108 protein-coding genes, 1 tRNA gene and 1 pseudogene (2 of these 110 running past the window's edge) are annotated in these 112734 nt (G+C 65.7%); 56 read left to right on the top strand and 54 right to left on the bottom strand.

The window, feature by feature from the left end; all coding sequences use genetic code 11:
* On the top strand, positions 1 to 736 hold the 3' portion of the coding sequence (locus H7F16_RS10180; RefSeq protein WP_185797441.1) for a hypothetical protein. The gene continues 134 nt to the left of window position 1, outside the view; the window shows 736 of its 870 coding nt (coding positions 135-870); the start codon falls outside the window, past its left edge; its stop codon occupies positions 734 to 736.
* Here the strand turns inward: H7F16_RS10180 and H7F16_RS10175 are convergent.
* The 5 genes from H7F16_RS10175 to H7F16_RS10155 form a co-directional block, all read right to left on the bottom strand.
* Positions 724 to 1671 carry a DMT family transporter gene (locus tag H7F16_RS10175; protein ID WP_185797440.1) on the bottom strand — a complete coding sequence of 316 codons (948 nt, stop codon included), beginning with the start codon at positions 1669 to 1671 and terminating at the stop codon, positions 724 to 726. The two genes, H7F16_RS10180 and H7F16_RS10175, sit on opposite strands and share 13 nt — an antisense overlap.
* A 250-nt stretch (positions 1672 to 1921) precedes the next feature.
* A complete protein-coding gene (gene rplI / locus H7F16_RS10170; protein WP_185797439.1) occupies positions 1922 to 2494 on the bottom strand; it encodes a 50S ribosomal protein L9 in 573 nt (190 codons plus the stop codon).
* A 12-nt stretch (positions 2495 to 2506) separates the two neighbouring features.
* Complete coding sequence (gene rpsR / locus H7F16_RS10165) at positions 2507 to 2734, bottom strand: 30S ribosomal protein S18 (RefSeq protein WP_108435775.1); 228 nt, start codon at positions 2732 to 2734, stop codon at positions 2507 to 2509.
* Between the two features lie 20 nt (positions 2735 to 2754).
* Positions 2755 to 3228 carry a 30S ribosomal protein S6 gene (gene rpsF / locus H7F16_RS10160; RefSeq protein WP_185797438.1) on the bottom strand — a complete coding sequence of 158 codons (474 nt, stop codon included), beginning with the start codon at positions 3226 to 3228 and terminating at the stop codon, positions 2755 to 2757.
* A 154-nt stretch (positions 3229 to 3382) separates the two neighbouring features.
* A complete protein-coding gene (locus H7F16_RS10155) occupies positions 3383 to 3814 on the bottom strand; it encodes a PACE efflux transporter (RefSeq protein WP_185797437.1) in 432 nt (143 codons plus the stop codon).
* Between the two features lie 223 nt (positions 3815 to 4037).
* Here H7F16_RS10155 and fabD point away from each other — a divergent pair, with 223 nt between their 5' ends.
* From fabD to cysE, 25 genes and pseudogenes are all read left to right on the top strand, one after another.
* On the top strand, positions 4038 to 4970 hold the full coding sequence (gene fabD, locus H7F16_RS10150; protein WP_185797436.1) for an ACP S-malonyltransferase: 933 nt from the start codon (positions 4038 to 4040) through the stop codon (positions 4968 to 4970).
* Between the two features lie 402 nt (positions 4971 to 5372).
* Entirely contained in the window at positions 5373 to 6419 is a 1047-nt protein-coding gene (locus tag H7F16_RS10145; RefSeq protein WP_185797435.1) for an NADP-dependent oxidoreductase, read from the top strand.
* Between the two features lie 85 nt (positions 6420 to 6504).
* Positions 6505 to 7242 carry a 3-oxoacyl-[acyl-carrier-protein] reductase gene (gene fabG / locus H7F16_RS10140; protein WP_185797434.1) on the top strand — a complete coding sequence of 246 codons (738 nt, stop codon included), beginning with the start codon at positions 6505 to 6507 and terminating at the stop codon, positions 7240 to 7242.
* A gap of 159 nt (positions 7243 to 7401) precedes the next feature.
* A complete protein-coding gene (locus tag H7F16_RS10135; protein ID WP_023666215.1) occupies positions 7402 to 7635 on the top strand; it encodes an acyl carrier protein in 234 nt (77 codons plus the stop codon).
* 152 nt (positions 7636 to 7787) lie between these two features.
* Positions 7788 to 9050 carry a beta-ketoacyl-ACP synthase II gene (gene fabF, locus H7F16_RS10130; protein ID WP_185797433.1) on the top strand — a complete coding sequence of 421 codons (1263 nt, stop codon included), beginning with the start codon at positions 7788 to 7790 and terminating at the stop codon, positions 9048 to 9050.
* Positions 9050 to 10225: an endolytic transglycosylase MltG gene (gene mltG / locus H7F16_RS10125; RefSeq protein WP_185797432.1), complete on the top strand. Its 1176-nt coding sequence runs from the start codon at positions 9050 to 9052 to the stop codon at positions 10223 to 10225. Before fabF ends, mltG begins: the two co-directional genes overlap by 1 nt.
* 186 nt (positions 10226 to 10411) lie before the next feature.
* Complete coding sequence (locus H7F16_RS19630; protein ID WP_241741351.1) at positions 10412 to 10741, top strand: hypothetical protein; 330 nt, start codon at positions 10412 to 10414, stop codon at positions 10739 to 10741.
* Complete coding sequence (locus H7F16_RS10120) at positions 10734 to 12032, top strand: DNA-packaging protein (RefSeq protein ID WP_338401989.1); 1299 nt, start codon at positions 10734 to 10736, stop codon at positions 12030 to 12032. Before H7F16_RS19630 ends, H7F16_RS10120 begins: the two co-directional genes overlap by 8 nt.
* 78 nt (positions 12033 to 12110) lie before the next feature.
* Positions 12111 to 13280, top strand: a complete 1170-nt coding sequence (locus H7F16_RS10115; protein WP_185797430.1) for a phage portal protein — start codon at positions 12111 to 12113, stop codon at positions 13278 to 13280.
* On the top strand, positions 13277 to 13525 hold the full coding sequence (locus H7F16_RS10110; RefSeq protein ID WP_185797429.1) for a GTA head formation protein, RCAP_rcc01685 family: 249 nt from the start codon (positions 13277 to 13279) through the stop codon (positions 13523 to 13525). Before H7F16_RS10115 ends, H7F16_RS10110 begins: the two co-directional genes overlap by 4 nt.
* A complete protein-coding gene (locus tag H7F16_RS10105; protein WP_185797428.1) occupies positions 13525 to 14055 on the top strand; it encodes an HK97 family phage prohead protease in 531 nt (176 codons plus the stop codon). The genes H7F16_RS10110 and H7F16_RS10105 overlap by 1 nt, the downstream gene beginning before the upstream one ends.
* Before the next feature lie 39 nt (positions 14056 to 14094).
* Positions 14095 to 15276, top strand: coding sequence for a phage major capsid protein (locus H7F16_RS10100; protein WP_185797427.1), 1182 nt, complete (start codon positions 14095 to 14097; stop codon positions 15274 to 15276).
* 59 nt (positions 15277 to 15335) lie between these two features.
* Entirely contained in the window at positions 15336 to 15935 is a 600-nt protein-coding gene (locus H7F16_RS10095) for a head-tail connector protein (protein WP_185797426.1), read from the top strand.
* Positions 15932 to 16270 (top strand): head-tail adaptor protein, encoded by a 339-nt coding sequence (locus H7F16_RS10090; protein ID WP_185797425.1) that lies wholly within the window; start codon positions 15932 to 15934, stop codon positions 16268 to 16270. The genes H7F16_RS10095 and H7F16_RS10090 overlap by 4 nt, the downstream gene beginning before the upstream one ends.
* Positions 16267 to 16665: a DUF3168 domain-containing protein gene (locus H7F16_RS10085; protein WP_185797424.1), complete on the top strand. Its 399-nt coding sequence runs from the start codon at positions 16267 to 16269 to the stop codon at positions 16663 to 16665. Before H7F16_RS10090 ends, H7F16_RS10085 begins: the two co-directional genes overlap by 4 nt.
* A 12-nt stretch (positions 16666 to 16677) precedes the next feature.
* The gene (locus tag H7F16_RS10080; protein ID WP_185797423.1) at positions 16678 to 17091 is read left to right on the top strand and encodes a phage major tail protein, TP901-1 family; all 414 of its coding nucleotides are present in this window, start codon (positions 16678 to 16680) and stop codon (positions 17089 to 17091) included.
* On the top strand, positions 17091 to 17405 hold the full coding sequence (locus H7F16_RS10075; RefSeq protein ID WP_185797422.1) for a gene transfer agent family protein: 315 nt from the start codon (positions 17091 to 17093) through the stop codon (positions 17403 to 17405). The genes H7F16_RS10080 and H7F16_RS10075 overlap by 1 nt, the downstream gene beginning before the upstream one ends.
* A complete protein-coding gene (locus H7F16_RS10070; RefSeq protein WP_185797421.1) occupies positions 17402 to 17599 on the top strand; it encodes a rcc01693 family protein in 198 nt (65 codons plus the stop codon). The genes H7F16_RS10075 and H7F16_RS10070 overlap by 4 nt, the downstream gene beginning before the upstream one ends.
* Positions 17592 to 18245, top strand: coding sequence for a phage tail tape measure protein (locus H7F16_RS10065; RefSeq protein WP_185797420.1), 654 nt, complete (start codon positions 17592 to 17594; stop codon positions 18243 to 18245). Before H7F16_RS10070 ends, H7F16_RS10065 begins: the two co-directional genes overlap by 8 nt.
* A 9-nt stretch (positions 18246 to 18254) precedes the next feature.
* On the top strand, positions 18255 to 18887 hold the full coding sequence (locus tag H7F16_RS10060) for a DUF2460 domain-containing protein (protein ID WP_185797419.1): 633 nt from the start codon (positions 18255 to 18257) through the stop codon (positions 18885 to 18887).
* A pseudogene (locus tag H7F16_RS10055) lies at positions 18884 to 19734 on the top strand (DUF2163 domain-containing protein). The gene H7F16_RS10060 and the pseudogene H7F16_RS10055 overlap by 4 nt, the downstream one beginning before the upstream one ends.
* Positions 19734 to 20156, top strand: a complete 423-nt coding sequence (locus H7F16_RS10050; RefSeq protein ID WP_185797569.1) for an NlpC/P60 family protein — start codon at positions 19734 to 19736, stop codon at positions 20154 to 20156. Before H7F16_RS10055 ends, H7F16_RS10050 begins: the two are co-directional and overlap by 1 nt.
* Positions 20157 to 20175: 19 nt before the next feature.
* Positions 20176 to 24057 carry a baseplate multidomain protein megatron gene (locus H7F16_RS10045; RefSeq protein WP_185797418.1) on the top strand — a complete coding sequence of 1294 codons (3882 nt, stop codon included), beginning with the start codon at positions 20176 to 20178 and terminating at the stop codon, positions 24055 to 24057.
* Positions 23943 to 24464: a DUF7742 family protein gene (locus H7F16_RS20070; RefSeq protein WP_479682941.1), complete on the top strand. Its 522-nt coding sequence runs from the start codon at positions 23943 to 23945 to the stop codon at positions 24462 to 24464. The genes H7F16_RS10045 and H7F16_RS20070 overlap by 115 nt, the downstream gene beginning before the upstream one ends.
* Complete coding sequence (gene cysE, locus H7F16_RS10040) at positions 24394 to 25206, top strand: serine O-acetyltransferase (RefSeq protein WP_185797417.1); 813 nt, start codon at positions 24394 to 24396, stop codon at positions 25204 to 25206. Before H7F16_RS20070 ends, cysE begins: the two co-directional genes overlap by 71 nt.
* Before the next feature lie 68 nt (positions 25207 to 25274).
* Here the strand turns inward: cysE and H7F16_RS10035 are convergent, their stop codons facing one another.
* The 6 genes from H7F16_RS10035 to H7F16_RS10010 form a co-directional block, all read right to left on the bottom strand.
* Positions 25275 to 26570 (bottom strand): pyruvate dehydrogenase complex dihydrolipoamide acetyltransferase, encoded by a 1296-nt coding sequence (locus tag H7F16_RS10035; RefSeq protein WP_185797416.1) that lies wholly within the window; start codon positions 26568 to 26570, stop codon positions 25275 to 25277.
* Between the two features lie 10 nt (positions 26571 to 26580).
* On the bottom strand, positions 26581 to 27957 hold the full coding sequence (locus H7F16_RS10030) for a pyruvate dehydrogenase complex E1 component subunit beta (RefSeq protein WP_185797415.1): 1377 nt from the start codon (positions 27955 to 27957) through the stop codon (positions 26581 to 26583).
* Between the two features lie 13 nt (positions 27958 to 27970).
* Entirely contained in the window at positions 27971 to 28960 is a 990-nt protein-coding gene (gene pdhA / locus H7F16_RS10025; RefSeq protein WP_185797414.1) for a pyruvate dehydrogenase (acetyl-transferring) E1 component subunit alpha, read from the bottom strand.
* 135 nt (positions 28961 to 29095) lie between these two features.
* Positions 29096 to 29362 carry an FtsB family cell division protein gene (locus H7F16_RS10020; protein WP_422121115.1) on the bottom strand — a complete coding sequence of 89 codons (267 nt, stop codon included), beginning with the start codon at positions 29360 to 29362 and terminating at the stop codon, positions 29096 to 29098.
* A gap of 252 nt (positions 29363 to 29614) precedes the next feature.
* Positions 29615 to 30544, bottom strand: a complete 930-nt coding sequence (locus tag H7F16_RS10015; RefSeq protein WP_185797412.1) for a class I fructose-bisphosphate aldolase — start codon at positions 30542 to 30544, stop codon at positions 29615 to 29617.
* Positions 30545 to 30741: 197 nt separating this feature from the next.
* Positions 30742 to 31932: a phosphoglycerate kinase gene (locus tag H7F16_RS10010; protein WP_185797411.1), complete on the bottom strand. Its 1191-nt coding sequence runs from the start codon at positions 31930 to 31932 to the stop codon at positions 30742 to 30744.
* Between the two features lie 137 nt (positions 31933 to 32069).
* Here H7F16_RS10010 and H7F16_RS10005 point away from each other — a divergent pair, with 137 nt between their 5' ends.
* Both H7F16_RS10005 and H7F16_RS10000 read left to right on the top strand, forming a co-directional pair.
* The gene (locus H7F16_RS10005) at positions 32070 to 32579 is read left to right on the top strand and encodes a peptidylprolyl isomerase (protein ID WP_185797410.1); all 510 of its coding nucleotides are present in this window, start codon (positions 32070 to 32072) and stop codon (positions 32577 to 32579) included.
* Positions 32569 to 33180 carry a peptidylprolyl isomerase gene (locus H7F16_RS10000; protein ID WP_185797409.1) on the top strand — a complete coding sequence of 204 codons (612 nt, stop codon included), beginning with the start codon at positions 32569 to 32571 and terminating at the stop codon, positions 33178 to 33180. The genes H7F16_RS10005 and H7F16_RS10000 overlap by 11 nt, the downstream gene beginning before the upstream one ends.
* A gap of 55 nt (positions 33181 to 33235) precedes the next feature.
* On the opposite strand, the gene tyrS is transcribed toward H7F16_RS10000, so the two are convergent.
* Positions 33236 to 34486 carry a tyrosine--tRNA ligase gene (gene tyrS, locus H7F16_RS09995; RefSeq protein WP_185797408.1) on the bottom strand — a complete coding sequence of 417 codons (1251 nt, stop codon included), beginning with the start codon at positions 34484 to 34486 and terminating at the stop codon, positions 33236 to 33238.
* Between the two features lie 60 nt (positions 34487 to 34546).
* On the opposite strand from tyrS, the gene H7F16_RS09990 reads away from it, so the two are divergent.
* A complete protein-coding gene (locus H7F16_RS09990; protein ID WP_185797407.1) occupies positions 34547 to 35653 on the top strand; it encodes an anhydro-N-acetylmuramic acid kinase in 1107 nt (368 codons plus the stop codon).
* 49 nt (positions 35654 to 35702) lie between these two features.
* Here H7F16_RS09990 and rarD read toward each other — a convergent pair whose 3' ends face one another.
* From rarD to H7F16_RS09970, 4 genes are all read right to left on the bottom strand, one after another.
* Positions 35703 to 36584 (bottom strand): EamA family transporter RarD, encoded by an 882-nt coding sequence (rarD, locus tag H7F16_RS09985; protein ID WP_185797406.1) that lies wholly within the window; start codon positions 36582 to 36584, stop codon positions 35703 to 35705.
* A 243-nt stretch (positions 36585 to 36827) separates the two neighbouring features.
* Positions 36828 to 38105 (bottom strand): phosphopyruvate hydratase, encoded by a 1278-nt coding sequence (gene eno, locus H7F16_RS09980; RefSeq protein WP_185797405.1) that lies wholly within the window; start codon positions 38103 to 38105, stop codon positions 36828 to 36830.
* Between the two features lie 61 nt (positions 38106 to 38166).
* Positions 38167 to 39066: a DMT family transporter gene (locus H7F16_RS09975; RefSeq protein WP_185797404.1), complete on the bottom strand. Its 900-nt coding sequence runs from the start codon at positions 39064 to 39066 to the stop codon at positions 38167 to 38169.
* Positions 39067 to 39068: 2 nt separating this feature from the next.
* Positions 39069 to 39479 carry a Fur family transcriptional regulator gene (locus H7F16_RS09970; RefSeq protein WP_185797403.1) on the bottom strand — a complete coding sequence of 137 codons (411 nt, stop codon included), beginning with the start codon at positions 39477 to 39479 and terminating at the stop codon, positions 39069 to 39071.
* 138 nt (positions 39480 to 39617) lie between these two features.
* On the opposite strand from H7F16_RS09970, the gene H7F16_RS09965 reads away from it, so the two are divergent.
* Entirely contained in the window at positions 39618 to 40532 is a 915-nt protein-coding gene (locus H7F16_RS09965; RefSeq protein WP_185797402.1) for a DMT family transporter, read from the top strand.
* Positions 40533 to 40985: 453 nt separating this feature from the next.
* Positions 40986 to 44645: a vitamin B12-dependent ribonucleotide reductase gene (locus H7F16_RS09960; protein ID WP_185797401.1), complete on the top strand. Its 3660-nt coding sequence runs from the start codon at positions 40986 to 40988 to the stop codon at positions 44643 to 44645.
* A gap of 74 nt (positions 44646 to 44719) precedes the next feature.
* On the opposite strand, the gene H7F16_RS09955 is transcribed toward H7F16_RS09960, so the two are convergent.
* The 4 genes from H7F16_RS09955 to H7F16_RS09940 form a co-directional block, all read right to left on the bottom strand.
* A complete protein-coding gene (locus H7F16_RS09955) occupies positions 44720 to 46237 on the bottom strand; it encodes a tripartite tricarboxylate transporter permease (protein ID WP_185797400.1) in 1518 nt (505 codons plus the stop codon).
* Positions 46238 to 46240: 3 nt separating this feature from the next.
* Positions 46241 to 46732, bottom strand: coding sequence for a tripartite tricarboxylate transporter TctB family protein (locus H7F16_RS09950; RefSeq protein WP_185797399.1), 492 nt, complete (start codon positions 46730 to 46732; stop codon positions 46241 to 46243).
* Positions 46729 to 47673 carry a tripartite tricarboxylate transporter substrate binding protein gene (locus H7F16_RS09945; RefSeq protein WP_185797398.1) on the bottom strand — a complete coding sequence of 315 codons (945 nt, stop codon included), beginning with the start codon at positions 47671 to 47673 and terminating at the stop codon, positions 46729 to 46731. The genes H7F16_RS09950 and H7F16_RS09945 overlap by 4 nt, the downstream gene beginning before the upstream one ends.
* Before the next feature lie 110 nt (positions 47674 to 47783).
* Positions 47784 to 48848, bottom strand: coding sequence for an ABC transporter substrate-binding protein (locus H7F16_RS09940; RefSeq protein ID WP_185797397.1), 1065 nt, complete (start codon positions 48846 to 48848; stop codon positions 47784 to 47786).
* 76 nt (positions 48849 to 48924) lie between these two features.
* Between H7F16_RS09940 and H7F16_RS09935 the strand changes: the two genes are divergently transcribed.
* The 9 genes from H7F16_RS09935 to H7F16_RS09895 all read left to right on the top strand — a co-directional run bounded on the left by H7F16_RS09935 (position 48925) and on the right by H7F16_RS09895 (position 61331).
* Complete coding sequence (locus H7F16_RS09935; RefSeq protein WP_185797396.1) at positions 48925 to 49602, top strand: response regulator; 678 nt, start codon at positions 48925 to 48927, stop codon at positions 49600 to 49602.
* Positions 49599 to 50981: a sensor histidine kinase gene (locus H7F16_RS09930; protein WP_185797395.1), complete on the top strand. Its 1383-nt coding sequence runs from the start codon at positions 49599 to 49601 to the stop codon at positions 50979 to 50981. Before H7F16_RS09935 ends, H7F16_RS09930 begins: the two co-directional genes overlap by 4 nt.
* A 172-nt stretch (positions 50982 to 51153) precedes the next feature.
* Positions 51154 to 52497, top strand: a complete 1344-nt coding sequence (locus H7F16_RS09925; protein WP_338401988.1) for an NAD(P)-binding domain-containing protein — start codon at positions 51154 to 51156, stop codon at positions 52495 to 52497.
* Between the two features lie 413 nt (positions 52498 to 52910).
* On the top strand, positions 52911 to 54677 hold the full coding sequence (locus H7F16_RS09920; protein WP_185797393.1) for a trimethylamine N-oxide permease: 1767 nt from the start codon (positions 52911 to 52913) through the stop codon (positions 54675 to 54677).
* 437 nt (positions 54678 to 55114) lie between these two features.
* Positions 55115 to 56251 (top strand): aminomethyl transferase family protein, encoded by a 1137-nt coding sequence (locus tag H7F16_RS09915; protein ID WP_185797392.1) that lies wholly within the window; start codon positions 55115 to 55117, stop codon positions 56249 to 56251.
* 57 nt (positions 56252 to 56308) lie between these two features.
* Entirely contained in the window at positions 56309 to 56929 is a 621-nt protein-coding gene (locus tag H7F16_RS09910; RefSeq protein WP_185797391.1) for a dimethylamine monooxygenase subunit DmmA family protein, read from the top strand.
* On the top strand, positions 56926 to 57891 hold the full coding sequence (locus H7F16_RS09905; protein ID WP_185797390.1) for a PDR/VanB family oxidoreductase: 966 nt from the start codon (positions 56926 to 56928) through the stop codon (positions 57889 to 57891). Before H7F16_RS09910 ends, H7F16_RS09905 begins: the two co-directional genes overlap by 4 nt.
* An 11-nt stretch (positions 57892 to 57902) precedes the next feature.
* Complete coding sequence (locus tag H7F16_RS09900; RefSeq protein ID WP_185797389.1) at positions 57903 to 58946, top strand: heme-dependent oxidative N-demethylase family protein; 1044 nt, start codon at positions 57903 to 57905, stop codon at positions 58944 to 58946.
* A gap of 21 nt (positions 58947 to 58967) precedes the next feature.
* Positions 58968 to 61331 (top strand): trimethylamine N-oxide demethylase, encoded by a 2364-nt coding sequence (locus H7F16_RS09895; protein ID WP_185797388.1) that lies wholly within the window; start codon positions 58968 to 58970, stop codon positions 61329 to 61331.
* Between the two features lie 28 nt (positions 61332 to 61359).
* Here the strand turns inward: H7F16_RS09895 and H7F16_RS09890 are convergent, their stop codons facing one another.
* The 14 genes from H7F16_RS09890 to H7F16_RS09825 all read right to left on the bottom strand — a co-directional run bounded on the left by H7F16_RS09890 (position 61360) and on the right by H7F16_RS09825 (position 75792).
* Positions 61360 to 61716 carry a rhodanese-like domain-containing protein gene (locus tag H7F16_RS09890; protein ID WP_185797387.1) on the bottom strand — a complete coding sequence of 119 codons (357 nt, stop codon included), beginning with the start codon at positions 61714 to 61716 and terminating at the stop codon, positions 61360 to 61362.
* 34 nt (positions 61717 to 61750) lie between these two features.
* Complete coding sequence (locus tag H7F16_RS09885; RefSeq protein ID WP_185797386.1) at positions 61751 to 62629, bottom strand: NAD-dependent epimerase/dehydratase family protein; 879 nt, start codon at positions 62627 to 62629, stop codon at positions 61751 to 61753.
* Positions 62622 to 63149 (bottom strand): dTDP-4-dehydrorhamnose 3,5-epimerase, encoded by a 528-nt coding sequence (rfbC, locus tag H7F16_RS09880; RefSeq protein ID WP_185797385.1) that lies wholly within the window; start codon positions 63147 to 63149, stop codon positions 62622 to 62624. Before rfbC ends, H7F16_RS09885 begins: the two co-directional genes overlap by 8 nt.
* Entirely contained in the window at positions 63149 to 64378 is a 1230-nt protein-coding gene (locus tag H7F16_RS09875) for a class I SAM-dependent methyltransferase (RefSeq protein ID WP_185797384.1), read from the bottom strand. Before H7F16_RS09875 ends, rfbC begins: the two co-directional genes overlap by 1 nt.
* On the bottom strand, positions 64375 to 65421 hold the full coding sequence (gene rfbG / locus H7F16_RS09870; RefSeq protein ID WP_206682591.1) for a CDP-glucose 4,6-dehydratase: 1047 nt from the start codon (positions 65419 to 65421) through the stop codon (positions 64375 to 64377). The genes H7F16_RS09875 and rfbG overlap by 4 nt, the downstream gene beginning before the upstream one ends.
* Positions 65418 to 66188 (bottom strand): glucose-1-phosphate cytidylyltransferase, encoded by a 771-nt coding sequence (gene rfbF, locus H7F16_RS09865; RefSeq protein ID WP_185797382.1) that lies wholly within the window; start codon positions 66186 to 66188, stop codon positions 65418 to 65420. Before rfbF ends, rfbG begins: the two co-directional genes overlap by 4 nt.
* A complete protein-coding gene (locus tag H7F16_RS09860) occupies positions 66185 to 68479 on the bottom strand; it encodes an O-linked N-acetylglucosamine transferase family protein (RefSeq protein ID WP_185797381.1) in 2295 nt (764 codons plus the stop codon). The genes rfbF and H7F16_RS09860 overlap by 4 nt, the downstream gene beginning before the upstream one ends.
* Before the next feature lie 241 nt (positions 68480 to 68720).
* Positions 68721 to 70073 carry an FGGY-family carbohydrate kinase gene (locus tag H7F16_RS09855; RefSeq protein ID WP_185797380.1) on the bottom strand — a complete coding sequence of 451 codons (1353 nt, stop codon included), beginning with the start codon at positions 70071 to 70073 and terminating at the stop codon, positions 68721 to 68723.
* The gene (gene rhaM / locus H7F16_RS09850) at positions 70070 to 70384 is read right to left on the bottom strand and encodes an L-rhamnose mutarotase (RefSeq protein WP_185797568.1); all 315 of its coding nucleotides are present in this window, start codon (positions 70382 to 70384) and stop codon (positions 70070 to 70072) included. The genes H7F16_RS09855 and rhaM overlap by 4 nt, the downstream gene beginning before the upstream one ends.
* A complete protein-coding gene (locus H7F16_RS09845) occupies positions 70384 to 71379 on the bottom strand; it encodes an ABC transporter permease (protein ID WP_185797379.1) in 996 nt (331 codons plus the stop codon). Before H7F16_RS09845 ends, rhaM begins: the two co-directional genes overlap by 1 nt.
* Positions 71376 to 72350: an ABC transporter permease gene (locus tag H7F16_RS09840; RefSeq protein ID WP_185797378.1), complete on the bottom strand. Its 975-nt coding sequence runs from the start codon at positions 72348 to 72350 to the stop codon at positions 71376 to 71378. The genes H7F16_RS09845 and H7F16_RS09840 overlap by 4 nt, the downstream gene beginning before the upstream one ends.
* Positions 72347 to 73867 (bottom strand): sugar ABC transporter ATP-binding protein, encoded by a 1521-nt coding sequence (locus H7F16_RS09835; protein WP_185797377.1) that lies wholly within the window; start codon positions 73865 to 73867, stop codon positions 72347 to 72349. The genes H7F16_RS09840 and H7F16_RS09835 overlap by 4 nt, the downstream gene beginning before the upstream one ends.
* 82 nt (positions 73868 to 73949) lie before the next feature.
* Entirely contained in the window at positions 73950 to 74939 is a 990-nt protein-coding gene (rhaS, locus tag H7F16_RS09830) for a rhamnose ABC transporter substrate-binding protein (RefSeq protein WP_185797376.1), read from the bottom strand.
* 43 nt (positions 74940 to 74982) lie between these two features.
* The gene (locus tag H7F16_RS09825) at positions 74983 to 75792 is read right to left on the bottom strand and encodes a DeoR/GlpR family DNA-binding transcription regulator (RefSeq protein WP_185797567.1); all 810 of its coding nucleotides are present in this window, start codon (positions 75790 to 75792) and stop codon (positions 74983 to 74985) included.
* Between the two features lie 179 nt (positions 75793 to 75971).
* Between H7F16_RS09825 and H7F16_RS09820 the strand changes: the two genes are divergently transcribed.
* The 5 genes from H7F16_RS09820 (at position 75972) to H7F16_RS09800 (ending at position 81852) form a co-directional block, all read left to right on the top strand.
* On the top strand, positions 75972 to 78074 hold the full coding sequence (locus H7F16_RS09820; protein WP_185797375.1) for a bifunctional rhamnulose-1-phosphate aldolase/short-chain dehydrogenase: 2103 nt from the start codon (positions 75972 to 75974) through the stop codon (positions 78072 to 78074).
* Between the two features lie 16 nt (positions 78075 to 78090).
* Positions 78091 to 79365 carry an L-rhamnose catabolism isomerase gene (gene rhaI, locus H7F16_RS09815; protein WP_185797374.1) on the top strand — a complete coding sequence of 425 codons (1275 nt, stop codon included), beginning with the start codon at positions 78091 to 78093 and terminating at the stop codon, positions 79363 to 79365.
* A gap of 200 nt (positions 79366 to 79565) precedes the next feature.
* Positions 79566 to 80330, top strand: a complete 765-nt coding sequence (locus H7F16_RS09810) for a motility protein A (protein WP_185797373.1) — start codon at positions 79566 to 79568, stop codon at positions 80328 to 80330.
* On the top strand, positions 80330 to 81616 hold the full coding sequence (locus tag H7F16_RS09805) for an OmpA family protein (RefSeq protein WP_185797372.1): 1287 nt from the start codon (positions 80330 to 80332) through the stop codon (positions 81614 to 81616). The genes H7F16_RS09810 and H7F16_RS09805 overlap by 1 nt, the downstream gene beginning before the upstream one ends.
* The gene (locus tag H7F16_RS09800; RefSeq protein ID WP_185797371.1) at positions 81613 to 81852 is read left to right on the top strand and encodes a hypothetical protein; all 240 of its coding nucleotides are present in this window, start codon (positions 81613 to 81615) and stop codon (positions 81850 to 81852) included. Before H7F16_RS09805 ends, H7F16_RS09800 begins: the two co-directional genes overlap by 4 nt.
* Positions 81853 to 81855: 3 nt before the next feature.
* On the opposite strand, the gene H7F16_RS09795 is transcribed toward H7F16_RS09800, so the two are convergent.
* The 5 genes from H7F16_RS09795 to H7F16_RS09775 are packed head-to-tail and all read right to left on the bottom strand — an operon-like array spanning position 81856 to position 86679.
* Positions 81856 to 83322 carry an aldehyde dehydrogenase gene (locus H7F16_RS09795; protein WP_185797370.1) on the bottom strand — a complete coding sequence of 489 codons (1467 nt, stop codon included), beginning with the start codon at positions 83320 to 83322 and terminating at the stop codon, positions 81856 to 81858.
* A gap of 7 nt (positions 83323 to 83329) precedes the next feature.
* Positions 83330 to 84367 (bottom strand): LLM class flavin-dependent oxidoreductase, encoded by a 1038-nt coding sequence (locus H7F16_RS09790; protein WP_185797369.1) that lies wholly within the window; start codon positions 84365 to 84367, stop codon positions 83330 to 83332.
* Positions 84364 to 85296, bottom strand: a complete 933-nt coding sequence (locus tag H7F16_RS09785; RefSeq protein ID WP_185797368.1) for a flavin reductase family protein — start codon at positions 85294 to 85296, stop codon at positions 84364 to 84366. Before H7F16_RS09785 ends, H7F16_RS09790 begins: the two co-directional genes overlap by 4 nt.
* The gene (locus H7F16_RS09780; protein WP_185797367.1) at positions 85293 to 86105 is read right to left on the bottom strand and encodes an alpha/beta fold hydrolase; all 813 of its coding nucleotides are present in this window, start codon (positions 86103 to 86105) and stop codon (positions 85293 to 85295) included. Before H7F16_RS09780 ends, H7F16_RS09785 begins: the two co-directional genes overlap by 4 nt.
* Entirely contained in the window at positions 86077 to 86679 is a 603-nt protein-coding gene (locus H7F16_RS09775) for an amino acid synthesis family protein (protein ID WP_185797366.1), read from the bottom strand. The genes H7F16_RS09780 and H7F16_RS09775 overlap by 29 nt, the downstream gene beginning before the upstream one ends.
* 98 nt (positions 86680 to 86777) lie before the next feature.
* Here H7F16_RS09775 and H7F16_RS09770 point away from each other — a divergent pair, with 98 nt between their 5' ends.
* Together H7F16_RS09770 and H7F16_RS09765 are read left to right on the top strand one after the other, a co-directional pair.
* The gene (locus tag H7F16_RS09770; protein ID WP_185797365.1) at positions 86778 to 87443 is read left to right on the top strand and encodes a GntR family transcriptional regulator; all 666 of its coding nucleotides are present in this window, start codon (positions 86778 to 86780) and stop codon (positions 87441 to 87443) included.
* A complete protein-coding gene (locus H7F16_RS09765) occupies positions 87440 to 87727 on the top strand; it encodes a DUF1330 domain-containing protein (protein ID WP_206682590.1) in 288 nt (95 codons plus the stop codon). Before H7F16_RS09770 ends, H7F16_RS09765 begins: the two co-directional genes overlap by 4 nt.
* Before the next feature lie 69 nt (positions 87728 to 87796).
* On the opposite strand, the gene H7F16_RS09760 is transcribed toward H7F16_RS09765, so the two are convergent.
* The 10 genes from H7F16_RS09760 to H7F16_RS09715 form a co-directional block, all read right to left on the bottom strand.
* Positions 87797 to 90859: an efflux RND transporter permease subunit gene (locus H7F16_RS09760; protein WP_185797363.1), complete on the bottom strand. Its 3063-nt coding sequence runs from the start codon at positions 90857 to 90859 to the stop codon at positions 87797 to 87799.
* The gene (locus H7F16_RS09755; protein WP_185797362.1) at positions 90856 to 92001 is read right to left on the bottom strand and encodes an efflux RND transporter periplasmic adaptor subunit; all 1146 of its coding nucleotides are present in this window, start codon (positions 91999 to 92001) and stop codon (positions 90856 to 90858) included. Before H7F16_RS09755 ends, H7F16_RS09760 begins: the two co-directional genes overlap by 4 nt.
* Positions 92002 to 92115: 114 nt before the next feature.
* Positions 92116 to 92508, bottom strand: a complete 393-nt coding sequence (locus H7F16_RS09750; protein ID WP_185797361.1) for a TadE/TadG family type IV pilus assembly protein — start codon at positions 92506 to 92508, stop codon at positions 92116 to 92118.
* On the bottom strand, positions 92505 to 92951 hold the full coding sequence (locus tag H7F16_RS09745) for a TadE/TadG family type IV pilus assembly protein (protein ID WP_185797360.1): 447 nt from the start codon (positions 92949 to 92951) through the stop codon (positions 92505 to 92507). Before H7F16_RS09745 ends, H7F16_RS09750 begins: the two co-directional genes overlap by 4 nt.
* 17 nt (positions 92952 to 92968) lie before the next feature.
* Positions 92969 to 94231, bottom strand: a complete 1263-nt coding sequence (locus H7F16_RS09740; protein WP_185797359.1) for a CpaE/TadZ family protein — start codon at positions 94229 to 94231, stop codon at positions 92969 to 92971.
* Positions 94232 to 94264: 33 nt separating this feature from the next.
* The gene (gene cpaB, locus H7F16_RS09735; RefSeq protein ID WP_185797358.1) at positions 94265 to 95074 is read right to left on the bottom strand and encodes a Flp pilus assembly protein CpaB; all 810 of its coding nucleotides are present in this window, start codon (positions 95072 to 95074) and stop codon (positions 94265 to 94267) included.
* Between the two features lie 36 nt (positions 95075 to 95110).
* Positions 95111 to 95638, bottom strand: coding sequence for an A24 family peptidase (locus tag H7F16_RS09730; protein ID WP_185797357.1), 528 nt, complete (start codon positions 95636 to 95638; stop codon positions 95111 to 95113).
* Positions 95639 to 95739: 101 nt separating this feature from the next.
* A complete protein-coding gene (locus H7F16_RS09725) occupies positions 95740 to 95916 on the bottom strand; it encodes a Flp family type IVb pilin (protein WP_185797356.1) in 177 nt (58 codons plus the stop codon).
* A gap of 277 nt (positions 95917 to 96193) precedes the next feature.
* Positions 96194 to 98224, bottom strand: coding sequence for an ATP-binding protein (locus H7F16_RS09720; RefSeq protein ID WP_185797355.1), 2031 nt, complete (start codon positions 98222 to 98224; stop codon positions 96194 to 96196).
* A gap of 1 nt (position 98225) precedes the next feature.
* Entirely contained in the window at positions 98226 to 98987 is a 762-nt protein-coding gene (locus tag H7F16_RS09715) for a LuxR C-terminal-related transcriptional regulator (RefSeq protein ID WP_206682589.1), read from the bottom strand.
* Between the two features lie 406 nt (positions 98988 to 99393).
* Between H7F16_RS09715 and H7F16_RS09710 the strand changes: the two genes are divergently transcribed.
* From H7F16_RS09710 to H7F16_RS09690, 5 genes are all read left to right on the top strand, one after another.
* The gene (locus H7F16_RS09710; RefSeq protein ID WP_185797354.1) at positions 99394 to 100788 is read left to right on the top strand and encodes a TadA family conjugal transfer-associated ATPase; all 1395 of its coding nucleotides are present in this window, start codon (positions 99394 to 99396) and stop codon (positions 100786 to 100788) included.
* Between the two features lie 2 nt (positions 100789 to 100790).
* Positions 100791 to 101783 carry a type II secretion system F family protein gene (locus H7F16_RS09705; protein ID WP_185797353.1) on the top strand — a complete coding sequence of 331 codons (993 nt, stop codon included), beginning with the start codon at positions 100791 to 100793 and terminating at the stop codon, positions 101781 to 101783.
* Between the two features lie 12 nt (positions 101784 to 101795).
* Complete coding sequence (locus H7F16_RS09700; RefSeq protein ID WP_185797352.1) at positions 101796 to 102731, top strand: type II secretion system F family protein; 936 nt, start codon at positions 101796 to 101798, stop codon at positions 102729 to 102731.
* 7 nt (positions 102732 to 102738) lie between these two features.
* On the top strand, positions 102739 to 104058 hold the full coding sequence (locus H7F16_RS09695; RefSeq protein WP_185797351.1) for a pilus assembly protein TadG-related protein: 1320 nt from the start codon (positions 102739 to 102741) through the stop codon (positions 104056 to 104058).
* Between the two features lie 71 nt (positions 104059 to 104129).
* Positions 104130 to 104810, top strand: coding sequence for a VOC family protein (locus H7F16_RS09690; RefSeq protein ID WP_185797350.1), 681 nt, complete (start codon positions 104130 to 104132; stop codon positions 104808 to 104810).
* Here the strand turns inward: H7F16_RS09690 and gph are convergent.
* The 3 genes from gph to H7F16_RS09680 all read right to left on the bottom strand — a co-directional run bounded on the left by gph (position 104797) and on the right by H7F16_RS09680 (position 108227).
* Positions 104797 to 105435: a phosphoglycolate phosphatase gene (gene gph / locus H7F16_RS09685; RefSeq protein WP_338401987.1), complete on the bottom strand. Its 639-nt coding sequence runs from the start codon at positions 105433 to 105435 to the stop codon at positions 104797 to 104799. The two genes, H7F16_RS09690 and gph, sit on opposite strands and share 14 nt — an antisense overlap.
* 2 nt (positions 105436 to 105437) lie before the next feature.
* On the bottom strand, positions 105438 to 106814 hold the full coding sequence (locus H7F16_RS19625) for an NAD(P)/FAD-dependent oxidoreductase (protein WP_241741349.1): 1377 nt from the start codon (positions 106812 to 106814) through the stop codon (positions 105438 to 105440).
* Positions 106815 to 107003: 189 nt separating this feature from the next.
* Positions 107004 to 108227 (bottom strand): acyl-CoA dehydrogenase, encoded by a 1224-nt coding sequence (locus H7F16_RS09680; RefSeq protein ID WP_185797348.1) that lies wholly within the window; start codon positions 108225 to 108227, stop codon positions 107004 to 107006.
* Positions 108228 to 108317: 90 nt separating this feature from the next.
* On the opposite strand from H7F16_RS09680, the gene H7F16_RS09675 reads away from it, so the two are divergent.
* Entirely contained in the window at positions 108318 to 109202 is an 885-nt protein-coding gene (locus tag H7F16_RS09675; protein ID WP_185797347.1) for a LysR substrate-binding domain-containing protein, read from the top strand.
* Positions 109203 to 109218: 16 nt separating this feature from the next.
* Here the strand turns inward: H7F16_RS09675 and H7F16_RS09670 are convergent.
* Positions 109219 to 109294: transfer RNA gene (locus H7F16_RS09670), tRNA-Ile, on the bottom strand.
* 116 nt (positions 109295 to 109410) lie between these two features.
* Between H7F16_RS09670 and purM the strand changes: the two genes are divergently transcribed.
* The 3 genes from purM to rnd all read left to right on the top strand — a co-directional run bounded on the left by purM (position 109411) and on the right by rnd (position 112370).
* The gene (purM, locus tag H7F16_RS09665; protein ID WP_185797346.1) at positions 109411 to 110448 is read left to right on the top strand and encodes a phosphoribosylformylglycinamidine cyclo-ligase; all 1038 of its coding nucleotides are present in this window, start codon (positions 109411 to 109413) and stop codon (positions 110446 to 110448) included.
* Complete coding sequence (gene purN, locus H7F16_RS09660) at positions 110445 to 111038, top strand: phosphoribosylglycinamide formyltransferase (RefSeq protein ID WP_185797345.1); 594 nt, start codon at positions 110445 to 110447, stop codon at positions 111036 to 111038. The genes purM and purN overlap by 4 nt, the downstream gene beginning before the upstream one ends.
* Before the next feature lie 174 nt (positions 111039 to 111212).
* Positions 111213 to 112370: a ribonuclease D gene (gene rnd / locus H7F16_RS09655; protein WP_185797344.1), complete on the top strand. Its 1158-nt coding sequence runs from the start codon at positions 111213 to 111215 to the stop codon at positions 112368 to 112370.
* A 58-nt stretch (positions 112371 to 112428) separates the two neighbouring features.
* Here rnd and H7F16_RS09650 read toward each other — a convergent pair whose 3' ends face one another.
* A protein-coding gene (locus tag H7F16_RS09650; RefSeq protein WP_185797343.1) for a hypothetical protein crosses the window boundary here: on the bottom strand, positions 112429 to 112734 show its 3' portion. It continues 147 nt past the right edge of the window; the window shows 306 of its 453 coding nt (coding positions 148-453); its start codon lies beyond the right edge, outside the window; it ends in the stop codon at positions 112429 to 112431.

Here is a 112734-nt window from a genome sequence, read left to right as displayed (position 1 = left end):
GCATATTCCGCGCACCTCGGGTGGCACGGTGTTGCGTTATCTGGGCAAGTTCTGGGGGCCGCAAGCCGTGGTCGACGGGGCCGAGACCCTGTTGCCGCAGCTTTTGGCGCGCCGATCCGAGACGATGGCCACCGATGTCGTTTCGGGCCATGTGCCGCTGGTGCGTTGGGAGTTCTTTACCGGGTCTTCGGCCTATCGCCGCGTGACCGTGCTGCGCGACCCCTGGGCGCGGCTGGTGTCGCATATCAACTGCATCGGGCGTTTCAACGATGGCGAGCCGATTCCGCCGGGGCCGTGGGCGGCATCGTGGAAAACGATGGCCGCCGCCGTGTCGCGGACGGATTTCGCCTCGCGCGCGAGCATGGAGCGGCTGGTGCGGCTGTGGTCGCCGGTCGAGGGCGGGTTCGACAATTTGCAGGTGCGGATGCTGCTGACGGGGTCGATGGCCTCGATGGTCAAGGCGCTTGTGCCGCGGGATGTCGAGCGGGCGGTGCAGAACCTCGACACCTTCTCGGTGGTCGGGCTGTGCGAGGATCAGGCCGGTTTGCAGCGCCGTCTGGGCGTGCTTGCCGGAGCGGGCAAATCGGCGCCGCTGGTCGCCTTTGAAAACGCGGGCAAGCCGAGCGTGCTGTCGGTGCGCAACGATCTGGCGCGCGAGGTGCTGGAACCGTGGTTCATCGCCGATCTGGAGCTATACACCAAGGCCAAGGCGATCGCCGCGCGTCAACCCGGCTGAGAGTTCGCCGCGTTTTCACGCCAGAGGACGTAGAGGCCCGCGCCGATGATGATGCTGATGCCGCCCCATGCGGTGAGGTCGGGCCACTGACGCCAGAAGACCCATCCGTAAATCACGGACCAGATCATGCCGGTGTATTCGAAGGGGGTCACGACGCTGGCTTCGGCGATGCGGTAGGCTTGGGTGAGAAGCGTCAGGCCGACGGCGGCGATCACGCCGCAGGACATCATCAGCATCAGGTCAAAGGCGGTCGGCATGGCCCAGCCGCGCAGCAGGAAGGCCAGCGAGGGGTGAACCTCGGTTCCGTAGCTGCCGGTGCCGAGGATGGCCGACAGCACCAGCGCCGCGGCGAGAAAGACGGCATTGCCCCAGAAGGCGAGGGCGGCGGCGCTTTCGGTGGTGCCGAGACGACGCGCCGAGATCATCGACAGCGCATAGGCAAAGCCGGAAAAGACCGGAAGCAGGGCGGCCCATTCGAAAACCGCGCCCGTGGGGCGGACCATGATGACCACACCGACAAAGCCCGCGACCAAAGCGAGCCAACGGCGCGGGCCGACATGTTCGCCCAGCATGAGGACGGAAAGCATGGTGATGAAGAGCGGGGCGGAAAAGTACAGCGCCACGGTCGTCGCCATCGGCAGGGCGGGCAGGGCGATGTAGTAGCAGGTATAGGCAAGGAACATGATGACGCCGCGCCGGATCATCGCCAGCGTGCCGGGGGTGAAGAGCGATTTCAGCCCGGCCTCGTAGTGGACGAGGGCGAGAAGGAAGGGGATGGCCGTCAGGCTGCGCAGGACCATCGCCTGATGCAGAGGATATTCGCCCGAGAGCAGTTTGAGGATCAGGTCCTGCATCGAAAAGACGGCAACGCCGGCGACGAGGAAGGCAACGCCCTTGGCGCTTTCGCGGCGGATGGGCGGGGAAAGGGCGGTCATGGGGGCCTCGCTGCGGTCTTGGTCGACGGTAGCGGTTGCGGGGCGGGGGGCTGCGCTGCGCGCGACATGCGGTGTCGCATCGAGGGAGGGCGGCCCACGGAAGGGGGGCAATTTTCCCGGAAGAGACATGCAAAATCCTTTGAAGGATTTTGGCGCGGGTGCGACGGGTCGGGACTTTGTGCCGCGCAAGAAAAAACCGCGCGAAGGTTTCCCCTCGCGCGGTTTTGTCTCATCGGGTCGGAGGGGACGATTACTCGTCGTCGCCCGCTGCCGAACCCATGTCGTCGAACAGTTCCGCGATTTCGAAATCGGCGGCAGCTTCGGCTTCGGCGGCGAGGTCCTGGATGGACTTGCCCGAGGCTTGCAGTTCGGCTTCTTCCGGCGAACGTGCGACGTTCAGCGTGACCTTGACGGTCACTTCCGGGTGCAGCACGACCGAGACGGTGTGCAGGCCGAGATCCTTGATCGGACGATCGAGGACGACTTGCGCACGGTTGACGGTGAAGCCTGCTTCGGTCGCAGCTTCGGCGGCGTCACGGGTGGTGACGGAGCCGTAGAGCGCGCCGGCGTCGGAAGCGGAACGAATCACCACGAAAGTCTGACCGTCGAGCTTGGCGCCGACGACTTCAGCTTCTTTCTTGGTTTCGAGGTTCTGGGCTTCCAGCTGGGCTTTCTTGGCTTCGAACGATTTGATGTTGCCATCATTCGCGCGGAGCGCCTTGCCCTGCGGCAGCAGGTAGTTGCGGGCGTAGCCGTCCTTGACGTTTACGACTTCGCCCATCTGGCCAAGCTTGGCCACGCGCTGAAGGAGGATGACTTGCATGTGGGTCTCTCCTTACTTCACAGCGTAGGGCAGCAGGGCGAGGAAGCGGGCGCGCTTGATGGCTTGCGCCAGTTCACGCTGCTTCTTTGCCGAGACTGCGGTGATGCGGGACGGAACGATCTTGCCGCGCTCGGACACGTAGCGCTGCAGAAGGCGGACGTCCTTGTAGTCGATCGCAGGCGCGTTGTCGCCCGAGAAGGGGCAGACCTTGCGGCGGCGGAAAAACGGTTTGTTGGCCATGGTTTATCCTTTCCTACCGATCAACGACGGAAGCCGCCGCGGTCACCACCGCGGTCGCCGCCACGATCGCCCGACGGACGGTCACCACGGTCGGGACGGTCGCCGAAGCTGCGCTCACGACGCTCGCCGCCGCCGAAACCACCCTCGGGGCGGTCGCCGCGTTCACGGTCGTCGCGCTTCTGCATCTGCACCGACGGACCTTCGGCATGGGTGTCGACCTTGATGGTCAGCACGCGCATCACGTCGTCATGCAGGCGCATCAGGCGTTCCATTTCCTGCACGGCGGCCGCGGGAGCGTCCGACTTGAGCAGGGCATAGTGGCCTTTGCGGTTCTTGTTGATCTTGTAGGCCATCGTCTTGACGCCCCAGTACTCGTGCTCGACGACCTTGCCGCCGTTGTCCGAGAGAACCGTGGAGAAATGTTCGATGAGGCCTTCGGCTTGCGTGTTGGACAGGTCCTGACGCGCAATGAAAACATGCTCGTAAAGCGGCATGTAAGCTCCAGTTCATACAAGGTGCATTTCATAGGGCGGGCATTTTGCCTTTCCGCGGCCCGTCCACGAGAGGCTGCACCGGTTCGCGTGAATGCGGAAAGGATGCGGCCTTATACAGAAAGGCGGCGGGGATGCAAGCGCAGGGTGCGGCGCATCAGCGGGCCGAGGCGGGAAGCCCGAAGAGGCGGTCGAAGGCCCATGTAAAGGCCCAGGTGTAGGCGAGGAAGGCGAGGATGAGGACGGACTCGTAGGCGAGGGCGGTCAGAACGGGAACGGCGAACCACCACGCGGTAAGGGGAAGAAGGACGAGGAGCAGCCCGGCCTCGAACAGCAGGGCATGGGCGGTGCGGCGGGCGAGGCCACGGCCCCGTATGGTCTGGCGGGCTTCCCACGCCTCGAACAGGGCGTTGAAGGCGAGGTTCCAGAGCATGGCGATGGTCGAGCAGAGGGCGGAGAACACAAAGGAACTGCCGGCGCCGGTATCGGCCATGAGCAACAGCAGGGCGGTGGACATGAGGATGCCCCCGCCCTCGAAGGCTGCGGCATAGATCAGGCGGCGAAGGGTGGGGCGGTCGTGCAGGGCCATGCGCCACGCTTTCCACGCCGGCCGCGCCGCTGGCAAGGGGATCGGACCGATGTTGCCCGAGGATGGCGGGGGGCGTGGCGGTGCTGCACCATGACCGCCGCCGGATCGCCCGATGACCCGATGGCCGTTGCTGCGCGCTTGCGGCTTGGGCGGGCGACGTGTCGGCGTTGCATGGGGGGGCGTGGCGGGGTAATCGGGAGGCAACAGAGGGAGAATACCGCATATGAGCCGCGCATTCGTATTTCCGGGACAAGGGGCGCAGACCATTGGCATGGGCCGCGCCCTTGCCGAGGCCTATCCGGCAGCAAAGGCCGTGTTTGAAGAGGTGGACGAGGCTTTGGGCGAGAAGCTGTCCAGTTTGATCTGGGAGGGCGAGATCGAGGCGCTTACGCTGACGCAGAACGCCCAACCCGCGCTAATGGCGACCTCGATCGCGGCGCTGCGGGCGCTCGGGTCCGAGGGGATCACGGTTGCAAGCCATGCCGCCTTTGTCGCGGGTCACAGCCTTGGTGAATATTCCGCGCTTTGCGCGGCCGGGTCGCTGGGCCTGTCCGATACGGCGCGGCTGCTGCGGATTCGCGGCTTGGCGATGCAAGAGGCGGTGCCTGTCGGGGTTGGCGCTATGGCGGCGCTGCTCGGGCTCGACTTTGCGACGGCGACCGAGGTTGCTGCCGAGGCCGCGCAGGGCGAGGTCTGTCAGGCGGCCAATGACAATGACCCCGCGCAGGTGGTGGTTTCTGGGCATAAGGGGGCCGTGGAGCGGGCCTTGGAGATCGCCAAGGCGAGGGGGGCCAAGCGGGCGCTGCTGTTGCCGGTGAGCGCACCTTTCCATTGCGCGCTGATGCAGCCTGCGGCGCATCGCATGGCCGAGGCGCTGGCCGCCGTTGTGGTGGAAAAGCCCGTCGTGCCGGTGGTCGTGAACGTAAGGGCCGAAGCGGTGACAGAACCCGACCGCATCCGCGACCTGCTGGTTGCGCAGGTGACGGGATCGGTGCGCTGGCGCGAATCCGTGCTGTGGATGGAAGGCGCGGGCGTTACGGAATTCTGGGAGATCGGCGCGGGCAAGGCGCTGTCGGGGATGATCAAGCGGATCGCGAAGGATGCGGCGACCCGTGCAGTCGGCACGCCCGAGGATGTGATCGCGGCCAAGGGCTGACGGTTCCTATGACGGCGGTCGGGGGGGGCGATTTGCCCCCCCTTTTTTGTTTGTCGTCACCTCACCCCTCAAAGGCTGTTCTGGCGCGCAGGAATGCCGGGGGGGCAAATTTGGCCAAGACGGACCGCAAGGCGGTTGCGGCGCGGGGGCGCCACCTAGGGGATGGGCCATGCCTACGGTGGGAAAGGAACCCATGCGCCCGCCGATGGCTTATAGGACGAGGTCGCTGCCTGTGCTTTCGCGCTTTGCGACGGGTGCCGATGTCGGAGGGGACTGCAAGCCGCCCGTATCGCGCCGCATTTGCGACTGACCCTAAGGGGCCTCTGGCCTATGATGCGGTTCTTGCGGCCGCGCGCGGCCAGCCCTTTCAAGCCCAAGCACTTTCAATCCAAGGACAGTTCCATGACCCAAAGCCGCACAGTCAACCGCCGGTTCGTTCTGGCCGAGCGTCCGCAGGGCGAGCCGACCGCTGCCACGCTGCGGCTCGAGGCGGTGCCGGTGCCTGCGCCGGAAAAGGGCAAGATGCTGCTGCGCACCGAATATCTGTCGCTTGATCCCTACATGCGCGGACGGATGAGCGATGCGCCCTCATATGCCGCGCCGGTTGCTGTCGGGGCGGTGATGGAGGGGGGGACGGTCGCGCAGGTCGTGGCCTCGGATGTTGACGGGTTCAAGCCGGGTGACCGGGTGCTGAGCTACAACGGCTGGCAGGATTATGCGGTGTCGGATGGTGTGGGGGTTACCCTGCTGGATCCGCAGATGGCGCATCGGTCCTGGGCTTTGGGGATATTGGGCATGCCGGGATTTACCGCCTGGGCGGGCCTTACGCAGATCGGCCAGCCCAAGCCGGGCGAGACGGTCTGCGTGGCGGCTGCGACGGGGCCGGTCGGTGCGACGGTGGGCCAGATCGCCAAGCTGATGGGCTGCCATGTGGTGGGCATTGCGGGGGGTGCGGAGAAATGCGCCCATGCGGTGGGAAGGCTGGGCTTCGACCAGTGCATCGACCACAGATCCGCTGACTTTGCCGACCAGCTGGCCGTGGCCGCGCCGAAGGGGATCGATGTCTATTTCGAGAATGTCGGCGGTGCGGTGTTCGACGCGGTCTTGCCGCTATTGAACACGGGCGCGCGGGTGCCGGTCTGCGGGCTGATCTCGCAATACAACGCCACGCGGCTGCCCGACGGCCCTGACCGGCTTTCGATGCTTTTGGGGCAGGTCCTGCGCAAACGCATGACGCTGCGCGGGTTCATCATCTTTCAGGATTTCGGCCATCTTTATCCGGCCTTTGCCAAGGCGATGGGCGATTGGCTTGCGGCGGGCCGGATGCACTACCGCGAGGATATGATCGACGGTCTGGAGCAGGCGCCCGATGCCTTTATCGGCCTTTTGCGCGGAGAGAATTTTGGCAAAAGGGTCATCCGTATCGGCCCTGCCGAACTGGAGGCGTGACGGCAGGGGCAGGCGTCGCGGTTCGGGTGGCAAAGCGGGGGGCTTGCTGCTAGGAGGGGGCAAAACCCCATCGTTGGAGGATTTGATGTTCGATTTGACGGGTAAGACGGCGCTTGTGACGGGGGCTTCGGGTGGAATCGGGGCCGAGATCGCGCGGGCGCTGCACAAGGCGGGGGCGACGGTCGGGCTTTCGGGCACCCGGGTCGAGCCGTTGCAGGCGCTGGCGGCCGAGCTTGGGGGACGGGCGCATGTGCTGCCTTGCAACCTGTCGGTGGCCGACGAGGTCGAGGCGCTGGTGAAGCAGGCGACCGAGGCGATGGGATCGGTGGACATTCTGGTCAACAATGCGGGCATCACGCGCGACGGGTTGGCGATGCGGATGTCGGACGAGGATTGGCAATCGGTGATCGACGTCAACCTGACCTCGACCTTCCGGCTGTGCCGCGCGGCGATCCGCGGCATGATGAAGGCACGCTGGGGGCGGATCGTGAATATCTCCTCGGTCGTGGGCACGACGGGGAATGCCGGGCAGATCAACTATGCCGCGAGCAAGGCCGGTATGGTCGGGCTGTCGAAATCGCTGGCCGCCGAGGTGGCGAGCCGTGGCATCACCGTGAACTGCGTGGCGCCCGGTTTCATCACCACGGCGATGACGGACAAGCTGAACGAACAGCAGAAGGCCGGAATCCTTGGCGCGGTGCCTGCGGGGCGGATGGGCGAGCCTGCCGAGATCGCGGCGGCCGTGCTTTACCTTGCCTCGGTCGAGGCGGGTTATGTCACGGGGGCGACGCTGCATGTGAACGGCGGTATGGCAATGGTGTGACAGGGGGCGGCAGGGAACGCTTGAAAGCGTTTGCCTTGTGATGCCGCCCTTGCTATAGGCGCGACGAACCGGCTGGGGAGCAAACCTTGGCCGTCCCGTGTTATGCGGGGTAGCGAAGAAAAACGGGACGTTTCCCCGCAACGGAAAGAGGAAGAGACCATGAGCGACATCGCCGCACGCGTGAAGAAGATCGTCGTCGAGCATCTTGGCGTCGAAGAGGACAAGGTGACCGAGAACGCATCGTTCATCGACGATCTGGGCGCGGACAGCCTCGACACGGTCGAGCTGGTCATGGCGTTCGAGGAAGAGTTCGGGATCGAGATTCCGGACGATGCCGCCGAAACCATCCAGACCTTTGGCGACGCGGTGAAGTTCATCTCGGAAGCCGCCTGATCCGATTTCCGGACAGGACGATCTAGCGAAGGGCGCCCCGAACGGGCGCCCTTTTGCTATGTGCGGCGGGGCGATGGGGCGGCGCATGTTGCGTGGGCAGGGGGCTGCGTGTATCACCGCAGGGAAGAACGCCACTTGCCGGGAGAGACGGAATGCGTCGGGTAGTTGTAACGGGTCTGGGTATGGTCACGCCGCTGGCATGCGGGGTCGAGGAAACCTGGAGCCGCCTGATCGCGGGTCAGTCGGGGGCGGGGCCGATCACCCGTTTCGACGCCAGCAATGTGGTCACGCAATATGCCTGCGAGATCCCCTATGGCGACGGCAGCGACGGCACGTTCAATCCGGATGACTGGATGGAGCCGAAGGATCGCCGCAAGGTGGACGATTTCATCCTTTATGGCATGGCCGCCGCCGTGCAGGCCGTGCGCGATGCCGGTTGGGAGCCGCAGGACAAAGAGGGCCGGTTGCGCACCGGTGTGATGATCGGCTCGGGGATCGGGGGGTTGACCTCGATCGCCGAGACGGCGGTCCTGATCAAGGAAAAAGGGCCCAAGCGCGTGTCGCCCTTCTTCATTCCCGGCGCGTTGATCAACCTGATCTCGGGGCAGGTGTCGATCCGCTTCGGCTTCAAGGGGCCGAACCATGCGGTGGTGACGGCCTGTTCGACGGGGGCCCATGCCATCGGGGATGCGGCGCGGCTGATCCAGTGGGGCGATGCGGATGTGATGATCGCAGGCGGGGCGGAAAGCCCGATCAGCGAGATCGGTATCGCCGGTTTCAACGCCTGCAAGGCGCTGTCGACCAAGCGCGGCGACGATCCTGCCAAGGCGAGCCGCCCCTATGATTCGGACCGGGACGGTTTCGTCATGGGCGAGGGCGCGGGCGTGGTGGTGCTGGAAGAATACGAGCATGCCAAGGCGCGCGGTGCCAAGATCTATGCCGAGGTGCTGGGTTATGGTCTGTCGGGCGATGCCTATCACATCACCGCACCCAGCGAGGATGGCGACGGCGGCTATCGCAGCATGGCGGCGGCGCTGAAGCGTGCGGGGCTGGAACCTTCGGACGTGGATTACATCAACGCGCATGGCACGAGTACGATGGCCGATACCATCGAACTGGGCGCTGTCGAGCGGTTGATGGGCGATGCGGCGGACAAGGCCACCATGTCCTCGACCAAGTCGAGCATCGGGCATCTTCTCGGGGCGGCGGGGGCGGTCGAGGCGATCTTCTGCATTCTCGCGCTGCGCGATCAGGTCGCCCCGCCGACGATCAACCTTGACAACCCTGCCGTGACGCCGAGGCTTGACCTTGCGCCGAACAAGGCGGTGAAGCGCAAGATCGATGTGGCGCTGTCGAATTCCTTCGGCTTCGGGGGAACGAACGCATCCTTGGTGCTGGGGCGGGTAACGGGCTGATGTGGAAATCCATCGCCTCGAACGCGTTGACGCTGTTCATCGTGGCTTTGGTCGCGGCGGCGGGGCTGCTGGCCTGGGGGCGCGAGCAATTCACCGGACCGGGGCCATTGACCGAAGCGATCTGTTTCCGCGTCGAGAAGGGGGATTCCCTTTCGGTCGTCAGCCGTGCGCTGGAAGAGCGCGGGGCGGTCAGCGATGCGCGGATTTTCCGGATCGGGGCCGAGTATTCGGACAAGGCGGCGCGGCTGAAATTCGGCTCGTATCTTGTCGGTGCGGGCGCGTCGATGGCGACGGTGCTGGATGATCTGACGGCGGGCGGGCAATCGACCTGCGGGCGCGAGGTGAATTTCCGCATCGGTGTCGCCAGCGCCGAGGTGGTGCTGCGCGAGTTGGACGCGGCGACCAACCGCTATGTCGAAGTGGTCAAGTTCGATCCTGCTGCCGAGGCTGCGCCGGGTGCCTATGTCGATGTGGCCGAGGCGGATGATATCCGCTGGCGCGTGACCTTGGCCGAAGGGGTGACGAGCTGGCAGGTGGTCGACGCGCTGAAGCGGGCCGATTTCCTGAGCGGCGAGATCGCGGCCGTGCCGCCCGAAGGAAGCCTGTCGCCCGACAGCTACGAGGTGGAGCGCGGGGCGGATCGCGCCGAGCTGCTGGCCGAGATGGCGGCGCGCCAGACCGCGACGATGGCCGAGTTGTGGGCCACGCGGGCCGAGGGGCTGCCCTATGACACGCCGGAGCAGGCGATGGTCATGGCCTCGATCGTCGAGAAGGAAACGGGGATCGCGGAAGAGCGCAAGCGCGTGGCCTCGGTCTTTATCAACCGGATCGAGCAGGGGATGCGTTTGCAGACGGACCCCACGGTGATTTACGGCATCACCAAAGGCGAGGGCGTGTTGGGGCGCGGGTTGCGGCAAAGCGAACTGCGGCGCGAGACGCCCTATAACACCTATGTCATCGACGGGCTGCCGCCGACGCCGATCGCCAATCCGGGACGGCTGTCGATAGAGGCGGCGCTGAACCCCGACAAGACCGATTTCCTGTACTTTGTTGCGGATGGATCGGGCGGGCATGTCTTTGCCAAGACCCTTGCCGAGCATAATGAAAACGTCGCCAAATGGCGCGAGATCGAGGCCAAGGCAGGGACCGCCGAAGCCGGTGGAGTGCAGGACTGATTGAGAAACGGTTAAGGCTGCGTTCGGTAAGCCGTTGATCCGGATGGATTTTTGGATTGACTCGGCGCACGGTCCGATGTAGAGATTGTGACATGCTGATAGAGGTGGGCAAGCGGCCAGGGGAAACCCGGGGCCGCTTTTCCATTTGCACCGCAACGGGGCGGGGGGCGGGCAGGATCGGAACATATGGGACGTGGCGCGGAAGATGACGCGCCAGAGGCGCTGGACGCGCTGGCGAAACGCCTGTTCGACGGGGTGGCCGAACGCTTGGCCGATGCCATCGAGCAGCTCGAGACAGGGCGACCGGCCGAGGTGCGGGCGGCGCAGCGGGCGATCCACGATCTGCGGATGGCCCTTTGGGTGTTGGTTGACGAGAGGGCGCGTGTTGACAGGCTTCGCAGCAAGATCGCCGGAGCAGCCGGTGGCGGTGGGGGGCGGGACCTCAACCTCGACGCCGCAAGGGTTGAGATCGGGCGCAGGTTGGCTGGCCTTAGAGCCGCAAGCGACGGTGGATGAATTCCTGTCGGGGCTAAGCGCGTCGGCCCTGTTGGCGCTGCCCTGGATATTCGAGTTCTGGGCGCTGCCGCACCAGCTGCCGCCCGGGGGACAGTGGCGGACATGGGTGATCATGGGCGGCCGCGGCGCGGGCAAGACGCGGGCGGGTGCCGAATGGGTGCGCGCACAGGTCGAAGGCGCGGGGCCGAGGGATGCGGGGCGGGCAAGACGCGTGGCGCTGATCGGCGAGACGGTGGATCAGGTGCGGGAGGTGATGGTGTTCGGCGAAAGCGGGATCATCGCCTGCGCGCCGCCCGACCGGAAGCCGGAGTGGGAAGCCGGACGCAAGCGGCTGGTCTGGCCCAATGGCGCGGTGGCGCAGGTGATGTCGGCGCATGATCCCGAAGGCTTGCGGGGGCCGCAGTTCGATGCCGCCTGGGCCGATGAGCTGGCGAAGTGGCCAAAGGCGCGCGAGACATGGGACATGCTGCAATTCGCGTTGCGTCTGGGACCGAACCCGCAGGCGGTGGTCACGACGACACCGCGCAATGTCGGGGTGTTGAAGGCGATCTTGAAAAACCCGTCGACGGTGATGACCCATGCGCCGACCGAGGCCAACCGCGCCCATCTGGCGGCGAGCTTTCTGGCCGAGGTGCAGGCGCGCTATGGCGGCACGCGGCAGGGGGTCGAGGAGTTGCAGGGGCTGCTGGTCGAGGATGCCGAAGGGGCGCTTTGGACCTGGCCGATGATCGAGGGTTGTCGGGTTGATGAGGCGCGCGGGCTGACGCGGATCGTCGTGGCGGTGGACCCTCCGGCATCTGCTGGCGCGGGGTCGGATGAATGCGGGATCTTGGTTGTCGGCGCGAGGATGGAGGGGCCACCGCAAGAGTGGCGGGCTGTCGTGCTTGAGGATGCGTCGGTGCAGGGCAAGGGGGCCGCGGATTGGGCGGCGCGGGCGGTGGATGCGTTCCGCCGCCACGGGGCCGACCGGATCGTGGCCGAGGTGAACATGGGCGGGGACATGGTGCAGGCCGTGATCCGGCAGGTGGACCCTCTGGTGCCGTTCCGCGCTGTCAGGGCGACACGGGGCAAGGTGCTGCGGGCCGAGCCCGTGGCGGCTTTGTATGAACAGGGGCGGGTCGCGCATCTGGCCGGGCTTGCCGCGCTGGAGGAGCAGATGGTGCAGATGACGGTGGGCGGATACCTTGGCAAAGGGTCGCCCGACCGTGTGGATGCGCTGGTCTGGGCGCTGACCGATCTGATGATCGACGGGGCGGCAAGTTGGCGGCGGCCGCAGGTGCGGGCGCTTTGAATTTCGGAAAAACGGCGGCGCTTTGCCCGTGGTCCTTGGCCACGGGGGGCGGAGCCTTGCGGTGGGAAAGGGGAAGCGATGGTCTGGAAATTCTTGCGCAAGGCGGAGGCGCCCGAGGTGAAGGCCAGTGCGACGGGCCGCGTGGTGGCCTTTGGCGGGTCGGGGCGCGTGCGCTGGTCTGCGCGGGATGTGGGAAGCCTGTCGCGCATCGGCTTCATGGGCAATCCCGTGGGGTTCCGCGCGGTGAAGCTGATCGCAGAGGCGGCGGCGGCGCTGCCATTGGTCGTGCAGGATCAGGCACGGCGCTACGAGGTGCATCCGGTGGCCGATCTGATCCGCCGCCCCAACGCGGGGCAGGGGCGGGCGGAGTTGTTCGAGGCGGTTTACGGGCATCTTTTGCTGTCGGGGAACGCCTACCTCGAGGCCGTTGCGGGCGCGGGTGCGCTGCCTGCCGAGTTGCATGTGCTGCGGTCGGACCGGATGGCGGTGGTGCCGGGGGCGGATGGCTGGCCGGTGGCCTATGACTATACGGTGGGGGCGAAGTCGCATCGCTTCGATATGACGGGGGATGTGCCGCCGATCTGCCATATCCGCGCGTTCCATCCGCAAGATGACCATTACGGCTTTTCGCCCATGCAGGCGGCGGCGGTGGCGCTGGATGTGCATTCCTCGGCCTCCGCCTGGTCGAAGGCGCTGCTCGACAATGCGGCGCGGCCTTCGGGGGCGATCGTCTATCGCGGGGCTGACGGGCAATCGGCGCTGACGGCGGACCAGTATGACCGGCTGGTGAGCGAGATGGAGAGCCACCATCAGGGCGCGCGCAACGCGGGCCGGCCGATGTTGCTGGAGGGGGGGCTGGACTGGAAGCCGATGGGGTTCTCTCCGTCCGACATGGAGTTCCAGAAGACCAAGGAGGCGGCGGCGCGCGAGATCGCCACGGCCTTTGGCGTGCCGCCGATGCTGCTGGGGATACCGGGGGATGCGACCTATGCCAACTATGCCGAGGCCAACCGGGCGTTCTACCGGCTGACGGTGCTGCCGCTGGCGGCGCGGGTGACGGCTTCGGTGTCGCACTGGCTGTCATGCTTTACCGGCGAGGCGGTGGAGGTGCGGCCCGATCTGGATCAGGTGCCGGCGCTGGCGGTGGAGCGGGACGCGGCCTGGGCGCGGGTTGCGGCGGCGGATTTCCTGACATCGGCGGAAAAGCGGCTGGCGCTGGGCTTGCCGCCACTTGAGGCGGGTGCATGACGCGGCGCGTCCCTCCGTTGGGCGGGTCGCGGTTTCTGTTCGACAGCTTCGACGCGGCAGCGGCGCGGATCGAGGCCAACGAGCGGGTTTCGGAAGAACGCTGGAACGGGCTGGAATACCGGCTTGGCCAGATCGAGGCGACGCTGGAGCGTTTGGAAAAGCGTGTCTGGCTGGGGGTTTACGGCGTGGCGGGGTTTTTGTTGGCGCAAGGGGTCGAAGCCTTGCTGCAAGCGGGGTTGAAGTGATGGACGGGTTGGAGCGCAAGTTCCACCGCCCCGAGGCGGGGCTGGTGGTGGATGGGGCGCGCATCGAGGGTTATGCCTCGGTCTTCGGGCTGCGTGACCAGGGGGGCGACGTGGTGCTGCCCGGTGCCTATGGCGGGTCGCTGGCGCGGATTGCGCGCGAAGGGCGCCGGGTGCGGATGCTGTGGCAGCATGACCCCGCGCAGCCCATCGGCATCTGGGACGAGGTGGCCGAGGATGCGGTCGGCCTTCTGGTCAAGGGACGCATCCTGACCGAATTGGCGCAAGGGCGCGAGGCGGCGGCGCTGCTGGCGGCGGGGGCGATCGACGGGCTGTCGATCGGATACCGGACGCTGCGGGCCGAGCGCGATGGCAAGGGGCGGCGGCTGCTTGCGGAACTGGATCTGTGGGAGGTGTCGCTGGTGACCTTTCCCATGCTGCCCGAGGCGCGGGTTTCGGCCAAGGCGAACGAGGCGATGAGCGAGATGGCGGCTGCGTTCAGACGCGCGCAGGCCGTGCTGGCAGCGCGGTAGGCGCGCATTTTTCAAGTGAGGTGAGCAATGGGGAAGATCATGGACCGGTCCGCGGGCGAGGGCGCGCGCGGGGCGGACGGGGCTGCCGAAGTGAAATCGGCTTTGGACGGTTTCTTGAGCGAATTCAGTGTGTTTCAGGGAGATATGAAGATGGCGCTGCAACAGCAGGAAGAACGGGTCGGCAAGCTGGACCGCAAGATGACCGGCTATGGCCGCCCCGCGCTGGCGGGGGGCGAGCAGGCCGCGCCGCACCAGAAGGCGTTTGATGCCTATCTGCGTTCGGGCGACGACGATGGTCTGCGCGGGCTGGTGCTGGAAGGCAAGGCGATGGGCACTGCGGTCGCGGCGGATGGCGGCTATCTTGTCGATCCGCAGACGGCCGACACGATCCGGTCGATGCTGGTCTCGACCTCGTCCATCCGTGCCATTGCGCAGGTGGTGCAGGTCGAGGCCGCGTCCTTCGACGTGCTGATCGACCGCTCGGAGGTGGGTTCGGGCTGGGCGACCGAGGCTGTGGCGGTGGGCGAGACGGCAACGCCGACGCTGGAGCGCATCTCGATCGCGCTGCACGAGTTGTCGGCCATGCCCAAGGCGAGCCAGCGCTTGCTGGACGACAGCGCCTTTGACGTGGAGGGATGGCTTGCGGGCAAGATCGCGACGCGGTTCCTGCGCGCGGAATCGGCGGCCTTCGTCGGCGGTGACGGGGTGGACAAGCCCAAAGGGTTCCTCACCGCGACGAAGGTGGCGAATGCGAGCTGGGCCTGGGGCAGCCTTGGCTACGTGGCGACCGGGGCGGCTGCGGACTTCGCGGCGACCAATCCGGCGGATTGCATCATCAACCTCGTCTATGCGCTGGGGGCGGATTACCGCGCCAACGCGTCGTTCGTGATGAATTCGAAGACTGCGGGCGCCGTGCGCAAGATGAAGGACGCGGACGGGCGTTTCCTGTGGTCGGACGGGCTGGCGGCGGGAGAGCCCGCGCGCCTGATGGGCTATGGCGTGCTGATCTGCGAGGACATGCCCGACATCGCGGCGGGGGCCTTCGCCATCGCCTTCGGCGACTTCCGCGCGGGCTATACCATCGCGGAACGTCCGGACCTGCGGATCCTGCGGGATCCGTTCAGCGCCAAGCCCCATGTGCTGTTCTATGCCAGCAAGCGCGTGGGCGGGGACATCACCGACTATGCGGCGATCAAGCTGCTGAAGATCGCGGCCTCGTGACCTTTTGCCCGGTCCCTTCGGGGGCCGGGCGTTCTTTGATCGGGGCAAGGGAGGCAGGGATGCGGCTGGATGAATTGACTGCGGTGCCGGATGCGGTGCTGCCGGTCGCGGCGTTTCGCGACCATTTGCGGCTGGGGACGGGGTTCGGCACCGAAGGGTTGCAGGACGGGCTTTTGACCGCGCATCTGCGGGCGGCGGTTTCGGTGATCGAGGGGCGGATCGGCAAGGTGCTTGTCGCGCGGCGCTTCCGGCTGGTGCTGGAGGCCTGGCGCGGGGCTGAGGCGCAGGCGCTGCCGGTGGCCCCCGTGGCGGCGCTGGTCGAGGTGGCCCTGGTCGACGCGGCAGGCGCGCGGGTGGTGCTGCCCGCAGGCAGCTTCCGGCTGGTGGCGGATGCGCACAGGCCGAAACTTGCGGCGCGGTCGGGGGCTTTGCCTGCCGTGCCGGCCGGCGGGGCGGTCGAAGTGCAGTTCGAAGCGGGTTTCGGCGCGGATTGGGCGGCGGTGCCTGCCGATCTTGCGCATGCGGTGCTGCTGCTGGCGGCAGAGTTCTACGAGGCGCGGATCGACGACGGCACGCGCGGGTCCGGCCTGCCCGTGACCGTGCAGGCCCTGATCGAGCGGTGGCGCAACGTGCGCGTCCTTGGCGGAGGGCAGGCATGAGCCGTGTGCATCTGGGGCGGCGGCTGGTGCTGGAAGCGCCGGAGCAGGTTTCTGACGGGGCGGGAGGCTTTGCCACGGTCTGGAACGTGCTTGGCACTGTCTGGGCCGAGGTGAAGGCAGGCGCCGGACGAGAGGCGGGGGGCGTCGAGACGGTGCTTTCGGCCACGGCTTACCGGATCACGCTGAGGGCCGTTCCTGTCGGAATGGCGGGGCGGCCCGAGGCGGGGCACCGGTTGCGCGACGCGAGCCGTGTGTTCCGGATCGACGCGGTGGCCGAGCGCGATGCACGCGGTGCCTATCTGACCTGCTTTGCGACCGAGGAGGTGTGGACATGAGCTATGCAAGTGCCGCCGCGTTGCAGGCGGCGGTGTTCCAGCGGCTGACGGGTTGGCCCGATCTGGCGGGGGTGGCGGTGCTGGATGCCATCCCCGCAGGGGGTGGGGCGGGAACCTTTGTCCTGCTGGGACCGGAGGAGGTGCGCGATGCCTCGGACCGGACGGGGGACGGGGCCGAGCATCGGCTGGTTGTCAGTGTGATCTCGGACGCTGCGGGGTTTCTTGCCGCCAAGACCGTGGCGGTCGCGGTGTCGGACGCCCTGAGCGGGGCCGCGCTGACGCTGGCGGTGGGTCGGCTGGTCGGGATGGAGTTTCAAAAGGCGATGGCGCGGCGGCTGGAGGACGGAGAGGTGCGGCGCATCGATCTGACCTTCCGGGCGCGGGTTGAAGTGTAAGGAGAACGGGAAATGGCGGTTCAGAATGGCAAGGACCTTTTGGTCAAGGTCGACCTGACGGGTAACGGGCAGTTCGAGACGGTGGCGGGGTTGCGCGCGACCCGCATCAGTTTCAACGCCGAGACGGTGGATGTGACGAGCCTTGAAAGCACGGGAGGCTGGCGCGAGTTGCTGGCCGGGGCGGGCGTCAAGACGGCCTCGATCAGCGGGTCGGGCGTGTTCCGCGATGCCAATACCGACGAGCGGGCGCGACAGATCTTCTTTGACGGAGAGGTGCCGCTGTTTCAGGTGGTGATCCCCGATTTCGGGGTGGTGGAGGGGGCGTTCCAGATCACGGCGCTGGAATATGCGGGCAGCCACAATGGCGAGGCGAGCTACGAATTGACGCTCGCCTCGGCGGGTGTGCTGACGTTTACGGCGCTTTGATGGGGAACCCTTGGGCCGGTGAGGTCGAGGTTCTGCTCGATGGCGAGGTGCGGGTTGCAAAGCTGACGCTGGGGGCGCTGGCCGAGCTGGAGGCGGCGCTGGGGGCCGAGACGCTGGTTGATCTGGTGCAGCGCTTCGAGGCGGGGCGGGTGTCGTCGCGCGATGTTCTGGCGCTGGTGGTGGCAGGACTGCGCGGGGGCGGCTGGCGCGGCACGGCGGCGGACCTGCTGAGCGCCGAGATCGGCGGCGGCGCGGTGGCGGCGGCGCGGATCGCGGCGGAATTGCTGGCGCGGGCCTTCGGACGGGCGGAATGAGCGGTTTCGACTGGCCAGCCTTGATGCGGGCGGGGCTGGAGGGGCTGCGTTTGCGGCCGGCCGAGTTCTGGGCGCTGACGCCTGCGGAATTGCGGATGATGCTGGGGGCGGAACAGGCGGTTCCGCCCCTGACGCGGGCGCGGCTGGAGGAACTGGCCGCCGCTTACCCTGACAGGAGGGGCGGGAATGGCTGAGATCGACACGCTGGCCGACCAGATCGCGGCGCTCGAGACGCGGATGGGGGCGGCGGCCGGTATGACGGCGGCCTTTGACGCGGAAGTCGCGCGGATGGGCGAGACGCTGGTTTTCACGGGGCGCGAGGTGAACACGCTTTCGGCGGGGCTTGCGGGCGGGCTGCGGCGGGCCTTTGACGGGGTGATGTTCGACGGGCTGCGGCTGTCGGATGCTCTCAGGCAGGTGGCGCAGAGCATGGTCACCTCGGTCTACGGGATCGCGATCAAGCCGGTGCAGAACGCGCTTGGATCGGCGCTTGCCGAGGGGGTGGCGGGGGCCTTGGGAGGGGCGCTTGGCTTTGCCAAGGGCGGAGCCTTTTCGCAAGGGCGGGTCATGCCCTTTGCCAAGGGAGGTGTCGTCGCGCAGCCCACGGGCTTTGCGATGCGCGGCGGGCGCGGGCTGATGGGCGAGGCCGGGCCCGAGGCGATCATGCCGCTGGCGAGGGGGCCTGACGGGCGCCTCGGTGTGCAGGCGGGCGGGGGCGGCCGGCCGGTGACCGTGGTGATGAACATCGCAACGCCGGATGTGCAGGGGTTCCAGCGCAGCCAGAGCCAGATTGCAGCGCAGGCAGCGCGGGCGCTGGCCCGTGGTCAGAGAAACAGGTGAGGGCGAGGCATGGCATTTCACGAGGTGCGGTTTCCGGCAAACCTGAGTTTCGGGTCGACCGGCGGACCGGAGCGGCGCACGCAGGTGGTGACGCTGGCAAACGGCTACGAGGAGCGCAACACGCCCTGGGCGCATTCGCGCAGGCGCTATGACGCGGGGCTTGGCCTGCGCTCGCTTGACGATGTCGAGGCGTTGATCGCCTTTTTCGAGGCGCGACGGGGACGGCTTTACGGGTTCCGCTGGAAGGATTGGGCGGATTATCGGTCATGCCCCCCGTCAAAGTCTGTCGGGCCGCTGGATCAGGTGATCGGCACGGGTGACGGGGTGACCACGGTCTTTCAGCTTGCCAAGACCTATGACCCGACGGGAGTGCCCTATCGGCGTCCGGTGGCGAAGCCTGTGTCCGGCTCGGTGGTCGTGGCCCTTGCGGGGGATGACAAGGTCGAGAGCGTCGAGTTCACGGTCGATTATCTGACGGGCGCGGTGACCTTTGCGATCCCCCCGGATCTGGGTGTTGCGGTGACGGCGGGGTTCGAGTTCGACGTGCCCGCGCGCTTTGACACGGATGCGATACAGGTTTCGGTCGCGTCCTTCCGCGCCGGGGATGTGCCGCAGGTGCCGGTGGTCGAGGTGCGGATATGACTGTGCTGGAGCATCTGGCGCAAGGGGTGACCACGACCTGTCTGTGCTGGGCGGTGCGGCGTCAGGACGGGGTAACGCTGGGTTTCACCGATCATGACCGCGATCTGGAGTTCGAGGGCCTGCGGTTTCGTGCGGGAACGGGTCTGACCGCACGGGCGCTTGAGCAAAGCACGGGCCTGTCGGTGGACAATACCGAAGCGGTGGGGGCGCTGTCCGATGCGGCAGTGACCGAGGCCGATCTTCGGGCGGGCCGCTATGACGGGGCCGAGGTGCGCTGCTGGCTGGTGAACTGGGTGACGCCGGAGGAGCGCATGCTGCGCTTTCGCGGCATATGGGCGAGGTGGCGCATGGCGCGGGCGGGTTCCGCACCGAATTGCGCGGCCTGACCGAGGCCCTGAACCGTCCGATGGGGCGGGTCATACAGGCGGGATGCGATGCCGCGCTGGGCGATGCGCGGTGCGGCTTTGATCTGACTTTGCCGGGGTATGGCGCGACCTTTGTGCTGCGCGGGTTGCGCGACGGAGGGGTTATGGAACTCGACGGCAGCGGAGGATTCGAGTCGGGCTGGTTCGAGCGGGGGGCCTGCCGCGTGCTGGACGGACCGGCGGCGGGGCTGAAGGGCTGGATCAAGTCGGACCGGAGTCTGGGGGCTGTGCGGGTGGTCGAGCTGTGGCACGAGTTCGGCGCGACGCCGCTTGTGGGGGATCGGGTCGTGCTGGATGCAGGCTGCGACAAGCGCGCCGTGACCTGTCGCGCCAAGTTCGACAATTTCGCGAATTTCCGGGGCTTTCCGGATGTGCCGAATGCCGATTGGCTGACCGCCAGCCCGCAGCGGAGTTTGCGCTGATGTCGGCGGTGGTGCAGGCCGCGCGGGGCTGGATCGGCACGCCCTATCTGCATCAGGCGAGCGTGAAGGGGGCGGGGGCTGATTGCCTTGGCCTGCTGCGCGGCGTCTGGCGCGAGGTTCTTGGGGCGGAACCCGAGGCGGTCCCCCGCTATTCGCCCGATTGGTCCGAGGCGACACGGCGCGAGGATCTGGCCGCGGCGGCGCAGCGGTGGCTGGAGCCGGTGACGGATTGGCACGCGGGGGCGGTGTTGCTGTTCCGGATGCGCGATACGGCGGTGGCAAAGCATCTGGGAATTCTGTCGGTCGCGGGTGAGGCGGCCTGGTTTGTCCATGCCTACAGCGGGCATGGGGTCGTCGAAAGCCCGTTGTCGCAGCCTTGGCGGCGGCGGGTCGTGGGGCTGTTCCGGTTTCCGGGGCACTAGTTTTCGGGAGGGCTGCGGAATGGCGACGCTTGTCTTGGCGGCGGCGGGGTCGGCCTTTGGGTCGGCGGTGGGCGGGTCTGTGCTTGGCTTGACGGGCGCAGTGATCGGGCGGGCGGTGGGGGCGACCATCGGCCGCGCCATCGACCAGCGTTTGCTCGGGGCGGGTGCCGAGCCTGTGCAGGTCGGGCGGATGGAACGCCTGCGGCTGATGGGGGCAGGCGAGGGGGCGGTGCTGCCCCTTGTCTGGGGGCGCGTGCGGATCGGGGGGCAGGTGATCTGGGCCTCGGGCTACACGGAGCGGCGGGTGAAGCAGGGCGGCACCGGCAAGGGCACACCGCAGCCCGAGACGGTCGAGTTCAGCTATTCGGTCAGTCTGGCGGTGGCGCTGGGTGAAGGTGTCATACGCCGGATCGGGCGGGTCTGGGCAGACGGGGTCGAGGTGGATACGGGCCGCTTGGGAATGCGCTTCTATCGCGGGACCGAGACGCAGATGCCTGATCCGGCGATCGCGGCTGCAAAGGGGGCCGATGCCGCGCCCGCCTATCGCGGCACGGCCTATGTGGTTTTCGAGGATTTGCCGCTGGGAGAGTTCGGCAACCGTGTGCCGCAGTTCTCGTTCGAGGTGTTCCGTCAGGCGCAGGGGCCGCTGGTTGAAAGCCTTCCGGCTTTTGCAGAAAGCCTGCGTGGCGTGGCGATGATTCCGGGGACGGGGGAATATGCGCTTGCCACGACTCCGGTGCGCTATGCCAAGGGGCTGGCTTCGGGCAAGACGGCGAATGTGCATACGCCTTCGGGGCGGACGGATTTTGCCCTGTCGCTGCGGCAATTGCGCGGCGAGGTGCCCTCGGTCCGGTCGGTGTCGCTGGTGGTGTCGTGGTTCGGGGGGGATTTGCGCTGCGGCGCATGCGATGTTCGGCCCAAGGTCGAACAGCGCGAGACCGACGGGAAGGGCATGCCGTGGCGGGCGGGCGGGATCGCGCGGGGTGCTGCGGCGCTGGTGCCGCGGGTGGGCGGCAAATCGATCTATGGCGGCACGCCGGCCGATGCCGCGGTGATCGAGGCGATCCGTGCCATTCGATCCGGTGGTCAGGAGGTGATGTTCTATCCCTTCCTTCTGATGGATCAGCTGGCGGGGAATGCCTTGCCCGACCCCTATGGCGGCGATGCGGGACAGCCCGCCCTGCCCTGGCGGGGGCGGATGACGCTTTCGGTTGCACCGGGCCGCGCCGGCAGTCCTGACCGCACAGCCGCAGCCGAGGCGGAGGTTGCGGCGTTCTTCGGGCAGGCAGGCGCATCACAATTCGCGGTCGAGGCGGGGGGTGTGATTTATACCGGTCCTGCGGGCGATTGGGGATTTCGCCGGTTTATCCTGCATTACGCGAAACTTTGCGTGCTGGCAGGTGGGGTCGACGCCTTTTGCATCGGCTCGGAAATGCGGGGGCTGACGGCCATTCGCGGCGCGGGTGACAGCTTTCCCGCCGTTGCGGCGCTGCGCAGTCTGGCCGCGGATGTGCGTGCGATCCTCGGGCCGGGCACCAAGATCAGCTATGCTGCGGACTGGTCGGAATATGCAGGGCTGTCCGCCGACGGAAACCGGTATTTCCAGCTTGATCCTCTGTGGTCCGATGCGAACATCGATTTCATCGGGATCGACAATTACATGCCGTTGTCGGACTGGCGCGAGGGCGAGGCGCAGGCGGATGCGGCTTATGGATCGGCCTATGATCTGGCCTATCTTGCAGCCAATGTCGCGGGTGGTGAAGGGTTCGACTGGTATTATGACAGCCCCGAAGGCGAGGCCGCGCAGCGGCGCCTGCCGATTTCGGACGATCAGGGCGAGCCGTGGGTCTGGCGTGTCAAGGACTTGCGCGGTTGGTGGTCCAATCCGCATCACGAGCGGATCGACGGCGTCCGCGCCGCGCTGCCGACGGGCTGGGTGCCGCAGTCAAAGCCGATTGTCTTTACCGAATACGGGTGCGGAGCGGTCGATCGGGGGACGAACCAGCCCAATCTGTTCATCGATCCGGCCTCGTCGGAATCGGCCGCGCCCCGTGCCAGTCGCGCGACGCGCGATGATCTGGCGCAGATGCAATACTATCGGGCGATGTCAGCCTATTGGGCCGATGCCGCGAACAACCCGCTTTCCGATATCTATGGCGCGCCGATGGTCGATATGGCGCATGCCCATGCCTGGGCTTGGGATGCGCGCCCTTTTCCGACCTTTCCGGGCAGGGGCGATCTGTGGGGCGACGGGGCGAATTATGCGCGGGGGCATTGGCTGAACGGCCGCGTCACGGCGCAGCCTCTTGCCTCGGTCGTGGCGGAAATCGTCGGACGGGCGGGGTTCGATGCGGTCGATCTGGCGGGGTTGCACGGTCTGGTGCGCGGCTATGCGCTGGGCGAGGCGGCTTCGGGACGGGCGGCTTTGCAACCGCTGATGCTGGCGGCGGGCTTTGATGCGATCGAGGCCGAAGGGGGGCTGTCGTTCAGAACCCGCGATGCAAGGGTGACGGCCTGGGTCGGGGCCGATGCGCTTGTCGCCGATGACGAGGGTGATTTCGAGATCACGCGCGGGCAGGGTGATGACCTGGCGGGACGTCTGCGTGTGGGCTATGTCGAGGCCGAAGCAGACTATGCCGCAAAGGTGGCCGAGGCGGCCTTGCCGGATGCGGCAGATGCAACCGCGCTGGACCAGGAGGCGCCGTTGGTGTTGCTGCCACCCGAGGCGACAGGCGTGGCCGAACGCTGGCTTGCCGAGGCGCAGGTGGCACGGGACGGGCTGCGCCTGCGCTTGCCGCCCTCGATGTCGCAGATCGGGGCCGGGGATGTGCTTGGCTTTGCGGGGCAGCGCTGGAGGATCGACCGGGTGCAGCAGGGCGACGACCTTGCGGTCGAGGCCGTGCGGGTGGAAGCCGGTGTCTATGTCCCGTCCCGGTCCGACGCGCAGGGGTCGGCGCTTGCATCGTTCACCCCTCCGGTCGAGGTCTATCCGCTTTTTCTGGACCTTCCGCTGATGAAGGGAAGCGAGGTGCCCCATGCGCCGCATGTCGCCGCGGTGGCCGACCCGTGGCCTGGACGGGTGGCAGTGTGGGTTGCTGATGGCGAGGATGATTTTGCCTTGAACACGGTTCTTGCCGCACCTTCGGTGATCGGGGTGACCGAAACGCCGTTGCTTGCCGCCCGCGCGGCATTGTGGGATCGCGGCGAACCCCTGCGCGTGCGCATCGAAGGCGGGGCGCTGGGCGCGGTGCCGGCCCTGTCGGTTCTGAACGGGGCCAATCTTGCGGCGATCGGCGACGGGAGTTCGGACCGCTGGGAGCTGTTCCAGTTCGCCGAGGCCGCATTGGTTTCTGCGGATACGTGGGAATTGTCGGTTCGTTTGCGCGGCCAATGCGGGACCGACGGTCTGATGCCCGAGGTCTGGCCGGTGGGCAGCCAGATCGTGCTGATCGACCGGAGCCTGAAGCAGATCGACCTGCCGCCCGAGGCGCGGGGGCTGGCGCGCACCTGGCGGATCGGCGCGGCGCTGCGGGGATATGACGATGCCGACGTGGTGGTGCGCTCTGACGCTTTCATCGGGGCCGGTCTGCGGCCCTATCCGGTGGCGCATCTGCGACTGCTCGCGCAAGGCAACGACCTTCTGGTCAATTGGGTGCGACGCACGCGGGTGGACGGGGACAGCTGGATTTCCTCGGAGGTGCCGCTGGGAGAGGAGCGCGAGGCCTATATGGTGCGGGTCTTTGCCGGTGGAAACCTGCTGCGGCAAGTGGAAGTGGCAGCCCCGCAATGGACCTATGGCGCCGCCATGCGGGCCGCAGACGGTGCCGGGGCGACGGTTTCGGTCGCGCAACTGTCGGCCCGCTTCGGCCCCGGCCCGTTTCGCAGCGTGGTGGCCGGCTGATGCGGCAGGTGCAAGTCGGGGATGTTCTGGCGCTGGCAGGGGCGATTTCGGGCCATCCCGATGCCATCGACGCCGCGTTGCGCCTCTGCGCCGAGGCGCATGCGGCCCATGCCTTCATGAAACGCCACCGGCGGCTGCACCCGCGCTGGGGCAACGGCAGCCTGATGTCGCGCGTCTATGCGGCACAGGGGAGAATGCTGTCGGATTGGTCCGAGACAGGGATTCTGGCCCTGACGGCGGCTTGCCTTGCGCTGACGCTTTGGCGGCGTCAACGCTTGGACTGTCCTAAGCGAAGGCTATATGGTAGAAGGAAGCTCTCGAACGCGGAGGCAGCACATGGCCGAGATCCAGCCCAAACTCAGCAGCATCGACCCGGTCTGGGCGCGTGTGTGCAACGAGGCGCATGAGGCGATCCGCATCGAGCCGCTGTTGGGCGGTTTGATCCATTCCTCGCTGTTGCACCATTCGTCGATGGAACGGGCGCTGGCCTACCGTTTCTCGCTGAAACTCGCGAGCGGCGAGATGAGTGAACAGATCCTGCGCGAGATCGCGGATGAAGCCTATGCCACCGATCCCGAACTTGGCGCATCGGCGCGGGCCGATCTTATGGCGGTCTATGACCGTGACCCTGCCTGCCACCGCTATTTGCAGCCGATCCTGTTCTTCAAAGGCTATCAGGCGGTGCAGGCCTATCGTGTCGGCCATTGGCTTTGGCAGCAGGGGCGCACGGACCTTGCCTATTTCGTGCAGATGCGGGTGTCCGAGGTGTTCGGCGTCGACATCCACCCTGCGGCGAAGATCGGCAAGGGTATCATGATCGACCACGCCCATTCCATCGTGATCGGGGAAACCGCGGTCGTGGGCGACAATGTCTCGATGCTGCATTCCGTGACTTTGGGCGGAACCGGAAAAGAGGATGGCGACCGCCACCCCAAGATCGGCAATGGTGTTCTGATCGGCGCCGGGGCCAAGGTGCTGGGCAATATCCACATCGGCCATTGCACCCGCATTGCGGCGGGGTCGGTGGTTCTTTCGGACGTGCCGCCGTGCAAGACGGTGGCGGGCGTGCCGGCCCGGATCGTGGGCGAGGCCGGTTGCGACCAGCCCTCGGTCAGCATGGACCACAGGTTCGCAGCCCAGGGTGAATGAAACCATAGCATGAAGAAGCCGCCGGAAGCCCTTGCTTCCGGCGGCTTTTCTGTTTTCTGCGATAGCTGTCAGGCCAGCATCGCCATCGGGTTTTCCAGATTGTCGACGATGGCCTGAAGGAAGGCCGCCCCCAGCGCCCCGTCGATCACGCGGTGATCGACCGACAGCGTCATGGACATGACCGTCGCCACGCCGATCGACCCGTCCTTCATCACGACAGGCTTCTTCACGCCCGCGCCGACCGCCAGAATAGAGCCGTGCGGCGGGTTGATGACCGCGTCGAAGTTGTCGATGCCCATCATGCCAAGGTTCGAGATGGCGAAGCTGCCGCCCTGATATTCATGCGGGGCGAGCTTCTTGGTCTTGGCGCGCCCTGCCAGATCCTTCATCTCGGCTGACAGGCTCGACAGCGATTTCAGGTGCGCGTCCTTCAGAACCGGCGTGAACAGCCCGCCGTCGATGGCGACCGCCACGGCGACATCCGAAGGCTTGATCCGCAGGATGCGGTCACCGGCCCAGACGGCATTGGCATTCGGCACGGCTTGCAACGCCAAGGCGCTGGCCTTGATGATGAAGTCGTTGACCGACAGCTTCACGCCGCGCCCTTCGAGCTGCTTGTTGAGCTGCTCGCGGAAGGCCATGAGGTTGTCGAGCCGGACATCCCGCCGCAGGTAGAAATGCGGGATGGTCTGCTTTGCCTCGGTCAGGCGGGCCGCGATGGTGCGGCGCATGCCGTCGAGCGCAACTTCCTCGTAAGCGCGGTCGGCATACATCTTCATGACCGTCTCGGCCGCCATGCCCGTGGGCATCGAGGCCGTTGCCGGGGCCGCCGCGACAGGGGCCGGCGCTGCCGCAGCCGGAGCGGCCTTGGCCGCGACGGGCTTGGCCCCTTCGACATCCGCTTTGACGATCCGGCCATGCGGGCCCGATCCCTGGACCTTGGTCAGGTCGAGGCCCTTGTCCGCCGCGATACGGCGGGCGAGGGGTGAGGCGAAGACGCGCGCCCCGCTCGCGGCGACGAGGGCCGCCCGGGCCGCAGACGGCGCAGCCGCCGCCGTGACCGGAGCCGCCGCTGCAACGGGTGCCGCCTTGGCGGGGGCAGGGGCGGCGTCAGCGGCTTCCCCTTCCTCGACCATGATGGCGATGGGCGCATTCACCTTCACGCCTGCCGTGCCTTCGGCGACCAGAAGCTTGCCGATGATCCCCTCATCGACGGCTTCGAACTCCATCGTCGCCTTGTCGGTTTCGATTTCGGCGAGGATCTGTCCGGATTTGACCGCATCCCCTTCCTTGACCAGCCACTTGGCCAGCGTGCCTTCCTCCATCGTCGGAGACAGCGCGGGCATCAGGATTTCGACTGCCATGATAGCCCCCTCAGCGGTAGCAAACGGATTTGACGGCGGCGACCACTTCGGCGGTCGTCGTCAGCGCGAGCTTTTCAAGGTTCGCGGCATAGGGCATCGGCACATCCTTGCCCGTGCAGTTCACCACCGGCGCGTCGAGATGGTCGAAGGCCTTCTGCATGATCGTGGCCGCGATGTGGTTGCCGATGGAGCCGACAGGGAAGCCCTCTTCCACCGTCACGCAGCGGTTGGTCTTCATCACCGAGGCCAGCACCGTGTCATAGTCGATGGGCCGCAGGGTCCGCAGGTTGATGACTTCGGCGCTGATGCCCTCTTTCGCCAGTTCCTCGGCGGCTTGCAGCGAATAGGTCAGGCCGATGCCGAAGGAAACGATGGTCACATCCGTCCCCGCCCGCAGGATCGACGCCTTGCCGAAGGGAATGGTGAAATCGCCCTCGGCGGGCACCTCGAACGACCGGCCGTAAAGGATCTCGTTTTCAAGGAAGATCACGGGGTTCGGATCGCGGATCGCCGATTTCAGCAGGCCTTTGGCATCTGCCGCCGAATAGGGCATGCAGACCTTGATCCCGGGAATGGCGGCATACCATGCGGCATAGTCCTGGCTGTGCTGAGCGCCCACGCGGGCGGCGGCACCGTTCGGGCCACGGAACACGATGGGCGAACCCATCTGCCCACCCGACATATACAGCGTCTTGGCGGCCGAGTTGATGATGTGGTCGATGGCCTGCATGGCGAAGTTGAAGGTCATGAACTCGACAATCGGGTTCAGACCACCCCAGCTTGCGCCAACGGCGATACCGGCAAAGCCGTGTTCGGTGATCGGCGTGTCAACCACGCGCTTGGGACCGAATTCGTCGAGCAGCCCTTGGCTGATCTTGTAGGCGCCCTGATATTCCCCGACCTCTTCCCCCATCAGGAAGACATTGGGGTTGGCGCGCATTTCCTCGGCCATCGCCTCGCGCAGGGCTTCCCGCACGGTCATGGTCTTGGTTGGAACACCTTCGGGCAGGTCGCTGTGCGGCCAGCCTGCGGCAGCCACGGGGGCGGGGGCAGGGGCGGCGGCAACGGCGGGGGCCGATGCTGCAACGGGGGCTGCGGCCACAGCGGCAGCGGCCACGGGGGCAGGGGCGGCGTCAGCCGATTCACCCTCTTCCACCAGAACGGCGATGGGGGTGTTGACCTTCACGCCCGCGGTGCCTTCGGCGACGAGCAGACGGCCCACCTTGCCTTCGTCGACGGCTTCGAACTCCATCGTCGCCTTGTCGGTCTCGATCTCGGCGATGATCTGGCCGGATTTGACCATATCGCCTTCCTTCACCAGCCATTTGGCCAGCGTGCCTTCCTCCATCGTCGGAGAAAGTGCGGGCATCAGAACTTCGGTTGCCATTCTCTTTCCCCCCTTATGCGTAGATGTCGGTCCAAAGCTCGTCCAACGAAGGCTCGGGGCTTTCCTTGGCGAACTCGGCGCTTTCGTTGACGACGGCCTTGATGTCGCGGTCGATGGCTTTCAGCTCTTCATCGCTGGCAAGCCCGCCCGTCAGCAGCAGGTCGCGCACATGTTCGATGGCGTCCTTTTCCGACCGCATCTTCTCGACCTCTTCACGGGTCCGGTATTTCGCGGGGTCCGACATGGAATGCCCACGATAGCGATAGGTCATCATCTCGAGGATATAGGGCCCCTGACCCGCGCGGCAGGCGGCGACCGCCTTTTCGCCCGCAGCCTTGACCGCCAGAACATCCATGCCATCGACGGCCTCGCCCTTGATGCCATAGGCGGCACCGCGTTCCCACAGCGACGGCGACTTGGTCGAACGCTTCACGCTCGTCCCCATCGCATACTGGTTGTTCTCGATCACGAAGACGACCGGCAGGTTCCAGAGTTCCGCCATGTTGTACGTCTCGTAGACCTGACCCTGGTTCGCGGCCCCGTCGCCGAAATAGGCGAAGGTCACGTTGTCATTGCCAAGGTATTTGTCGGCAAAGGCCAGCCCCGCCCCCAGCGGCACCTGCGCGCCGACGATGCCGTGGCCGCCGTAGAAGTGGCGCTCTTTCGAAAACATGTGCATCGAGCCGCCCTTCCCCTTGGAATAGCCGCCGATGCGCCCCGTCAGTTCCGCCATGACGCCCTTGGCATCCATCCCGCAGGCCAGCATGTGCCCGTGGTCGCGATAGCTGGTGATCCGCTTGTCACCCTCTTTCGTCGCGGCTTCCAGCCCCACGACGACCGCTTCCTGCCCGATGTAAAGGTGACAGAAGCCCCCGATCAGGCCCATGCCGTAAAGCTGGCCCGCCTTTTCCTCGAACCGGCGAATAAGAAGCATCTCGCGGTAATACTTCAGCAACTCCTCTTTCGAGACATTCGGTCTGTCCGGCGCTTTTTTCACGGCCATCTGGGTCTCCTCCCGTCGCAGACAAAAATAGTTCAACGTTAAACGACCCATACAATATCGGAGTTTATTGGGTCAAAACAAAAAACCGGCCCTTGGTCGGGGCCGGCGCATAGCTGCCATGCGGTTTTGGAAGGGCTAGCGGATCACGATCTCGTCGGCGCGGACATAGCCCAGCACCTCGCGCGCCTGTTCATCCAGCAGGTCAAGGTCAAGGTAATCGTCGGATAACCGCTTGGTCCGGTTCTGCATTTCCGACAATTCCGCTGCCAGTTTGTCGCGCTCGACCTTCAATCCCTCGGCCTCGGCCGAGATTTCCACCTGACGGAACACCCCGTAGTCGCCCTGCACGGCGGCAAAGGTGAAATAGCTGCCAAGTGTCAGCGCAATGAGGAAATACAACATTGCACCGATCGGTGTGCGCGCGGCTTGCGTGCTCATTCTGCCTGCCTGGTCCGTTCCTTGGCCCGCCTTCTGTGGACGGGTGAGATGAGTCTTCCACAACCGAATCAGGCTGTGAATCCCAAATCGAATCACTCGCAACGGCACATGCGCGGCTGAGTCTTTCGCGCCACAGGGTCAGAATGGCCGACCGCGTCCTTTACTGTCAAGCCGATGGGGCAGGGGGCCCACCACGGGTAGGCCCCCGGTCCGCCGTCAGGCCCGTCCCTTGTAGATGTCGACCAGTTTCGCAAGCATCGCCAAGGCCTCGTCCCGCGGGCGCTGGAAACTGTTGCGCCCGATGATCGACCCGTTGCCGCCGCCGTCGCGGATGGCGCGGGCGTCGTCATAGACCGAATCCTCGCCCTTCTTCGCGCCGCCCGAAAAGACGACGATCCGCCGCCCGCCAAAGGACGATTCCATGCAATGCCGGACCCGCGCCGCCTGCGTTGCGATGTCGATCTTCTGCGCCTCGTAGACCTTCTTGGCCTCGCCCAGCATCAGATGGTCGGTCGACAGCTTGATCTTGATGATATGCGCGCCCAGCAGCGCCGCGATCTGTGCGGCATAGGCGGCCACGTCGATTGCGGTTTCGCCATCCTTGGTCACCGCTTCGCCGCGCGGATAGGACCAGATCACCGTCGCAACGCCCTTGGCCGCCGCTTCCTGACGCATGGCCGAGATTTCCTCGTACATATCAAGCGCCATGTCCGAACCCGGATAGATGGTAAAGCCGATGGCCGCACAGCCAAGGCGCAGCGCATCCTCGACCGAGGCGGTGATCGCCTGGTTCTTGCCCGCCGTGTCCGACATCAGGCTGTTGGCGCTGTTCACCTTGAGGATCGTCGGGATCTGGCCCGCAAAGGTATCGGCCCCCGCTTCCAGCATACCAAGGGGGGCGGCATAGGCGTTCAGCCCCGCATCGATGGCAAGCTGGTAGTGGTAGTGCGGGTCATAGCCCGCCGGATTGGCGGCAAAGGTGCGTGCGGGACCATGCTCGAACCCCTGATCGACGGGCAGGATGATCATCTTGCCCGTGCCGCCCAGTTTGCCCTCCATCAGCATCCGGCACAGATTGGCCTTAACGCCGGGGGTCTCGCCCTCGTAATTGGCAAGGATCTTCTGGACGATCTTCGTCGCACGCATTGTCTCATCCCTCTTGTGCTGGAAACGCGGGGCACGCGGCCCTTTCCCATGGCCTTAATCCAAGCCGGAAGCCCTGCGCAAACCTGTTAGCGCAATCATCGCGCGAAAATCCGCGCCACAGCCGCGCGGCTGCGCGCCAAAGGCCGCAGAAGGGCCGCTTGCCAAGGAAAAGGGGGGGCCGAAGCCCCCCTTGCCGCTCAGCCCATCAGCGCCGCGACGCCGGGCAATTCCTTGCCCTCCATCCATTCGAGGAACGCGCCGCCCGCCGTCGAAATAAAGGTGAAGTCCGCCGCCGCCCCTGCCGCGTTCAGGGCCGAAACCGTGTCGCCCCCGCCCGCAACCGAGACGAGCTTGCCCGCGCGCGTCAGCCGTGCCGCCGCCTTCGCCGCCGCATTGGTCGCCGCGTCAAAGGGTTTGATCTCGAACGCGCCAAGCGGTCCGTTCCAGATCAGCGTCTTGGCACCGGCAAAAACCGCTTCGAGATTGGCAACGGTTTTCGGCCCCGCGTCCAGAATCATCGCATCGGCAGGGCATTTGCCTACGGGCAGCGTTTCCGATTCCGCCCCCGCCTTGAATTCGCGCGCCACGACGATATCGACGGGCAGGTGGATCGTGCAGCCCGCCGCCTTGGCCTTGCCCATGATCTCGCGCGCGGTGTCGGCCATGTCGCGCTCGGCCAGCGATTTGCCGACCTCGACCCCTTGCGCCACAAGGAAGGTGTTGGCCATGCCGCCACCGATCACCAGATGGTCCACCTTGGTCACAAGGTTGCCGAGCAGGTCGAGTTTCGTCGACACCTTCGCCCCGCCCACCACGGCGACCACGGGCCGAACGGGCGTGCCGAGTGCAGCCTCCAGCGCCTTCAGCTCGGCCTCCATCAAGCGTCCGGCGGCATTGGGCAAAAGCCCCGCCAGCGCCGCGGTCGAGGCATGGGCGCGGTGCGCCGCCGAAAAGGCATCGTTCACAAAGACATCGCCAAGTGACGCCATCTCTTGCGCAAGGGCGGGATCGTTCTTTTCCTCGCCCGCGTGGAAGCGCGTGTTCTCCAGAAGCACCACATCGGCCGCCCCCGCCGCCGCAATCGCCGCGCGTGCCGGTTCACCCACGCAATCCGCCCCGAACACCACCTTGCGGCCGGTTGCCTCGGCCAGCGCCGCCACGACATGCGACAGGCTCATTTCCGGCACGACCTTGCCCTTGGGGCGGTCGAAATGTGCCAGCAGAACCACCTTGCCGCCACGGGCGATGATATCCTCGACCGTCGGCACGATCTTTTCGATCCGGGTCGCATCGGTCACGCGGCCGGCTTCCATCGGCACGTTGATGTCCACCCGCACCAGAACGGACTTGCCCGCCAGTGCCACGTCGTCGAGTGTTTTCCATGCCATGATAGGTCTCCGCTGATGCCTTGCCCCTCTTTCCGCGCATCGGGGCCTTTCGTCAACTATGACGCAGGCATTTGCCCTTTCCATGACGGCCCCGCACCATTAGGTTCGCGCGCAGCAATTTCTGTGAAGGACCCGTCATGGCCGAGATCAAAGACCCCGAAAACACCATCATCCTGACCCTGAAAGACGGCGAAGTGGTGATCGAACTGCTTGCCGACATCGCCCCCAAGCATGCCGAGCGGATGAAGACCCTCGCCCGCGCCAAGGCCTATGACAACGTCGCCTTCCACCGCGTGATCGACGGTTTCATGGCCCAGACCGGCGATGTCGAAAACGGCAACATGGAAAACAACTTCAACCTGCGCCGCGCCGGCACGGGCGGATCCGACCTGCCCGACCTGCCCGCCGAATTCAGCCGCACCCCGCATGACCGCGGCACGCTGGGCGCCGCGCGTTCGCAGAACCCGAACTCGGCCAACAGCCAGTTCTTCATCAACTTCTCGAACAACCATTTCCTGAACGGCCAATACACCGTCTACGGCCGCGTGATTTCGGGCATGGAGCATGTCGACAAGATCACCCGCGGCGAACCCCCGCAGAACCCCGATCGCATGATCACCGTGCGGGTGGCTGCCGATGTCGCGTGACCGTTTCATTGCGGGCGGGCTTTTCGCGCTCGGCCTCGCGGCACTGGGCGGCTATGCCCTGTCGCAATCGGCGGCCGTGGCGCAGGATGCCACCGATGGCCCCGGCCCGAACCTTGTGATCGACGTGGCCGGCTCCACCACCGGCACGGTGGTTGTCGACCTCGCCTCGGATGTCGCCCCGCAGCACGTGGCCCAGATCGTCGGACTGGCGAAAGAAGGCGCCTATGATGGCGTGGTGTTCCACCGCGTCATCGACGGCTTCATGGCCCAGACCGGCGACGTCCAGTTCGGCAAGCACGGCAGCGATACCTCGATGGCGGGCACCGGCGGCTCTGAACGCCCCGATCTCGCGGCCGAATTTTCCTCGATGCCCTTCGACCGCGGTGTCGTCGGCATGGCGCGTTCGAACGATCCCGACTCGGCCAACAGCCAGTTCTTCATCATGTTCGCCGCCGCCCCGCATCTTGACGGGCAATACACGGTCGTCGGCCATGTGATTTCGGGCATGGACGTCGTCGACGCGATCAAGAAGGGCGACGAAGCCGCCAACGGCGCTGTCGTCGATCCCGACTACATGGCGAAAGTCACCGTCGCCGAGTGAAATGGAAACGGGGGGCGCAAGCCCCCCGATCCCTTGGTCTTGCAGACCGAACCCGTCAGCCGATCACGACCAGCGCATGACGCTTGCGCCCGGCGGTCAGCTTCAACGGCTCGACCAGTTCGCCCGCGCCATAGCGCAGCCCCGCGTCGAGAACCGTTTCGTCATTCACCTTGGCGCCGCCTTCGGCGATCAGACGCTTGGCATCCTTGCCCGAAGCGGCAAGCCCCGCCCGCACGAAAAGCTGCACGATGCCGACGCCGTCGGATACCTCGTCCACCGTCAGCGTCACCGTGGGCAGATCGTCACCGATACCGCCCTTTTCGAACACTTCCCGCGCCGTGGCTTCTGCGGCTGCCGCCGCTTCGGCCCCGTGCAGAAGCGTCGTCACGGCATTGGCCAGCACGATCTTGGCCGCGTTGATCTCGGACCCCGACAGCTTGCCCAGACGCTCGCATTCCTCAAGCGGCAATTCGGTGTAAAGCTTCAGGAAGCGGCCCACATCGGCATCGGTCGTGTTGCGCCAGAACTGCCAGAATTCATAGGGCGACAAGAGGTCGCCGTTCAGCCAGACGGCCCCGTTCTGGCTTTTGCCCATCTTCTTGCCGTCGCTCGTGGTCAACAGCGGCGAGGTCAGCCCGTAAACCTCATGCTCGATCACCCGCCGCGTCAGGTCGACCCCGTTGACGATGTTCCCCCACTGGTCCGACCCGCCCATCTGCACGAGGCAGCCGTAGCGGCGGTTCAGTTCGAGGAAGTCGTAGGCCTGAAGGATCATGTAGTTGAATTCGAGGAAGCTCAGCGACTGCTCGCGGTCCAGCCGCGACTTGACCGATTCAAACGACAGCATCCGGTTGACGCTGAAATGCCGTCCGATGTCGCGCAGGAAACCGATATAGTTCAGACTGTCGAGCCACTCGGCATTGTTGACCATGATCGCATCGGTCGGCCCGTCGCCAAAGGTGACATAGGGCGCAAAGGCCCGTTTGATGCCCGCGATGTTCTCGTCGATCTGCGCGTCGGTCAGAAGAGGGCGCTCGTCGGCGCGGAACGAGGGGTCGCCGATCTTGGTCGTGCCCCCGCCCATCAGCACGATGGGCTTGCCGCCGCATTTCTGCATCCAGCGCAGCATCATGATCTGGATCAGGCTGCCGACATGCAACGACTTCGCCGTTGCATCGAACCCGATATAGCCCGGAACCACGCCTTTCAGGAACGCTTCGTCCAGCGCCTGATAGTCGGTGCAATCGGCCAGATAGCCGCGCTCGATCATCGTCCGCATGAAGTCCGATTTGGCATGGTAGGTCATGTGTCACCCGTGCTTTAAACTGCGCCGTGGGGTATAACGGGCGCAGGGGGTGAAAGGAAGATGCGAAGCGGCGCGACGATAGGCGGGGCTGTCTGGGCCTTGGGCACGATGTCGGGCACCTCTCTCGACGGGGTGGACGCCGCAATGGTGCTGACCGATGGCGAGCGCGTCCTCGATTTCGGCCCGACGGCCTATCGACCCTACACGCCCGCCGAACAGGCCACCATCCGCGCGGCCTTTGGCCAATGGCCGGGCGATGCCGCTGTGCAGGCCGCAGCCGAGGTGGTCGAGACGGCCCATGCCGAACTGATGTCGCGTTTCTCGGGGGCCGAGATTGCGGGCTTTCACGGCCAGACGCTTGCCCATGATCCGCGCGGGCGCGGAACGCATCAGGCGGGCGACGGCGACCTTCTCGCCCGCACGCTCGGCCTTCCGGTCGTCTGGGATTTCCGCAGCAACGATGTGGCGATGGGGGGGCAGGGCGCCCCGCTTGCCCCCTTCTTCCATTTCGCCTGCGCCCGGCAGATCGGGGCTGACAGGCCGCTTGCGATCCTCAATCTTGGCGGGGTGGGCAATGTCACCTGGATCGACCCGCGCCACGGCGCTCCGGAACAGGCGGGCGCGCTTCTCGCCTTCGACACAGGCCCCGCCAATGCCCCGCTGAACGACCTGATGCAACGCCTGACCGGAAAACCGCAGGACGAGGGCGGCGCATTCGCCGCGACAGGGACGGTGGACGAGGCGCTGATTGCCCGCTTCCTCGACCATCCCTATTTTTATCGGATGCCGCCCAAATCGCTGGACCGCAACGATTTCCACGCCGCCCTGCCCACCGGACACCTGTCGCCGCAGGATGCCGCAGCCACCCTGACCGCAGCCAGTGCCGCCGCCGTGGCACGCGGGGCCGAACATTTCCCGACCCCGATCTCGCGGCTTCTGGTCACCGGAGGAGGGCGTCACAACGCCACGCTGATGGCCGAACTGTCGCGCCGCCTGCGTCTCGACGCCGAACCCGTCGAGGCCGCCGGTCTGAACGGCGACATGCTCGAGGCTCAGGCCTTCGCCTTCCTCGCCGTCCGCGTGGCGCGCGGCCTGCCCACGTCTGGCCCCGGCACCACGGGCGTTCCCGCCCTGATCGGCGGCGGAAAGATCAGCCGCCCCGATTGACGCGTCCGGCCCTGCCTGTTGAACGGCCCGCCAAACCCGCGCGGCCCCGTTATTTGCCGCGAAACAGTGCCAGCGTGTAAATCGCAAGGGCGGCCCAGATCATCGGAAAGGCGATGGCGCGGGCAAAACCGAAGGGTTCGTCGAACAGGAACACGGCGGTCAGGAAGATCATCGTCGGCGCGGTATATTGCAGGATGCCGATGGTCGACAGCTTCAGCAACTTGGCGCCATTGGCGTAAAGCATCAGCGGCACCGCCGTCACGATCCCCGCTGCCAGAAGCAGGGTTATGGTCAGCGCGTCGGCGGTAAAGACCGCACCCTCCGTTCCGCGCCAGAGCAGATAGCCAAGCGCAAAGGGCGACAGGATCAGCACTTCCAGCATGAAGCCCTGATTGGGCCCGATGGGAAGCATCTTCTTGAAATAGGCGTAAGCGCCCCAGGACAGGGTCAGCCCCAGCGCGACGACGGGCACTTGCCCCGCCTCGACCGTCAGCACCAGAACGGCCAGCACCGCCAGCCCGATGGCCGCCCATTGCGCGACCGACAGCCTTTCCTTGAGCAGGACCGCCCCGAGGAACACCGAGAAGAGCGGATTGATGTAATAGCCAAGTGCCGCTTCCAGCGCGTGGCCGCTTTGGATGGCCCAGACGTAGATGCCCCAGTTCACCGTGATCAGCGCCGCCGTGACCGCGCCCATCCCCAGCATGCGCGGCGTGCGCAGCGCCGCCCGCAACTCGGCCGTCCGCCCCAGCCAGACCAGCACGGCCCCGGCCACCGGCACCGACCAGACCACCCGATGGGCGATCACCTCGGCCACCGGCACATGGGACAGCGCCTTCATGTAAAGCGGCAGAAAGCCCCAGAGCAGGTAGGCGGCAAGCGCAAAGGCAAATCCGCGCGGCGTGTCGAGATTGGGTTTCGGCGTGTTCATGCCCCTGCCTTACCCCGCCCGAATTGGCCCGACCACGCCCAACTTGTCACCCGCACAATTTGCCCTGCCCGCGCGGGGGGCTGTCTGCCCCCCACGGGCCGCGTTCCGCGACCCTCCCCCCGAGAGTATTTTGGCAAGGATGAAGGGCAAGGATGAAGGGCAGGGAACGGGGCGTTTCGGGGGGCCGCAAAGCAAGACGGCCCCCGAAATCCCGGGGGCCGCCATTGCAGTTTTTGCCTGCGATCAGGCGCGCAGGATCGACCGGCCCGCATATTCGGCCGTTGCGCCAAGGATTTCCTCGATCCGGATCAACTGGTTGTACTTCGCCAGACGGTCCGAGCGCGACAGCGAGCCGGTCTTGATCTGGCCGCAGTTCGTCGCCACGGCGAGGTCGGCGATTGTGGCGTCCTCGGTCTCGCCCGAGCGGTGCGACATGACGTTGGTGTAGCGCGCGCGATGGGCCATATCGACGGCTTGCAGCGTCTCGGTCAGCGTGCCGATCTGGTTCACCTTGACGAGCATCGAGTTGGCGCAGCCCTTGGCGATGCCTTCGGCCAGACGGCGCGGGTTGGTGACGAACAGGTCGTCACCGACAAGCTGCACCTTGTTGCCCAGCGTGTCGGTGAGCAGCTTCCAGCCCGCCCAGTCGTCTTCCGAGCAGCCGTCCTCGATCGAGATGATCGGATAGTCGCGCGCCAGACCTGCAAGGAATTCGACATTCTCTTCGACCGAGAGCGACTTGCCTTCGCCCTTCATCTCGTAGCGGCCGCCCTTGAAGTATTCGGTCGCGGCGCAGTCGAGCGCGAGGTAGATGTCCTCGCCGGGTTTGTAGCCCGCTTTTTCGATGGATTTCAGAATGAAATCAAGCGCGTCACGGGCAGAATTGAGGTTGGGCGCAAAGCCGCCCTCGTCGCCGATGCCGGTGTTGTGGCCTGCGGCCTGCAACTCTTTCTTCAGCGTGTGGAACACTTCCGACCCCATGCGGATCGCGTCGCGGATGTCTTCCGCGCCGACCGGCATGATCATGAATTCCTGAATGTCGATCGGGTTGTCGGCATGTTCGCCGCCGTTGATGATGTTCATCATCGGAACCGGCAACACGCGGGCCGAGGTGCCGCCGACATAGCGGAACAGCGGCTGGCCGGTGACTTCGGCAGCCGCCTTGGCCACGGCGAGCGAGACGCCGAGGATCGCGTTGGCGCCAAGGCGCGATTTGTTCGGGGTGCCGTCCATCTCGATCATGGTGCGGTCGATGCCGACCTGTTCGGTGGCGTCGAAGCCCACGATCTCTTCCGCGATCTCGCCGTTCACCGCGGCGACCGCTTCCAGAACGCCCTTGCCCATGTAGCGCGACTTGTCGCCGTCGCGGCGTTCGTTCGCCTCGTGCGCGCCGGTCGATGCGCCCGAAGGCACGGCGGCACGGCCCATCGCGCCGCTTTCAAGGGTGACGTCGACTTCGACCGTGGGGTTGCCGCGGCTGTCAAGGATTTCGCGGGCGTGGATGTCGATGATCGTGCTCATGGGCGGGGTGCCTCCTATGCCGTGCTATGGCGGGCTGACGAATGGTGCTCTCGCGCGTGCTTTAACGCCTCGCGCCCTGCATGGAAAGTGCGCGTTTGCGGGCGCGCTCGCGGGCAAAGGTGTAAAGACCCGAGCCGATGATGATCAGCCCGCCCAGCAGCGTCAGCCCGTCGGGGCGTTCGGCAAAGACCAGAACGCCGATCCCCACGCCAAAAACCAGCCGCGAATAGCGGAAGGGGGTGATGACCGACATTTCCCCCAGCCGGTTTGCCGCCGTCAGCGCCCAATAGGCCGCAATGCCAAAGGCCAGCGCTCCGCCGACATAGGCCGCCTGACCGCCGCTCGGCATCTGGCTGCCGCCCGAGATGACCAGCATCCCCGCCCCCAGCAGCGCCACGGCAAGGAACCCCCAGACCGAAAGCTGCATCGTGGTGATCGCCGCGGGCATCTTGCGGGTGAACAGATCGCGCGCGCCAAGGCCAAAGACCGCCAGCACCGCCCAAAGCGCGTTCGGGTCGAACCCGTCCAGCCCGGGGCGGATGATCAGCAGCACGCCCAGAAACCCGACGACAATCGCCGTCCAGCGGCGCCAGCCCACCGTCTCGCCAAGGAAAAGCGCGGCCCCCATCGTCACGGCCAGCGGCATCGCCTGCGCCACGGCGGAAACCGTCGACAGCGGGGCGAGCGTCAGGGCGGTGACAAAGCCGTAGGTGCCGATCATCTCGCCCGCGTTCCGGCCCAGCACGGCGGGATGGAACGCCTCGGCCACAAAGGTCCGCTGCCCTTGCATCCGTGCGAAACCGGCAAAGACCGCAGCACCCGCAAGCCCGATCAGCAGCAGGATCTGGCCTGTCGGCAAACCGGCGGCAGCCCATTTGATGAACATGTCCTCGATGGCAAACCCCGCCATCGCCGCGACCATCAGAAGGATGCCGCGCAGATTGTCGCGTGGGTGGTCCATGTTCAGCTTTTCTTGACCGGTATGCCCAACAGCTCCAGCCGGTGCCCGACCAGCCTGTAGCCCAGCCGCTCGGCGATCTTTTCCTGCAAGGCCTCGATGTCGGGGTCGACGAATTCGATCACCTCGCCCGAGTTCACGTCGATAAGATGGTCGTGGTGGTCGCGTTCGGCGTCTTCGTAGCGCGCGCGCCCGTCACCGAATTCAAGCCGGTCCAGCAATCCGGCCTCTTCGAACAGCTTGACCGTGCGGTAGACCGTCGCGATCGAGATGCGCGGGTCGACCTTGACCGCACGGGCGTAAAGTTCTTCCACGTCGGGATGGTCCTCGGCATCGCCGATCACCCGCGCCACGACCCGGCGCTGGTCTGTCATCCGCAGGCCCTTGGCCTCGCAGCGGGCAATGATGTCGGCCATCGGTCGCGCCTTCGTCTCGGTCTTTACCGGCGTTTAAGCCATCCAGCGGGGCAGGGCCAGAGCTTTCCGGCTCGTGCCCGCGCTTGACAGGCCCGCCCGCCCGCCCGAAGGCTGCCGCGCTGCACAAGGAAAAGCACCATGCGCAAGGATCGGCTCGACGGCATCGGCTTTGCCGCCCTTCTCGGGGTCACACTGCTCCTCGGGGCCAACCAGATCATGGTCAAGCTGATCAATCAGGGGCTGCAACCGGTCTTTTTCGCCGGTCTGCGCTCGGTGCTCGGGCTTGGCTTCGTCTGGCTCTGGCTCTGGTTCCGCGGGCGTCCGCCGGTCTTGCGCCGTGCCGACCTGCGCGCGGGGCTGCTGATCGGCACGGTCTTTGCGGCCGAGTTCCTGTTCCTCTTCATCGCGCTCGACCTCACGGCGGTCAGCCGCGCCTCGATCATCTTCTATTCCATGCCGGTCTGGCTGGCCCTTCTGGCGCATTTCGGATTGCCGGGCGAGCGGATCACCCCGTTCAAGGCGGCAGGGCTGGCCTGTGCCTTCGTCGGCACGGCCTGGGCGATCCTGTCGCGCAGCCCCGATACGGCAGGCAGCCTGACGGGCGATCTCTACGCGCTCGGCGGCGCGTTCGGCTGGGCAGCCACCGCTTTCGTCGCGCGCAAGTCGCGCCTGCGCGAGGCTGGTCCCGAGATGCAGCTGTTCTGGATGGTGCTGGTGTCGGGGCCGGTCCTGCTGCTGGTCTCGCCCGCCTTCGGTCCGCTGATCCGCGATCTGCACCCACTACATATTGTGGGTCTCTTGTTCCAATCCTCTATAGTGGTGGCAGGCGGCTTCATCTGCTGGCTTTGGCTTCTGTCAGTCTACCCTTCGGCCACGGTGGCAAGCTTTTCCTTCCTGACGCCGATCTTCGCCATGTTCATGGGCTGGCTGCTGTTCGACGAGCAGATCACGGCGGCGATTCTCGGGGCGGGGGTGCTGGTGGCTGCGGGAATCATGCTGATCAATCGTCGCAGCCCCGCGCCGCAGCCCGTACCGGCAGGGAATCGCCCGTAAATTCCATCCACCGCCGCCGCATCTTTCATCCGTTTTTGCAGCCTCGCGCGGCAAACCTCGCCAAACGCAACGCTTTTCGCGCAACGAACGCGCGATGCCCGCCGATGCCGCACAGGCTTGTCCACAGCTTCGCCCACAGTGGCCATGCGCGGGGCGCTACAACCGCTGCGTGACAAGTCTGCGACAGATTTTCCGTCAAGCACAAAATCCGCGCTTCAGGGTAAATAAACCGTTTGAAATCTCGGGGCACTTACGACACCTTGACGGGGTAGCGAGTAAGGCCACAACATTTAGTGGTCGGTGATAAACGGGCAGATCAATTTGGCATTCCTGAAACGGCGTCTGGTCAGACGCCGGAACCTGTCCCTTCGGGGCTGGGATGCGAGGCTTTGTCCGCATGAAACGGCAACACGACGGGCGAAGCCCGCGGCAGATGAACGGGAGACGGGGCAGATGAAAATCGAACGCAAGTTTACCACCGAGGCCACCGGCGCATACGGCGCCATGGGTTTCGCACTCACCACCTCTGAAATCCGCAATCCCGACGGCAAGATCGTCTTCCGCAACGAGGCAGTCGAAGTGCCCGACGGATGGAGCCAGGTCGCGGCCGACGTGTTGGCACAGAAATACTTCCGCAAGGCAGGCGTTCCGGCGCGGCTGAAGCGCGTCAAGGAAAAGGGCGTGCCCGAATTCCTGTGGCGCTCGGTCCCCGACGAAGCCGCCTTGGCATCGCTGCCCGAAGCTGAACGTTTCGTGGGCGAAACCTCGGCCAAGCAGGTTTTTGACCGTCTGGCAGGCGCCTGGGCCTATTGGGGCGTGAAGGGTGGGTATTTCACCACCGACGCCGACGCCCGCGCCTATTACGACGAGATGCGCTTCATGCTGGCCCGCCAGATGGCCGCGCCGAACTCGCCCCAGTGGTTCAACACCGGTCTGCACTGGGCCTATGGCATCGACGGCCCGTCGCAGGGCCACTACTATGTCGACCACAAGACGGGCGAGCTGACCAAATCCTCCTCGGCCTACGAACATCCCCAGCCGCATGCCTGCTTCATCCAGTCGGTCAAGGACGATCTGGTCGGCGACGGCGGCATCATGGACCTTTGGGTGCGCGAAGCGCGCCTGTTCAAATACGGCTCGGGCACCGGCACCAACTTCTCGTCGTTGCGCGGCGAGGGGGAAAAGCTGTCGGGCGGCGGCAAATCCTCGGGTCTGATGGGTTTCCTCAAGATCGGTGACCGCGCTGCGGGTGCCATCAAATCGGGCGGCACCACGCGCCGCGCGGCCAAGATGGTCATCGCCGATATGGACCACCCCGATATCGAGGCCTTCATCAACTGGAAGGTGATCGAAGAGCAGAAGGTCGCCTCGCTCGTCGCGGGGTCCAAAGCGCACGAGCTGAAGCTGAACGAGATCTTCACGGCGATCCGCCAGTGGGACGGCTCGGCCGAGGATTCGGTCGATCCGGCCAAGAACGGGGCGCTCAAGGCGGCGATCAAATCGGCTAAGAAGGCCATGATCCCCGACACCTACACCAACCGCATCCTGCAATACGCAAAGCAGGGCTTCACCAGCATCGAATTCCCCACCTATGACGTCGACTGGGACTCCGAGGCCTATATCACCGTTTCGGGCCAGAACTCGAACAACTCGGTCCGCGTGACCGATGCCTTCCTCAAGGCCGTGCAGGCCGATGACGACTGGGCGCTGATCCGCCGCACCGACGGCAAGGTTGCCAAGACCGTCAAGGCGCGCGAGCTGTGGGATCAGGTCGGCCACGCCGCTTGGGCCTGCGCCGATCCGGGCATCCAGTTCCACGACACTGTCAACGCATGGCACACCTGCCCCGAGGACGGGGCGATCCGCGGGTCGAACCCCTGCTCGGAATACATGTTCCTCGACGACACGGCCTGCAACCTTGCGTCGATGAACCTGCTGACCTTCTTCAAGGACAACCGCTTCGACGCGGAAGCCTATATCCACGCCACGCGCCTCTGGACCGTGACGCTGGAAATCTCGGTGATGATGGCGCAGTTCCCCTCGAAGGAAATCGCGCAGCTTTCCTACGACTTCCGCACCCTCGGTCTTGGCTATGCCAATATCGGCGGCCTTCTGATGAACATGGGCCTTGGCTATGACAGCAAGGAAGGCCGCGCCCTTTGCGGTGCGCTGACGGCGATCATGACCGGCATCTCCTACGCCACCTCGGCCGAGATGGCGGGCGAGCTGGGCGCCTTCTCGGGCTACAAGCGCAACGCGCATCACATGCTGCGCGTCATCCGCAACCACCGCAACGCGGCCTATGCGCGGGATGATTTCGACAGCGTCAACGTGAAGCCGGTCTTGCTGGACCACGCGAACTGCCCCGACCAAACCCTTGTCGCCCTTTCGAAATCCGCTTGGGACGAGGCGCTGGCCCTGGGCGAGAAGCACGGCTACCGCAACGCCCAGACGACCGTGATCGCCCCCACCGGCACCATCGGTCTGGTCATGGATTGCGACACCACCGGCATCGAGCCCGATTTCGCGCTGGTCAAGTTCAAGAAGCTTGCGGGTGGCGGCTATTTCAAGATCATCAACCAGTCGGTTCCGGCGGGTCTCGAGGCTTTGGGCTATTCCTCGTCGCAGGTGGCCGAGATCGTGGCTTATGCCGTGGGCCACGGCTCCATCGGCAACTGCCCCGGCATCAACCACACCGCGCTGATCGGCCACGGCTTCGGCCCGCGCGAGCTGGAAAAGATCGAAAGCGCCCTGCCGTCGGCCTTTGACATCCGCTTCGTCTTCAACCAGTGGACGCTGGGCGAGGATTTCTGCAAAGGCACCCTCGGCATCCCGGCCGAGAAACTGGCCGACCCCACCTTCGACCTGCTGAAGCACCTCGGTTTCACCAAGGCGCAGATCGACGCGGCGAACGACCATGTCTGCGGCACCATGACACTCGAAGGCGCGCCCTTCCTGAAGCCGGAGCATTACTCGGTCTTCGATTGCGCCAACCCCTGCGGCAAGACGGGCAAGCGTTACCTGTCCGTCGAAAGCCACATCCACATGATGGCGGCGGCGCAATCCTTCATCTCGGGCGCGATTTCCAAGACGATCAACATGCCGAACTCGGCCACGATCGAGGAAACGCTGGCCGCTTACGAGCTGTCGCATTCGCTGGGCATCAAGGCCAACGCCCTCTACCGCGACGGCTCGAAACTCTCGCAGCCGCTGGCATCGGCGCTCGTCGAAGATGATGAAGAGGCCGAAGAAATCCTCGCCACCGGCTCGGCACAGGAAAAGGCCGCCGTTCTGGCCGAGAAGATCGTCGAGAAGATCATCTACCGCGATGTGATCCGCACCAACCGCGAAAAGCTGCCGGAACGCCGCAAGGGCTATACCCAGAAAGCCATCGTCGGGGGCCACAAGGTCTATCTGCGCACCGGCGAATATGGCGACGGCCGCTTGGGCGAGATCTTCATCGACATGCACAAGGAAGGTGCCGGCTTCCGCGCGATGATGAACAACTTTGCCATCGCGGTCTCGGTCGGCCTGCAATACGGCGTGCCGCTGGAAGAGTTCGTCGAAGCCTTCACCTTCACCCGCTTCGAACCGGCGGGCATGGTGCAGGGCAACGACAGCATCAAGAACGCGACCTCGATCCTTGACTACATCTTCCGCGAACTGGCGATCAGCTACCTTGACCGCACCGACCTCGCGCATGTCAAACCCACCGGCGCGGCCTTTGACGACCTTGGCCGCGGCGATGACGAGGGCAAGCGCAACTTTGGTGAAGTCAGCGAGAACCAGGCCTCGAAGTCCATCGAGATGCTCAAGTCGATCTCCTCGACCGGCTACCTGCGCAAGCGCCTTCCGCAAGAACTGGTGGTGTTCCAGGGCGGGCTGGCCTCGAGCCTGCAACCCACGGGGTCGGATGCCGTCAGCATGACGAGCTTCGTCGAAACCTCGATGACCGCGCTGTCCACCGGCACGGTCAGCATGGACGCCCGCACCAAGGCAAAGATGCAGGGGTATGAGGGCGATCCTTGCGGCGAATGCGGCAACTACACGCTGGTCCGCAACGGCACCTGCATGAAGTGCAACACCTGCGGCGGCACGAGCGGCTGCTCCTGATCCGCAAGCGCAAAGCACAATGGAACGGGGGGCGCTACCCCCCCGTTTTCATTTCACGATCAAAGGCTTGCACCTCAATCCTCATCCGCGGCCAATTGCGCCAGAACCGCGCCCTTGCCGCGCAGGCGCATGATCCACGGCACCACCAGCGCCAGCGTCGCCGCCAGCAGGATGCCCGCCGCGACGGGGGTGGAAACCAGCGTGCTCCAATCCCCCTGCGAAATCGCCAGAGCGCGGCGCAACTGTTGCTCGGCCATCGGCCCGAGGATCAACCCCACCACCGCAGGCGCGATGGGATAGCCGTAAAGCCGCATCAGAAAGCCGAGGATGCCGAACACCAGCAGCATCGACAATTCGACCGGCGAAGGGTTCATCCCGATGGTCCCGAGCGTGGCAAAAAGCAGGATGCCCGCATAAAGCCACGGGCGCGGGATCATCAGCAGGCTGACCCACAGCCGGATCAGCGGCAGGTTCAGCACCAGCAGCATGACATTGGCGATCAGCAGGCTTGCGATCAGCCCCCAGACAAGCTGCGGCGAGGTGGCAAAGAGCAGCGGCCCCGGTTGCAGCCCGAATTGCTGGAACCCCGCCAGCAAGATCGCCGCCGTGGCCGAGGTCGGCAGGCCCAGCGTCAGCAAGGGCACCAGCGTTCCGGCGGCCGAGGCGTTGTTCGCGGCTTCCGGCCCGGCTACCCCCTCGATGGCGCCATGCCCGAATTCCTCGGGGTGCTTGGTCAACCGCTTTTCGGCCGCATAGGACAGCAGCGTCCCGATCTCGGCCCCGCCTGCGGGCATCGCCCCGATGGGAAAGCCGATCACGGTGCCCCGCAACCACGGCTTCCACGACCGCGCCCAATCGGCCCGCGTCATCCAGACCGACCCTTTGATCGCGATGATCCCGTCCTCGGCCCTCTGGCCCTGCGACGCGACGAAAAGCGCCTCACCGATGGCGAACAGCGCCACGGCCAATGTGGTCACCTCGACCCCGTCCAGCAATTCCGGCACGCCGAACGACAGCCGCGCCTGTCCGGTCAACTGGTCGATCCCCACCAAGGCCAGCGCAAGCCCGATGAAAAGCGAGGTCAGCCCCTTCATCGCGCTGTCGCCAAAGGCAGCCGAGACGGTGACGAAGGCCAGCATCATCAGCGCGAAATACTCGCGCGGCCCGAAGACCAGCGCCAGCTTCACGACATAGGGCGCAAGAAAGGCAAGGGCGAGCGTGGCGATCAAGCCGGCCACGAAAGAGCCGATCGCCGCCGTCGCAAGCGCAGGCCCGCCCCGTCCCGCCCGCGCCATCTTGTTCCCCTCGAGCGCCGTGACGATCGAGGCACTCTCTCCCGGCGTGTTCAGCAGGATCGACGTGGTCGATCCGCCATACATCCCCCCGTAATAGATCCCCGCGAACATGATCAGCGACCCCGCAGGGTCAAGCCCGTAGGTCACCGGCAGCAGCAGCGCCACCGTCAGCGCAGGCCCGATGCCGGGCAGAACGCCCACGGCCGTGCCCAGCGTCACCCCGATCAGCGCATAAAGCAGGATCATCGGGTCCGAAGCGACGGCCAAACCCTGCAACAGGAAATCGAATGTCGACATGGCCTAGCCCCCGAAGATCAGGGTTTCCAGCAACCCCGCAGGCAGTTTCAGCTTCAAAAGCTGGTCAAAGACGCCATAGATCGCAAGCGCCAGCCCGACACCCACGGGAACCGTGACCAGCAGCCTGCGGCGGCCGAAACCCGCCGCCGTCAGCGCGAACAAAAGCCCCGAGGCGATGGAAAAGCCAGCGCTGCGCAGCAGCAGGATCTGCAGCAAAAGCCCGCCGACGATCCAGACGACCGGCCCCATATGCGGCCTTGCGATAGGGTCAGCCCCGGTCTTCACCGCCGTCCAGAGATGGGCAGCAGACAGGGCGAACAGCCCGATCCCGATGAAACGGGGCAGGGCACCCGACCCGATTCCGGCATAACCGCCCTTGTCGGGAATGACGGCGGCCTGCCAGACCAGCAGGCCCCCCAGCAGCGCCAGAGCGACGGCGATGGTCAGCGCCGCCCCATCGGGGCGACGCTTGGTTGCGGTCAGGACGCGGATCATTGCACCAGACCGATGTCTTTCAGGATCGCGGTCGTGGTTTCGATCTCTTTCGCCAGCTGGGTGTCGAACTCGGCACCCGCAAGATAGGTGTTCGCCCAGCCCTTGGTTTCCAGCATCGCCTTCCACCCCGCCGAATTGGCCAGCTTGTCCACATCGGCGGCAACGGCGGCCTTCTGCTCGTCGCTCAGGCCCGGTGCGGCGGCGACCATGCGCCAGTTCTGCACGTTCACGTCATAGCCCGATTCCATCAGCGTCGGCGCATCCGTGCCCGGCCATTTCTCGGCGGTGGAAACCGCCAGCATCCGCATCGTGCCCGCTTCGACCTGCGGCAGGAACTCGCCCACACCCGAGATGCCGACCGTCACCTGATTGCCAAGGATCGCCGCCAGCGCCTCGCCGCCGCCCGAAAAGGCGACATAGTTGATTTTGGTCGGGTCGACCCCCGCCGCCTTGGCCAGCAGCCCCACGGTGATGTGGTCCACACCGCCCGCCGAACCGCCCGCCCAGCTGACCGAACCCGGATCGGCCTTCATCATCTCGACCAGCCCGTTGATGTCCGTGATCGGGCTGTCCGCCGAAACGGCGATCCCGACCGCCTCGCCGGTCAGGCGGGCAATCGGGGTCACATCGGCCAGCGACACGGGCGAGGCATTGGTCAGGATCGCCCCCACCATCACATAGCCGCCGACGATCAGCTGCGCCGGATCTCCCGCGGCGGTCGAGGCGAATTGCGCAAGGCCCACGGTCCCGCCCGCGCCCGGCACGTTCTGCACCTGCACCGATCCGGCGATCCCTTCGGCCTGCATCACCTCTTGCATGGCGCGCGCGGTGCTGTCCCAGCCGCCGCCGGGGGCTGCGGGGGCCATGATCGTGTAGTCATTGGCAAAGGCGGGCAGGGCGACCGCAGCCGCAAAGACCGCGCCCAAAAGCGTGTGTTTCATGTCGTGACTCCTCCCAGAGCGTTGTCATCCCAGGCGGCACCTCCCCGTGCCGTCCCCGCCGACAGTTGCGCAGGCCAACCTGTCAGGAAGCTGACAAGGCCCGTTTCGCTCTACTCGCCCTGCAACGCCTCGTGCCACAGCCGTATCAGCCGCCGCCGCTTGGCCTGATCCAGATAGACCAGCACTCCGGGGCTGACCGCGACGGGGCGCAATTGGTCACCCAAGGCCGCCTGCATCGCCTGCGCGCTGTTCGCCCCCGACACCCGAAGGCTGACCGCTGGCAGACGCAACCGTTCCGACAGCAGCGTCTGCCCCTCTTGCCCCATCAGAAAGCCCAGAAACGCCCGTCCCGCCCCGGCATTTCCCGCCGCCCTCGGCACCAGCGCAACGCGCGAGACGACCACCGTAAAATCCTTCAGCAGCACCAAGCCAAGGTCGGGCGCATGCAGCGCCCGGTCGGCGGCATAGGATCCGAGGATGTTGTAGCCAAGAACCAGCCGCCCGTCCGCCACACGGTCGATGATATCCTGACTGGTGGGAAAGGTCTGCAATCCCGCTTCGGCCATGCCTGAAAGCAGCGACCAGATGTCGGGGAAATGTTCGGCATCGCGGGCAAGGAACAGATAGCCGACGGCTGACCGCTCGATGTCATAGCTGCCGATCCGCCCCCGCATTTCCTGCGGTACATGGCGCAGCCAGTCCATCAACTCCAGCCGCGACTGCGGCGGTCCATCGGGAAAGCTCGGCTTGTGATAGACCAGCACCGCCGGCTCGAAGGTCAGGGCAAAGGCCGTATCCTGCCATGCGGCCCAAGCGGGCCAGCCCCGGGCCTCGGGCACATCGACCGCTTGGGCATATCCGTCATTGGCCAGCTTCAACTGCATGTCCATCGCCGATGAAAAGACGAAATCCGCCGTGGGCTTGCCCGCCCGGGTCTCGTCGATCACCCGCGCGGCGATCTCGCCTGCCAGCAAATCCTCGTAGCGCACCGCAATATCCGGATGGCCCGCCTGAAACGCCGCGATCAACGGCTCGGCCAGGGGCGTGTCGAGCGTGGAATAGATCACCAGTTCCTCGCCCCTGCTGCCGTCCCGCGCGGGGAAACCGGCAACCTCTGCCGCGGCGGGACCGGACAGGACTGCGCAGAAGGAAAGGACCAGAAGCGCCCGTGCCATGTTTTCCACGATGCCCGATGCATGACCGGTTCACAACCGCAAGCCCACGCCCTAGCCTGACGGGGTGGAGGATGCGATGCGTTTGCTGCTGGTCGAAGACGATCTTCCCTTGGCCGAATCCCTTCTCGCCCTGCTGACGCAGGCGGGCTACGCCGTCGACTGCGTCCACGACGGCGCCTCGGCCGAGGCTTTGGCCGCCGCCGAACAGTTCGATCTGGTGATCCTCGATCTGAACCTGCCGCAGATGGACGGGCTTGCCGTCCTGCGCGCCATGCGCAACCGCTCGAACCTTGCCGCCGTGATGATCCTGACCGCACGCGGCGCCGCCGAGGATCGCGTGCGCGGGCTCGACCTCGGGGCCGACGACTATATGGCCAAACCCTTCGACGTGCGCGAATTCGAAGCCCGCGTCCGCTCGCTTCTGCGCCGTCAGGCGGGGTTGCGTTCGTCCACCGTCACGATGGGCGCGCTGACGCTCGATCTGACCAGCCGCCAGTTCACCATCCATGACCAGCCGCTCGATCTGCCGCCCCGCGAAAGGGCGCTTCTTGAACTTCTGGTCGTGCGCGCGGGCAAGGTGGTGACCAAAGAGGCCATCGTCCAGTCGCTCACCACGCTTGACGACATCCTGTCCGACAACGCGATCGAGCAATATGTCTCGCGCCTGCGCCGCCGCATCGCGCCAATCGGGCTTGGCCTGCGCACCGTGCGCGGAATCGGCTACCTGCTGGAAAAGGCGGCCGAGGGCGGATGAAATCCTATTCCCTCCGCCGCCGCCTGCTGCTCTGGCTGTTTCTGGCCACGCTTCTGATCGGCATCGCCGCCCTCTTCGACACCTGGCGCGAGGCGCTGCGCACCGCCCAAGGCGTGTCGGACCGCGTCCTCGTCGGCTCGGCCCTCGCGATTGCCGAGCGGGTGACGGTCGATGAAACCGGCGTGCTCGAGGTGGATCTTCCCTATTCCTCGCTCGAAATGCTCACCTCGACGGCACAGGACAAGGTGTTCTACCGCGTCGACGGTCCCGTGGGCCGCTTCCTGACCGGATATGACGATCTTGCCGTCATCCCCGCTCCGGCCGGCGGGGTCGCCTTTGCCGACGGGCGCTACAACGGCGTCGGCATCCGCAGCGCCACCCTGATGCGCGAGGTCTCGACCGGCGAACGCTCGATCCCCTTTGCCGTCACCGTGGCCGAATCGACCCTTGCCCGCGCCGCGCTGGCCCGCGCCATCCTGCTGCGCTCGGCGCTGCGTCTGGCGGTTCTGATGCTGGGCGTTGCCGTCGTGGTCTGGGTCGCCGTCACCCTTGCCCTGCGCCCGCTCGACCGGCTAGGTGCTGCCATCGCCGAACGCTCGCCCGACGACCTTCGCCCCGTCCGCGCCGATGTCCCCGACGAGGTGGCGCCCCTGCTCGCAGCCATCGACAGTTTCATGGCCCGCCTCGACAAGGCTTTGGCGGCCCTGCGCAACTTTACCGGAAACGCCAGCCACCAGTTGCGCACGCCTTTGGCGGTCGTCCGCACCCAGCTTGCCCTGATCGAGCGCAGCCCTACACCGGGGCAAAGCGCTGCCGCCACGGCCAAGGCGCAGACCGCGCTTGAACGGGCCGAACGGGTGCTTGCGCAACTTCTCCTTCTCGCGCGGGTCGATGCCGCCGCGGGCGGCGCGGCGCTGCAAAAGGTCGAGATTGTCGCCACCGCCAAGGACCTGACCGCCGCGATGGTGCCCCAGGCTCTTCAACGCGGCATCGACCTTGGCTACGAAGGCCCCTCCGAGGCCTTCGCCCTTGCCGAACCCGTCCTCTTGTCGGAAATGCTGCGCAACCTGATCGACAACGCGCTGTCCTATGCAGGCACTGGCGCGGTCGTGACCGTGCGGATTGCGGCAATGCCCCAGGGGCTGCACCTCGAAGTCGAAGACAACGGCCCCGGATTGCCGCCGGACCTTCTGACCACAGCCAACCAGCCAAGGCGCGGCGCATCGCGCGGGCAGGGCGCCGAAGGGCAGGGCGGGCATGGTCTTGGCCTTGCCATTACGGCGGAAATCGCAGCCCTCTTCGGTGCGGGCCTGACCCTCGGCGCCGGTGCCAACGGGCGCGGCCTGCGCGCCTCGGTCGTTCTGGCCCGCGCAACCTGATCGCGCCGACCGCTTGCGCACCGCCTGCAAACAAGGCCGGCCGGCGGGCAGGGATCGCTTCGGAATATTCACTCAGGGAAAAATATTTGACAGAGAATGCGCCCCACCGTTAGCGTTCCGTCAAACAGGGCAAAGGGTACTTTCCAAAATGTCAGAACAAGCGAAGAAAACCGTGAAAAAGCGCGTCGCGGTCATCGGGGCGGGGCCGTCCGGCCTTGCACAACTGCGCGCTTTCCAGTCGGCAGCGGCCAAAGGGGCCGAGATTCCCGAGATTGTCTGCTTCGAAAAGCAGGCCAACTGGGGCGGGCTGTGGAACTACACCTGGCGCACCGGCCTCGACGAACACGGCGAACCCGTGCATTGCTCGATGTATCGCTATCTCTGGTCGAACGGGCCGAAAGAAGGTCTTGAATTCGCTGACTATTCCTTTGAAGAGCATTTCGGGAAACAGATCGCCTCCTACCCGCCGCGCGCCGTGCTTTTCGACTATATCGAAGGCCGCGTAAAAAAGGCCGGCGTGCGCGACTGGATCCGCTTCTGCACCCCCGTCCGCTTCGTGAAATACGACGAAAAGACCGGCCTCTTCACCGTCACCGTCCACGATCTCGTGGCTGACCGGATGTATGAGGAAATCTTTGACAACGTCATCGTCTGTTCGGGCCATTTCTCGACCCCGAACGTCCCCGAATACCCCGGTTTCGCGCAGTTCGGCGGCCGCGTGCTTCACGCCCATGATTTCCGCGACGCGATGGAGTTCAACGGCAAGGACATCCTGATCCTCGGATCGTCCTATTCGGCCGAGGATATCGGCTCGCAATGCTGGAAATACGGGGCGAAGTCGATCACGGTCGCCTATCGCAACGCGCCGATGGGCTTCAACTGGCCCGACAACTGGAAAGAGGTGCCGAAACTGGTGCGCGTGGATGAAACCACCGCCTATTTCGCCGATGGCACCAGCAAGAAGGTCGATGCGATCATTCTTTGCACCGGCTACAAGCACCACTTCCCCTTCCTGCCCGACGACCTGCGCCTCAAGACGGCGAACCGTCTTGCCACCGCCGATCTCTACAAGGGCGTGGCCTGGGTGCATAACCCCAAGCTCTTCTACGTCGGCATGCAGGACCAGTGGTTCACCTTCAACATGTTCGACGCCCAGGCCTGGTGGGTGCGCGATGCCATCATGGGCCGGATCGCCATTCCGTCGGACAAGGCGGTGCTGCTGAAAGACGTCGCCGACCGTGTCGCGGGCGAGGATGCGGGTCAGGACGCCCATGACGCGATCCATTATCAGGGCGATTACGTCAAGGAACTGATCGCCGAAACCGACTACCCGTCCTTCGACGTCGACGGCGCCTGCGAGGCCTTCTTCGAATGGAAGGACCACAAGAAGGAAGACATCATGGGCTTCCGCAACCATGCCTACCGTTCGGTCATCACCGGCACGATGGCACCCATCCACCACACCCCGTGGAAGGATGCGCTCGAAGACAGCATGGAAGCCTATCTGCGCAACTGAACCCGGCCACCGGTCCGGACTGAAACGGGGGGCCACGATGCGAGTCGTGGCCCCTTTCCCTTCCGCGATTCGTAAGACGGAACCTGCGCCCCGGCAGGTTTTGCCGCAGGAATAACGCTACTCTGACGCCTGCTTTCGCATCAAATAACGCGGGAATCGCAGATCAAAGGAATATTTTTTGCCCTAAGGTGAAAAAATGCTTTGCGCCCGCCACGCCCTCGCCCAAAGTCTGCGCAGGGGAAGGCATCGCCTCCGCTCCATCCGGGGCCAAGGCCACAGGACGCGCGCGAACCTTTCCCGCAACAATCCGGACGGCAAACGTCCGGCAAGGACCAGAACAAACCGCAGACCGGACGCCGAGGGGAAACCGGCAAGGACACTGCGGACAACAGGGAACAAGGGAGTTCTAATTCATGTCTGCTGAAGATAACGCCGGTGGTCTCCACCGCGCGCTCGACTGGAAAGGCGCCTTCTGGGTCGCCGCCGGTGTCCCGCCGCTTGTCCTCTTCTCGCTTGGCGGTATCGCCGGCGTGGCGGGGCAGGCGGCTTTCGTCGTCTGGATCATCTCGATGTGCATGGGCTTCGTGCAGTCCTTCACCTATGCCGAAATGGCCGGGATGTTCGGCAACAAATCGGGCGGCACCTCGGTCTACGGGGCGACGGCATGGCTGCGCTATTCCAAGCTGATCGCGCCGCTTTCGGTCTGGTGCAACTGGTTCGCCTGGTCGCCGGTGCTGTCGCTCGGCTGCGCCATCGCGGCGGGCTACATCCTGAACGCGCTGTTCCCGATTCCGGCCGCCGAAAGCCAGATGGTGCTTGACTGGGTCGCGGCCAACATCGGCAATTACACCGCCGAAACCGCATCGGTCGTCGATTACATCGCCGCCAATGCCGGAACGGCACCCGCCGATGCCATCACCGCCGTCGCCACCGCCGATGCGGTCGCCGCGCTGACGCCCGCCTTCCGCGTCTGGGAAGCCTTTGCGATCAACGTGCCCGGCCTTGGCACGCTGCACATCAACTCGACCTTCGTGATCGGCGTCGTCATGATGGCGCTGATCTTCGCGATCCAGCACAAGGGCATCGCCTCGACCGCTTCGGCGCAAAAGGTGCTGGCGATCATCGTTCTGGTGCCGCTCTTGCTGGTCGGCATCGTCCCGATCTTCACCGGCCAGATCGACTATATGAACGTGACCGACATCGTCCCGCCCTCGGGCGCCTATTCCGGCACCAACGGCGCTTGGGATATCGGCGGGTGGACGCTGTTCCTCGGCGGTCTCTATATCGCCGCATGGTCGACCTACGGCTTCGAAACCGCCGTCTGCTACACCCGCGAACTGCGCGACCCCAAGACCGACACCTTCAAGGCCATCTTCTACTCGGGCCTTCTCTGCGTCGTGTTCTTCTTCCTGATCCCCTTCTCGTTCCAGGGCGTTCTGGGGCACGAGGGCATGCTTGCCACCGGCATCGTCGACGGCACCGGCATCGCCGAGGCCTTGGGCGGCATGCTCGGCTCGAACAAGATCGTCATCCAGATCTTCGTGGTGCTGATGATCCTTGCCCTGTTCCTTGCCATCATGACCGCGATGGCCGGCTCCTCGCGCACGCTCTATCAGGGCTCGCGCGATGGCTGGCTGCCGAAATACCTGAGCAAGGTGAACAAGAACGGCGCGCCGACCGGGGCGATGTGGACCGACTTCGGCTTCAACGTCATCCTTCTGGCGCTGGCATCCGATGTGGGCGGCTATTTCTACGTGCTCGCCATCTCGAATGTGGGCTACATCCTGTTCAACTTCCTCAACCTCAACGCAGGCTGGATCCACCGCATCGACAGCCCGCATCTGGAACGCCCGTGGAAAGCGCCCACCGCGCTGATCTACTTCAACGGCGGCCTTGCCTTCGTGAACGCGCTCTTCCTCGGCGCGGGTGCAAAGGTCTGGGGCTATTCCAACGCGCTCTGGTCGGGCCTGATCTTCGCGGCGCTGATCCTGCCGGTTTTCTACTGGCGGCATTACATCGTCGACAAAGGCCATTTCCCGAAAGAGGCGATGGAAGACCTTGGCCTTACCGATCACGGTGACCTCGGCCCGCGTCGGGCAGGGATCTGGCCCTATGTCGCGCTGGTCGCAGGGGCTGCCGTGGTGCTTTGGGCCAACTGGTTCTTCGTGCTTCCGGGCTGACAAGTCCCTGCACGATACGGAAAGGGCGGCTCCGGCCGCCCTTTCCTGTTTCCGGGGACAGGAAAGGGGGGCTTTCCGCCCCCCTCGGGCCGCGTTCCGCGCCCCTCACCCCCCGAGGATATTTGGGGCAAGAGGAACGGGACGGAGTGCTGCTTTCATGCTCGTCCAAATATCCTCGGGTGAGGTCCGGAGAGGGCAGACAGCCCTCTTCGGGGGCAGGGCCGCGCGGCGCGACAGGGCGCCGAGAATCGCCCCCTCGTGCCACAGGCCCGCTCTGCCCAAAAGGCGGGCAGTGGCAGGCTGTTCCGCGACAGCCTGTCGCCCGTTTCCGGCAAAAATTTTCTCTCAGAGGAAAAACTTTTGCACATGAATGTTGATTTCTGCCCCGCTTCGGGAAACACTCGCCCCAAAGCAAAATTCCGACAGGGGGGAATGGCATGACGAATTCATGGAGATTTTCGACGCTCGGCGACCGGCACCGCGCCTTGGGGTCCAACCTCGAGGACTGGTCGGGCATGGGCACGGCCTGGAGCTATGACGGCGATCCCGATGCCGAATACATGGCGATCCGCACCAAGGCGGGGCTGATGGATGTCTCGGGTCTGAAAAAGGTCCATATCACCGGTCCGGCCGCCAGCCATGTGATCGAACGCGCCACGACGCGGAACATGGAAAAGCTGATGCCGGGCCGTTCGGTCTATGCGACCATGCTGAACGACGCGGGCAAGTTCATCGACGATTGCGTGATCTACCGCACCGGACCCAACGCCTTCATGGTCGTCCACGGCTCGGGCGGCGCGCATGAGCAGCTGACCATGGCCGCCACGGGCCGCGACGTTGCCATCCGCTTCGACGACAACCTGCACGATCTGTCGCTGCAGGGTCCGCTTGCCGTCGACTACCTTGAAAAGCACGTGCCGGGCATCCGCCAGCTGCCCTATTTCGCGCAGATGCAGACCAGCCTTTTCGGCAAGCCTGCGATGATCTCGCGCACCGGCTACACGGGCGAGCGCGGTTACGAGCTGTTCGTGCGCGGACAGGACGCCCCGATGATCTGGGACCGCATCCTCGACGAGGGCAAATCGATGGGGATCATCCCCTGCCGTTTCACCACGCTCGACATGCTGCGCACGGAAAGCTACCTGCTCTTCTTCCCCTTCGACAATTCCGAGATGTATCCCTTCGACAACGAAGGCCCCGGCGACACGCTCTGGGAACTCGGCCTCGATTTCACCGTCTCGCCCGGCAAGGTCGGCTTCCGTGGCGCGGAAGAGCATTACCGCCTCAAGGGCAAGGAACGCTTCAAGATCTGGGGCCTCAAGCTCGAGGGAACCAACGTCCCGGGCAACGGTGCTCCGGTGTTCCAGAACGGCAAGAAGGTCGGTGTCGTGACGCAGGCGATGTATTCGCCGCTGAACAAGCACAACATCGCCATTGCCCGCCTGCCGGTCGATTGCGCCAACAACGGCACCAAGCTGGTCGTCAACTGCGCGACCCACGGCGAAATCGCCGCGACCAGCCATTCGATGCCCTTCTATGACGTCGAGAAGAAACGCCGCACCGCCAAGGACTGACGATATGGGGGCGCGCCTTCGGGTGCGCCCTTTCCCTTTGCATGTTCGCCGGACATCATGACCAAGACCTTCTTCGAACCCTCGATCCGCTCGCGCCCCGTCTATGGCGAGCTGACCCCCCGCGCAGGCCGCGCCCACCTTTTCGTCGCCGATGGCGAAGGGGCCGAGGCCGTCTGCGACATGATCGCCAAGGCAGGGGCCGATGCGCCCGCGCTGCTGGCCAGGTCGCATATCATCTACATGCCCGGCCCCTTCGGCAGCGACCTGACGGCACGGCTTCAGGCGCTGGGGGCCGCGCAATTCCACCGCTCGCCCAGTTTCGGCGCCGCCCAGTCGCGGCTCAGGAAGGTTCTGGCCGATGCCCATATGGGTCTGCAAGTCTATCTCGCCGGCACCGAAACCCTGATCGGCCTTGCCATGCGCGAGGTGATGGAAGCTGGCCTTCCCCCCGAAGCCGTCCAGACCGAACATCGCGGATCCCTGTCGCGCCGCGTGCAATGCGTGCATTGCAAGGGCATCACCGAAAACGTGACGACCGATCCCTTCGCCTGCTCGCATTGCGGGCTGAACCTCTTCGTGCGCGACCATTACTCGCGCCGGATCGCCGCCTTTCAGGGCGTGAATATCGATGCCGAGGATCCGGGTCAGGTGCCTGCGGCGGTGGAGCGTTTCAAATGAGTGTCGGCGCACCCAAACTCGACGTGACCGTGGCCGAGGTGGTCGAGGTCAATTCCCTGATCAAACGCTTCCGCTTCGTCCGCAGCGATGGCGGGGTAATGCCCCCCTTTTCCGGCGGCGCGCATGTCGTGGTGGAAATGGACGACCACGGCACCCGCCGCATGAACCCCTATTCGCTGATGTCCGACCCCTCGGACCGCTCGGGCTATGCCATCTCGGTCCGGCGCGACGATGCCGGGCGCGGCGGCTCGCTGTTTCTGCACCGCCATGTCACGGCGGGCATGCGGATGCAGATCAGCCATCCCGTCAACCTGTTTCCGGTCGACGCGCGCGCGCGAAAGCATCTCTTGCTCGCGGGCGGGATCGGGATCACCCCCTTCATGGGCATGATGGCCCAGTTGCAGCGGCAGGGGCAGCGGTTCGAGCTGCACTATTCCGCGCGCAGCCCGCAGCTTGGCGCCTATTGTGACAGCCTCGCCGCCACCTACGGCGAACGCGTGCATCTCTACTATGACGAGGCGGGGCAGGCCGTCGCCCTCGACGCGCTGCTTGCCGGACAGCCGCTTGGCACGCATCTCTACATCTGCGGCCCCAAGGGCATGATCGCATGGGCCCGCTCGCGTGCCGAGGCTGCGGGTTGGCCCGCCGTCACCGTCCACTCCGAGGAATTTCTCGCCCCGCCCGTGGGCAATCCGTTTCAGGTGGAATTCGCCCGTTCCGGCAAGACCGTCACCGTGGGGGCCGCGCAATCCATCCTCGAGGCGATGGAGGCCGCGGGCGTCGATGCGCCTTACCTCTGCCGTGGCGGGGCCTGCGGACAATGCGAAACCGCCGTCATCCGCTGTGACGGCCATATCCACCACCACGATCATTGGCTGTCGGACGAGGACAAGGCCAGCAACCGCAAGATCATGCCATGCGTTTCGCGTTTCGAGGGCAAGTCCCTCGTCCTCGACCGCTGAAGGAGGCCGCGATGGGTCTGGAATTCAACACCGAAACCTTCCGAAACGATTTCACGTTCAAGAACTCGCCACGCGCGATCAAGCGGTTCCCCTTTCCCTTCGACCGTGACGACTACATGTATTCCGTCAACATGGAGCCGCATGTGCCGGGCCGCCCCGGCTCGGTGTTCGAACACATGTTCGATGTCGACGAGCATTACGTGGCCGAAATGCGCGACCGCGCGCTGGTCTTGGCCGATGATCCGCTGCGCTGCCAGTCGCTGCCGCATATGACCCTGGCGGGCTGGGACCTGCTCGAACTCATCATGGAGAGCAAGGCGCGCGACTATCCCCATTGGTTCGAGCTGCACAAGAACGGCAACCACTGGCACTGGATCAACCGCCCGCTCGAAATCGAACAGAAGTTCACCTTCCTTGATGAGACCACGCTGCCCTGTGGCCCGATGGAATACATCACCCGTCAGGCGCAGGGCGATTTCACCCTGCAAGACCAGCGCGACGACAACCTCTGGATCGAAGCGGGGATGGTCACGACACAGGCCGACTGGTCCCTCGATTTCGACATCGGGATGAGCTTTCACGAATGGCACGCCCCCGTGCCCAAGGCGCACCAGATGGGCGTTTTCGACCGCGCGCTGAAATTCCTGCTCAAGCTGCAACACGGGGCGCCGGTGCGGCGCTTCAACTGGACCATGACCGTCGATCCGCTGCTCGACACCAGTCCCGAGAACTATCCCAAATGGGGGCCGACCAAGGCCACGCTCACGCCCGACAACATCGGCCACCGCCAGCACCTGCGCGTCGAACTCCAGACCTTGCACCGCCTGCCGCGGTCGAATGCCATCGCCTTCCCGATCCGCTGCTACCTGATCAAGTTCGAGGAACTGGTGACCATCCCGAAATGGGCGCGGCGTCTGCATCGGGTGGTGCGCGACATCGACCCCGAACTTGCCACCTACAAGGGCTTTCTGCGCAACCGCGACCTGATGGTCCAGTATCTCTCGCAATTCGACGATGGCGCCCCCACCTCTCCGGGGTGGTGGCCCGACGAATAAGGCCCAAGGAACAGGCAAGACATGCTCGATTATCCCCGCGTGACCCCCGGCCCGCCGCGCCCGAGCCGCATCCTGACACCCGCCGCGCTTCAGCCCCATTCGGGGCAGGAACGCTACGAGGTGCCGGGTGCGGGTGCGATCCTCGTTCCCGTCAGTGCGGGCGACAGCGTGACCTTGGTCAATGCCGAAGGCGGGCAGGTGGCCGAACTGGTCGCCGCCGACAGGCAGGGGCGGATCGACGCGGGGCTTCTGGGCCAAACCGCCAATGGCGATGCCCGCGGGCTCAAGGCGCTGTTGGCGGCAGGGCAGGGCGCGGGTCTGGGCGGGCTGCGCCTTGGCCTTGAACGGCGCAAGATCGACCTTGCCACGGCGGGCGCCATCGTGCTGTTCGGCAGCGACACCCCCGCCGGAACCGAAGAGTCTTTTACCGTCACCCGCGACGGCGTTCTGGTCGCCGCAGCCCCCGGACAGATGGACCCTGACGGGCAGGACACCGCAACCCCGCTGACGCTGAAGATCAAGCGCGCGACGCTGAAAATGGTAGGCTCCTTCGACCTGCCCGATCCGCTGGCCGAACCCGTGCTTGACCTGCGGGTGAAATCCGCCACCGCGCAGGCCTATTTCGTCAAGGCGGGCGATTACATCCAGGTGATCGACGTCGATGGCCGGCAATGCACCGATTTCCAGTGTTTCGCGGCCCGCAAGCTCGACAAGGGGATCGAACACGCGCTCGATGTCACCACCTCGCGCACCCTCATGGGCCACGCCTATTCCATGCCCGGCCTGCATTCCAAATACTACGATCAGGACATGCTGCCGCTGGTCGAGGTGGTGCAGGACACCGTCGGCCGGCATGATGCCTTTGCGATGGCCTGCGCTGCCAAATATTATGACGATATCGGCTATCCGGGCCATGCCAACTGTTCCGACAATTTCAACGGAGCGCTCACGCCGCATGGCGTATCGGCGCGGCCGGGCTGGATGGCGGTCAACCTCTTCTTCAACACCGGCATCGACGCACATGGCGTGATGTATTCCGACGAGCCGTGGTCCCGCCCCGGCGACTATGTCCTTTTCCGCGCGTTGACCGACCTTGTCTGTGTCAACTCGGCCTGCCCCGACGACACCTCGCCCTCGAACGGCTGGTATCTCTCGGACATCCACATCCGCACCTATTCCGGCGCCGAGCCCTTCAAACGCGCCATCGCCTATCGCCCCACGCCCAATTCGGAGCCGAAGATGACCAAGGACACCGCCTTTGCCGAAAAGACGGGGGCGCTGACCCGCAATGTCGTCGAATACAAAGGCTTCTGGCTGCCACAGGTCTATTCCTCCCACGGCGCGATCGAGGAATATTGGGCCTGCCGCGAAAAGGCGGTGGTGCTCGACCTCTCCCCCCTCCGCAAGTTCGAGGTGACGGGACCGGATGCCGAAGCCCTGATGCAATACACCCTGACCCGCGACGTCAAAAAGCTGTCGGTGGGGCAGGTGGTCTATTCGGCCATGTGCTACGAACACGGTGGCATGATCGACGACGGCACGCTCTTCCGCCTTGGCCGTGACAACTTCCGCTGGATCGGCGGCGATGATTACGGCGGCATCTGGCTGCGCGAACAGGCCGGGAAGCTGGGGCTGAAGGTCATGGTCCGCTCGTCCACCGACCAGCTTCACAACCTCGCCGTCCAAGGCCCGAACAGCCGCGAGATCCTGCGCCGCATGATCTGGACCGCGCCGCATCAGCCAAGCATCGACGAACTCGGCTGGTTCCGCTTCACCGTCGCCCGCATCGGCGGCCCCGAAGGCGCGCCCGTGGTCGTGTCGCGCACGGGCTACACCGGCGAATTGGGCTTCGAAATCTTCTGCCACCCCAAGGACGGCAACACCGTCTACGATGCCGTCTGGGAACATGGCCGCGACCTTGGCCTGCGCCCGATGGGCCTTGCCGCGCTCGACATGGTCCGCATCGAGGCGGGTCTGATCTTCGCAGGCTACGACTTCTCCGACCAGACCGACCCCTTCGAAGCCGGCATCGGCTTTACCGTCCCGCTCAAATCGAAAACCGATGATTTCATCGGCCGCGACGCCCTGATCCGCCGCAAGGAAAACCCGCGCTGGAAATTCGTGGGCCTCGACATCGATTCAGCCGTCGACGTGGGCCACGGCGATTGCATCCATATCGGCCGCGCTCAGGTGGGCGAGGTCACCTCGTCGATGCGCTCGCCGCTTCTTGGCAAGAACATAGCGCTGGCACGGGTCGATGTCGCCCATGCCGAGGTGGGCACGGCGGTCGAGGTCGGCAAACTTGACGGCCAGCAGAAAAGGCTGCCTGCCGTCATCGTGCCCCTGTCGCATTACGACCCGAAAAAGACGCGCCCCCAATCCTGACGCGCCCCCGATCCGGAAGGCGCGCGCCCTAGCTCTGCGCCTCGACCGCGCCGCCTGCGGCGCACCAGTCGGCGAAACCGCCGATGTTCTGCGCCCGATAGCCCAGACGCCCAAGCGTCTGCGCGGCCATGCCCGCACGGCCCCCCGCCGCGCAATAGACGGCAACCGGAATCGCCGGATCGAAGCGCCTGTCGAAATCGGGGCTTTTCGGGTCGGCCTTCATCGGCACCAGCGCCACCGGCACATGCAGCGCGCCCTTGGCCTTGCCACTGGCCTGCAACTCGGCAGCTTCGCGCACGTCGAGAAGCAGCAATTCCCCCTTGGCGGCCAAGGCTTGCGCCTCGGTCGCAGTCAGACGGGGCAGGGATGTATCGAAGCCGGACATGACGAAGCCTTTCCTATTGCCCCGCCCAATGTATTCATTCTTGTGAATATGTAAAGACCTGCCGTAATCCGTCCTCCGGCAGCTCGACCCTTGCCCCGATGGCCGCGTGCAGCCGCGCTAGATCGGGCACCATCACCGCCGGATCATCCGGCAAAGGCGCGTTGCCCAAGTCCAGCAAATCGGTCCGGCCCGCAATCTGTGCCAGAACCCGCGCCAGATCGCCCAGACTGCGCGGCGCGCCCGACCCGAGGTTCATCGCCCCCTCGGCTCTCGTGCCCAAAAGATCGGCCACGCAATCCCCGATATGCAAGGTCGATGCGAAATCCCGCACCAGTCCCGCCGCCCGCACCCGCGCAGGCGCGCCCGCCGCCAAGGCCCGCATCAGCGACGGCACCAGTCGGGCAGGGTGTTCGCCCGCGCCGTATAGATGGAACAGCCGCAGCCACAGCAGACTGGCCCCCGCCCCTGCGCACAGCGTGCCAAGGTCGGCATGAAGCCCCGCCTTGGCCGTCCCATAGGGCGTTGCGGGTGCAATCGGGCGGTCCTCGCGCCAGGGACCGTCCTGTCCCTGCGAGGCATATTCCGCGCATGTCCCCAGCCCGACGATCCGCCGCCCGCCCGCTGCCAGAAATCCCCGCGCCAGATCCGCCGAAGCCGCGCGCCAAACCTCGTTCAGGGGCGAGGCCCAGAACGCGCCATGCTCCACATACCACGCCGCATGCAGCAGAACCCGCGCACGGGTTCGCGCCAGAACCCTCTCGCGGTCGGCAGCCACCAGCAGATCGGCCTGATGCCACCCCTCCCGCGCTGTCCGCCCCACGGGTTCAACGGCGAAGCCACTGGCCAGCAGCGCGGCATGGATCGCCCGCCCGACAAAGCCCGAAGCCCCGGTCAGAAGCACGGTCTCAGCCATGATCCGGCCAGTCGCGGTCGCGTTGCGAAAGAACCGCCGGGGCTGCGGGCCAGTCGATGCCAAAGGCCGGATCGTTCCACCGTGCGCCCCGCGCGGCATGGGGCTCGTAGGGCGCGTCGATCATGTAATCGACCACCGCGCCATCCGTCAGCGTCAGAAAACCGTGCGCGAACCCCTGCGGAAGGAACAGGGCCACACCGTTTTCGGCGCTCAACTCTGCCGCGTGCCATTGCAGATAGGTCGCGCTGTGGCGCCTCATGTCCACCGCCACATCCCAGACGGCACCGGCCACGCAGCGCACCAGCTTTTGCTCGCCATAAGGCGCGTCCTGCCAATGCAGCCCCCGTAGCGTATGCCTTGCCAAATTGCTCGACAGGCTGGCTTGCACCGGCACAAAGCCGACCCCCGCCGCCGCGAAACTCTCGGCGCACCAGATGCGGCGGAAACTGCCCCGCGCATCGGCAGGGGCGTCGCTTTCCACGCGGATCAGATCGGGCAAGGGGGTCGCATGAAACCGCATCACAGGGCCTTCATCTCCGGCACCGCAGTCCATAACCGGCCCGCAAAGCCCGCGCCGCGCAACTGCGCCACGACCTCGGCCGCGATGTTCCACGGCAAGATCAGGATATCATCGGGTGCCGCAGCCAGCAGGTCGGCAGGGCTGACAACCGGCACATGGCTTCCCGGCAAACGGCGCCCCTGTTTCGACGGCGCAAGATCGGCCACGGCAAGGATATCTCCGGCCCGCACCCCCGCGGCATTCAGAAAGGTGTTCCCCTTTGCCGCCGCACCATAGGCCGCCACACGGCGTCCGGCCTGATGCTGCCGCGCCAGCCAGTCGCGGAACCCCGCCACCGTCTCGGCCACCCGCGCGTTGAACCCGGCATAGACCGCATCGCCCGCCAAGCCCCGCTCGGCCTCGACCTTGCGCAGCCGTGTCAGTTGCAACGACGGAACCTTGGGCGCAAGCGAGGCGAGGATGCGCAGCGACCCGCCATGCGTCGGCAGATGTTCGACATCATAGACCGTCAACCCGTGCCGCGCGAACAGCCGCTCGATGGCGTAAAGCGACCAATAGGCGTAATGCTCGTGATAGATCGTGTCGAACTGCACCCCGTCGATCAACGACAACAGATGCGGCGCTTCGACAGACAGCGTGCCTTGCGGTTTCAGCAAGGTGGCGAGCCCTTCGGTAAAACCGTTTATGTCCGGCACATGGGCCAGCACATTGTTGGCCACCACCAGATCGGCACGCCCCTGCGCCGCCACCACCGCCGCCGCCGACTGCGGCGTCAGAAAGGCCACCTCGGTCGGCACCCCCGCCGCGATGGCCTGCCGCGCCACATTGGCTGCCGGCTCGATGCCAAGGCACGGCACCCCCGCTGCCACGAAATTCCGCAAAAGGTATCCGTCATTCGACGCCACCTCGACCACGAAAGACTGCGCGTTCAGCCCCAGCCGCCCCGTCATCGCATCGGCAAAGCGCGCCGCATGCGCAAGCCATGAAGACGAGGCCGACGAGAAATAGGCGTAGTCGCTGAATATCCCCTCGGCATCGACCACATGGTCAAGCTGCACCATCCTGCAGTCGCTGCAAACCACGGCGCAAAGCGGATAGCGCGGCTCGCGCGCCGCATCGGCCTCGGGCGGCAGGTAGGAATTGGCGACCGCCATCGTGCCAAGGTCGCAGAACACCGGACCAAAGGGCGCACCGCAGGCGCGGCAACGGGTTAGCTTTTCGGCACTCATATCTCATTTCCTGCAAGAAAACGGTCAATCGCGGCATCCGACAGCGCGGCCATGTCCGCACCCGCCTGCCAGGCGTCATACCAGCGGGCGGTTTCCGCCACGGCACGGGCCGTGCCAAGCCTTGGCCGCCAGCCCAAAGCCCGCTCTGCCAGCCTGCTGTCCAGCGCCAGTCGCGGCTTTTCCACCATCGGCGGCGCATCCGACAACCGCCAGTCGACCGCCCGCCCCGTGGCATGCTCCCAATGGGCCAGCAGCTCTGCCACCGTCAGTTCCGCCTCGGCCGGACCGAAGTTGACAGCGGGCGGCGCCCCACCCTCTGCCAGAGCCTCGGCCAGCAGCAGATAGCCCGCGACCACATCCAGCACATGCTGGAACGGCCGGGTCGAGGCCGGATTGCGCAGCACCAGCGGCACAGCCGCAAGCCGCGCCCGCACCAGATCGGGCACCAGCCGCGCCGCGCCGAAATCGCCCCCGCCGATCACATTCCCCGCCCGCCCCGTGGCAAGCGCCGGAAGGTCGCGGAACGACGCGCGATGGCTTGCCACCAGCACTTCGCAGGCCGCCTTCGACGCGGAGTATGGGTCCGTGTCGCCCAGGGCATCGCCCTCGACAAAGGGCCGGTCCTGCCCGCTGTTGCGGTAAACCTTGTCCGAGGTCACGACCACCGCCGCCGCACCGCCCGTCCCGCGCAGGCCCTGCAACAGATGCAGCGTGCCGGTGACATTGCTCTCCCATGTTCCCGCAGGGTCGGCATAGCCCGCCGCCACGATGGCCTGCGCCGCGAAATGCAGCGTCACCTCCTGCCCTTTGGCCGCCGCCGCCACCGCCCGCGCATCGCGCAAATCGCCGCGCAGGTCGCGCGTGCAGTCGGCCACCCGCAGGGCCGCATGGGCCGATGGCCCCGCCGCAGGGTCAAGCGCAAAGCCCGTCACCTCGGCGCCAAGGGCGGCCAGCATCCGCGCAGCCCATGCGCCCTTGAAACCCGTGTGCCCCGTCAGCAGCACCCGTTTGCCACGCCAGAAGGCGGGCGAAGGCCGCCTCACCACAGTTTCCACGGCGCGGCGCCCCCGTCCCACAGGGCTTGCAGATGGTCGCGGTCGCGCAGCGTATCCATCGGCTGCCAGAAACCGTGATGCTCCCATGCCATCAACTGCCCGTCCCGCGCCAGACCTTTCAGCGGCTCCTGCTCCCACAGCGTCGCCTCGCCCGCGATCCGGTCGAGGACCGACGGGTTCAGCACGAAAAAGCCGCCGTTGATCATGCCGCCGTCGCCCGCAGGCTTCTCGGTAAAGGCGGTGACAGAATCCCCGCTCCGCTCCAGCGCCCCGAACCGGCCGGGCGGGATCACCGCCGTCACCGTCGCCGCCCGTCCGTGGGCGCGGTGAAAGGCGATGGAACTGGCGATATCCACATTCCCGACCCCGTCGCCATAGGTCAGGCAAAAGGCCTTCTCGTCGCGCAGCAGATGCCCCACGGCCCGAAGGCGCCCGCCCGTCTGCGTCTCTTCGCCCGTGTCGATCAGCGTCACGCGCCACGGCTCCGCCGCAGGGCGCAGCACATCGACCGTGCCTTTGGCCAGATCGACCGTCAGGTCCGACGACAGCCGCGCGTAGTTGAGGAAGAATTCCTTGATCTGCCAGCCGCGATATCCAAGGCAGATGACGAAATCGGTGATCCCGTTGGCCTCGTATATCTTCATGATGTGCCACAGGATCGGCCGCCCGCCGATCTCGACCATCGGTTTCGGGCGCAGGCCCGTTTCTTCCGAAAGCCGCGTGCCGCGGCCCCCCGCAAGGATCACGGCTTTCATTCTGCGGCTACCTTTGCTGCCAACTCGTAAAAATGTCGGGTGAACCGTTCGGGCTGGCCCAGCGGATTCGCCGCGATCTGCGCCCGCAATCCGTGGCGCAGCGCCCGCCGCCGCGCGGGGTCGGCGGCCAGCTCGGCAGCCTTTGCCACATAATCCGCCACCGTCGCCACCGACAGGTCACCAAGGCCCGCGTTGTTCAGGTTGGAATGCGACAGACGTTCCGGAAAGCCCGGCCCGCGCAGGCTGACGGTCGGCACCCCCATCCAGAGCGATTCACAGGTCGTCGTCCCCCCCACATGCGGCAGCGAGTCGAGCGCCACGTCGATCTCGTTGTAATGCCGCATGTGATCGCCCCGCACGCCGACAAAGCGCAGCCGGTCAGGATCAACATCGCGCCGCGCAAAGGCCGCGCGGCTGTTGGCGATGAAACTTTCCGACGCGGCTTCGGGCCGCAGGAACAGGAACCTCGATCCCGGCACCGCCCGCAACACGGCGGCCCATGCGTCGATGCAGGCGGGGGTGTATTTGTAGGGGTTGTTCGCCGTGCCGAAGGAAAGATACCCGTTGCGCGCCTCGGGCGTGCCTTCGGCAATCTCGTGCGCGCCGAACATGCGCGACAGCGTCACCCAGCTTTCGGGCATCTCGAAGGCGCGTTCGATCAGCAGGCGCGGGTCTTCCGGACGGATGTAGGGATCGGTCAGGATCAGGTCGATCTGCTCAAGCCCGGCCGAATGCGGATAGCCCAGCCAGCTTGCCCCCAACCGCGCCGGACGCCGCGCCATCACCGTCAGCTTGTTCATCGCCGTCGAGCCGCCAAGCTCGAACAGAATGTCCAGCCCGTCCGCGGCGATTCCCTCGGCCACCTGGTCATCCGGCCGCTTGGGCCAATGCCGGAATCCGGTGACGTTGCGGGCCAGCAGGTCCTGCACCTTGTCGGCCTCGCGTTCGTAGAACGAATAGCAGAACACCTCGACCTTGTCGCGGTCATAGCCTTCCAGCAGGGGCAGGGCGAAATAGGTCACCGGATGGTGGCGCAGGTCCGAAGACATGAAGCCGATCCGCAGCTTGCGCCCCGTCGCCAGCGCGGGCTGCCCGACAGGCGTAACCGCAGCCAGCTTGGCCGAAGCCCGCCTTCCCCATTCGCGGTGCCAGTCGACCAGCTGCAACCGGTCGTCGAGTGTTTCCACCTGCCCAAGCTCGTAATGCACATAGGAATGCATCCCCGACGCCTGCCAGGGCGCCAGAAGCTTCGAAAGCGGTCCGGTCGCCGCCATGCCCTCCTCGTCCATGACGCGCATGAACACCGTGCGCAGCGTGCGCGCGGCCTCGGCCCGTCGGGCGGGAAAGCGGTCGACGATCTGTTTTGCGATGTCATAGGCGCGTTCCAGATGCGCCGTCTCGCTGCCATAGCGGCTGCGCGACAGGCTTTCGGCCAACCGCTCCAGCGCCTCGAAACTGTCCGGATGCGCCGCCGCCGCCCGCTCCAGCGCCTCGTTCGCCCCCTTGCGATCCCCGTCGCCCAACAGGTTCGCCAATTGCAGATTGGCCGCCAGATGCCCCGGATCGGCGTCAAGCACCCTGTGCAGCATGGCCGTCGCCCGCGCGATATCTCCCCGCGCGCGCGCAACCCGCGCGTCCAGCACCCAGAAGGTCCGGTTTTCCGGATCGGCCGCCGACATGCGGGCCACCAGTTCCGCCGCCTCGTCGCGCTTGCCCGCCACCAGCAGCATCTGCGCCAGCGTCGTCGCATTGCCCGTATGCCCGGGCGAAAGGGCGACCGCCTTCCGCTGGCTTTCCACCGCCGCCTCGTCCTGGCCCATCAGGCTGAGCTGCCGCCCGTGCAGGCGCCACAACTCGGCCGATTTCGGCGTCAGCCGCAGCGCCCCCCGATAGCATTCGGCCGCCCGCTCATGCGCGCCCAACCCTTCGTAGACATTGCCGAGGTTCTGCCAGATCCCTGCATCGGTCCCGCGCAACTTGCGCGCCGCCTCAAGCACCTCGGCGGCCTTGGCCAGCCGCCCCGCCCGTTTGAGCAGCACGCCCATGACATTGGCAACGCCGGCATCCTTCGGGTTCTTGGCAAACCACGCGCGGAACGCCGCAACCGCATCGTCCTGTCGGCCCAGTTCCGAAAGCGCAAGCGCATGGCCCTGCGCCGTCAGGCGGGCAGGGGCCCCCGCCGCAACCGCGCGTTCATAGGCGGCGACGGCACCTGCCGCATCGCGCCGGCGCATCGCGGCCTCGGCTTCGCTCAGGGCATGTTCGGCTGGCGTCAGGCGGGGCTGCGACATGGGAAAAACCAACTCACTCGTGAAACACGCAAAGACGCCTGCCTGCCTTGGAACGGCAGGGCAAAGCGCGATTTTAACAATTGTGAAGTGTCCGTAGCCCGCAACCGCACGACAGGCGCGCACAGGGGCAAACGTGGCAAAAGGGCACAAGGGATACTACGGCACATGACGAAACTATAGCCGCCGGAAATCGTCGAGTTCCAGACCACCGCATGAATTTTTCGCGGCAGTTGCCCTGCCGTCAGCCCGCAGCCTTACGCCACGCCTTGGCATGCTTTGCCAACCGCGCGTCGGGCAGGGTCGCCGGAACCGCAGTCGCAGGCGCGCCACCCCCGCCGAACAGCAGCGCCGCCCCGATCGCCGTGCCCGTCTGCGACGCCGACGTGACCACCGCCCGCCCCGTGGCCGCCCCGAGCATCGCCGTGAACCAGCGGTTCTGGCCGAACGGCCCTTCGACGATCACCGGCCCCTCGGCCCCGATCATGCCCAGACATTCCGCCGTCATCAGCGCCAGATACTGCCCCAGCGCCACCTCCCGCAGGGCGGGCGAGCGCGGCTCGTCCGGCATCCACCGCGCCACGGCCTTGGGGAACGGCCCGCTGCCCCGCTGCACGGCGGGCAAAAGCATGATCCCCTCGTCCAGCACCGCTCCAAGGTCATCTGCGGTCGCAAGCGGCGCGGCCCCCGCGCGGATCATCTCGTATTCCCGCCCGCCCATGAAGCGCGCCGAAGGCGTGGGCGCGCCAAGGGCGTTCACATTCACCAGCGTATCCCGCGCGGGGTCCAGTTCGACCGTCGCCCCGCCCACGGCCATGCAGACGACCCAAGTTCCCGTCGACACCACCGAAAAGGGCGCCGGCCGGTCGATCAGATGCGGCAGAAGTGACGCGTTGCTGTCATGCAGCCCCACCGCAACCGGCGTGTCCGCCGCCATGCCCGTCGCTGCCGCCACTTCGGGCGTGATCCGCCCCAGAACCTCGCCGCAGCGCCGCACGGGGGCCATCTTGCCCGACAGCCCCAAGCGGTCCACCAGCGACGAGAACCGCGCCTCGAAAGGGTTCCACAGATCGGTATGGCAGCCAAGGCTCGTCACATCGCTTGCCCTTACTCCGGTCAACCGGAACCCCCAGTATTGCGGATAGGTCAGCAGCGCATCGACCCGCGACAGAAGCGTGGGGTCCATCGCCAGTTGCCAATGCACCTGCGCGCCAAGGTTCAGCCCCATCGGCAAGCGCGCAGACCCCGTCTCGGCAAAGGGCGGGCGCAGCGCGTCATAGTCCGCCGCCAGATCGTCCGGTCCGGTGCATTCGTAATCCAGCACCGGCGCGGCCAGCGATCCGTCCGCCGCCAGCAGGACGCCGCTCGCGCCATGCGTCGTCACCGACACCGCGTCGATTCCGTGGCTGGCCTGAAACGCCTTCAACCCGCCCAGCAGAAACGCCCAATGCCCCTCGGTGTCGAAATGCGGATAGGGCGGGCCTGCCAGCACCTTGTTGGGCCGCGTGACCACCGCCACCTCGGCCCGCGCCTCAAGATCGACCAGCGCGAGTTTCGCGTTGGTCTTGCCGATGTCGATGACCGCGATGTGCTTCATGGCATGTGAAAGACGGTGTCGAGTGCCACCGCCAGCGGTTCGTTCTTCGCGTTGGTTGCCATGATGTCGGCCATATGCGCCCACCAGCGTTGCATCACCGGCGATTGCGGCAGATCGTCCATCGCATGATCGTCGCGCCGCCACAGCACGCCGAACAGAGTGCCGGTCTCGCGGTCCAGATGGATCGAATAATCGCTGATCCCGGCGGCATGCAGCAGATCGACCAGCTCGGGCCAAATCTCGTCATGGCGCTTGCGATACTCCGCCTCGCACCCCGGGTTCAGCCGCATCTTGAAGGCGTATTTCTGCATCATTTCCCCCAACGGCGGATCAGGCGCGGCACGGCGATGACCGAAATCAGCAACAGGCCAAGGAAAATCGACATCACGATTCCTGGCACATTCAGAAGCCCGAAGCCGAATGTCACAAGCCCCATGATGATCGCGGCCAGAACAACCCCCGGTATCGTGCCCGACCCGCCCAGAATGTTCACCCCGCCCAGAACCACCATCGTGACCACCTCAAGCTCCATCCCCGTGGCGATCGAGGGCCGCGTGGACCCCAGACGCGAGGTCAGGCACACCGCGGCGATCCCCGACATCAGCCCGGTCATCAGGAACAGGATGAACCGCACGCGCCCCACACGGATCCCCGAAAACAGCGCCGCCGTCGGGTTGTTGCCGATGGCATAGACCGACCGGCCGAAATTCGTCCGGTGCAACAGCACGTAAAAGCCCACTGCCAGCACGGCGAACAGGACCAGCTCGAAGCTGAACACCCACCAGACATAGCCTTGCCCGAACCACGCGAATGACTTCGGATATCCGGTAAACGCCTCGTCTCCCAGCACGATGGTGCTGATGCCGCGAAACAGGCTCATCGTGCCGATGGTCACCACGATCGACGGCAATCCCAGCCGCGCGACGAAAAACCCGTTCAGCGCCCCGCACAGCACCCCCGTGCCGATGCCGACAGCCACAAGCATCGGCGTGTCGAACCCCGCCGTCATGGCAATCCCCATCGCCGTCGAGGCCAGCGCGATGATCGAGGCGACCGAAAGGTCGATCTCGCCCGCGATGATCAGCATCGCCATGGCGAAAGCGATCATCGCCTTCTCGGTAAAGTTGAAGGTCGCGTCCGACAGGTTCCACGCATTCAGGAAATAGGGCGAGGCGAAAGAGTTGATGGCAAAGACCGCAACCGCCACCACGATCAGCAGCGCCTCCCATGACCGCAGCGCGCGCGCCAGCGGACTGGTCAGCCGGTCGGGGATCAGACGCGCGGTGTGATGTGTGCTGTCACTCATGCCCGATGCTCCGCCGATTTGAGGATGATGCGGCCCTTGGCCCGACCCTGCCGCGCGTTGAACGCCACGGCCAGAATGATGGCGCTGCCCGAAATGGCCAACTGCCAGAAGGGCGATATGCCGACCACCGGAAGCGCGTTCTTGATCACGCCAAGGAACAGCGCCCCCAGAACCGCCCCCGCAATGGTGCCCGCCCCCCCCGCGATGGCAATCCCGCCGATCACGCAGGCCGCCACCACGTCAAGCTCGAACCCGCCCGCGATGTCGACATAGGCCACGGCATAGCGGGCGACCCACAGATAGCCCGTCAGCCCCGCCAGCGCCCCCGAAAACACGAAGGCCACGAACTGCGTGCGTCCGACGTTGATGCCCGTATAGACTGCGGCATGCGGGTTGCCGCCCACGGCATAGAAGCTGCGCCCCAGCGCCGTTCGGTTCAGCAGCAGCGCCGCCGCGATGATCACGGCAATGGCGATCCATGACATCACCGGCAGGCCAAGCACAAAGGCGCGCGGCAAGTCCTTGAACCCAGCACTCATCTGGTGCGCGTTGATCCACTTTCCATCGGTCATCAGAAAGATGATGCCGCGATAGATCGTCATCGTGCCAAGCGTCACCACGATGGGCGGAATATCCACCTTCCACACCAGCCAGCCGTTGACCGCGCCAAGCCCCGCCCCAAGCACCACGGCGGCCAGCAGGATCACCGGCAGCGGCACGCCCATCCCGTTCAGCATCGCCGCCACCATCCCGCACAGCGCCAGCGTCGCCGCGACCGACAGGTCGATGCACTTGGTCAGGATCACCACCATCTGCCCTATGGCAAGGATGATCAGCGGCGAGGTGTCGTTGAACACATTGGCCAGATTGGCCGGAGCGACAAATCCCGGAAACCGCGTCGAGATCAGCGCGATCAAGGCAAGTATGGCAAGCGCGAGCAATATCTCGCGCGATTTCAGAATCTTTGTCATGCGGCCTCGGCAATGCCCGCAGCGGCGCGGACCAGACGTTCGGGGGTCATCGCAGACCCGGTAAGTTCGGCCGCGATCCGGCCCTCGCGCATCACGATCACGCGGTCCGACATGCCGAGGATCTCGGGGATCTCGCTCGATACCATGATGACCGCCAGGCCCTCGCCGGCCAGTTCGGCCATGAATTCATGCACCGCAGCCTTCGATCCGATGTCGATGCCCTTCGTCGGCTCGTCAAGGATGATCACCCTCGGCTTGGTCGCAAGCCACTTCGCGATCACCACCTTTTGCTGGTTGCCCCCCGAAAGCAGCCCCACATCCTGATCAAGGCTCGCCGCCCGCAGATCGAGCCTGCGCGTATAGTCCCGCGCCAGCGCGAATTCCTCGGCCATCCGCAAAAACCCCCCACGCGAGATGCGCCCGAGCGAGGGCAGCGTGACGTTCTGGAAGATCGGCAAGCCCTTGACCGCGCCTTGCCGGCCACGATCCTCCGGCACATAGACGATCCCTTGCCCGATGGCTTCCGCCGTCGAGCGGATCACCGCCACGCTGTCACCGATGCGGCAGGCCCCCTTGGACGGTCTGGTGATCCCGAACAGCGATTGCATCACCTCGGAGCGTCCCGCCCCGACCAATCCGTAAAACCCGAGGATCTCGCCCTGATGCAGGGTAAAACCGATATCCTCGAACTCTGTCGGATGGCTGTAGCCCGAAACCGTCAACACCGGAGCGCCGATGTTATGCGCGCGCTTGGGGAAGATCTGGTCGACCGACCGGCCCACCATCATCTGCACCAGCTGCCCCTCGGTCACGTCCGACATGGCGCCGGCCCCGATGAAGGCACCGTCGCGGAACACTGTGTAACGGTCCGCGATGCGGAACACCTCGTCGAACTTGTGGCTGATGAACAGAATGGCCTTGCCCTCGGCCTTCAACCGTTCGACCAGCTCGTAAAGCTCGTGAATTTCCTTGTGGCTCAGCGCGGCGGTCGGTTCGTCCATGATCACGACCCGCGCGTCGATCGACAGCGCCCGTGCGATGGCGACCAGATGTTTCGACGCGATCCCCAGTTCGCGCAACGTCAAGCGCGGGTCGAGATCGGCCCCGATCCGCGTCAGCAGCGCGCGCGATTGCGCCTCCATCTCGGCCCAGTCGATCAGCCCGAAGCGCCCGCGCGGCGCATGGCCGATGAAGATGTTTTCGGCCACGGTCAATTCGTCGAACAGCACCGTCTCCTGATGGATCGCCGTGACGCCCGCCTTGGCCGCCGCATCGGCGGTGGCGAACTGCACCGCCTTGCCATCCACCTCGATCACGCCCGCGTCGGGCTGGTAAATTCCGGTCAGCACCTTGACGATGGTCGACTTGCCCGCGCCGTTCTCGCCGATCAACGCGGTCACCTGGCCTGCGAACAGCTCGAGCTGCACATCCGACAGCGCGCGCACGCCGGGAAAGGATTTGGATATGCCCGACAGGCGCAGCACAGGCTGCGGGGCAGGGGCAGGGGCGACGGTCATGGCTCTGTCCGGTCGTATGAAATGGGGGGGGGGTAAATCCTTCGGGCGGTACGGTTGCGCGGCCGCCCGAAGGGGGGGCAGATCAGAAGATCGACTTGAACTCTTCGATGTTCGATTTGTCGTAGGTGAAGGGGTCGGACATGGCCGCTTCGTTATTCTCGTCCAGCGTCGCAGCGCCCATTCGGCCCATCGGGATCGACGCGCCCGGCTCGGCCTTGGCCCCGTTCGAGATGTTGTAGGCCAGCATGGTCGCAGCATAGCCCAGATCGATCGGGTTCCAGATCGCGAAGGAGATGGTCGCCCCGGATTCGACCGCGCCGGCCATTTCCGACGGCAGGCCAAGGCCCGTCACGTTGATCGCGCCGATCTTGCCGGCGTCGGTCACGGCTTGGCTGGCTGCCAGAATGCCCACCGTCGTCGGCGCGATGATCGCCTTCAGGTTCGGATACGTCTGGATCAGGCCCTGCGCCTCGCGGTAGGATTTGTCGGCAAGGTCATCGCCATAGACCGTGGCGACAAGGTTGATGCCCGGATAGTTCGGCAGAACCTTGGTCGCCTCTTCGATCCAGATGTTCTGGTTGGTCGAGGTCGAGGTGGCCGACAGGATCGCCACGTCACCGCCTTCGGGCATGTGGTCGGCGGCAAGCTTGATGATCGTATTGCCGATCAGCGCGCTCGACGACGGGTTCAGGTGCATCTGGCGGCCTTCCTTGGCCACGCCCGAATCCCACGAGATCACGGTGATGCCACGCTCCATCGCCTTTTGCAGCGCGGGGGCCACGGCGTCGGGGTCGTTGGCCGAGATGGCGATGGCGTCCACGCCCTGCGCGATCAGGGCGTTGATCACCTCGATCTGGCCTTCGGCGGTGGTGTCGGTCGGACCGGTGTAGATGATCTCCACATCGCCGAGTTCCTTGGCGGCCTCTTCCGCGCCCTTGTTGGCCGCTTCGAAGAAGCCGATCCCCAGCGCCTTGACCACAAGCGCGATGCGCTTGGTTTCGGCATGGGCGCCGGTCGCGATAAGCGCGGTGGCAAGCGCCGCCGTCGTCAGTGCCTTGCGAAGTATGCTCATTCTTTCCTCCCTGAGCGTTCAGTCATTCTGGTCGCGCCGCGCTTCAAGCTTCCTGCGCGGTCATCTGTCTGTCCGTGGCGCCGACCTGCGCCACGATCAGCCTTACATCCGCCGCTTCCAGCATCGCTGCGTCGCGGTCGGAAATGCCTTCGTCGGTGATCACCGTGTGAATCCGCGCCAGCGGGCAAAGCACCATGCTCGACCGCTTGGCGAATTTCGTGCTGTCGGCCAGCACCACCAGCTCGTCCGCCTGACCGATCAGCTTCTGTTCGGCCTGGATCAGCAGCGGGTCGCCCTCCATCAGCCCCAGCGGGCCAAGCCCGCGGCAGCCCATGAACATCCGCCGCGCCCAGAAATGCGACGATCCGTCATTGTCGAAGGGCGAAAGGATGATGTTCTGCTCGCGATAGATCGCCCCCGCGGGCAGCAGCACCGTATTCTTGGAATGCTTGAGCAGATGCTCCGCGATGGGAAAGCTGTTGGTGAACACCTGCAACCGCTTTGCCGTCAGCGGATGCACCATCTGGAATGTCGTCGTCCCGCCGTTGATGATGATGGGCGAGCCGTCGTCGCACAGATCGACCGCCGCACGCGCGATGGCCCGCTTCTCGGCGATCCGCACGCTTTCATCCATGCTGAACGGACGGGCATTGATGCCGACAAAGTTCGGCGGCGCGATGGATTCGGCCCCGCCCCGCACGCGCCGCAGTTTCTTTTGCACGTGCAACGTCGCGATGTCGCGCCGCACCGTCGCCTCGGACGCCCCCGTCAGGGTGACCAGATCGGCGACCGTCGCCACGGGCCGTTCCTGCACCGCCGACAGGATGATTCTGTGCCTTTCGCTTTCGTGCATGTCGTTCTCCCTGCCCATCACGCTGCCGTTGAATTCAATCACTGTCAATCATTTTCAATCACAGCAATCATTTTGCACTTGCAGCATGATTGAAGATGATCGTTTTTGATTGACATTCATCCGCGCTGGTCACAAACCTTGACCAAAGCGCGGGGCTTGCCGCGCCAAGGGAGGATGCCATGACCACTGCCGCCGCCGGTTCCCGGCTGATGAACCTTTGGGATGATGCGCGCGCCGCGGGCATGACCGAGCCCGAGAAACTGCTCTACCGGTCGAACCTGCTCGGATCGGACAAGCGCATCACCAACTACGGCGGCGGCAACACATCGGCCAAGGTCCTGGAAAAAGACCCGCTTTCCGGCGCGATGGTCGAAGTGCTTTGGGTCAAGGGGTCGGGCGGTGACGTCGGCTCGATCAAGATGGATGGTTTCGCCACGCTCTACATGGACAAGCTGCGCGCCCTGAAGGGCATCTATCGCGGCGTGGCGATGGAGGACGAGATGGTGGGCCTGCTGCCCCATTGCACCTTCAACCTCAACACCCGCGCGGCTTCCATCGACACGCCGCTGCACGCCTATGTGCCCAGAAAACATGTCGACCACATGCACCCCGACGCGATCATCGCCATCGCGGCCTCGAAGAACTCGCGCGCGCTCACCCGGCAGATCTTCGGCGATGACATCGGCTGGCTGCCGTGGAAACGCCCGGGGTTCGAGCTTGGCCTCTGGCTCGAGAAATTCTGCCTCGAGAACCCGGATGCCAAAGGTGTGGTTCTGGAATCGCACGGGCTTTTCACATGGGATGACGACGCCAAGGCCTGCTACGCGCTGACGGTCGAGATCATCCAGAAGGCGATGGACTGGTTCGCCGCCGAAACCGCCGGCAAGACCATCTTCGGCGGCGCGGTGGCGCAATCGCTCGACGCCGATGCCCGCCGCGCCGTGGCCGCCCGCCTGATGCCCGCGATCCGCGGCATGATCAGCGCCGATCACCGCATGGTCGGCCATTTCGACGATCAACCCGCCGTGCTGGAATTCGTCAACTCGGCCAGGCTGAAACCCCTCGCGGCGCTTGGCACGTCCTGCCCCGACCACTTCCTGCGGACCAAGATCTGCCCGCTGGTCGTCGGCTTCGACCCCGCCAGGCCCGATGTGGACGCCACCCTTTCCGCCCTTGCCGGACAGGTGGCCGAATACCGCCAAGGCTACGCCGCCTATTACGAACGCTGCAAACACCCCGACTCGCCGCCACTGCGCGACCCGAATGCCGTGGTCTACCTGATCCCCGGCGTGGGCATGATCACCTTCGCCAAGGACAAGGCGACCGCCCGCATTTCCGGCGAATTCTACGTGAACGCCATCAACGTGATGCGCGGGGCCGACACCGTTTCCGAATATTGCGGCCTGCCCGAACAGGAAGCCTTCGACATCGAATACTGGCTGCTCGAGGAAGCAAAACTCCAGCGCATGCCCAAGCCGAAATCGCTGGCCGGACGCGTGGCCTTCATCACCGGCGGGGCAGGGGGCATCGGTTCGGCCACGGCCGAGCGTTACCTGCGCGAAGGCGCCTGCGTGATGCTTGCCGATATCGACGATGCGGCGCTGACCGCCACCGCCGACAATCTGGCAGGCCGCTTCGGCCGCGATGTCGTCCGCACCGTATCGATGAACGTCACGCGCGAGGACGAGGTCCTCTCCGCCTATGCCCGGACTTCGGTGGAATTCGGCGGCCTCGATATCCTCGTCTCGAACGCGGGCATCGCCTCCTCGGCCCCGATCGAGGAAACGACCCTCGCGCTCTGGAACAAGAACATGGATATCCTGTCCACGGGGTATTTCCTTGTCAGCCGCGAGGCGTTCAAACTCTTCCGCGCGCAGGGCATCGGTGGCGCGGTCGTCTTTATCGCTTCCAAGAACGGGCTTGCCGCCAGCCCCAACGCCTCGGCCTATTGCACGGCCAAGGCCGCCGAAATCCACCTTGCCCGCTGCCTCGCGCTCGAAGGGGCCGAAGCGGGCATCCGCGTCAACGTGGTCAATCCGGATGCGGTTCTGAAAGGGTCGAAGATCTGGTCGGGCGAATGGCTCGACCAGCGCGCCAGCACCTACAAGACCGACAAGGACGGGCTGGAAGAGATGTACCGCCAGCGGTCGATGCTGAAACGCTCGGTCCTGCCCGAGGATATCGCCGAAGCCGCCTATTTCCTTGCCTCGGACCAGTCGGCCAAATCCACGGGGAACATCCTCAACGTGGATGCGGGCAACGTCCAGGCTTTCACGCGCTGATCCCGGGGGAACGGACATGATCGACAAAAGCATCATCGAGGCCGAAAACGCCAAACGCGCCGCCGCCCTGCGGGCCGATTACGACGCGCTCGGCGAAAACCTCGCGCGCCGCGGCATCGACATCGCCGCCGTCAAGGCCAAGGTCGCAAGCTATGGCGTGGCCGTGCCAAGCTGGGGCGTCGGCACGGGCGGCACCCGCTTTGCGCGCTTTCCGGGCGCGGGCGAGCCGCGCCACATCTTCGACAAGCTCGAGGATTGCGGCGTGATCCAGTCCCTGACCCGCGCCACCCCCGCCGTGTCGCTGCACATCCCGTGGGACAAGGCCCCCGCCGCCGATCTTCTGGCCAAGGCGGCACAGCTTGGCCTGCGCTTCGACGCGATGAACTCGAACACCTTCCAGGACCAGCCCGACCAGCCGCACAGCTACAAATTCGGCTCGCTCTCGCATGCCGACCGTGCCACCCGCGCGCAGGCGGTCGAACACAACATCGAATGCATCGAGATCGGTCGCGCCCTCGGGTCCAAGGCCCTGACCGTCTGGATCGGCGACGGCTCCAACTTTCCCGGCCAGACCGATTTCACCCGCCAGTTCGAACGCTATCTCGAGTCGATGAAACAGGTCTACGCCGCCCTTCCGGACGATTGGCGCATCTTCTCGGAACACAAGATGTTCGAACCCGCCTTCTATTCGACCGTGGTTCAGGATTGGGGCACCAACTACCTGATCGCCAAGGAACTGGGCGACAAGGCCTTCTGCCTTGTGGATCTCGGCCACCATGCGCCCAATGTGAACATCGAGATGATCGTGGCCCGCCTGATCCAGTTCGGCAAGCTGGGCGGCTTCCACTTCAACGACAGCAAATACGGCGATGACGACCTCGATACCGGCTCCATCGACCCTTACCGCCTGTTCCTCGTCTTCAACGAACTTGTCGGGGCCGAAGGCAAGGCCGGCTTCTCGCCCGCCCATATGCTTGACCAAAGCCACAACGTCACCGACCCGATCGAAAGCCTGATGGTCTCGGCGACCGAGGTGCAGCGCGCCTATGCACAGGCGCTGCTCGTCGACCGCAAGGCGCTGGCAGCCTGTCAGGACGGCAACGACGCGCTGATGGCGACCACCACGCTCAAGCACGGCTTCCGCACCGATGTCGAACCCGTCCTTGCGATGGCGCGGATGGAGGCGGGCGGCGCCATCGACCCCGTCGCCACCTACCGCGCCAGCGGCTACCGCGCCAAGGTCGCCGCCGTGCGCCCCAGGGTGACCGGCGGCGGCGGCGGCATCGTCTAGCCGCGCGACATCCCGCGCAAAGTGCCGAAACCCGATTTCTGCGGGAAAGCGGTTTCCCGCAGAAAACCACCCGCCCGACCCTGCGCCCATGACGCCGATGCGCCCCGCAAAACACCACAAGATGCAGGGCTTCGCACCGCCTATGCTATAAGTGGCACAAGTTTTGCCGTTGTCCTTGTCGAACACAAAGGGGCACGGGCATGGATCTGGCGACGACGATCGGCTTTTTCGGGGGCATTCTTGCCGTGGTCGGCACCATGCTGGCCGGCGGGCACATCGAACCCTTCATCTCGGTCCACGGCTTCACCATCGTTTTCGTCGGCGGTTTCTTCGCCGTGATGTACACCGCGCCGATGGAGGTTTTCCTCGGCTCGTTCAAGGCGATGGGCACGGCCTTCAAGAAGCACAACACCGATGTCGCGGCCCTTGCCGGGCTGATGTCGGAACTTGCGACCATCGCCCGCAAAGACGGCCTCATGGCCCTCGAAGGCCGCGAGATGCCGCACAAATTCCTCGAACGCGGCATGCAGATGCTCATCGACGGCGCGGATGAGGGCAAGCTGACCAAGCAGCTCAACAACGAAATCGCCGCGATGAAGGTGCGCCATTCCGCCAAGCAGGACGTCTGCAAGGCATGGGTCGAACTCGGCCCCGCCTACGGGATGATCGGCACGCTCATCGGTCTGGTCGAGATGATGGGCAACATGGCCGACCCGACAAGCGTCGGCAAAGGCATGGCCACGGCCCTCGTCGGCACCATGTACGGGGCCATCGCCGCCAACGTGTTCTTCGGCCCGATGGCAACCAAGCTCAAGAACAACACCGCCCGCGAAGTCGCCTATTGCGAGGCCGCCATCGAAGGCCTGCGCGGCATTGCCCGCGCCGAAGCGCCGCGCGTCATCCTCGACGGCCTCGCCGCCCGTCTGCCGCCCGCCGAACGCGCCAAGCTTCAGGCTGCCGCGTAATGAGCAAGGCACCGGCAAAAGCGGCCCAGGCCCACGCCCCGCATGACCATGACGACGATCATGGCGGCGGCGGGCATGGCGGGGGCGACGATCACGGCGGCGGCGGCCATTGCCCGCCCCCGTGGATCATCACCTTTGCCGACATGGCGACGCTTCTGATGGCCTTCTTCGTCATCATGCTGATGACCGCGACAACCGACCAGCCCAAGTTCAACGCCTTCGCCTCGGTGATGCGCCAGACCTTCGGCCGTGCGCCCATCGACCCGAACGATGCCGACAAGGGCGGCACCTCGATCATCGACCTGCACTTCGGCCCGCAATCGGGCGAACAGACCAACGATCCACCCGCCACGACCCCGCAATCGGGCGACCCCGAAGTGCCCGACAGCGGCAAGGCCGAAGGCGTGGGCAATCCGGGCGGCGCCACGGGTGACGGCGCAAGCAACGATGCAGGCAGCGGCAGCGCCGCCGATCAGGCCGCGCAGGCCCTTGCCAAAGCCATGCAGGATGCCGTGGCACAGGGCGAACTGACGGTCGAAAGCGACGCGGGCGCCGTCACCATCCGCCTGCCCAAAGGGGCCAGCAAAGAGGATGCGGCCAAGATCGCCTCTGCCCTGACCGCAGGGGCCGCCGCAGCCAATTCTGCCGCCAACGCCGCCGCCGCGCCGGCGCAGCAGGGCGACGCCGCAGGCGCTCCGGCCACCGGCGATGCCACAGGTGCGCCCGCCACGGGCGACGCCTCGGGCGCTCCGGCCACGGGCGATGCCACGGGTGCCCCGGCCACGGGCGACGCCTCGGGCGGTGCCCCTGCGGCGGGTTCGGGCGTGGGCCTGATCCGCGCCAAGATGGCCGCCGTCAAACTGGGCATGGCGCTCGAAGAGCAGATGGCCCAGGGCGATGTGCAGATCGAACAGCGCGACGGCTCGGTCGTCGTCACCGTCGGCGCGGGCGGGGCTTTCGCCTCGGGGTCGGCCGACATGACCGCACAGGCGCAAGAGATCATCGCCAAGCTCGAGGATGTCTCGGGCAAGGCCGCGCGCATCGTCGTCACCGGCCATACCGACAACGTCCCGCTTTCGGGCTCCACCTATACCGACAACTGGGAACTCGCCTCGGCCCGCGCCGCAAGCGTTGTCCGCAGCATCACCGAAAGCGGCACCATGCCCGACACCGACCTTGTCGCTGTCAGCAAGGGCGAATCCGCCCCCGTCGCCGACAACTCCACCCCCGAGGGGCGCCAGAAGAACCGCCGCATCGAAATCGAAATCGAATTCGACAAGGAATGAGCATCGCCATGGAAAAAGTCGCCTGCCTGACCTGCCGCATGATCCGCCGCTTCGTCCTCGCCTTCGGGGCAGGGGTGCTGGTCATGTGGCAGGTCACCGGAACGCTGCCCGCCGAAACCCCGAACAACGGCACGTGGCGCGGATTCATGTTCGTCGCGATGTTCTTCCTTGTCGCGGGCGTGTTCTTCCGCATGCGCGAAATGCGCAACCGCTTCCGGATGCGGATGCGCGACTGACCGCTATCGCATCACGAAGGGATCCGGGATCGGATCGTCCGAGGTGCGCAGCCACACCGTCTTGACCTTGGTGTAATCCAAGGCGGCCGCCAGCCCCCCCTCGCGGCCGTGGCCCGACAGGCCCGACCCGCCAAAGGGCGCTATGGGCGACACCGCGCGATAGGTGTTCACCCAGACCACCCCCGCCCGCAGCCCCCGGATCATCCGGTGCGCCCGCGTCAACGAGGCGGTGAACACACCCGACGCAAGCCCATAGGCCGTTCCATTGGCAATTTCCAAAGCCTCGGTCTCGGTCTCGAAGCTTACGACCGAAAGGACAGGCCCGAACAGCTCTTGCGTCACGCAAGGCGCATCGGGGGCGTCGGAACAGTCAAGGATCGTTGGCGGATAATAGAACCCGGCCCCCGCAGGCACCTTGCCCCCCGTCACCAGCCGCGCCCCCGCGGCAAGGCTTTCGCCCACCAGCGCCGCGATCCGGTCGCGCTGCCGCAGGGTGCAAAGCGGTCCGACCTCGGTCGCCATGTCATCGGGTGCCGCGACGCGGATCGCCTCGGCCTTGGCCTTCAGCTTGGCCAGAAACGCATCCTTCACCGCGCCTTGCACCAGCAGGCGGCTGCCCGCGACACAGCTTTGCCCCGTCGCCGCGAAAATCCCCGACACCTGCGCGTTGGCCGCGCTGTCCAGATCGGCATCGGCAAAGACGATGAAGGGCGACTTGCCCCCCAACTCGAGCGAGGTCGAGGCGAGGTTCTCTGCCGACCCCCGCACCACGGCCCGCGCCGTATCCGGCCCGCCGGTAAAGGCGATGTGGTCCACCAGCGGGTGCCGCGTCAGCACCGCACCGCAACTCGGCCCGAAGCCCGTCACCACGTTGAACACCCCCGCAGGGAAGCCCGCCTCATGCACCAGCCGCGCAAATTCCAGCATCGGCGCGGGGCCATCCTCGGATGCCTTCAGCACCACCGTGCAACCCGCCGCCAGCGCAGGCCCGATCTTGACCGCCGACAGGAAAAGCTGGCTGTTCCACGGCACGATGGCAGCCACCACCCCGACAGGTTCGCGGCGCAGCCATACCTCCATATCCGGCTTGTCGATGGGCAGATGCGCGCCTTCGATCTTGTCCGCGATCCCTGCGTAATAGCGGTAGTAATCCGCCACATAGGCGATCTGGGCGCTTGTCTCGCGGATGATCTTGCCCGTATCCCGCGTCTCGAGCGCCGCAAGCCGCGGTGCCGCCGCCTGCACCAGATCGGCCAGCCGCATCAACAGCTTGCCCCGTGCCGTCGGGGTCATCGCAGGCCAGGGCCCGCTGCGTCCCGCCCGATGCGCCGCGCGCACGGCGGCATCGACCTCGGCCTCCCGCGCCTCGGGCATCTCGGCCCAGACCGCGCCCGTCGCCGGGTCGAGGCTCGGAAAGGTCGCGGCTCCGTCGACAAAGGCCCCGTCGATGTACAGCTGGAAACGGTCCATAGGTCCCTCAGGCAAAGGCGGGCATGACGTCTTCGATGAACCGTTTCAGACTGTCGCGCTTGCGCTCGAAGGTCTGGCCCGAGTCGATCCAGAGCGAGAATTCGTCATAGCCCAAAGCTTCGATCTTCCGCAGTTTTCCGATCACCTCGGACACATCCCCGATCAACAGGTTATCGCGCATCGTTTGCGCCGAATAGAACGGATGGGCCGCGATCTCCTCTACAGTCAGCGGCTCGATGATCCCCTTCGAGATCGGCCGCTTGTTCAGGAACCACGCCCCGAAATAGCAATAGAAGCGGTTCAATTCCTCGGCGGCAAGATCGGCATCGGCGGCATCCTTGGCCACATAGCCATGCTGCAGCACCATGATCTTGGGGCGCGCCACCTCCGGCGCCTTGGCACAGGCGTCGTTGAACCGCTGCATCAGGCTCTCGATCTCCGAGAACGGGTTGTGCAGCGGCGTGCATTGCACGTTGCACCCGTTGGCCACCGCGAATTCGTGGCTGTTGGGGTCGCGGGCCGCAACCCAGATGGGCGGGTGCGGCTGTTGCAGCGGCTGGGGCGCGCTCGTCGTGGCGGGGAATTGCCAATACTGCCCCTCATGCGCATAGTCTCCGGCCCACAAGCCCTTGATCGCAGGGATCAATTCCCGCATCCGCCCGCCCGCGTTCCACGCATCCAGCCCCGGCATCACACGGTCATATTCAAAGCTATAGGCCCCCCGCGCAATGCCAAGGTCAAGCCGCCCGTCCATGATGATGTCGGCCATCGCGGCCTCTCCGGCCAGCTTGATCGGGTGCCAGAAGGGCGCGATCACCGTCCCCGTGCCAAGGCGGACATTCTTGGTCCGCCGCGCCAGATCGACAAGGTTCAAAAGCGGGTTCGGCGCGATGGTGAAGGACATGCCATGATGCTCGCCCGTCCAGATCGCATGCATTCCGCCCTCGTCGGCCATGCGGCACAACTCGAGCATCTCCTCGTAAAGCCGCGGTTCGGGGTCCGACGGGCTGATCCGTTCCATATGCACGAAAAGCGAGAATTTCATGATGTTTTGCCTTTGGTAACAAGCGCAACCCGACCCGCGTCCTGATTGCCGAAATAGATGCCGTAATTGCCCACCCGCGATTCCTCGGCCAGCCGCTCCAGCATGGTCCGCATCGCGGGATCGGTCACGTCGCCCAAAGCGTCGGGCGACATCTCGACGAAAGCGCCCCTGTCCGGCGCGCCGCCCGTGGCGGGGCAGAGAAAGCTGATATGCTGGTGGCCCCGCGCCACATCCTCGTAAACCGAATAGATGAAGCCCGGCGCCGCCTGCACGCCCGTCGCCGCGATCAGGCGCGCCAGCGTGGCCGATGCGCCATCACGCCCGACCCGCGCCGTGGGCAGGGTCAACCCTCCGGTGCCATCGTCTTGCAGCAGCACATGCCCGTCGCGCTCGATCAGGGCCGATACCACCACCTCGGGGCCCGAGGCCACCGCACTCGCCGTCTCGGACGGGGTGAAATAGCTGCCGCGATAATAGCCAAGACCCGGCGCGGTCGCCGCCTCGAACGCCTCGACCCGCCCGATCAGAATGGCATGGTCACCGGCTTCGACACATTGGTGCAGGCTGCAATCGAACCATGCCGAGACATTCGACAAAAGCGGCGACCCTGCCGGCCCCCACCGCCAATAGACCGACCCGAAGCGGTCCTCGACAGGGCGGGCAAAGGTGTTGGACACATCCTTCTGCCCTTCCGACAGGATATTCACCGCAAATCCCCCGGCGGCCGTGAAAGCCGCGTAATTGGCCGAAGACCGCGCGATCGACACCAGCAGCAGCGGCGGGTCGAGAGAGACCGATGAAAAGGAATTCGCCGTGAACCCGAGCGGTTTGCCACCGCCATCCCGTGTCGTCACCACGGTGACGCCCGTCATGAAGGTGCCGAAGGCGTCGCGCAGCGCACGGCGGTCGAGGGGTGGCTTTCCGGTCATGCGCGCACCCCGTCCCGTTCGATCATCAAAGGCGTCTTCAGCCAGTCGCCCAAGGCCCGCGACACTTCGTCGGGGGCGGTCAGGTTCACCATGTGCCGGTGCCCCCTGACAACCACGGCCCGCCCGCGCGGGGCCGAAGCCGCCATGGTGCAGGTCATGTCCGGCGTCGAATTGGCGTCGCCATCCCCCGTCAGCACAAGGGCGGGGCAGGTGATGCGGTGCCACTGGTCGGCATAGACATCATCGCCCTTGGCAAAGGCATCATAGGCGGTGGCATAGCCCTGCGGATCGACGGCCCGCAGCCATCCGGCCACCTGCGCGCGCACCGCCCCGTCCTGCGGCCCGAACCAGCGCGCAAGCGGGGCTTCGGTGTCATAGTCTCCCGCCGCGATCTGTGCGGCCCGCGCCTCGACAGCCGCCCGCGCCTGCGCCGTGCGGCGATGCACGCCGTTCAGCACCGCGACGCGGCGCAGCAATTCGGGGCAATCCACAGCCAGCCCCGTGGCGATCAGCGCCCCCATCGAATGGCCCGCGACATTCACCGTGCCAAGCGCCAGCGCCTCGATCACGCGCGCGGCCCATGCCACATAGTCGCGCAAACCCGCACCACGGGGCAGGGGGGACGACCCGCCATGCCCCGGCATATCGACCGCGATCACCCGATAGTCATGCGACAGGTCCGCGATCTGCGGCGCCCATGCGCGGGCATTCATGCCCACGCCGTGGATCAGCAAGAGCGGCTCGCCCCGCCCCACATCCAGGGCCGCGACGGTGGCCCCGTCAGACAGCCGCAGGGTTCGTTGCGTCATGGCCCAAATCCTTCAGGTCCTGATAACGGTCGCCGATCCGGTGATGCGGACGCCCCCCGATGGACGCGCCAAGCGCCACGACGATCTCGTCCGCGGCCGGCGCATCGGGAATGGCGAAATGCACCGTCAGGTAATGCGACCGCCGCCCTTCGTCGTTCTTGTCCATCAGCGGAATCATCACGGGCGTATTCGCCCCGCCGCGAATGTTGGTGAAGGCAAGATAGGTCTTTGCCCCCACCGCCTGCCGGTAATGGTTGCCGAACCGCAGCGTGTGGATCAGCGCCGAGGCATGTTCCACCTCGCCGTCCAGCCCCACGATCGACGCCTTCCCATAGCCTTCGATCCGCTCGCCTCCCCCCGCCGCCTCAAGGATCATCCCCGTCAGCAGCGCACCCAGTTCGGGTGCGACATCGTGGATTTCCGGCTTCAGGTTCTCGACGAAACCGCGCCCCGCCCAAGGATTCTTCACCACCGCCGCCGCCGCGATCAGCTTCAGCGGCACCGGGGCCGCACGTCCGCCCTCGATCAGCGTGGTTTCGACATGAAGCAGGGTTTTGCGGATGATCGCGGGCATGGTCCACCTATCGGGTTGTTTGGAATAGTTTGGTATACCATAAGACCATCTGTCAACGAGTCGTTGCAGCCCTGTCACAAAGCGGCTAGTTTTGTCCTATGGATGACGATCTGAAGATCCACGAAATGCCGCAACGCCTGCGCGAGATGGTCCTTGCGCGGATGCGCACGGCAATCATCTCGGGCCGCTTCAAAAGCGGCGAACGCCTTGTCGAGCGCACGCTCTGCGACCAACTCGGCGTCTCGCGAAGCGTCGTGCGCGAAGTGATCCGCATCCTCGAGGCCGAAGGTCTGGTCGACAGTGCGGGGCTCAAGGGGCCCATCGTGGCACGGCTCGACTGGGATCAGGCCCGCCAGATCTATGACATCCGCCTGCTTCTCGAATCCCGCGCCGCCGCCGATTGCGCCCGCATCGCGGATGATGCGGTCAAGGCCGATCTGCACGCGGCCCTTGCCGCCCTGCAATCCGCGCAGAACGGCAGCGAGACCGCGCTTTTCGATGCGACGACCCGCTTTTACGAATGCATCTTCCGCGCCGCGGGCCACCATATCGCATGGGAGATCGTCCGGCGTCTGAACGGGCGCATCAGCCGCCTGCGCGCCCTGACCCTTGCCACCACCGACCGCCATGTTTCCGGACAGGCCCGCATGACCCGCATCGCCGATGCCATCACCGCAGGCGACCCCGAAGCGGCGGCCCGTGCCGTGCATGACCACCTGACCGAAGCGTCGGCCATAGCGCAGCGCCTGCTTCAGGGGGAATGATGCCCGCCTACTGGATCGCCCATGTCACCGTCACCGACGCGCAGGCCTACGCGGGCTATCAGGCGCTTGCCCCCGCCGCATTCGCCGCGCATGGCGCAAGGTTTCTGGCGCGCGGAGGCGAGGCGGAAACGCTCGAAGGCCCCGCCTTCGCCCGCCATGTCGTGATCGAATTTCCCAGCCTTTCCGCCGCCCGCGCCTGCTATGCCAGCGCCGAATATCAGGCGGCCAAGGCGCAAAGGGCAGGGGCCTGCGTGGCGCAGGTCGTCATCGTCGAAGGTCTCTAGCGGCAGGAGGGGCGATCCGGCGCCTCGGCCGGATCGCCCTGATTTTTCGCAGAAAAATCGTCGGGCGCGTCAATGCGCCTCGACAGGCTCCTCGGCGGGTTTCGCCATCTCGGCGCGCGAGATCACCGTGTAGAACGCAGGCACGACGAACAGCGTGAACATCGTGCCGACCGTGATGCCCGAAAAGATCACCAGACCCACCGAATAGCGCGCGGCCGCACCCGCGCCGCTTGCGATGATCAGCGGAATGACCCCCAGCGCCATGGCCGCCGTCGTCATCAGAATGGGCCGCAACCGCACCTTGGCCGCGGCGACTATGGCGTCCCGCCGCGAAAGCCCGCGCTCGCGCCGCGCCTGGTTGGCGAATTCGACCAGCAGGATGCCGTGTTTGGTAATCAGTCCGATCAGCGTGATCAGCCCGACCTGCGTATAGATGTTCAGCGTCCCCAACCCGATGTTCAGCGGAATGATCGCGCCAAAGATCGACAGCGGCACCGACATCAGGATGATCAGCGGATCGCGGAAACTCTCGAACTGCGCCGCCAGCACCAGATAGATCACCACGATGGCCGCCGCAAAGGCGATCATGATCGTGTTGCCTTCGGTCACTTCCAGCCGCGACTGTCCCGAATAGTCGATGAAGAACCCGTCCGGCAGCAGGGGCCGCGCCGCATCGACCAGTGTCTGCAAGCCGTCGCCCGTCGACACGCCCGGAATCGGCAGGGCCGAAAGGGTGGTCGAGTTGAGCTGGTTGAACTGCTCGATCGCCGAAGGCGCCACGCCGGTCTCTACCGTGATCACCGCCGAAAGCGGCACCATCGCCCCCGTGGCCGAACGCACGTAGAAATCGCGCAACCGTTCGGGGTTGTTGCGATATTCCTCGGGCACCTGAAGGATCACGTCATAGCTGTTGGAATCGCGGTCGAACTGCGCCACCGCACCGCCGCCCACCAGCAGCCCCAGCGTCCGCCCGATATCCGAAGCCGGCAGGTTCAGCGCAGCCGCGCGGTCCCGGTCGATCTTCACCGTGATCTGCGGCGCGTTATAGGCCAGCGAATTCTGCACGATGATGAACTTGCCCGAAGCCTGCGCCTTGGCCTTGATCTCCTCGGCCACCTCGAAAATCCGGTCCGAAGGTCCGGTCGATTGCAGCACCATGCTGATCGGCAGGCCCCCGCCTGCGCCGGGCAGCGAAGGCGGCGCAAAGACAAAGGCCTGCACCCCGGTGATCGGGCTGATCCGCCCCTGCAGATCGGCCTGTATCTCCTTTTGCGACCGCTCCCGCTCGGACCAGTCCTTGAACGCCCAGAGCGCGATGCCCGAATTGGTCGCCCCGCCGAAACCCACGATCGAGAAATTGGCCGACAGCTCGGGCAAATCCTTGGTCAGATCGCGCATCTGGTCGATATAGGTGCGCGTATAGGCGCTCGTCGCATAGGGCGGCGCGTTGACGAACGAGAACAGCGCCCCCGAATCCTCCTCAGGTGCCAGCTCGGTCGAGGTTTTCAGGAACAGATACCCCGTCAGCGACACCAGCACCGCCACCATCAGAAAGGTGACAGGCCGGTAGTCGAGGCTCGAGGACACGCGCCGTTCATACCACGCGGCCAGCCGGTCGAAGGCACGGTCCACCGCCGTCTGGAACCGCGAGGAATGTCCCTGCTTCAGCACGCGTGCGGCCATCATCGGCGTGATCGTCAGCGCGACCACGCCGGAAATCACCACCGCCCCCGCCAGCGTCACCGCGAACTCGCGGAACAGCGATCCGGTCAACCCGCCGGTAAAGGCAAGCGGCGCGAACACGGCCGCCAGCGTGATCGTCATGGCGACGACCGCCCCGAAAATCTCTTTCATCGACAGGAACGCCGCCTGGATCGGGCGGAACCCTTCCTCGATATGGCGGTGGATGTTCTCGACCACGACAATGGCGTCATCGACGACAAGCCCGATGGCCAGCACCATCGCCAGCAGCGACAGAAGGTTGATCGAATAGCCGAAAAGGAACAGCACGAACAGCACGCCCGTCAGCGACAGCGGAATGGTGACGATGGGCATCAACACCGACCGGAACGAGCCGAGGAAAAGCAGGATGATCACCACGACGATGGTGACGGCTTCGGCAATCGTCTTGAACACCTCGTCGATCGAGGCGCTGATCTGCTCGGTGCTGTCATACATCATGGTCAGCAGCATGCCGTCGGGCAACGAACTCTGGATCGACGGCAGCGCCTTGATCACTTCGGCCGACATGTCCAGCGGGTTGGCCCCCGGGGTCGGGAAAATCCCGATGAAGGTGCCGGGCTGGCCGTTGAAGTTCACGATCGTATCCGACGATTTCGCTTCCAGCGACACGCGCGCCACATCGCCCAGGCGCACCACGTCATCCCCCGTCGCCCGCACGGGCAGGGCGGCGAAAGCCTCGGGCGTCTGCAGCGTCGATTGCAGCGTGATCGCATAGGCCACGTATTCATTCTGCGTCTTGCCCGGCGCCGACAAGAAGTTCGAGGCGTTGATCGCCGCCAGAACCTCGGCAGCCGTCACGCCGCGCCCGGCCAGTTTCACGGGGTCCACCCAGACACGCATGGCGTAATTCGCAGCCCCGATCACCTGAATCTCGGCCACACCCGGAATCGTCGACATGCGCGGACGGATCACGCGCTGGATGTATTCGGTGATCTGCTCGGCCGTCATGTTGGGGTTCTGCATCGCCAGATACATCGTGGCGAAGTTCATCCCCGTGCCCTTCACGATGGTCGGGTCTTCCGCCTCGGACGGCAACTGGCTGCGCACCTGCTGCACCTTCGACATCACCTCGGTCAGCGCCACGTCGGGGTTGGCCCCCAGACGCATGCTCACCGTCACCGTCGAGGAGGACGGACGCGAGGACGAGGTGACGTAATCCACATTCTCGGTCGTCGCCACGGCCGCCGCGATGGGCGAGGTGATGAAACCCTGAATCAACTCGGGGGCGGCGCCGGGATAGATGGTCGAGATGGTGATAACCGTCTCGTCCACCTTGGGATATTGCCGGATCGACAAAGAGCTTAGGCCCTGAAAGCCCAAAAGCAGGATCAAAAGACCCAGCACCGTCGACAGGACGGGCCGCTTGATGAAAATGTCTGACGGGCTCATTCCGTTGCCCCCGTCGCGGCACCCGTGGCCCCGGCGGCCGGGTTGACCGAATTGTCGACAGCGGCGGGTTGCCCGTTCGTCAGCCGGTTCTGCCCCGCCGTCACCACCTGATCGCCCGCGGCCACGCCGCTGCGCACCTCGACCAAACCGCCCGAACGGCGCCCCGTCTCGACAAAGACCTGCCGCACTTCCAGCGCCGGCGCTTCGCCCTCTTTCGGCGGCTCGGCCCCTTCCTTGGGGCGGACGACATAGACGTAATCGCCGTAAAGGCTGGCGCTCACCGTGGTTTGCGGCAGGGCGATGACGCCCTCTTCGGCGGGAAGTTCCACCTTGATCCGCACGAACTGGCCGGGCGTCAGCTTGCCGCCCGCATTCTCGACCGATCCGCGCAGGGCGACCAGTCGCGTCGCGGGGTCGACGCGCGGATCGATCCCCGTCAACGCCCCCGCAAAGCTTTCGTCCAAGCCCTCAATCCGGACCGAAATCTTCTGGCCGACCTTCAGGCTGGGCAAATCCTGTTCGGGCAGGGCGAAATCGACCCGCATGGTCGAGACGTCCTGCAAGGTCGCCACCACCGTTCCGGGCGTCACGTACTGGCCAAGATCGACCCGCGCGATCCCGACGGTTCCGGCAAAGGGGGCCGAAACCACGCGCTGCGCCAGAACCGCCTCGGCCCGGGCAAGCTGCGCCTTGGCGGCTTCCGCCGCCGCCTCCGTCTGCTCGCGCGATGCATTGGTGGCGGCCCCGCGCTGCGACAATTCAGACGTGCGCTTCAGATTGGTCTCGGCCAGTTGCGATTGCGTCCGCGCCGCTTCCACATCGGCCCGTTCCACCACATCGTCCAGCCGCAGCAATTCCGCGCTCGCCTCGACCCGCGCGTTGGCGGTGAAGCTGATCGCCTTGACCACACCCGCCGTTTCCGTCGTCAACTCCACACCCTGTGCCGCGTTGACCGTGCCGATGGCCTCGATCACCGGCGTCCAAGTCACGGGCTTCGCCTCGACGGTCGATACCGTGGCCGTCTGCTGCGGCATGTTGGCAAAGATCTGCGCGATCATGTTGTCGCGGAACATGTTGAAGCCGACCAGCCCGCCTCCGATCAGGGCAAGCAAGATGATGGCGATGACCAGACGCTTGACCATGGATCGGACCCTTCGTGCGAAAGACAGGCGGTGTAATGCCCTGTTTGCATTTACACTTCCAGCCGCAATGTCAAGGAAAGGTCCGGTTTCGCACCTGAGATGGCGCGATAAAACTCAGCCGACGGGCACGATCCGGTCAACCGAGATGGTTCCCCCGCGCCGCAGGAAGCCGGGGGTCAGAAAATGCAGCGGCATCGAAACCGTCACCTTGCGATAGGGATGCGCACCGATGGTCTGGTTGGTCACGGTCAGCGTCATCTCGTCGAAACCCAGCGTCGGAAAGGCCGCGCCGATCCGCGCCGTGATCTGTGCCTGTGTGGCGGTCTTGTCCAGAAACAGCGTCCGCGCCGCCACATCCGCCGCATGGCCGACCCGCCCCTGCAGGTCGAAGTTGCGGCCAAAGTCGATCAGCCCCATGCAAAGAACCACGAAGATCGCGCCGACAATCGCGAATTCCACGGCCGTCGCCCCGCCCTCGTCACGCACAAAGCGTTGCAGGGCGGTCATCGCACTTCGACCTGAAGCGCGGGCGCGAAATCGAGGCGCGGAAACAGGATGCCGCTGAAGCTTTTGGTCGCGGACATGTGGTAGAAAATATAGGTGGGCTGGTTCCCCGTGCAGATCGTCCCGCACCCGACCGAGGTGGCGGGCGCATTCGGGCAGGCGCAGAACCGCGACGCGCTCAGCGTCACCGCCGGAACCGCAGCCTGCGGGAACTGTTCCGACGCCGCACCCTGCATCACGGCAAGCACGGCCGAACTCCCCGCATCCGCCATCGCCAGCTGCGCGCCCGACCGCAGCACATGGTCCAGCCCCTCGCGCTCGGACAGAACGGCGCTCAGGTCCATCGAAGCGAGCAGCATCACCAGCAGCGTCGGCGCGAGCAGGGCGAACTCGATTGCCGCCACACCGGCCGTTTCCGCCCAGAAGCTCTTCAAAACCCCCGACATCGCTACCCCCGACATCGCTACCCCCTGTGCAGCAGACGTTGCAGCAAAGGCTTGGCTGCGGCCTTCTCCGGATGCCCCGCTCCGGCCAGCGCGCGCACCAAGGGTTGCAACGCGCTTGCAGCACCGCGTCCCGCCCGTGTCGCCACATGCACCCGCCCGAGGTTGGTCGAATGGGCAAACCCCTTGCCGTCAAAGGGCAGGGTCGCCGTCAGGGCAATTCCCAGCGTATGCGCGAAATCCCGCGCGCCGATTTCGGTGCGTTTCGACAGCCCCACCTTGTTCAGCACCACCAGCGGATGCGGATCGTCGGGCCGCATCTCCGCGATCATGTCGAGCATCTTGCGGCTGTTGCGCAGGCCCGCCAGATCGGGCGTCGTGGTCAGAACCACCCGGTCCGCCGAGCGCAGCGCATGGCGCGTAAGCGGATTGCCGATCATCGGCAGGTCCAGCATCACCGACTGCCCCTCGCTTCGCGCCAGATCGGAAAGATGGTCGACCGACTCGGTCGTCGGGTTCTGCGCAAGCCCCGCGGCATCGGTCGCCGCCAGCACGCGCAGGTTCGCGTCGTAGCTGTCGAACAGCCCGTCCAGCAGTTGCGCGTCAAGGTTCGCCCCCGCCCGCAGCGCCTCGGCGATCCCGCGCGAGGCGTCGAGGGCCAGCGAAACGCCCGCCGTCCCGAAATCGAGGTCGAGGTCGATCAACCCCGCCATCCCGTGCCCGGCCTGTCCCACCAGCCATGCCGTATTCAGCGCGACGGTCGACGACCCGGCACCCCCGCTCGCCCCGACAAAGGCCGTAAGCGACCCCTTCGCCGCAACCCCGTGGTGCGAGGCGATGTCCGCAAGGCTTTTCAGCACACCCGCCACGCTGACAGGACGCGGCAGATAATCGGAAACGCCACGGCGGATCAGTTCGCGATACAGCGCGATGTCATTGTCGCCGCCCACCAGCAAAAGCCGCGTGCCCGGATCGCAGAATTCCGAAAGCGCATCCAGACCCTCGAGCAAGTCTTGCGGCGCGGCATCCGTCTCGATCAGCAGCAATTGCGGGGCAGGGGCATCGACAAAGGCCGCCAGCGCCCCCTTCAACCCGCCCTCATGCACCACCATCCGCACACGGGCGAACTGGCGGCTTGCCCCCAATCCGGCAACGCAGGCGGCAAAGGCGGGCGTTTCGGTAAAGACGGCTATGTTCAGCGGCGGCAGCAGTCCCACAGGCTGGGACGCAAATTCCGGAACCTCGGGCAAAGGATTGGTGAAATCGGCAAGGTGAAGGGTCATCTTCGGGCGTTCCGTCGAATTGCGGTGTTGCGATCAGTTGACATCATAGGTTTCGGCGACGCCTGCGCGCATCACGCGAACCGTATGTGTCCGTGCAGGCTCGGGCGTGGCGGGCTGGGCGGCGGGGATACTGTCCTTGCCCAGCGTGACGATCGTCTCGTCACTGCTCGCACGCAGCACCAGCGACAGCTTGCCCGCGGCTTCGGCTGCGACGATCTCTTCGGCATCCGACGGCGACAGCTCCAGCGTCGCGGTCTTGCCGACGACGGCGCTCTTTTCCGGATCGGTGCCCGACTGGTCGATGGCCAGAACCCGCACATTCTGCAAGATGGTATGCACCTCGACCCCGTTCGAGCAATCGGCCGAGCTTTCGCAAGACATCACCAGCAGCACGTCGACGCGGTTGTTGGGCAGGATGAAGCCGCCCGCCGTGCGCTCGGCCGAAACCGGAATGGCGACCGCGCGCATCCCCGGCGTCAGCACGCCCGACAGGAAGCCGTTCGTCGTGTCGCCGACCTGGTCGTCCATCATCGGCGTTCCCGCCCGCAAGGGCATGCGCAGCGTCGTGCCGGCAATCTCGGTCGGAGCGGTCGGCCGCGCCGAATAGCGGATGAAGGCGTCATTGGCCGCTTCGGCCGGCCAGACCTGCCAGCGCATGTCATCGGCCTGCAACACCGTCCCTGCCGGAAGGTCCGTCGCCGCAACCAGCACTTCGACCGTCTGCATGGCGGCCTTGGCGGTGTCGCTGTCGGCATTCGCCTCGGTCGGTTGCACCGCCTGCACAAGCCAGGCCGCAGAGACGCCGGCAGCAAGGGCGATGGAAAGCAGGATCACGCGCAACATAGGGAATATCCTTTTGGTCGGACGGTCGGCGCAGCGTTACAGCGCGCCCAGCCACGAGGTACGGGGAAGAACGGTCAGGGCGCCAAGCGCGATGGCCAGCGCATAGGGAAGCTCGCGCGCGGCACCTTCGGCAGGGGCGAACCGGTCGGGAAAGGGCAGATTGCGCGGCAACAGCCGCAAGGCCACGATCCCCAGCGCAAGCCCGCCTCCGGCAAGCATCGTTGCCATCAGGAACGGCACCACCTGTCCGGCACCAAGCCAAAGCGACGACACCGTCAGCAATTTGCTGTCGCCGCCGCCCATCCAGCCCATCGCATAGGCGGCCACCGTGGCAAAGAACACCATTGCAGCCGATCCGGCATCCAGCGCCATCTCGCGCGAACTCAGCCCCGCGATCGGCGCAAAGACGACCCACACCAGCAGCAGGCCGCCGACAAGCGCATTCGGAACCGTCAGGGTCCGCACATCCCGCAGCGCCGCATAGCCGAGCGCCGCAAGAAACAGCGCGACAGCGATTGTCGCCGCCGCTTGGTTCAGGTCTGGCCAGTTGGGAAGCAAGTCCATTTTGGCTTTCCTTTGCGCCCGGTCCTGCCGGAGAAAGTGTCGCTGTGCGGGGCGGATCGTTCAGCCCCGCACGGCATCGGGCAGTTCGGCCTTTGTGCCGATCACTGGGTCGCGCCACCCAAGGCGGTCGCGATCGAGTCGAAGGTCGCGGTCAGGTTCGTGCCCATCGTGGTGATGGCGGTGATGATGACGACCGAGACGAGCGCGGCGATCAGGCCGTATTCGATGGCGGTGGCACCGGATTCAGATTTGATGAAACGCGAAACGAGGGTTTTCATGACTTTGATCCTTGGGTTGATCGTCGGGTTGATCGGGCAGCTAATCCCGTGTGTTTCTTCCCGGACGGGGCGTTCTTGCTTGCCGTCCGATGCGATGAAGATCGGTGTTTTTCGCCGCTCGCGCTATTCGGACTGGTGCTTTAGGCCATTGCCGCCGGGCATATAGGCCATTCGGCCTAGGTTCGGTCATCTGCGTTTATTTGATTTTGAATCAATGGCTTGGCCGCCATCCGAAAGGATGCATCCCAAGGCTTTAGGCTGGGGCGCCGGTCGGCGGTCAGCCGCGGCCGAGTCCGTCCAGAAGGGCGGGCAGAAAAGCCTTCGCGCTGGCCGCACGTTCGGCAAGCGTTGCGCGAAGTGCGGCGAGCGGCGCGCCCGCGTCAATCGCCTCTTCCAGCTGGTGCGCCGCCTCCGCAAGCGCCGGAAAGCCAAGCTGCCCCGCCTCCGAGATCAGCCTGTGCGCGCGCTTGCGCAAATCCGGCCCGTCGCTTTCGGTGGTGATCCAGTCCAGATCGCCCAGCACGGCCCCAAGCCGCCCGCGCACCCATTCCGCCCCCAAAAGCTCGACCAGCGATGCCAGGGCCGCTTCGTCCCGCAGGGCCGGCTGGGGGGGCGGCGCAGGGCGCGCGGCCTCGGGCAGCCGCCCCGCAAGCAGGGCGCCCACCGTCTGCGTCAGATCCTCGATCCCGAAGGGCTTGGCAAGGTGGCGGTCCGCGCCCGCCCGCGCCATCGCCGCGGCCTGATCGGGGCGCGCATTGGCCGAAAGCGCCAGAATCGGCACCCGCCCCGCAGGGCCTTCAAGCGCGCGGATGGCCGCCGTGGCGCTGATCCCGTCCATGCGTGGCATCTGCATGTCCATGATGACCAGATCGACAGCGCCCGCCCGCGCCGCCTCTAACCCTTCGACCCCGTCCAGGGCGCTGCGGCAGGCATATCCCGCCCGCGTCAGCACCGCGCGGATCAGGTCCTGGTTCTGCGCGCTGTCCTCGACGATCAACACCCGCGCTCCCTGCGGGGCCTGCGCCAGCCCGGCAGGGTGCGGCACCTGCTGCGGCTGCGGTTCCGCCGCCGCGCGCAAGGGCAGGGTGACGGTAAAGGAACTGCCTTGCCCGACCACGCTCTCGACCGTGATCTCGCCCCCCATCTGCTGCACAAGGCCCTGGCTGATCGCAAGGCCAAGCCCGCTGCCGCCATGCGCGCGGGTCAGCGAACTGTCGATCTGGCTGAACCGCTTGAACAGCAGCCCCATATCGGCGGCCGCGATACCGATCCCGCTGTCGCGCACGATGACGGCAAGGCTTTCGCCCCGCCGCTCGAATGCCAGCGTGACCCCGCCTTTCGCTGTGAACTTCACCGCGTTGTTGGTCAGGTTCAGCAGCACCTGCAACAAGCGCCCCGCATCGCCCTCGATATGGCGCGGCAGACCTTCTGCCACCGAACAGGCCAGCGACAGCCCTTTGGCTGCGGCAACGGGCCGGACCAGCGCGATCACCCGCTCGGCAAGTGCCGAGATGTCGACGGCCCCCCTGTGCAGGTCGATCCGCCCCGCCTCGATCTTCGACAGGTCGAGGATATCGTCGATCAGGGTGCCCAGCACATCACCCGCATCGCGCAACCGTCCCAGATGGTCGCGCTGCGACGGATCAAGCGGCGTCGCGTCAAGCAATTCGGCATAGCCCTTGATCGCGGTCAGCGGCGTGCGGATCTCGTGGCTCATCGTCGCCAGAAACTCGGACTTGGCAAGCGTCGCGGCCTCGGCTTCGGCGCGGGCGCGGCGCAATTGTGCCTCGGTCCGGTCGCGTGCGGAAAGATAGGCCAGACTGCGCAGCACCACCGTGAACAGCAGCACTACGATCGAGGCGAGCGACAGCGACAGCGATTGCGACAGCGATTGGCTCGCCTCGTCCCACATCGCAACCAATGTGTCGCGCCGCGCCGCCTCGGCCCCGGCAAGCTTCGTCACCAGTCCCCGCGCCTCGGCGCCATTTCCTGCACGCGCCTCTGCCAGCGCAGGCGTCAGCGCCTTCACATCCGGCGCATCAAGCAGCGCAAGCGCGGCCGCCGCCGCCGCAGGAATCCGCGCGGCATCGCGCTCCAGCGCCACCGCCAGCCCTGCAAGGGCCTCGCTCCGTCCTGTGCTGGTCGATATGCCCTGCTGCAACGACCGCGACAGGTCGCCGAAGCGATAGATCGCCAGCGCGGAATATGTCGTGAAAAGTCCGACGGCCGAAACCGCGATGATGATCAGGCGCAACCCGTCGATACGCAGACCGTCGCGGCGCTGGCCGCCGGTCGCACGCGGCGTCACGTCAGGCACCCAGCATGCGCGTCCCCGCCACCGCGGCGGCGGCACGGTTCGCGACGCCCAGCTTCGAGAAAAGCGCCGCCATATGCACCTTGACCGTGCCTGCGCCAAGGTTCAGCTCGCGCGCGATTTCCTTGTTGGATTTGCCGCGCACCAGCATCTCAAGCACCCGCGACTGGCGCGGCGACAGGGCCGGTGCATCGGCATGGGCCGCGGCCGGCGCATCCTGCGCCACCACCGCAAGCGCGGGCGCGGCATCCTTGGCAGGGGCGATATCCGCGATCATCCGCGGCACATAGATACGCCCGTCAAGGATCTGCCCCAGCGCATCCGACAATTCCTGCACGCCCGACGCCTTGCACACATAGCCATGCGCTCCGGCAGACAGGGTCTCGATGATATCCTCGCGGCGGCGCGATGCCGACACGACCGCGACCTTTTCCAGATGGTCGCACGTCTCGCGCAGATGGTGCAGCAGGGCAGGGCCTTCCATTCCGGGCATGTTCAGGTCGAACAGGGCCAGCGTCACATGGGCTTCGGCTTCGATGGCTTCGATGGCCTCGGCATAGCTGCCGGTCTGGATCACGCGGGCAAAGTTGCAGCGCTGCACAAGAACCGCCGCCAGCGCCATGCGGAAGAACTCGTCGTCATCCGCGATAACTGCCACACGTTCGGCGGGGGCGACCTTGGCCTGCATCACTGCCGTCGGGAACGAGGCCACCGCTGTCTGCATCTGCATCTGCATCTGGTTCATCTTGTCCTCCATCCGCCCCGCGGTCCGGCAATCGCCTGTCGCGCTGTCTTGGCCGGATCATGTTAACTATTTTTTAGTTCCGTAAAGCGCTTACGCGCGAAAACCATCCCGACAGTATCACCCCATATCCAAAGGTCTGGGTCCGATGGCCTTCGGACCGGTGGGTTTCCGGTCCCGCTCCCTCCGGTTTTGTCCGGTTTCCCTTTGATTTTCAGCGATTGCGCGCCGCCTCCGCCAAGGTTGTGCCGCGCGTCCAAAGGCCATCCGCCGGATGATTCGCGCCCCGTCCCGCCGGATTAGGCCATCAGGCCGAATGGATGCGCAGGGCCGTCGCGCGATATTCCATCCGCACAGGTGCAAGTGTCGCGCCATTTCGTCAGGGGCGATCAAGGCCCCACCCGTGATGCAAGGGAACACCATGTTCGGTAAACGCCAGCGCCAACCCGAAGCGCAAGCAAAGCCCCAGATCGTGACGATCCAGACCCTCCGCCCCGCGGCGGCAGACCCTGTCGCCCCGCAGCGGGCGCAGGAATTCGACGGGCTGCGCAAAGCCGTATTCGATGCGCTGATCGATACGATCGACATGAAACGCGTGGGCCAGCAAGACACCGAAATCGCCCGCCGCGAGATCGGCCTGCTGGTCTCCGACATTCTCGCCGCCAAAAAGGCGGTGATGACCGCCGCCGAGCAAGAGGTCCTGCTCACCGACCTTCTCAACGACATTCTCGGTTTCGGCCCGCTCGAGCCGCTGCTCGCCCGCGACGACATCGCCGACATCATGGTGAACGGCTGCCGCCCGATCATGATCGAAGTCGGCGGCAAGCTTGTCGAAACCGATATCCGCTTCCGCGACGAATCCCAGTTGCTGAACATCTGCCAGCGCATCGTCAGCCAGGTCGGCCGCCGCGTGGACGAATCCTCGCCCATCTGCGACGCCCGCCTGCAAGACGGCAGCCGCGTCAACGTCATAGCCCCGCCGCTCTCGATCGACGGCACCACGCTGACCATCCGGAAATTCAAGAAAGACAAACTCACCCTCGACCAGCTTGTCCGCTTCGGTTCGATCACGGCCGAAGGGGCCGAGCTTTTGCGCATCATCGGCCGCGTGCGCTGCAACGTGCTGATCTCGGGCGGCACGGGGTCGGGCAAGACGACGCTGCTGAACTGCATGACCCGCGCCATCGACCCCACCGAACGCATCGTGACCTGCGAGGACGCGGCCGAACTGCAACTGCAACAGCCCCATGTCGTCCGCCTCGAAACCCGCCCGAAGAACCTCGAAGGCGAGGGCGAGGTGACGATGCGCGATCTGGTCAAGAACTGCCTGCGGATGCGCCCCGAGCGGATCATCGTCGGCGAAGTCCGCGGCGCGGAAGCCATCGACCTTCTGCAAGCGATGAACACGGGCCATGACGGCTCGATGGGCACCGTCCACGCCAACTCCCCGCGCGAGGCGCTGTCGCGTCTGGAAACCATGATCACGATGGGCGGATCGACCCTTCCCGCGCGCACCCTGCGCGAGATGATCTCGAAATCGGTCGATGTGGTGGTGCAGGCCGCCCGCCTGCGCGACGGCTCGCGCAAGATTACCCACATTTCCGAAGTGCTGGGCATGGAGGGGGACGTCATCGTGACCCAAGACCTCTTCGTCTACGACATCGACGGCGAGGACGCGCAGGGCCACATCCTCGGCCACCACCGTTCGACCGGCGTGATGCGTCCCGGCTTCTGGGACCGCGCCCGCTACTTCGGCGAGGCCAAGAACGTCACCGCCGCCCTCGAAGCCGCCGGCAGATCGAACGGAGGGGTCTGATCATGGTCACGCCGCTGCAAGTCGCCGTTTTCTGTTTCGTCTCGGTCGGCATCGCCGCGCTTGTCCTCGGATGGGCCACTCCCTCCGACGCGGCGCGCCTGCGCGAGCGGATGGACCGCCTCGGCAAACGCTCCGATGACGATGCCTCCGATGGCCTTGCAACCGAAGACCAGCGCCGCAAGCGCCGCGTCCGCGAGTCCTTGCGCGAGTTGCGCGCCCGCGAGATCGGGCGCGCCCGCCGCCGCGCCCAGCCCACGCTGACGGGCCGCCTGCGTCAGGCCGGTCTCGATTGGACGCGCAAGACCTATTACACCGTCTCGGCCCTTGTGGGCCTTGCCGCGCTGATCCTTGCGCTTGGCCTTACGGGCCTCGCCGTCCTGCCCGCCCTGTGCTTTGCCGCCGCCGCCGGATTGCTGCTGCCCCACCTCTTTGTCGCCCACAAGCGCAGCGCCCGCCTCAAGCGCTTCTCCGACGACTTCCCCACCGCCATCGACATCATCGTGCGCGGTGTCCGTTCGGGCATGGCGCTGGCCGACGGGCTCAAGACCATCGCCACCGAGATGGAGGAACCCATCCGTGGCGAATTCGCCATCGTCGTGCGCGATCAGACCCTCGGGGTGCCGCTCGACGAAGCGGTGCAGCGGCTTGCCGACCGCATGCCGCTTTCGGAGACATCCTTCTTCGCCATCGTCGTGGGCATCCAGTCCAAGACCGGCGGCAACCTGTCCGAGGCCCTGTCCAACCTGTCCAAGGTGCTGCGCGGCCGCAAGAACATCGCCGGCAAGATCCGCGCGATGAGTTCCGAGGCCATCACCTCTGCCGCGATCATCGGGGCCATGCCGCCGCTGGTCATGGCCGTGCTTTTCTTCATCAGCCCCGGCTATCTGAACGTCCTTTTCACCACGCTTCTGGGCAACCTCATCCTCGGCGGTTCGATCCTGTGGATGGGTCTCGGCATTCTGGTCATGCGCGGCATGATCCGCTTCGATTACTGAACGGAGGACGCCATGTCCCTTGCCCGTCTCGCCACCGACCCCATCGCGCTGCTTTCCTTCATCTCGGTAAGTTCCGCGGCCATCGCGGTCTTTCTGCCGCAACTCGGCAAAGACCGCCTCTCCACCCGTCTGGCGCAGGTCGCCGGCGAGGCGGAGACGAACCGCCGCCACCGCGACGGCAACCGCGACCTGCACGGCCTTGCCGCCCTGTTCGATGCCCTCGCCAACCGCTTCGACATCCTGCGCCGCCTTCCGGGGGGCGAAGCCGCGCACCGGCTGCAAATGGCCGGCCTGCGCGGGCCTTCGGCGCTGACCACCTATCTCTCGCTGCGCATCGTCGGCGTGCTGGCCCTTGGCCCGATCTGCTTTTTCTACCTTCGCTTCGTGATCGAACTCGACCAGCCCCTGCCGGTCCTGCTGCTCGCCAGCCTTGCCGGCAGCCTCTTCGGCTTCTTCCTGCCCGCCGTCCTGTTGAAGAACCGCATCATCAAACGCCAGCAGGCGATCCAGCGGGCATGGCCCAACGCGCTCGACCTCATGCTGATCTGCGTCGAATCCGGCATGGGCATCGATCAGGCCCTGCGCAAGGTCGCCGACGAGATCGGCCTCGACTCGGTCGATCTGGCCGAAGAGCTGATGCTGACCGTCTCGGAACTCTCCTACCTTCCCGACCGCCGCATGGCCTATGAGAACCTTGCCGCGCGCACGGGGCTCGACACGGTCAAGGCGGTGATCGCCTCGCTGAAACAGGCCGAACGGCACGGCACCTCGCTGGGCGCCTCGCTGCGCGTCCTCAGTCAGGAAAACCGCGACATGCGCCTGCAAGCGGCCGAGAAAAAGGCCGCCTCTCTGCCGCCCAAGCTTACCGTGCCCATGATCCTGTTCTTCCTGCCCGTTCTCTTCGCCGTCATCATCGCGCCTGCGCTCATGCAGGTTTTCGGCTCCTGAGGCTGCCATGTTCGCCCAACTGACCCGACGTCTCCGCACCGCCCTCGGCCGCTACCGGCAAGATAGCCGTGGCAGCGTTATCATCCTTGCCGCAATCCTGTTTCCCGTGGTGATCGGCGGCCTCGGCCTCTGGGTCGAAACCGGCTACTGGTATCACATCCAGCGCCGCGTCCAGCACATCGCCGATGTCTCGGCCCATGCCGCCGGCGTGCGCATCCGTGCAGGCGACAGCAAGGCGCAGGCCACCGCCGCCGCCCGCTACATCGCGACACAGGCAGGCTTTCCCGCCGCGGGCACGCTGACCGTCAACATCCCGCCCCTCTCGGGCGCGAAAAAGGGCAACCCGAATGCGATCGAGGTGATCCTGTCGGAAAACCACGCCCGCTGGTTCACCGCCCTGTTCGAAACCGGCGATGTCGCCCTTGCCGGACGGGCCGTCACCGTGATCGAGGGCGACGCGACCGCCTGCATGCTCGCGCTCTCCGGTGCCGCCAATGGCGCGGTCAGCGTGGGCGGGTCGACCAACGTCACCCTGACGGGCTGCGACATCGCCTCGAACTCGGTGTCGAACACCTCCTATTCGATGGGCGGCATGGGATCGGCCATCACCACGGGCTGCATCCATACGGTCGGCGGCGCTTCGGTGAACTCGGGCCTGACCCTGACATCCTGTCCTTCGGTCATCACCAACGCGGCGCGCGCCCGCGATCCCTATTCCAATCTGCCCGAACCGGCCATCATCGGCGCCTGCAAACCCAAGAACGTCGGCAACAACCAGAACCCGACCACATTGACGCCGACGGATGTCCATCCCCTGGGCGGCGGTCTGAAATCCATGCGCTTCTGCAACGGCTTCGACGTCCGGGGCGAAGTGACGCTGATGCCCGGCCTCTACATCGTCGAGGGTGGAAATCTCACCGTCAACGGCGGCAGCCTGACCTCGACCACCGCCGCCAAGCTTTCGGGGGCGGGTGTGACCTTCTATCTCGCCTCGTCCGAGGTGGATGTCCGCCTCAACGGCAACGTCACCCTCGGGCTCTCTGCCCCGACCACGGGCCCGCTGTCCGGCGTGCTGTTCTTCGGCGCGCGCACGGCCACCACGGCAAGCCATATCATCAACGGATCTTCCGGCTCGGTCCTGCAAGGGGCCATCTATACCCCCGCTTCCGCCATCCAGTTCTCGGGCGATTCCGCAGGCACCAACGGCTGCACGCAAGTCATCGCCTCGACCATCACGCTCACCGGCAACTCGACCTTGAAAGCAACCTGCGCCAGCGCGGGCACCCGTGACCTCTGGGCGTCAGAAATCGTGCGCCTGTACGAATAGGGCAGGTTTCGGTTGAAGCCTTCATCCGCTTCTGCGACATGATCGCCCGAACCGGCCAAAGGGAGCCATCTGTGGGCAGCGGCATCGAGATCATCCCCGAATTGCGCGTGCGCGACATTCCCGCCGCCGAAGCACTGCTTGCCTCGGTCTTCGGGTTCGCCAAAGGCGACGGGGTCATGGCGCTCGGCAGCCAGCGCATCGCGCTCGTGCAGGGGCAGGGTGCCATCGCCCACGGCGGGATCGACCACCTCGCCCTTGCCGTCACCGACTTGCCCGCCACGCTGGCCGCCCTGCAAGCCCGCGGCGCGGCGCTCGAGGAAACCACCCCCCACGGCGCGGGACATATCTCCGAATTCTGGGAGGCGGGGATCACCTACGTCTTTCTGCGCGGCCCCGAGGGCGCCCGGATCGAGCTGTGCCAGCGCCTGCCCGCCGACACCCGCGCCGGATTGCCGGGCCATGACCACATCGGCATCCCCTGCACCGATATCGCGGCAAGCCAGGCTTTCTTCGAAAGCCTCGGCTGCGCGCTTCTTTCCGCCGTCAGCCTGCACCGCCCCGAAGGCGTGACCGAGGTGCGTTTCCTGTCCGCAGGCGCAAGCGTGGTCGAACTCTACGAACCCCCCGCCCTGCGAGGGGGCAAGCCCGCCTTTGCCGAAAACGGCTTCTGGGCGGGGCTGCGTCTTGTCGGCACCGCGCTCGACAAGGGCGAACGCAGCGGTCCCGACGGATTGCGCCTCACCGTCCTCTGACCAGCGCGGGCAAGGCGCTCCAGTGGTCAAAAGCCGCAAGATGGGGCAGGGCCGCGACCTCGGTGCTGCGATAGCCTTGCGTGAACAGCAGCAGCGGCACGCCCGCCGACCGCGCGGTTTCGGCGTCAACCTCGCTGTCGCCCACGAACAGCACCTCGCCCCCGCCGATCCGCCGCATGGCCTCGTGCAAGGGCGCGGGGTCCGGCTTGCGCACGGGCAGGGTGTCGCCGCCCACGATCACCGAAAACCGCCCCTGCCAGCCCAGATGCGACAGCAGCGCCCGCGTCGGCCCCTCGGGCTTGTTGGTGCATAGCCCAAGCGGCAGATCGGCCAGCGCATCCAGCGCCTCCTCGACCCCCTCGTAGGGCCGCGTCAATCCGCCCGGATCATGCTCGTATCGTTCGACAAAACGCGCGCACAGCGCCCCGTGCCGCGCAGGCTCCATCCCCGTGGCCGCGATGACCCGCGTCATCAGCACCGGCACCCCGCCCCCGATAAAGCCGCGCACCGTGGCAAAGGGCAGGGGGGCGACCCCTTCCTCGGCCAATATGGCATTGACGCCCGCATGGATGTCGGGCGCGCTGTCGACCAGCGTTCCGTCAAGGTCGAACAGAACCGCCCGCACCCTCACCGCCCCGTCAACCGGTTGCCGAGTTTCGCCAGACGCGACGGCGGCCCGCCCGATGCCTCGGCCCGATCTGCCGCTGCATAAAGCGCATACATCCCGTGTACGCCCAGCCAGCGCAGCGGCTCGGCTTCCCATTTCCGTGGCGCGCGGTTGACCCAAGGCAATCGCGTCAGCGCCGTCTCTCCCCCGATCACCAGATCGCACAGCGTCCGCCCCGACAGGTTCGAGGTCGACACCCCGACCCCCACATAGCCCCCCGCCCAGCCGATCCGCGTCACCGGATCGAAGCCCACGGTCGCGCACCAGTCACGCGGCACGCCCAGCACCCCGCACCACGCGTGATCGATCCTTGCGCCTTTCGCGGCCGGAAAATGCCTGTGCAGAATGGCCGTCAGGCGGCGCACAGTCTCGGCATCCGGCGTGCCGTTCTCGTCGATGGCCGACCCGAAGCGATAGGGCACGCCCCGCGCCCCCACGGTGATCCGCCCTTCGCGCGTGCGCTGGCAATAGCAATAGGCATTGGCGAAATCTCCAAGGATTTCATGCCCCTGCCATCCGATCCTGTCCCAGATATCCTGCCCCAATGGCTCGGTCGCGATCTGGGCCGAATTCATCGGCAACCATTCGCGCTTCAGACCGGGCAGTGTGGCGGTAAAGCCTTCGGTGCATCGCAGGATCGTCCGCGCCGCGATGCGCCCCTTGTCCGTCAGCACCTCGCCCGACGCAAAGGAGGTGACCGCAGTCTCCTCGACGATCCGCACCCCCATCCGTTCGACCACCGATGCCAGACCGCGCACCAGTTTCGCGGGCTGCACCCGCGCCACCCCTTCCACCAGCATCGCCCCCAGCGTGCCCGGAATGTCGACGCGGCTCTTCGACTGGCCCGCCCCGATCAGATGCGCCCGCACCTCGCCCCAGTGCCGCCGATGCGCCACCTCGGCCTCGGCCCGCGCCAGTTGCGCCGGGGTGGTCGCCACCATGATCTCGTCGGTCCGCAGGATGTCGGCCTCGATCCCCTCGGCCCCGGCCACGCGGATCACTTCGTCCACCGTCCCGTTCATCGCCTGAACCATCGCCCGCACGGCAGCTTCGGACGATCCCTTCAGGTATTTCTCGTGGCTCCAGGCAAAACCGCCCGAAAGCCAGCCCCCGTTGCGGCCCGAGGCACCGAAACCCGCAAACTCCTTCTCGACGACGATGATCGAAAGCGAAGGGTCCGCCTGTTTCAGGTAATAGGCCGACCAAAGCCCCGTATAACCCGCCCCGATGATGCAGACATCGCATTCGGCATCCCCCGCAAGGGCCGGGCGGCGGGCGGGCAGGCCGATATCGGCATACCAGAAGGAAACGTCACCAAGGCGGGCAGGCTGTGTCATGCGCCAAGCCTAGCCGCGCGGCGGGGGCTGTCAGGCCGGAAAACGACAGCGGCGGTCGTGCCCATGCGTTTTTTGACGCAAAAAACGCGCCGGAATTTGACGCAAATTCCGGTCCCCTGCCCGAAGGCGCGGCCCCGAAATCTGCGTCAGATTTCGTCGCGGAGTTTGCGTCAAACTCCGCCCCCCGTATCAGAAGAACGCCTGCAATCCGGTGATCGCACGGCCCAAGATCAGCGCATGGACGTCATGCGTGCCCTCGTAGGTGTTCACGGTTTCAAGGTTCACCATATGGCGCATGATCTGGAAATCTTCCTGAATCCCGTTGCCGCCATGCATGTCCCGCGCCCAACGCGCCGCATCCAGCGCCTTGCCGCAATTGTTGCGCTTGACGATAGAGATCATCTCGGGCGCCGCATTCGCCTCGTCGAGCAACCGCCCGACCCGAAGCGAGGCCTGAAGCCCCAGCGAAATCTCGGTCATCATGTTGGCAAGCTTCAACTGGTAAAGCTGCGTTCCGGCAAGCGGCTTGCCGAACTGCTTGCGGTCAAGCCCGTATTGCCGTGCGGCATGCATGCAGAACTCGGCCGCGCCCAGCACGCCCCATGAAATGCCGTACCGCGCACGGTTCAGACAGCCGAACGGCCCCTTCAGCCCCTCGACATTCGGAAGCAGCGCATCCTCGCCCACTTCCACATCCTTCATCACGATCTCGCCGGTGATGCTGGCCCGAAGCGACAGCTTCCCGCCCACTTTCGGAGCCGACAGCCCCTTCATGCCCTTCTCCAGCACGAAGCCCTTGATCTTGCCGCCATGCGCCTCCGACTTGGCCCAGACGACAAAGACATCCGCGATGGGCGCGTTGGAAATCCACATCTTGGCGCCGTTCAGCACATAGCCGTTCGCGGTTTTCTTCGCCGTGGTCTTCATACCGGCAGGGTCCGACCCCGCATCGGGTTCGGTCAGGCCGAAACAGCCGATCCATTCGCCCGATGCCAGTTTCGGCAGGAACTTCTGCCGCTGTGCCTCGGTGCCATAGGCATAGATCGGATACATCACGAGGCTTGACTGCACCGACATCATCGACCGGTAGCCGCTGTCGACCCGCTCGACCTCGCGGGCAATCAGGCCATAGGCCACATAGGACGCCCCCAGCCCGCCATATTCCTCGGGAACGGTCACCCCCAGCAATCCCATCTCGCCCATCTCGCGGAAGATCGCGGGATCGGTCTCTTCCTCGCGATAGGCTTTGACCACCCGCGGTTGCAGCTTTTCCTGCGCATAGGCACGCGCGCCGTCGCGCAGCATCCGCTCTTCCTCGGTCAACTGGTCTTCCAGACGGAAGGGGTCCTCCCAATCGAACCGCCCCAGATCGGGCGCATCCTTGGCTTTCAGCTTGGGGGAATCGAGGCTCATGGCGGTGCTCCTGTTGGCTTGCCTGTTGTATGCCCCATGACTTCGTGAGAAGATAGCGAAGCTTTCTCGATACTAATTGAGCAAAACGCAATGTATTCCCGCCGCAACTTCCCCTCTCTCTCGGGCCTTCTGGCGCTCGAGGCCGTGGCCCGCCTCGGCACGGCCAGCGCGGCGGCGGCAGAACTGAACCTGACCGCGGGCGCCATCAGCCGCGCCCTGCAAGAGGCCGAGGCGACCCTTGGCCAGACCCTTCTGGTCCGCGACCGCCAGCGCCTGCGCCTGACCCCTGCGGCGCGGGACTATGTGTTGCAGGTCCGCCGCGCGCTCGACGGGCTGACAGGGGCCGCCCACCGCTTGCGCAGCGGGGCAGGGGATGTGCTGACCCTTGCGATCCTTCCCGCCTTCGGCATGCACTGGCTCGCCCCGCGCCTGCCCGCGTTCCGTGCGATCCATCCCGAAATCCCGCTCAACCTCGCGACCCGACTGCGTCCCTTCGACCTTGCCGCCGAAGGGGTCGATGCCGCCATCCATTACGGCCGCGCCGACTGGCCCAATGCCGAGCATCTCTTGCTGATGCAGGAAGAGGTGCTTCCCGTCTGCGCCCCCGCCTTCCTGCGCGCCCCTCTGGCGCGGGCCGAGGATATCCTGACCCGTCCGCTTCTGATGATCGAAAGCCGCACCGGCGATTGGGGCCGCTGGCTTGCGGCTCAGGGCCTTCCGGGGCAGCGCCCGCAGGCCATGATGTTCGACCAGTTCGCCACCATGCAGCAGGGCGCGATCCACGGTCTCGGCATCGCCCTTCTGCCCAGCTTCCTTGTCGCCGAAGACCTTGCCGTGGGCCGCCTCGTCCCCGCATGGGGCAAGCCCGTGCCATCCAATGGCGCCTATTGGCTGGTCTGGCCGAAAGACGTCGCCCCGCGCCCGCAACTCCTGGCCTTCCGCGACTGGATCGCGGGCCTTCTGCCGGCTGCCTAGGCGACAGGTCTGGGATTGGTAGGCCCGGAGGGACTCGAACCCCCAACCAAGGCGTTATGAGCGCCCTGCTCTAACCATTGAGCTACAGGCCCACGCTTTTCGTGGTTACCACGACCGTTCCGAAGGTCAAGCACCCAAGCCCTCGTTGCGCAAGCCCGCGCAATCGTCTATGCGCCAGCGCATCAGCGATCAGCGGCGGAGAGACTCCATGACGAACGGCCTTACCTATGCTCAGGCAGGCGTGGACATCGACGCAGGCAATGCCCTTGTCGAACGCATCAAACCCGCCGCCAAGCGCACCAGCCGGTCCGGCACCATGTCCGGTCTCGGCGGCTTCGGCGCGCTCTTCGACCTCAAGGCCGCGGGCTACAGCGACCCGATCCTCGTCGCCGCGACCGACGGGGTGGGAACCAAGCTGCGCATCGCCATCGACACCGGCAACGTGGACACGATCGGCATCGACCTCGTCGCCATGTGCGTGAACGATCTGGTCTGCCAGGGCGCCGAACCGCTGCTCTTTCTCGACTATTTCGCCACCGGCAAGCTTGATGTCGATCAGGCCACCCGCATCATCGAAGGCATCGCCCTCGGCTGCGAACGCTCGGGCTGCGCGCTGATCGGCGGGGAAACCGCCGAAATGCCGGGCATGTATCACAAGGGCGATTTCGACCTTGCCGGTTTCGCCGTCGGCGCGATGGAGCGCGGGGCCGACCTGCCCGCAGGGGTGCGGGCGGGCGACGTGATCCTCGGCCTCGCCTCGGACGGGGTGCATTCCAACGGCTACAGCTTCGTGCGCAAGGTCGTCGAACTGTCCGGCCTGTCGTGGGACGCCCCGAACCCCTTCGGCACCGGCACCCTGGGCGAGGCGCTCCTCGCCCCCACGCGCCTTTACGTCAAACAGGCCCTCGCCGCGATCCGCGCGGGCGGCGTGCATGCCTTGGCCCATATCACCGGCGGCGGGCTCACCGAAAACCCGCCCCGCGTATTGCCCGAAGGGCTGGCCTGCGAAATCGACCTGACGGCATGGTCCCTGCCACCGGTGTTCCGCTGGCTGGCCAAGACCGCCAATATCGCCGAGGCCGAAATGCTCAAATCCTTCAACTGCGGCATCGGCATGATCCTCGTGGTCGAGGCGTCCCGCGCCGATGATCTGGCAGCCCTCCTGCGCGAACAGGGCGAAACCGTCTGCACCCTCGGCCGCGTCGTCGAAGGCGAAGGCGTGATCTACAAGGGCAAACTTCTGTGACCAAACGCACGGCCATCCTGATCTCCGGTGGCGGTTCGAACATGCTGGCGCTCCTGCGCGATATGGAACAGGCGGGCCACCCCGCCCGTCCGGTCCTCGTGGCCGCAAACGATCCCGCGGCCGCGGGCCTCGCCAAGGCGGCAGCGCAGGGCGTTGCGACCGCCGCCGTCGACCACCGCGCCTATGGCAAGGACCGCGCCGCCTTCGAGGCCGCACTGCTCCAGCCGCTCCTTGCCGCCGAACCCGACATCGTGCTTCTCGCGGGCTTCATGCGCGTCCTGACCCCCGCTTTCGTGATGCGTTTCGCGGGGCGCATGCTCAACATCCACCCCTCGCTCCTGCCGAAATACCCCGGCCTGCACACGCACCAGCGCGCCATCGACGCGGGCGATACGCAGGCCGGCTGCACCGTTCACGAAGTGACCCCCGTCCTCGATGACGGTCCCATCCTCGGTCAGGCCCGCGTTCCGGTCCTCGCCGGCGACACCGAGGCCACGCTTTCCGCCCGCGTGCTGGTGCAGGAACACCGCCTCTACCCTGCCGTCCTGCGCCGTTTCGCGGCAGGCGACAGAACCCCCCTCTTTCTCTGATCCGCCTCAGCCCCCCGCTTCAGCCTTGCGGAAATACTCCGGGGGTGCGGGGGCTGGCCCCCGCCTTTGCGCCCGCGCGGCCATCACAGACCAAACTCTTTCAATTTCCCCACAATCCTTTATAGCGGGTCCTGCGGGATGACCCCGTGCCCCCTCTGGCCGATCGGAAGGCATATGCGCACCATCACCACGACCGAAGATCTTGCCGCCTTCTGCGAAGCTGCAAAGACCCAGGCCTACGTCACAATCGACACCGAATTCCTTCGCGAGCGGACCTATTGGTCCAAGCTCTGCCTGATCCAGATGGCGCTTCCCGGCAAAGGCGGCGATGCCGTGCTGGTCGATCCCATCCTCGGCGAAGACATGTCGATGGAACCGCTCTACGACCTCTTCCGCCACAAGGGCACGGTCAAGGTGTTCCACGCCGCGCGGCAGGATCTCGAAATCTTCTTCGTCGAGGGCAATGTCTTTCCCGAACCGCTCTTCGACACGCAGGTCGCGGCGATGGTCTGCGGTTTCGGCGAACAGGTCGGCTACGAGACGCTGGTGAAAAAGATCGCCCGCGAGAACCTCGACAAGACCTCGCGCTTCACCGACTGGTCGCGCCGCCCGCTCACCACGGCGCAGGCCGAATATGCGCTGGCCGATGTGACCCACCTGCGCGAAATCTACGAATGGCTCTCGGCACAGCTTGCCAAGAACGGCCGCACCAAATGGGTCGAGGAAGAACTCGCCATCCTCACCGATCCCGCCACCTACACCGTCCATCCCGACGAGGCGTGGCTCCGCGTCAAGACCCGCACGACCTCGGGGCGCTTTCTCGCGCTCGTCAAGGCGCTGGCCCGCTTCCGCGAGGAATATGCCCAAAAGCACAACGTCCCGCGCTCTCGCGTGATGAAGGACGACGCGCTTCTGGAACTCGCCTCGACCCGTCCCACGTCACTCGAGGAACTCGGCCGCTCGCGCCTCCTCCTGCGCGAGGGGCGCAAGCCCGAAATCGCCGAAGGGATCCTTGCCGCGGTCAAGGCCGGGCTCGAGATGAAGCCCGACGACATGCCCAAACCCGATCTGTCGCGCGAACAGCTTCAGGTCAATCCCGCCTTGGCCGATCTTCTGCGCGTTCTGCTCAAGGCGAAATCCGAATCCCTCGGCGTCGCGGCAAAGCTGATCGCCAACGCCTCCGACCTCGATGCCATCGCCGCCGGCGAACGCGATGTCGAAGCCCTCTCGGGGTGGCGTGCCGAAGCCTTCGGCGATGATGCCTTGCGCCTGTGCCGCGGTGAAATCGCGCTTTCGGCCAAGGGCAACGAAGTGCGGGTCGTGCGTCTCTGACGCCCGCCCGTCCTTACCGCCGCGCCCCTTAACGCCGCGCCCCTTAACGCCGCGCCCCTTAACGCCGCGACGACCGCGCGTTGGTCTCGCCCTGCACCACGATCTCGCGCACGCCTTCCAGCTTCTGCGGCGAGATGGAGACCGCCACCGTCACCTCGCGCGATTGCGGCGTGCCGACGGGCGCGTCGACCACGGGCGGAAAGACGCGGAAGTCATAGACCAGCACGCCGTTCTCGTCCAAAGGCCGCGGCACCAGTTCGGCATCCCACCAGCCTTGCGTCGGCATCACACCGGTCGCGCGGATGATCGCACCTGCCGAATAGGGTTCGACCTTCATGTCGGTGACCTGCGCCGCAAGCCCCCG

This window comes from Paragemmobacter straminiformis, assembly GCF_014243445.1.
GTDB classification, from domain to species: Bacteria; Pseudomonadota; Alphaproteobacteria; order Rhodobacterales; family Rhodobacteraceae; genus Paragemmobacter; species Paragemmobacter straminiformis.
The sequence above is the reverse complement of the archived record's forward strand: the minus strand, read 5'-3'. Positions and strand labels throughout refer to the sequence as shown.

Bases quoted from the DNA above. Each gene is read 5' to 3' on its own strand.
- H7F16_RS09890 (WP_185797387.1), bottom strand. From the start codon at position 61,716: ATGTCCGGCTTCGATACATCCCTGCCCCGTCTGACTGCGACCGAGGCG.
- H7F16_RS09705 (WP_185797353.1), top strand. From the start codon at position 100,791: ATGGTCACGCCGCTGCAAGTCGCCGTTTTCTGTTTCGTCTCGGTCGGC.
- H7F16_RS09750 (WP_185797361.1), bottom strand. From the start codon at position 92,508: ATGACCGCCCTGCAACGCTTTGTGCGTGACGAGGGCGGGGCGACGGCC.
- H7F16_RS10090 (WP_185797425.1), top strand. From the start codon at position 15,932: ATGAGCCGTGTGCATCTGGGGCGGCGGCTGGTGCTGGAAGCGCCGGAG.
- H7F16_RS09970 (WP_185797403.1), bottom strand. From the start codon at position 39,479: ATGGCCGACATCATTGCCCGCTGCGAGGCCAAGGGCCTGCGGATGACA.
- pdhA (WP_185797414.1), bottom strand. From the start codon at position 28,960: ATGGCCGTGAAAAAAGCGCCGGACAGACCGAATGTCTCGAAAGAGGAG.
- H7F16_RS09825 (WP_185797567.1), bottom strand. From the start codon at position 75,792: ATGCACGAAAGCGAAAGGCACAGAATCATCCTGTCGGCGGTGCAGGAA.
- H7F16_RS10175 (WP_185797440.1), bottom strand. From the start codon at position 1,671: ATGACCGCCCTTTCCCCGCCCATCCGCCGCGAAAGCGCCAAGGGCGTT.
- H7F16_RS09700 (WP_185797352.1), top strand. From the start codon at position 101,796: ATGTCCCTTGCCCGTCTCGCCACCGACCCCATCGCGCTGCTTTCCTTC.
- H7F16_RS09680 (WP_185797348.1), bottom strand. From the start codon at position 108,227: ATGAGCCTCGATTCCCCCAAGCTGAAAGCCAAGGATGCGCCCGATCTG.
- H7F16_RS19625 (WP_241741349.1), bottom strand. From the start codon at position 106,814: ATGACACAGCCTGCCCGCCTTGGTGACGTTTCCTTCTGGTATGCCGAT.
- H7F16_RS09730 (WP_185797357.1), bottom strand. From the start codon at position 95,638: ATGGACTTGCTTCCCAACTGGCCAGACCTGAACCAAGCGGCGGCGACA.
- H7F16_RS09905 (WP_185797390.1), top strand. From the start codon at position 56,926: ATGAGTGTCGGCGCACCCAAACTCGACGTGACCGTGGCCGAGGTGGTC.
- H7F16_RS10105 (WP_185797428.1), top strand. From the start codon at position 13,525: ATGGACGGGTTGGAGCGCAAGTTCCACCGCCCCGAGGCGGGGCTGGTG.
- rpsR (WP_108435775.1), bottom strand. From the start codon at position 2,734: ATGGCCAACAAACCGTTTTTCCGCCGCCGCAAGGTCTGCCCCTTCTCG.
- H7F16_RS09875 (WP_185797384.1), bottom strand. From the start codon at position 64,378: ATGAGTGCCGAAAAGCTAACCCGTTGCCGCGCCTGCGGTGCGCCCTTT.
- H7F16_RS09885 (WP_185797386.1), bottom strand. From the start codon at position 62,629: ATGGCTGAGACCGTGCTTCTGACCGGGGCTTCGGGCTTTGTCGGGCGG.
- H7F16_RS09795 (WP_185797370.1), bottom strand. From the start codon at position 83,322: ATGGACCGTTTCCAGCTGTACATCGACGGGGCCTTTGTCGACGGAGCC.
- H7F16_RS09920 (WP_185797393.1), top strand. From the start codon at position 52,911: ATGTCTGCTGAAGATAACGCCGGTGGTCTCCACCGCGCGCTCGACTGG.
- H7F16_RS09710 (WP_185797354.1), top strand. From the start codon at position 99,394: ATGTTCGGTAAACGCCAGCGCCAACCCGAAGCGCAAGCAAAGCCCCAG.
- purM (WP_185797346.1), top strand. From the start codon at position 109,411: ATGACGAACGGCCTTACCTATGCTCAGGCAGGCGTGGACATCGACGCA.
- rfbC (WP_185797385.1), bottom strand. From the start codon at position 63,149: ATGCGGTTTCATGCGACCCCCTTGCCCGATCTGATCCGCGTGGAAAGC.
- H7F16_RS10145 (WP_185797435.1), top strand. From the start codon at position 5,373: ATGACCCAAAGCCGCACAGTCAACCGCCGGTTCGTTCTGGCCGAGCGT.
- rpsF (WP_185797438.1), bottom strand. From the start codon at position 3,228: ATGCCGCTTTACGAGCATGTTTTCATTGCGCGTCAGGACCTGTCCAAC.
- H7F16_RS20070 (WP_479682941.1), top strand. From the start codon at position 23,943: ATGGACCTATGGCGCCGCCATGCGGGCCGCAGACGGTGCCGGGGCGAC.
- H7F16_RS09935 (WP_185797396.1), top strand. From the start codon at position 48,925: ATGCGTTTGCTGCTGGTCGAAGACGATCTTCCCTTGGCCGAATCCCTT.
- H7F16_RS10030 (WP_185797415.1), bottom strand. From the start codon at position 27,957: ATGGCAACCGAAGTTCTGATGCCCGCACTTTCTCCGACGATGGAGGAA.
- H7F16_RS10015 (WP_185797412.1), bottom strand. From the start codon at position 30,544: ATGCGTGCGACGAAGATCGTCCAGAAGATCCTTGCCAATTACGAGGGC.
- H7F16_RS09910 (WP_185797391.1), top strand. From the start codon at position 56,309: ATGACCAAGACCTTCTTCGAACCCTCGATCCGCTCGCGCCCCGTCTAT.
- H7F16_RS10135 (WP_023666215.1), top strand. From the start codon at position 7,402: ATGAGCGACATCGCCGCACGCGTGAAGAAGATCGTCGTCGAGCATCTT.
- H7F16_RS10085 (WP_185797424.1), top strand. From the start codon at position 16,267: ATGAGCTATGCAAGTGCCGCCGCGTTGCAGGCGGCGGTGTTCCAGCGG.
- H7F16_RS10100 (WP_185797427.1), top strand. From the start codon at position 14,095: ATGGACCGGTCCGCGGGCGAGGGCGCGCGCGGGGCGGACGGGGCTGCC.
- cpaB (WP_185797358.1), bottom strand. From the start codon at position 95,074: ATGTTGCGCGTGATCCTGCTTTCCATCGCCCTTGCTGCCGGCGTCTCT.
- H7F16_RS10000 (WP_185797409.1), top strand. From the start codon at position 32,569: ATGTCGCGTGACCGTTTCATTGCGGGCGGGCTTTTCGCGCTCGGCCTC.
- H7F16_RS09975 (WP_185797404.1), bottom strand. From the start codon at position 39,066: ATGGACCACCCACGCGACAATCTGCGCGGCATCCTTCTGATGGTCGCG.
- H7F16_RS09760 (WP_185797363.1), bottom strand. From the start codon at position 90,859: ATGAGCCCGTCAGACATTTTCATCAAGCGGCCCGTCCTGTCGACGGTG.
- H7F16_RS09955 (WP_185797400.1), bottom strand. From the start codon at position 46,237: ATGTCGACATTCGATTTCCTGTTGCAGGGTTTGGCCGTCGCTTCGGAC.
- H7F16_RS19630 (WP_241741351.1), top strand. From the start codon at position 10,412: ATGGGACGTGGCGCGGAAGATGACGCGCCAGAGGCGCTGGACGCGCTG.
- H7F16_RS09775 (WP_185797366.1), bottom strand. From the start codon at position 86,679: ATGCCCGCGATCATCCGCAAAACCCTGCTTCATGTCGAAACCACGCTG.
- H7F16_RS09990 (WP_185797407.1), top strand. From the start codon at position 34,547: ATGCGAAGCGGCGCGACGATAGGCGGGGCTGTCTGGGCCTTGGGCACG.
- fabD (WP_185797436.1), top strand. From the start codon at position 4,038: ATGAGCCGCGCATTCGTATTTCCGGGACAAGGGGCGCAGACCATTGGC.
- mltG (WP_185797432.1), top strand. From the start codon at position 9,050: ATGTGGAAATCCATCGCCTCGAACGCGTTGACGCTGTTCATCGTGGCT.
- H7F16_RS09780 (WP_185797367.1), bottom strand. From the start codon at position 86,105: ATGACGCAACGAACCCTGCGGCTGTCTGACGGGGCCACCGTCGCGGCC.
- H7F16_RS10010 (WP_185797411.1), bottom strand. From the start codon at position 31,932: ATGGCATGGAAAACACTCGACGACGTGGCACTGGCGGGCAAGTCCGTT.
- H7F16_RS10110 (WP_185797429.1), top strand. From the start codon at position 13,277: ATGACGCGGCGCGTCCCTCCGTTGGGCGGGTCGCGGTTTCTGTTCGAC.
- H7F16_RS09840 (WP_185797378.1), bottom strand. From the start codon at position 72,350: ATGACAAAGATTCTGAAATCGCGCGAGATATTGCTCGCGCTTGCCATA.
- H7F16_RS09790 (WP_185797369.1), bottom strand. From the start codon at position 84,367: ATGAAATTCTCGCTTTTCGTGCATATGGAACGGATCAGCCCGTCGGAC.
- H7F16_RS09965 (WP_185797402.1), top strand. From the start codon at position 39,618: ATGCGCAAGGATCGGCTCGACGGCATCGGCTTTGCCGCCCTTCTCGGG.
- H7F16_RS09785 (WP_185797368.1), bottom strand. From the start codon at position 85,296: ATGACCGGAAAGCCACCCCTCGACCGCCGTGCGCTGCGCGACGCCTTC.
- eno (WP_185797405.1), bottom strand. From the start codon at position 38,105: ATGAGCACGATCATCGACATCCACGCCCGCGAAATCCTTGACAGCCGC.
- H7F16_RS09845 (WP_185797379.1), bottom strand. From the start codon at position 71,379: ATGAGTGACAGCACACATCACACCGCGCGTCTGATCCCCGACCGGCTG.
- rhaS (WP_185797376.1), bottom strand. From the start codon at position 74,939: ATGAGCATACTTCGCAAGGCACTGACGACGGCGGCGCTTGCCACCGCG.
- H7F16_RS09745 (WP_185797360.1), bottom strand. From the start codon at position 92,951: ATGTCGGGGGTTTTGAAGAGCTTCTGGGCGGAAACGGCCGGTGTGGCG.
- H7F16_RS09820 (WP_185797375.1), top strand. From the start codon at position 75,972: ATGACCACTGCCGCCGCCGGTTCCCGGCTGATGAACCTTTGGGATGAT.
- H7F16_RS10155 (WP_185797437.1), bottom strand. From the start codon at position 3,814: ATGGCCCTGCACGACCGCCCCACCCTTCGCCGCCTGATCTATGCCGCA.
- H7F16_RS09755 (WP_185797362.1), bottom strand. From the start codon at position 92,001: ATGGTCAAGCGTCTGGTCATCGCCATCATCTTGCTTGCCCTGATCGGA.
- H7F16_RS09915 (WP_185797392.1), top strand. From the start codon at position 55,115: ATGACGAATTCATGGAGATTTTCGACGCTCGGCGACCGGCACCGCGCC.
- H7F16_RS09675 (WP_185797347.1), top strand. From the start codon at position 108,318: ATGTATTCCCGCCGCAACTTCCCCTCTCTCTCGGGCCTTCTGGCGCTC.
- H7F16_RS09860 (WP_185797381.1), bottom strand. From the start codon at position 68,479: ATGTCGCAGCCCCGCCTGACGCCAGCCGAACATGCCCTGAGCGAAGCC.
- H7F16_RS10045 (WP_185797418.1), top strand. From the start codon at position 20,176: ATGGCGACGCTTGTCTTGGCGGCGGCGGGGTCGGCCTTTGGGTCGGCG.
- H7F16_RS10065 (WP_185797420.1), top strand. From the start codon at position 17,592: ATGGCTGAGATCGACACGCTGGCCGACCAGATCGCGGCGCTCGAGACG.
- fabG (WP_185797434.1), top strand. From the start codon at position 6,505: ATGTTCGATTTGACGGGTAAGACGGCGCTTGTGACGGGGGCTTCGGGT.
- H7F16_RS09805 (WP_185797372.1), top strand. From the start codon at position 80,330: ATGAGCAAGGCACCGGCAAAAGCGGCCCAGGCCCACGCCCCGCATGAC.
- H7F16_RS10035 (WP_185797416.1), bottom strand. From the start codon at position 26,570: ATGGCAGTCGAAATCCTGATGCCCGCGCTGTCTCCGACGATGGAGGAA.
- H7F16_RS10075 (WP_185797422.1), top strand. From the start codon at position 17,091: ATGGGGAACCCTTGGGCCGGTGAGGTCGAGGTTCTGCTCGATGGCGAG.
- H7F16_RS10060 (WP_185797419.1), top strand. From the start codon at position 18,255: ATGGCATTTCACGAGGTGCGGTTTCCGGCAAACCTGAGTTTCGGGTCG.
- H7F16_RS09950 (WP_185797399.1), bottom strand. From the start codon at position 46,732: ATGATCCGCGTCCTGACCGCAACCAAGCGTCGCCCCGATGGGGCGGCG.
- fabF (WP_185797433.1), top strand. From the start codon at position 7,788: ATGCGTCGGGTAGTTGTAACGGGTCTGGGTATGGTCACGCCGCTGGCA.
- H7F16_RS09770 (WP_185797365.1), top strand. From the start codon at position 86,778: ATGGATGACGATCTGAAGATCCACGAAATGCCGCAACGCCTGCGCGAG.
- H7F16_RS10115 (WP_185797430.1), top strand. From the start codon at position 12,111: ATGGTCTGGAAATTCTTGCGCAAGGCGGAGGCGCCCGAGGTGAAGGCC.
- H7F16_RS09940 (WP_185797397.1), bottom strand. From the start codon at position 48,848: ATGGCACGGGCGCTTCTGGTCCTTTCCTTCTGCGCAGTCCTGTCCGGT.
- H7F16_RS09960 (WP_185797401.1), top strand. From the start codon at position 40,986: ATGAAAATCGAACGCAAGTTTACCACCGAGGCCACCGGCGCATACGGC.
- cysE (WP_185797417.1), top strand. From the start codon at position 24,394: ATGGCCGAGATCCAGCCCAAACTCAGCAGCATCGACCCGGTCTGGGCG.
- H7F16_RS10005 (WP_185797410.1), top strand. From the start codon at position 32,070: ATGGCCGAGATCAAAGACCCCGAAAACACCATCATCCTGACCCTGAAA.
- H7F16_RS09725 (WP_185797356.1), bottom strand. From the start codon at position 95,916: ATGAAAACCCTCGTTTCGCGTTTCATCAAATCTGAATCCGGTGCCACC.
- H7F16_RS10050 (WP_185797569.1), top strand. From the start codon at position 19,734: ATGTCGGCGGTGGTGCAGGCCGCGCGGGGCTGGATCGGCACGCCCTAT.
- H7F16_RS10070 (WP_185797421.1), top strand. From the start codon at position 17,402: ATGAGCGGTTTCGACTGGCCAGCCTTGATGCGGGCGGGGCTGGAGGGG.
- rarD (WP_185797406.1), bottom strand. From the start codon at position 36,584: ATGAACACGCCGAAACCCAATCTCGACACGCCGCGCGGATTTGCCTTT.
- H7F16_RS09810 (WP_185797373.1), top strand. From the start codon at position 79,566: ATGGATCTGGCGACGACGATCGGCTTTTTCGGGGGCATTCTTGCCGTG.
- rplI (WP_185797439.1), bottom strand. From the start codon at position 2,494: ATGCAAGTCATCCTCCTTCAGCGCGTGGCCAAGCTTGGCCAGATGGGC.
- H7F16_RS09765 (WP_206682590.1), top strand. From the start codon at position 87,440: ATGATGCCCGCCTACTGGATCGCCCATGTCACCGTCACCGACGCGCAG.
- H7F16_RS09835 (WP_185797377.1), bottom strand. From the start codon at position 73,867: ATGACCGTCGCCCCTGCCCCTGCCCCGCAGCCTGTGCTGCGCCTGTCG.
- H7F16_RS09945 (WP_185797398.1), bottom strand. From the start codon at position 47,673: ATGAAACACACGCTTTTGGGCGCGGTCTTTGCGGCTGCGGTCGCCCTG.
- rnd (WP_185797344.1), top strand. From the start codon at position 111,213: ATGCGCACCATCACCACGACCGAAGATCTTGCCGCCTTCTGCGAAGCT.
- H7F16_RS09715 (WP_206682589.1), bottom strand. From the start codon at position 98,987: ATGGAGGACAAGATGAACCAGATGCAGATGCAGATGCAGACAGCGGTG.
- rhaM (WP_185797568.1), bottom strand. From the start codon at position 70,384: ATGCAGAAATACGCCTTCAAGATGCGGCTGAACCCGGGGTGCGAGGCG.
- rfbF (WP_185797382.1), bottom strand. From the start codon at position 66,188: ATGAAAGCCGTGATCCTTGCGGGGGGCCGCGGCACGCGGCTTTCGGAA.
- H7F16_RS09695 (WP_185797351.1), top strand. From the start codon at position 102,739: ATGTTCGCCCAACTGACCCGACGTCTCCGCACCGCCCTCGGCCGCTAC.
- tyrS (WP_185797408.1), bottom strand. From the start codon at position 34,486: ATGACCTACCATGCCAAATCGGACTTCATGCGGACGATGATCGAGCGC.
- H7F16_RS09740 (WP_185797359.1), bottom strand. From the start codon at position 94,231: ATGACCCTTCACCTTGCCGATTTCACCAATCCTTTGCCCGAGGTTCCG.
- H7F16_RS09930 (WP_185797395.1), top strand. From the start codon at position 49,599: ATGAAATCCTATTCCCTCCGCCGCCGCCTGCTGCTCTGGCTGTTTCTG.
- H7F16_RS09900 (WP_185797389.1), top strand. From the start codon at position 57,903: ATGGGTCTGGAATTCAACACCGAAACCTTCCGAAACGATTTCACGTTC.
- H7F16_RS10095 (WP_185797426.1), top strand. From the start codon at position 15,336: ATGCGGCTGGATGAATTGACTGCGGTGCCGGATGCGGTGCTGCCGGTC.
- H7F16_RS10020 (WP_422121115.1), bottom strand. From the start codon at position 29,362: ATGTTGTATTTCCTCATTGCGCTGACACTTGGCAGCTATTTCACCTTT.
- H7F16_RS09895 (WP_185797388.1), top strand. From the start codon at position 58,968: ATGCTCGATTATCCCCGCGTGACCCCCGGCCCGCCGCGCCCGAGCCGC.
- rhaI (WP_185797374.1), top strand. From the start codon at position 78,091: ATGATCGACAAAAGCATCATCGAGGCCGAAAACGCCAAACGCGCCGCC.
- H7F16_RS09800 (WP_185797371.1), top strand. From the start codon at position 81,613: ATGAGCATCGCCATGGAAAAAGTCGCCTGCCTGACCTGCCGCATGATC.
- H7F16_RS09855 (WP_185797380.1), bottom strand. From the start codon at position 70,073: ATGAAGCACATCGCGGTCATCGACATCGGCAAGACCAACGCGAAACTC.
- H7F16_RS10080 (WP_185797423.1), top strand. From the start codon at position 16,678: ATGGCGGTTCAGAATGGCAAGGACCTTTTGGTCAAGGTCGACCTGACG.